Raw genomic sequence first — 115,343 nt, 5'->3', positions numbered from 1 at the left:
TTATTGTGATCGCTGTTCCTTTACTGTTTAACTTTTTCTCTTGGTTTATGATATTACCTAATGTTAAGCCCGATAACTTACTTAATATTAATATTGGTGCTATGAATTTTACTATGCTGTTTGTCTCCCTTTATTATTCCCATCCGTTTGTCCACGCTATTTTGTCAATTATATTTTCTTCTCTTTGGGGAGGATTGTTCGCTGTATTCGCAATGGTTACTTCTTTGTGGATTAAAAATAAGTTTGCTGCTATGTGCACAGGTTTAGTTTTGCAAATAGTTTTATTATTAATGAACGCAACTATCCATTTGCCATATCTCATAAGTTATTCACCGGCTGATTTCTTACGTGAACTCCCTGGAATTATGACTAACATCTATGTGGTGGTGTTTATGACTGCAATATTATTACTTTATTGTATGATTATGTTTCATTTGGATGAAAAGCGATTAGCAGAGTTATAAAAGGTGAAAGTAAAAAGGATTAAGTCCTAAATTTGGACTTAATCCTTTTTAATATACTTTGATTCTGTTAAGTGGCCAATAGCGATATTTAACAACACCTTCAATTTTACTTCTAGGGATTGCTCCTATATAACGACTATCTTTTGAAACGCTCCTATGATCTCCCATTACAAAATACGAGCCTTTGGGAACTTTGTTAGTTTTTTTCATTTCTTTTAATTGAGAAGGGGAATAAATACTTTTATATTCTTTTGTTCTTGCTAAAGAACGAATTGAAAAGTCAGCAGTGTAAGAATATTTTGTACCATAAAAGCCATCTTCATTATCCGTCAGCTTAAATCCTGGTTTTAAATAGTCTTGATTTATTTTTTTGCCATTAACATAAATCTTATTATTTTTTCCAGTAACAGTTTCACCCGGTAATCCTATAATTCTTTTTATATAAAAGGAATTACGTTCATCCGGAGCCTTTAAAATAACAATTTCATTTCGTTTCAATTTGCTATTGCGATTAGCTATAACTCTTTCTTGACTTTCAAAAGTTGGTTGCATCGAGATACCAGACACGGAACATTTGACTATTAAATATTTTGTCAGCAAAAAATTAATTAAAATAAAAACTGCAAATAAGACTATTGTATATTTTAAAAATTCATAAAATTGTTTTGTTTTCTCATTTTTTTCGTTATTCTGATTATTTGCCATAAGTAAATCCTTACAAATAAAATTACACATTAATATAACTAGCCTGTGGTTAATAGATAAATTATAGGCATATAAATAATTAAAAGTCAAAATAATCTAAAAACCAACATAAAATTAAACAAATAACCTATTTAGATGATACAAACTTCTTCTAATTTTGGAGATCACAATCTATATCAGATCATAAAGCTAATTTCTGTTTTTATTGTAAATAGCAAGTGAAAGTTATAAAAAATTTGCAGTCAAAAAAGAACCAGGACAAAACAAAAAGGACTAACTTCGTTAAATATCGGAAGGTAATCCTTAATTGAAATCTATTAAACAGAGTAAAAAGCATTTACAATGATTTCGTTAGTACTAACTCACTATTAACTTTTAATTCATCGGGTGGAAGAAACCAACTATTCTGTTGATTCTTTAAGGTGAGTGAAAGTTATTTACACCAAGCCGTTTAGTTAATTATCTGGCTCTTCTTTTATTCAATATGCAAACAGTATTTGTTATAATTAATTTAGAATTCAAGCAAATTGTTTTGAGGGCGGTTGGCTGTTGATCTGGAAAGAAGATGGTGCCTATGGCACGAAATCTTTTAGAAAGAGAAACAGTTAATGAGCGTTTACCAGGCATTACAAATAATGTTGGCATTCGCCACGTTTATTATTGTGTTGTTGGATTATATCAATAATCACAAGAAATAAAAAAAGACCGTCCCAATCATACTTTAGCAAGTTAGGGATAGTCTTTTTATATTCCTACTCAGCTAACCGCCTTTAGAGCGGCTGCTTGTTTTCAAAGAGGTCTTGTTAGCGCAAGGCCTCTTTTTCTTTACAATTACATTATATCATGACTGAATTAATTTTGCACAATGTGCTGAGTCAGGTATTGCAAAGTTGACATTTATAATCTTCTTTTTAACAGTTACAAAATAGGATTAAGGAAAAAATTAGTGCTAACGGGAAATTGTTCAGTATAAATACTAAAAGAAAATAAAATTATCTTATTGACTTTTAAAGATTAAAACCTTATTATTTTGGTTATCTAATATTTATTTTTTATTAATTTAAAAGCCTGAGTTTTAATAATTAAGCTAAAAATTTCTTCACATGGCTTATTGGACAAGCTTAAGAGCAATATTGAATTTAAAAATGAGTAGACATACTATAAGTGAAGAACTAGACTAACAAAATGCTATTTAAAAAATATTGGACGGGAAAACTATGATTATAAAATACTCACACCCCTGGAAAATAGCCTTATATGTTTTTTTTGCTTTTTTGAAATCGCTTCAGGTTGTTTTTGTTGCCTTCATTTTTCAAAAATTTATTGATTTCGCCCAAAAGCCTCAAGGCAGCTTAATAAAGCTGACTGTCTTTGCTGTTTGTGGTCTGCTAATATTTGGAATAGTCGGCGTTATATATCAGTATTTCTATTATAAAATTATAGAAGAAATTAATCTTAACCTAAAAAGTGCGTCTGCTAATTATTTAGTGAATAACTATGCTGGCCATAACGAAATTGACAGTTCATTTATGACCAATGACCTCAAGCAAATTGAAACTAATAGTATTGAGGCAGAGCTTTCAATTATTTCTGATTTAATTCAATTTTTGGCAGCTGTAATCTCTGCATTTGTTAGTTCTTGGATTATTGCGCTGGTATTTTTAATAGCTTCATTTACTCCTGCCGTTATTCAGTCTGTTTTTGGCCCTAAGATCGAAAAAAATTCTGAAAAGTGGGAAAAATCCAATAGCAACTACACCAACACCGTTATTGAAACTCATTCCGGAGCAGAAATGGCTAACATCTATGATGTTCAATTTTCAATGGTTAACAGGCTGATTAAAGCAGCGAAGCTAATGGAAACGGCTCTTTTCAAAACCAATTGGACTAAAGGTATGTCTAATGAGATGACTATGATAGTAGCATATATTTTCAGTATGTTCCTTCCTTTTGCCATTGGTATTAGTTTCATTGTTAGCGGTCGGCTGACTTTAGGCACGTTTATGATGATCGCACAACTGGCTAATAATTTTATTAATCCTGTAGTTGGTATTTTTGGCTCAGTTAACGATATTAAAACGGCAAAGCCGATTTTGCAAAAAATCAAAAAAATCGACTTGTTGATAAAGCCGCAGGGCAGTAAAACTGCAACTGCTTCAGATACTTTTCAATCATTACAATTGACTGATGCTGGAGTTAGCCAGGGTAAACAGAAAATTTTTGCCAATGTTAATCTAAAAATTGATTCCGGAGAAAAAGTTCTCCTGCAAGCTCCATCAGGTTGGGGGAAATCAACTTTACTGAATGTATTAATTGGTATTCAACAACTTGATTCTGGATCTTATGAAGTTAATCATTCTGAAGTAAATGGTGATTGGGCAAAATTACACGAGTACTTCTCCTTTATTCAGCAAAAGCCTTTTATTCTAGATGATACATTAAAATACAATATTACTTTAGGTCGGCATGTATCTGAAGAAGACTTAAATTATGCTGTTGAACAAGCCGGCTTAACTGATCTCGTAAACGAAAAGGGCTTAGACTATCAGCTTGGAAAGAGTGGCAGTAATTTATCTGGTGGTCAAAATCAACGAGTTGAAATTGCACGAGCATTAGTATCAAAAAGACCAATATTATTAGCTGATGAAGCAACTTCATCTCTTGATCAGAACTTATCTTTGCAAATACATCAAACAATTCTAAGTGAGTTTAAAGGAACTGTTATCGAAGTAGCACACCACATATCAGAAAAAGAGCAAGAAATGTTTGATCAAATAATTGATTTATCAAAGCAATCTTGATCTTTAGCTATCAATAAAGCATAGTAAAGTAAGAGAGAAAAATAAGTAAAAAAGGATATGACTCTCGAAATTGAAGTGTTCCATAATAGTTAGACATTAATCCGACTATAAGGAGCACTTTTTTTCATGAATAAATGTTCCATTGCTTTGAAAAGCTGTATAAGAATCTCACCGAGCTGGGAGATGCAGTAAGAAACTATTGAGTATTACAATCAGAAAAGAATTAAAATCAAGCTAAAAGGACTAACTCCGATCGAATATCGGCAGTTAGTCCTCAGTAAAGCTAATAAAGTGTCCTAATTTTAGGGTTCACATCATTTAATAATTTCTTGCTTCTTTAATTAACTTTGTAAGTTTCTAATATTTTTCTGGCATTGAGTTTCTTGAATTGCTGTAAGCAGCATATTCATCAACTGTTAAGTAGGCTTGTTTTGCTTTCATCTGTAAACGTCTCGTGGCTTCTTTAACTTCTGAAACTGTTGCTTTATCTGAACTATTAATTTCTTTGGCTCTTTTTAGTGCATCATCATAAAAATTAAAGTGGTAAAACTTGTATCCATCAGTATTGTGAACTGCATTTTCCTGATCAATTTCCTTTTGGAGGTCTTTTTTATCTGCTGCAGTTGCTATTTCCGCATCTGCTTTAGCTTCATCAACCGTATTAAGAGGTTTCAAAAATGGACCAGAAATATATTTACTGTCAGCAGCTTTGATGAATGACATATGTTCTTCATTGTTTTCTTCAAAGTTGGTGTGCGTAAAGCCATTTACGTCACCTAAATGATAGTAGAGCTCAGCTTTGTTGTCCTTATTCGACCAAATGTATAACAATTCATCAACCGGAATTTTTTCGCCCTCAATAAAGGTCGTTAGACCGGCTTTATCAACCTGATTTGGTCGTAAGTCTCCATTAACATCAAAAATATCAGTTCCAGAAGTAATTAGAACATAGGTGTCAGCGGTAAAAGTCAGCAGCCTTTGTCTTGGCTCTTTTTGTACGTATGATTTAGGAAACCAGCCAGTTTTTGTCCCACTAATAATGTAACTTGGTGAACTGGTTGGATCATACCTAAATAGCGTTTCACGGTTAACTTTTATTTTTTGTAAAGGCTTAACCGTGATTTGTTCTTTGCCTAAGCCAATCTGAACTCCTTTGGAGTCAATGACTTTTGGACTAATTGTTACAGTTGCTTCTGAGACATAAAGGGGCTTGTTATCAATGTTGCCAATATTGGCCGCATTAACATAGCCACCGGCTCCAATAGTGTAGTAATATTTACCACCGATTTTTTTATAAGGGAGCCATGACTGATTATAGTTGTCATCATTGACTAGGAAATACTGTTTGCTATTCCGGTCAATTTTTTCTATAGAGCCAGAGTATTTCAAAGGGGTTCCTTTGCGCAAATGCGTATTCTTTTTACTGCCACGGAATTTGTATAGCCGTTTACCATTCTTATCGTAAACATAAGAATTGTAATTGAGCTCCAAGTTGCCATCTTGTACCTGCTTGTTAACAACACCGACATTAGCCGCCTTAACGTAGGCACCACCGGTTAAAGGATAGTAGCTTTTACCATTAATCGAAGTCGTTTTGGCATTACCGTTTACGGTGGTGCCCATACGCAATGTCCCTTTACCGTTATAATAGGTGCGCTTGCCCTGAGCCGTATAAACATAAGAATTATGATTCAACGTGAGAGTATCAGTCTTAGCAGCTACTACTTCTGTATTGCTTGGCATTACTGCGGGTAGCATAGGACTAATAGCAAGAATGCTTGCTATGGAACCATAAACGAATTTTTTATTTAATTTCATGTAATCACCTCAAAAATACTGATTAAATACCTTATAGTCATTATAGAACTATATAACTATCTTTGCATAGACTTCCAATGAGATTAATGCTAAGTTATTGAATTGAAAATAAGCTAAAGCTATTTAAATTTAAAGGCAGATAAAAAATTAATTTCCCAAGAATAGTGAAGTTAAGCAAGATAAGCGTTTTATTTAGTTGTAGTGCTTTTTGACTCTCTAGATAATTTAGTCATAAAAATAGTCCCAAAAGTTGTCTAACTTCTGGGACTCATTTTATAGCAGTCTGCATTCCTTACTCTACTAATTGTCTTGGGAAAGATATATTAAGCATCTTAAATGGAGTTGCTTCACAAAGCTTAGTAATATCTAAAATTAATTAAAACTTGTGTAAACCTAGCGCATGTTGTGCTGCTAAGTTTAAAATATTCCATTGCCGATCAAAACTTGGTGAGAAGAAGAAGTCTTGCTCAGCTAAATCTTCTAATGTTAATTTATGACCAATTGCTAAACTTAAAACATTGCCTTGAGCGGTGATATCATGCTTGGACATAACTGCACCTCCAAGAATCTGATGAGTGTCCTTATTATAAGTTAAGGAAATATATCCTAACGGATTATCATTTGCAGGAATAAAGTCTGGACGCAAATGATCGATGTAGATGCTAGTTGCAGCATTAATACCAGCAAATTCAGCAGATTTTTGTGGGAGACCGCTAACTACTGCGTGTACATCACCAAATTCTAGTAATTGTCCGCCAACTAAGCCTGGGAATGGACGGCTTGGTTTTTCTTCAAACAAATGTTGCACTAAGTAATTTGCTTCGTGGCGGGCAGCGACTGCTGATGGAATTGGCATCCTTTTATTAGCTGGGATTGACAGTGGCCAAATAGCATCACCCAAAGCATAAACATCTTTTTGATTAGTCCTTAAATATTCGTCTGTTTCAATATAACCCCGTTGGTTTAAATTAATAGTATCTTTAAGCCAGTCTGTATTAGCAACAATGCCTGCAGCAACAATGCCTAAATCAGCTTTAATGTCACCATGATTAGTTTGGACTAGGTGATCATTGGTAAAACCAGTAACTTTTGTATCAAGCTTTAAATCGACACCCTTGTCTCGCATTTCTTGTTCAAAAACATCGGTAAAGTCTTTTGAAAAATAATTAGCCAAAATATGGTTGCTGGCATCAACCAAGGTCATGTTTTTACCAGCTAAAACACCAGCTTCAACGGCAGCGATTCCGTTACCAGCACCCACCACAACGATATTTTTAATTTCATCATTATGAAGAGCTTCATTGATCTTTTTAGCCCAACTGTAGCCCCGCATTAAATAAACGTAGTCTAAATCTGCCCCTGGAATTGGCAATTGGAGTGGATCAACTCCTGGAGACAAGATTAATTTGTCATAGTTAACTTCTTCAGTCTGACCAGTTTGGGTATTTTTAATTGTAACTTGCTTATTTGCCGGATTTAACGCAACCGCTTGCGAATTATTGACAATCTTACCGCCTAATTTTTCCAGATCAGCAGGTGAAAAATTTCGTACATTGTCTTGTCCGGTAGTTTTTTCTTCTAAAAAGAGCTTCATTCCGCAAGACATAAATGAAACAAAATCACTTGCTTCATAAATAGTGACATCAAGATCTTTATATCTGTCTAATAATTCGATGGCTGCCTCATGACCTGGATGAGAAGCACCAATGATGACTACTTTTTGATTCATTGAAAAAATCCCCTTTTTATCAGTATCTGAAAGCGTTTGTAGCACTTTCATTGTATCTTATGGTAACACAAGAAATGTGTCAGTTATACAAAGATGCATCGGTATAGCTAATTTGTATATATATATTAAAATTTATAAAGTAATAAAAATTAATACCATCATATAAATTGACTTTACAAATTTCACTAAATATAAAATTTGCTGATAATTTATGAGTAAGATACAGCCAAGTAAATCATTTAAAAAGAACCTAAGAAGTATAAGTAGTACTCAAATAATAGTACAAATAGAATATCATTTGAGAAAGGAAAGGTTCATTTAAGTATGTGAGATCAAAATGAAATTGCAACTTTTGCTATTGCTTTAAAATTCGAAAGAAAAGGCAAAAACAGTTCTTTGTAAAATTTTGTTTATAAAGAGTAAATGAAAAGAATCAAGTATATAATATAATGATTATTTATTTTCTTTGTTTTCTTCCAATCTGATCCTTATCAGAAAATTTTTGAAATTGGTGCGGCCAAAAGATGTGTACCCAATTTGTTTGTTTAGAGCAAACTCCTTTTTGATATCTACTATTACAAAATACATTGATCTGCTTTTTTATATATAATATAATCATCTTTATTATGTTATACGAGTTGATTTTAATATTGTTAAATTGCTTGTATATAGTTTGGCATTAAAAACTATTTGAGTATATTTTAACAACAAAAATTATTATAAAAGAGGAAAACATGTCTGATTTAATAGTAACAAATAAACTAACAAAAAAGTTTAAAGATCAAGTTGTACTCAATCAAATAAGCTTACATGTCCCAGAAAATCAGGTTTATTGTCTGCTAGGACCTAATGGCGCAGGTAAGACTACCTTAATGAAGATTTTAACAGGAATCATACCTGCTACTAGCGGTACTATTACGTTTGATGGACACGATTGGTCTAGAGAGGATTTATCTGCTATTGGTTCCCTGATTGAAAATGCACCTCTTTATGGAAATTTAACGGCTGCTGAAAATCTCCAGGTAGTTTGTCGTTTAAGAGGGGTCGAAGAAACCGAAATACAATCAATTCTGGAAAAAGTAGGCATTAGCGATACGGGGAAAAAGTTAACTAAAAATTTTTCTTTGGGAATGAAAGAGAGGCTTGGAATTGGATTAGCTCTAGTTGGTCAACCCAAGTTGTTAATTTTGGATGAGCCGACAAATGGACTTGATCCACTGGGCATTCAGCAATTGCGGAATTTGATTTCTAGTTTTAAGAAAGAAGGCATTACTATTATCATTTCTAGTCATATGCTTTCTGAAGTCGAGCGTTTAGCTGATAAAATTGGTATTATCGGTAAAGGCCAGCTTTTGCTTGAAAAAACTATAGATCATACAGAAAATCTGGAACAATTATTTAATGATACTTTAATGAATGCTGGTGTAACGAATGCTTAACTCATTGTCTATTGAAGTGATAAAAACTAAAAGAACACTTGTCAAGCAGTTATTGTGGCTGTATCCTCTTTTAATAATAATTGTAGTGACAGTGCTTTTTGCTACTACTGGTTATGCTATTCAAAGTGTCATTAATCAGTGGGGTACCATTTGGTTTCCCTTATTTCTTGCTTTGGTTGTTGGGCTAATTGACCGACACGAGAAGAATAGCACGAATTATAAGTTGATTTTGAGCTCACCTTACAATTTATTTGATTATGAATTGGGTAGAATTCTACACGTGGTACTTTTAACATTAGTTTCTTCTTTATTCTTAGTTCTTTTTGTAAGTTTGCTTTATTTTATTTCTGAAATTAGTGTCTCGTTAATTTCATGTTTTTTGGCAATCTTAGGTATTTGGTTAGTTAATCTTTGGCAAATTCCATTATATATTTGGCTTAGTCGCCTTACTAATATATATGTAACTATTGTATTGGACTTTGCCGGAATTTTTAGCGGCATAGAAGTAAATAGTTATTTCCTTGGCAAAATTTGGCCATTTACCTGGTCTGAACTTTTCCCAGTACCACTAATAAAAATGAATATTAACGGATTACCTCTAAGTCATAATGTGGCAGGTTCAAATAATTATTGGATTATAGCAGCAGCTATTCTGCTTTTCATTTTGCTCAGTTATCTCGCTGCCAGATCATTTAAGAAGCAGGTAATTAAAAATGCTTAAAAATATTTTTCGGTCAGAAAACGTTAAACTTAAGCGGAGTTTTTTATTATATTTACATTTGTTAACTTTAATTGCTTATCCATTATTAATGGGATTTTATTATGGTACAAGAAAAAACATTGTAAACTCATCCGTTATGATAATAACTTTTTACGAATTGCTGGCGCTTATTTCTCCGCTAGTTATTAGCATTTTTATCGGTCTAGTTTTTGATCGCGAAGAAAAAGCTGGTCATTGTAAAAATTGGTTGGCAAATCCTGGCAAAAAAGGCTTAACTATTGGGCTGCAGCTATTTTATTATTGGTTATTATATTTCTTTGAAATTATCGGAATGAGTTTAATTTATTTTTTTACTTTAAGATTTGCTTTTCAGATAAATAATATATCCTTTATTAAAATTTTACTAACCAGTTTTATTTTTGCACTTTTCGGTCTTATTCAATACGAACTAGCGCAATGGATAGTATTAAAGTTTAATGTTGGTGGTGCCATGATTCTGGGCTTTTTTGGTGTTGTAATCTCAGGTTTAAGCATTACTAGTCTTTTTGATTTTATCTGGCCCGTGATTCCTTGGGCATGGCAAATAAGATTAATAACTTTTTGGGAAGCTACAATTAGCAGTCAAGTACAAACTCTGACGGCTTGGGAAATGATTATTCCGTTAATTTTAACTATGGTTATAACTTTGTTAATTATAAAAGTGTTCGACAACTGGCAAAATTAAAACTGTCAATTAAATAAATACGAGTTTCTTGTCAAACATCTTGTTGATAAAGAGTAAATGAAAAGAACCAAGCAGCGAACAAACTGTTTGGTTTTTTCATTGTTTTATCCCAATCTGATCCAGCTACGGATGCAGATACTTATGTGTTTGCGGGATGCTCAAATGATTTAAAGCCATCAAGTATCTCTTTTTATTAGAAAAGCTGTAGATTAATTATCATCCTGTTGTATTAAGATATTTGCCTAATTAAGCCCACCATTTTTTACCTTCATTAATTACTGAGAAAGGTTCAGAATGAATTATAGCCAGTATGTTTGCGCTATCATTTGTTTTGCATTTTTATGAAATAAGAGCGATGCAGTAACAACAGTGCCTGTCTTAAGAGAAAGGAGTAAAAATTATATGACTAAAAAGCTTTTTCGTTACTTAGCAGTTGCTATATTGGGCATTTCTGCAAGTCTGGTGCTAAACCAACAAACTAATACTGTAGAAGCTAAAAGTATTGTTAAGACCGTGATGCACGATGCCCAGGCTTATGATTTATACGGTGATAAAGTAAAGGGAAAATATGCAGCTTACACTCAGGTTAAGTTAGATGATCAACCAATTCCATTTTCTTTTAAGCCTTTTGCACCCGCATACCAAATTAAAGGTAAAAAGCAATATATCAAGGCAAGTAATATTGACGGTGTTAAACGCAAGGTCAAACGTAACTCTTATGTTTACGCTACAAGCTCTCGGAGGGCTGACTCCCGTTTGCTTAAAAAAGGCAAGACAATAACAACTTATGGCAATTCCTTCAAATTTAAGAACGGGCAACGTTACTACCGCATTGGTGGACCAAAAAAGCAATATGTGAAAGCCAGTAACTTAAGTAAGATTATTAGTTCTAATACAGAAGAAACAACTGTGAAAGTAACTGCAAAAGAAGGAGCTGGACTTTATGATTTTATTAAAGACGATACTTATTCCAAGAAAGCCAAAAAGGGTACAGAATTTACGGTAGACTATGCTGAAAATAATGGAGGAGATGAAGATGATCCCCAAATATTTACTTATCATATTAAGGGTACAAAATATTGGTTATTGAGCAGTGAAGTTAAAGCCAAAAAGAAAATGCCTGTACATTACTATGATTCTGAACATTATTCTTACATTAAGTTTTATAAAAATACAGATGTTTACAATGCAGACGGTACTAAGCAAGATCATCACGGACAAAAGATCAGAAAACAAGGTGGGTTTTTAAAAGTAAATAAATTGCTTTATATTTGGGTACCAGCTGAAAAGAAAGCTGAATTATTTTACCACTTGAAGGGCCATGAATTTTACGCCTCTGCCTCACGAGACGGAGGAACCTCTGTAATAGATGTTGGTGATGGCTATGTTAAGCAAAAAGATGTTAGATTTATTGACGGCGTAAAACTAAGGCCGATCAACACAGCTGAAGAAGCCCAGCAAAACGCTAAGCAAAAAATAACCAAATAAATCATTTTAAGATATTTGCCTAATTTAATTCACCATTTTTTACCTTCATTAATCACTAAGAAGGGTACAGAATGAAATTATATAATTTCTAGTTTTGATTGCAGAAATTAGAGAATCAAAAATAGAGATAGCATTTTTTGGAGAAGAGAGGTTAAAACATATGAATAAAAAAATTACTCATTATTTAGCAGCTGGTTTTTTAGGACTTACTGCAATTTGGGCATTTAATCATCAAGCCCATACTGTTCAGGCAAAGATTCCCAGCACCATAAGAACTGTTATGTATACGTCGCAAGCATACGATGAAGATGGACGGAAGGTTGAAGCTAAGTATCCAGCTTTTCATCAGGTCAAAGTTGAAAAAAGACCATTAATCCTAACTTTCAAGCCCTATGCCCCATACTATAAAATTAGCGGTAAAAAGCAATATATTAAAGCTAATAACATCGATGGCGTTAAACGCAAGGTCAAACGTAACTCTTATGTTTATGCTACCAGCTCACGCAGGGCTAACTACCGCTTAATTCGGAAAGGAACCTCAATTACAACTTATGGTGGCACCGTCAAGTTTAAGAATGGTTTGCGCTACTACCGCATTGGTGGTCCTGCAAAACAATATGTGAGAGCCGGCAACTTGGGCAAAATCACTGCTTCAAACACGGAAGAAACTATTGCAACAGTAACAAAAGACGGTGGGACTCCAATTTATGAAATCAATAATGGTCTCAAAACTACTAAAAAGGCTAAAAAAGGTACTACTTTTATAGTCGACCGAGCTCAAGAAGAAGGATATGCCGACGATATAACCAATATGGCTATACCAAATGCAGTTATTTATCGTATTAAAGGGACGAATAATTGGCTCAATTGCCTGGACGTTAAAGTTCAAAAAGAACTTCCGCATCATTTTTATAACTCTGAGCATTATTCTTATATTAGATTTTATCAAGATACAGACGTCTATAATGCCGATGGCACCAAGAAAGATATTAATGGACAAAGAATTAGGAAACAAGGCGGTAATATAAAGGTAGATAAATTGCTTTATATTTGGGTGCCAGCCGAAAATAAAGTCGAACTATTTTATCATATGAAGGGTCATTGGTTTTATGCCACTAATAAGCCAGACGGAAGTGGCGGTAGTGAAGTAGATTTTGGCGATAGCTATGTCAAAGCGAGTGATGTTAGATTTATTGACGGCGTAAAACTAAGCCCGATCAACACAGCTGAAGAAGCACAGCAAAACGCCAAGCAAAAAACTGTCAAATAAATAATTTTTTAGAAATTAAATTTACAATAAAATGCACCTAATAGTAAAAGCCAGCTATTGGATGCATTTTTTATTAAGATATTTGCCTAATTTAATTCACCATTTTTTACCTTCATTAATCACTAAGAAAGGTACAGAATGAAATTATATAATTTCTTGTTTTGATTGCAGAAATTAGAGAATCAAAAATAGAGATAGCATTTTTTTGAGAAGAGAGGTTAAAACATATGAATAAGAAACTTACTCATTATTTAGCAGCTGGTTTTTTAGGACTTACTGCAATTTGGACATTTAATCATCAAGCCCATACTGTTCAGGCAAAGATTCCCAGCACTATAAGAACCGTTATGTATACATCACAAGCATACGATGAGGATGGACAAAAGGTAGACGCTAAATATCCAGCTTTTCGCCGGATTGAAGTTGATAAAAAGCCATTAATCTTAGATTTCAAGCCCTATGCCCCATACTATAAAATTAGCGGTAAAAAGCAATATATCAAGGCTAATAACATCGATGGCGTTAAACGTGAAGTTAAACATAATTCCTATGTTTACGCTACCAGTTCACGCAGGGCTGACTATCGTTTAATTAGAAAAGGAACCTCAATTACAACTTATGGTGGCACCGTCAAGTTTAAGAATGGTTTGCGCTACTACCGTATTGGTGGTCCCGCAAAGCAATATGTGAGAGCCAGCAACTTGGGCAAAATCACTACTTCAAACACTGAAGAAACTATTGCAACAGTGACAAGCGACGGCGGTGCACCAATTTATAAGATCGATAATGGGGTCAAAACTGTTAAAAAGGCTAAAAAAGGTACTACGTTCGTAGTCGACCGAGCTGAAGAAGATAACTATGCGGAGGAGATTGGTCATTCGGCTATCCCTAATCCTACTATTTATCGTATTAAAGGGACGAATAATTGGCTCTATTGCCTGGACGTTAAAGTTCAAAAAGAACTTCCGCATCACTATTATGACCTTGAGCATTATTCTTATATTAGATTTTATCAAGATACAGATGTCTATAATGCCGATGGCACCAAGCAAGATAATGATGGACAAAGAATCAGGAAACAGGGAGGTAATATAAAGGTAGATAAATTGCTTTATATTTGGGTGCCAGCCGAAAATAAAGCCGACCTGTTTTACCATATGAAGGGTCATAGGTTTTATGCCACTGATAAGCCAGACGGAAGAGGCGGTGATCAAGTAGATTTTGGTGATAGCTATGTCAAAGCGAGTGATGTTAGATTTATTGCCGGAGTGAAATTAAGCCCGATCAACACAGCTGAAGAAGCAAGTCAAGCTGCTAAGCAAAAAACGACCAAATAAAACATTTTGAAAAACTGAATAAATAATTTAAATGCACCTAATAGTAAGAATAAGCTGTTAGGCGCATTTTTGTATTATAAAAAGGCCCCGAAATTGAGAAAATTTTGGGACCTTTGTCAAATTAAGATTACACTTTTCAGAAACAACTATTTCTAAATGTTCATTAGGGGAATAATACGCATAGCAGGCCAGCTTCCATAGAAACAAGACCTGAGCCACTTCTCGGTTGATCTATAAGTTCTATTAAAGCCATAAAAAGCAAAACTAAACCTACGCAAGTCGAAAATATCTGCCTATTCCTAAACTTTTGTAAGAATTGAATAAATAGCTGATAGCTTGACCATGCTGTTATTAAACCAAAGCTATCGGTCTATTTATCGGTATCAGCAGAACCAAGTTTAACGCCATTTTTGTATATTCTTTTTTCGTTTATTTTCATTTTATTAACAATGTCTTCACCCAAATCATTGCCCAGCATTTCTGCAATGCCCAGTAAGAATATCCCTACATCGGCTAATTCTTCATTGATATTTTCCTTATTATTCTTGCGCCAGGCTTCAAATAGCTCGTTAGCTTCTCCATGTAAGCGCAGCAGTTCAAATTCAATATCTGTGGTATTGAAACCGTGTTTTTTCTTATTTTCCATGACTGCTTTTTGCAGTTTCTTAGTATCTATGATCAATTTGGATTCCTAAATAATGATTTTAGTCTATTTTATATTTAATTTGTAAATAGGTGCAATATCAATATCTGGTCAAGTTATAAAACTTTTATTGTGTATTTTTGATAACTCTAATTAAAAATAATTGCTATTTAAAAAAATTCTGCGATTTCTTGTTTTAAATGCTTTGCTAAATTATCAGCACCAATTTTTTCTAATAAACTAATCTGTTCTAGTGCTTCTAATTTGTGCTTTTGACAAATTGCAATTCGAGCATTAACAACAAGTAATTTATCATACTGTCTTAGGCTCTTTAATAAAGGCTTTAAACTATTTAAAGTAGTGACAGCTAACTTAAATTTGTGATGCGTCATTTGTATTATTGCCTGATTAATTAGCGTATTAGTTTTCAGAGTTCTCATAAACGGATAATGATTGTCTATATTTTCAATAATCTTGGCAATAATTTCGTTTGCTGTTCGATAATCAAAAGCAAATAAGATGGAATTAAGGATTGTAATATCTGTAACTGTGAAGACTTGGAGATCACTAAGTGAGTCGAACCAGATTGGTTGAACAAGTTCTTGTGCATGAGTATATCCCTTTGGTTTATCAACTAATAATAGAGATTTAAGGATAATGGCAATACGTTTAATATCATTATCGTTTTTGACCCAAAGGCAATCCTCTAGCAAATTTTTTATTTCGTCTTGATCAATGCTGCCGTCAAGGTTTAAAAACCGATGCAATAGCTGATTTTTGGTACTGATATGATAACCATTACTAATATATTCAAACTCATTAGGGTTTAGACCCAATCGTTCTATTAATTTAAGTTCATTTTCGTAAGTCGTTGATAATTCAGCATTTTCAATTTTAGAAATTGTGCTGCGGTCAAACAAATCCTGTGCTAATTCTTGCTGGGTCATTTTACGTGTAGTTCTAAGTTTATGAATTGTTTTGCCAAAATTACTCATGGTTGCACTCTTTTTAAGTTTAATTACTCTTAAAACAATGTGCTGATTTTGCACATTATTAATAATGATTTAATGTTATTCTTAGTTTAGAAATAAATCAATAATTATATTTGGTTTATTTCGCTGATTAAAAAGTCGTTATCTTACATATAACGACGTAAGAATATGTCTTTTATACATTTGTTTGGAAGGAGGATAATACATGACTGAAATTATAGCAACTACAGCTTTGATCATTTCATGTTGGTGTTTGGGTAAAATTTATGAAGATAAACCAATAATCAAATTTCTTAGAACTAATCGCGGAATGGTGTTGATATTAACCTCCATTGCCTTATTAGCCTATGACTTAGTAATACATAATTTTCAATTTGGCCAAATTATACCGTCTTTTTATTCTCTAATAGTTTTGCTTATTCTGTTAGGCTTCTTTTATATGTTTAAAGATCGTCGATCAACAAAATAAACGATAAAGTATTTATGAGGTAAAAAAATGTTGTGGATTATGGTTTTACTTCTTGTATTATTTGCTGGAATGGAATATACAGGAAGAGAGCAACTGCAAGTTCTTAACAAAATTTTTGCGGGTGTAGCGGTTGCAATTATTGTTATACCCCCAGTTGTATCTTACTTGCTATTTAAGAATTTCACTGCTTTAAACAGTGTCAGCATTCTTCTTGGAGTAGTTCAGGTATGTGCACTAGCAGCAGTATATTTTATATTCAGAAAAGTTGCTTTGAACGATTAGTTATTAAAAGCAAGCACAGTGATATATGATAAAATTTTGATTAAAAATTAGCTTAGGGATTTTTTTAAAATCCTTTTGCTAATATTTTGACTCCAAGCTATCTATAGCTTGGAGCTTTTTAAGTTAAAAACAATTGGCCCGAAAAATTATTGTCATAGTTTGAATTAGAATTTGCAATAAAATTAAAAGAACTAACTTGCGAATGAATCGTGTGTTAGTTCTTTTAATTTTACGGATGTTATTAGTTGGAAATTATTTTAATCTTTTTATCTTCAATTTTAATTAGGTAATCACATTCTTGCCAAACACTCGGATCATGAGTTGCTATTACAATTGTGGCAGCGGGATCAAAATTATTTAACAAGGTTTTTAGCACTACTTGGCTATTTTCTGAATCTAGCGAACCGGTTGGTTCATCCGCGAATATCACTTTGGGTGTTTTTAAAAGTATGCGGGCTAGCGCTATCCGTTGCTGCTCACCTCCGCTGAGAGTATATACTTTTTGATTAAACGGCATTTTTTCCAGTCCCACTTGCTTTAAAGCCGCATGCATTCGTTCGCTTTTTTGCCCTCTAGTTAATTTCTGATTAGCTAAGCCTAACTCCAGGTTTTGCTTGACGGTCTCCGTGTCAATTAACCCAAAATTTTGAAAAATAAAGCCAAAAAATGTGCGATATAGTTTTTTGCGATTTTTACCATTAACAGTTAAGTCAGTAATAATTACTTTTCCGGATGAAGGTTGCTCAAGTCCGCTTAAAACATTAAGAAAAGTTGTTTTACCAGCACCACTTTTGCCCACAATAGCATATGTTTTACCTGTTTCTAAAATACAATTAATATCTTCGAAGATAACTTTTTCTTGAAACTTTTTAGTAAGATGTTCTACTTTAATCAATTTTTCGCTCCTAATTTCCGTGATTAAGGGTAATTAATAAATTGTGCTGTGCGTGAATATAAGTTAATAAAATAATAATTGCTTCTATTAAAAGGTAACCTAAAGTAAGCGGCATTAAGTTTAAATATCCTTTTTTAGCTAAAACCAAGTTAATCATTAAGAAATCGAATCCCAAATTAACAATTAAAAACGCGCAGATTAGTTTAGCGTTAGATTTTCCGAATACCTGATAAACCGCCATTTTATGTCTCTGGATTTGTAAGAAGGTTGAACTGACAAACAAGATTATAAAAATTAATTGCAGCAGTGATATGATCGTCGTCATAGTTAACAGGAGCAGCTCTTTATTCGCTTTTGCGACATAATCTGAAAGCAATGCCTGCTGGCTTGTAATTCCAATAGTATAGGAGGCTAAACCTAAACGCTTCACTAGTCGTTGCATGGCTTTAAGATTGGGAAAGCGAATCATTCCTTGGCTGTTAGTTGACAAATAGAAATCATCCGATAACAACTTATCATTCACCACGATAATTAGCGGATTAAATGAAATAGACGATAGTATCTCGTCACGAACGGTATAATTAAGGACCTTTTGGTCACTTGCAATCGGAATGACCTGAATCGTTGGCATCTTTTTTTGCTTGCGATAGCGGTTAGGTAACTTATTTTGAAACTTAAGGAAGGTCTTCAGCTCCTTTTTAGCTTCTCCCAGTTGATCTAAGCGATTCTTTGGTATTAAGAGCAAGACATTATTTTCAGAAACTTTAATATGTTTAGAAGTGAGACCACTCTTTGCCAGGAAGTTTTTATTGGCAGTAATCACATTGCCATTTTCAGGCTGAACATCCCGTATTGCTGGTCTGAATACCTGTGAATTTTTTGAAACAATTGCTTGAGGAGACTCTACCACCAATTTATGAACCTTTCGCGCTACTTTCATATCTTCAGCCTTGTTCGAAATATGCCAACTAAGATCTAGTGAATAGCCATTTTCTTTAGCAGAAAGGTTTTTTATGATACTCGTGTCTCTTGTATAAATCTGGTAATTCTTATATAAAGCTATCGCGTTAAGCATTATTAAGGCCAGAAGCACTATTTTTAAAAGATAGCCAATTAATAAAAATGCTCCCGAATGTTCTTCGCCCTTGATTGCGGCATAAGGTTTTAATAGTGCCAGAACTAGATAGGATAAGGTGTTTAAGAAGAAGAAACTTAAAAATAAAATCAATAATACGAGTAGCAGGTAGGGTAAAAAAGTTGTCCAACCTTTAGCAGTAAATGAATAAGATCCCCAAACGACTATGAATATTACAATTAAGCCGAGAGTTGTAACTAATAAAGGTGCTTCTCTTTTTAAGTCGTTCATAAAAAGCTGCCAGTTATTTAAGCCGTTAATTTTCATTATGCCATAAGCTTTGAAGCGGTATAATTTTTCGAGCACCATTACAATGAACAAAATGCTGATAACACCCAAAAATATGACTACATTGATACTACTTAATTCCGTTAGAAGTAAATGCAAAATATAATTAAATGATAGGGAGTTATCTTCAGTTCGTGCTTTTAATCTGCGTGAATGGAGTAATGAAAGCAAATCGCCCAAAGCTTCATTTTTGGCATTAGTACAATATACTCCGTAAAGATCTTCTAACTGTAGCTTTTTATTTGATAATTTTTTAACAGATTTATCTTTATAAAGTGAGTAATCTTTATTATCATTGCCAAAACTATAAACTATTTTACTTTTATGGCCATTAAAATTATTAATTCTTAGCTTAACTAAAGAAATATTCTTAGAATGAGCAAACTTTTGTAATATGATAAAAAACTTTTTTTTATTATATTTTTTGTTCCATTCTTTACTATCCGTTTTTTGCCATTTCCTAATTTGCGAATTATTAAGTTTTTTTGAACCATAAATTTCCACAATGGTGGGATTATCAGGTAAAGAACTGTCATCATAGGAATGAAAAATGTTAGTGAACAGGGCGATAGTAGCAATTGTAACTAGCAAGTAAAGTAGGACTTTTATTTTTCGTAGCACCTTTAAACCTCTTATTCGAAAATAGCTCTGTCAAAATCGAATTGGTATTCTGTATCTTTTATCATATATAATATGTAATTTTAACTAAACCGCTACTATGAGTCTAAACAAGATATCATGTTCTTTCAACTGTGCTTTGCTTTTAACGTTGGAAAGATTGTTGAAAATAATTTTATATGTATTTATTTAAGTCGCTAGTTATTTAAACGAATAGCTCTGCTATTTAGTCAGTTTGAATTAATAATATGAACTATGATTTTTGTATCTAAAAATACTCCCAGTAGAGAATAATTTAATACTGGAAGTATTTTAAATTTTGCAGATCGGCACTATATTTTTTGCGCAGCTTTAGGTCATAGTATGTTGCCAAAAGCATAATTAATGTCCAGAAAACGCGTAGTGCAATTGTTGACCATACATCTACTATTCTTTGAATATAAATTGAAAAGTTAGCTTTAAGCGTAAAAATTATGTACCAGAGTACCGGAACCTAGGGACAAGTATAATACCAAAGGTTAAACACATATCAAAGCTTTTAGGATGAGTTCAAAGTCTGTTAAAGACTTCTTTTTCGTGTCTTTTCACATAATATTGCGCTAATAACTACCAGTATAATTAGCACAAATTACAGAATTTTCAGTATGGTGTTACAAATGGTGGAAACACTATCTTCAACCGCTCTTACTTTTATAATCTAGTGTTATGTGATGATGAAAGTTTATATTAATTACTGCGATGTGTATCTTTTTGGCAACATCTTTATCTGGTAAGAGATCTAAAAAAATTTTAAACTCCTTCCATTTGTAATATTAGAACTGGAGCTTTTTCATGTTTAACTTTTTTATTTAAACTTGCAGAAAGTACGATAATGTTATCCATAAATTTATAAGGGTTTAATAAAATAATTATCCTGCTTTTGTTTTTTGGGAAAAATTAACTGAAAACTGTAGTAATCTAAAATTATAAAAATCACATCAGAATAGAGAGCATTATCAGGCAAAGGCATCATTCAATCCTTATCAACTTGCTATGTAATAAGTTCGAGAAGCTATCATCTACTGGGATCAGACCTAGTTGCTGCTAAAATATTAAAACTGTATAACTTTTTAAATATATTGAGTTTTTATATAGTTAATTTTATTAGTGAGGATCGCCTATGATTAGAAAAGTAAAATTGGTTATATTTACATGTATTGTTGCCGTTTGTCTTTTTTTATTTTACTATTGGGCATCAAATGATTATGTACCTGACGTAGCACAATACCAGGTTAATCACATAATAAGGAATCACGATACACGAGAAATTAACCAAGTAGCAACTAATAGAAAAACAGCGGAATTTTTACATTCTCTTAAAACAAGTGATCGCTGCCAGAAAATTAGCGAGTTTCAAGGTGGAACTAAAGAACGGGGCTATTATGTTGTAAGTATCAAAAATAAAGCTGTTGGGATTTATATGCAAAAAAAATCCAATTCGTTTTGGAATTGGAAATTAAAAAGTATCGCATGTTTTGATTGAGCTGTTGCAGTACTTTTTATTTACTACTTTTCCTGGAACCAATAGGTTAAAATAGGATAAAAAATAAGTATGCATCAATCTGTGGAATATACGAAGTTAGATTATTCCTATCAAAAATTAATACTAGAAGCGAAAATGCCAAAGTTGCTAAAAATAAGCACTTGAAAAACTTTTCTCCGCCATCCAGATTAGCTTTTTGAATAATTTTTACAGGGTGGTTGGTTTTAATGAAAATAGCGCCTAGCACTAATATTACACCAAAGAAAAAGTAAGTATATGTAGCTATTTTACCTTTGTCATAATAAATAAAAAGAATACCAATTAAAAATTGTAAAATGCCCATTAAGAATAAGGCGATTTTCGGATTAAGTTTATACTTCAGCATCATTTGAACCTTTCAAATTAAATTTAATAAGGCTACGCAATAAAAAAATTAATCTTTTTACTGTATAGACTTAAATTTTATTTTATCATTAAATTATAATAATATTAAAACATTATTATAATATTTTATTAAAAACATTATGATGCTAAATTATTTTAAAAGGAGCAAAATAATGAGAATTAATGTATTACAACACACGCCAAACGAAGGCCCTGGTTCAATATATAGCCGAATAATAAAAAATTTGTATTAAGTTTATTTATTCTGTTCTAAAAGAGTGTTGTCTTGCAACACGTAATGTTTAAAGTTATTGTCTTTAAATATTTGCTCATCGTAATGGTGTGCAATTTCCAACACAGTGCAGTTCAACCTGTTTATTACTTTTTGCACTTTTTTACCTGTTTCATTATCTAAAGCCGAGGTGGCCTCATCTACTAAAATAATCTTTTTACGGTAAATCAGTGCACGAGCAATTTCAATTCTTTGCTTTTGTCCACCTGACAGATTTGCACCATTTTCACCATACTTTTTGTCTAAACAATTATCACCTAGTTCTGCTAATAAACCGACTGCTTTTAGTGCTTTCAAGCATTCTTCATCCGAAAACTCTTTACCTAGAGTCAGATTAAGACGCAAAGTGTCATTGAACATGAATGGACTCTGAGCAATATAAGCAAGTTCACCAGAACCAGCGATATTTTTAACTACTTGAGAACCATCTTGAAGAAAAATTTGTCCGCTTGTAGGTTTGATGAAGCCTTCTATTAAGTTGAAGATTGTTGATTTGCCTGCACCGGATTTACCAGTAATTAAAATTTTGGTTCTGAATGGAATTGTTAAACTTAAATTTGTCAAAATCACCTTTTTGTCATTGTAAGCAAAACTGACATCATCTATCTTGATGCTAGGAGAATTAAGGTGACTATTCTTGTTTTCTGCAAATTCAAGCGAATACAGTTTGAGACTTTTACGAATATTTTCTGTTGTCTTCATCTCATTTAGGCATTGCGCGGCATTTCTCAGGGGCCCAACGACACGGTCACTGGCTAAGAAAATGGCGATAATAGCTGCTGGTTCGGCCTGACCATTGATAACAAAAAACAAACCTGCACCAAGAGGAAGAATAAAACTCAATGCAGAAAGAATGGCGCTGAGAAAAATTGCCCAAGCTTGATAGTCATTCATCTTTTTGTAAGAATTTTCTGTTTGCTGCAAGTAGTTTTCTGTATCTGCAAACATTGTTTTTTCAGCTAAATAAGTTTTAATTGTGCGAATACCATTAAACAAGTCGGTTACTTTGCCTAAATAAGTGCTGCTGCTTTTTTGCCAAGTTTCAGAGGAATCACTTAATACTTTGCCAAAAATTTTGGATGAAAGCATTGGCAGCAGTGAAAACAAAATGAATAAGATCCCTATTGTAAAATTAAGCCAAAGAATATAAAAGCTGGATATTACAGCCATCAAAATGGCACCACACAACTCAAAAAAATTTTTAAAATAATTAGTTTCAATCAACTTGAAGTCATTAAAAATTTTTGAAACATTATCTGAAGCAACTGCTGCAAAGTCTGGGTTAACTATCTGACCGTAAACAAAGCTATCTTTTATTTTGATATTCATTAATTTGATTGCCTGATTGATCCAGATTTGTTTTAGGGTCATGGCGAAATAAACTAATCCCAGAGCCAGCAAACTGCTAATGATATACAACACTGCTTTTATAGCGGGTGTATGGCGGTTGAAAAGCGTCACATTTGAAACTACTGATGATAAAACCACGCCATCAAAAGAATAAATTATAGTTGCAATTAGAATTCCCAATAATAATGACTTAGGTAATGTTTTAAAAAAAGTTTTGAAAGACATTGCATTCTCCTAGTACTTTGGAATATAAATAGTTTTAATTAAATAAACTTTATTTTATCACGAAATTATAATAATATTAAATTATTATTTGAAAATTTTAGAAAAAATATTGTGGAGATGAATCATTTTAAAAGGGAGCAAAATAATGAGAATTAATGTATTACAACATGCGCCAAACGAAGGCCCCGGTTCAATTCAGGAATGGGCTGACCTGCATCACCATGACTTTTATGTATATCATCCCTACCAATTTGGCATTTTGCCTGCTGCTGCCACAACAGATTTACTAGTTATTTTAGGCGGTCCTATGAGTCCAAATGATGATCTGCCATGGATTAAGCAGGAGCGTCAGTTAATTAAGCAGCTATTTCAAGAAAAAAAGCCTGTTTTAGGAGTATGCTTTGGCGCGCAACAAATTGTTAAAACTTTAGGCTATCTGGTTAAAAAGGCCCCAGTTAAAGAGGTGGGCTGGAGTCCGGTCAAGTTGCAGTCTAAATTAATTAGCGGTTTGCCTGACCAATTAGAAGTATTACATTGGCATGAAGAGATGTTTGAAATACCAGAAGAAGCTGAGGTCTTATTTGCCAATGATAATTTACAAAATCAGGGTTTTGTCTTGGGCAAACAAGCCGTTGGTTTGCAGTTTCATTTAGAACCAGAAACAGATAATATCAAAGAAATTGTGGTTAACGACGCGCAATATCTATCCGGTTCGGTGTTTAAACAAACAGCTAAGCAAATTATTGAGCATCCTGTTCCCAAGGAAAATAAAAGGGCAATGTTTCGCATTTTAGATTATTTGACAGAATAAACAATTTAGATATAGAAAATTTGTTTTAAAGAGTGTCGCTTTATTTGTTCCCATAACTTTAATTGCTATACAACAAGAAATGAACTATCTGCTGGGGCAGACCTTACTTCAAAATTATAAACGGCAGATACCATGGCAGAGGCATGATTAGCATTTGATGCGTGCATTAATAAGTATTGTAACTACTGAAATAACCTTCAAAATAAAAACCAAGCCATTTTAATGGCTTGGTGTATATGATTATAGATAATTTTCTAAAATCAAGTTAATATTTGAGATTGGTTTGTTATAATTTAATTAGCGTAGAAAAGTTAAAAGTACGGTAGCTGCCGCTTTCATGAAGGAAGTGAGGCCTATGAATTATCTTGATTCATACTTCAGTCTCCCAAAAGAAAGGAGCAGCAGTTGATGAGCACTGCCGAAGCGTTAAGTTTAATGCTTAACATTGGTATGTTTATCTTGACCTTGTTAATGTTTATTGACAAGCATCATGATAAATAAGCAAATCAAAAACCGTCCTAGATACTGGCTGGGCGGTTTTTAATATTAAACAGAAAATATTATAAGCGCAGCTACCGTCCTTTGTGGCGGCTCTACGTGAGGAAGACTTATTGAGGTAAGTCTTCCTTTTTCTTACACATGTATTTTAGCATGAATGTCTTTACGGTGCAATTAAGTATTATAAGAGCAGAATTCATAGCGTAAAAGAATACAAGGTATTTTAAATTGCAAAACTAGCACTAATTTAACAATATGCAGTTAATTTTATGCACTAAGCTTAAACTGCCTTGAACAATCATATCTTGCTCACACAAAAACCGTTTCAACAGAAACGGTTTTTATTTACAAGCATCATGATAAATGAGCAAATCAAAAACCGTCCTAGATACTGGCTGGGCGGTTTTAATGTAAAACAAAAAATATTATAAGCGCAGTTACCGTCCTTTGTGGCAGCTCTACGTGAGGAAGACTTATGGCGTAAGTCTTCCTTTTTCTTACACATGTATTTTAGCATGGATACCTTTATGGTGCAATTAAGTATTAGAGCAGAATTCATAGCGTAAAAGAACACAAGGCATTTTAAATTGCAAAGATAGAGCTAATTTAACAACATGCAGTTAATTATACGCACTAAGCTAAAGTGTCTTGAACAGACATATCTTGCTCACACAAAAACCGTTTCGCTAGAAACGGTTTTTATTCGTCTTATTTAGTTTTACTTCAAGAAAATGTTATTTTTAATAAACAGCACCATCATAAAAACCAAAGCGAGGCTTATTAAAATCAAAATCTTTTAATTCACTCACTTTAAGGGCAATGTCGCAAACGCCCCAGCTCATTAGATTAATTGGTTTGCCGTAGTCTTCATCAGGGATGACCAACACAATGTATTTTCCTTGTGATAAAGCATAGCCTAGTTCCATACCAAGACCTACGTCTTCTTCATCAGGTAGATATACCCCGATCATAACATCACTGGCTTTAATACCGGTTAAATCGCCACGGTAAGTTGCAGTTTCCCATTCACGATCACGCAGATATTCGGGATTCTCCTCAACGCTGATGTTTTTATATTGATGATCCAAAGGAACATAACTGTTTTCAAGGTCAATGGTTGGGTTTTCTTCTAAAGCTTTCATTGCCTTTTTGTAAGCATCGTTTTGCTTATCGTTAAACCAACCTGCACCAAAATAAACAGTTTTTGTTTTAGTCATAAAATTTCTCCTTACCATTAAACCTAATTTAAATAAATTTCACGCAACTTACTGATTTCATCATCAGTTAATCTCATAATATCACGTAAGTAGTTTTCAACGCTACCATAATTTTTATTTATAGTTGTAAGTACAAAGTCAATGTATTCAGAATGTACAGTTTGCAAGTCTTTTAAGATGTTTAGGGTTGCGTCATTTGCTCCTTCATCTTTAGCTTTTTGTAAAAAATTATGAACAAAGTCTTTGGTGGCAACGTTTGTTAAAAGATAATCTTTTTTGATTGTTTCAAATGGTACGCCAAGAGCCGATAAAATTAATAATGCCGCAAAACCTGTCCGATCTTTGCCAGCAGTACAATGAAAAATCACACTTTGATTTTCCTGGTCATTAGCCAGCAACACGTCAAAAAAGTGGCGGTAGGCTCTTTGGGCAGACTCACTTTTAATCATGTCATCATAGGCTAAAAACATGTGGTCAAATCCAGCTTTAGGATCCTGATGCTTTTCGCTGAGAATTTCGTCAATTCCCTTAGAAGATTCAGTCAAATCTTCGCTAAATACTGGATCGAAGTTGTAAACAGCACCTTCAGGTATACGATCAGGTTCGCGGTCAACTTCGTCCTTGCTTCTAAAGTCAACAACGTATTTTACGCCATAGTCGTGTAAAAACTTCAGATCAGTCTTATCAAGCAATGCCAAATTAGCGGTTCTAAGCAATTTGTGCATTTTGACGGTTTTACCGCTATTAGTTTGATAGCCACCAAGCTCGCGAAAATTACGGCCACTTTTTACGCCAATTAATTGATTTTTTAGTTTTTGGGTCATGATACCTCCACCTTTACGTTTGACAATTACACCTAATTTTAGCAATAAACAAGTATATAAACAATTATAAAAAAAGCCAAGAGTATATCAAAATTATGGTAAAATAAACAAAAGAACAATATATTTCAAAAGGGTGAGAACATGGAAACGAAAAAAGCTAGTATTTTAGTTCCAGTCGACGGTTCAGAGTCGGCAGAAAGATCCTTTGATAAAGCAGTTAAAATTGCAATGACGGAAAATGCCCACATTGATGTTTTAAGCGTAATTGATACCAGACAGTTTTTAGGTGAGATGCAAGATACGCTGATTACAGGTGACACCGTTTATCAGATGACGCAAGATTCAGAAAAATACCTCAAGAGTTTAAAGGAATGGGCTCATGGCAATTTGGGCTTTGATGATATTGATTACCACATTCGTTATGGCAGCCCGAAAGCAATTATTTCCTATGACTTTATTAAAGATCATCATAATGATTTGATTATTATGGGTGCAACTGGTTTAAATGCAGTTGAAAGAATGTTGATGGGTTCTGTTACTGAATATGTTAATCAACATGCTTTGGCTGATGTCCTTATTGTCAGAACGGATATTGACAATAATCCAATTAAGCCAGAACGTAAAAATAAATAGAGTTCTAAAATTAAAAGACATATGATAGATAATTCGTGTGTCTTTTTTATGCAAAATAAGGAACCTTAAAAAATATTATATTATTGATGTTCGTAAAATTAACTTTCATAATACAATAACGAAATAAAATCCGAAATTTACTTGCGTAATTGCGAATATTTATGGTATCATCTGTATGAAATGAACGTAATTGTACTGTTTGGAAGGTTGAGGGCAATGAAAGTAACAGGAAAAACCTATAATTTATTTTCCTATTTAAATACTTTACAATTATCTTCGTTAACCGTTCGTTTTTTTTTCAGAATAACTACTTGGGCATGATATGCAGTAGGCATATTTTGCCTTTTTTATTTGCTTAACTTCCGGAGGATATTAATGGAAAATAGAAGCAGAAGTTAATTCAGATCGATTTTATTTGGATATTTACATGAATGTATTGCCATGAAAGTGACAACAATGTTTATGCTTAAGCAAAATGAAGTTATGGTATATTTATTAGGAGTGTAAAAAAACAAATGACCAAAATCAAAAAGTTTCTGATAGCATGTTTCGTACTGTTATTAACAGTTGGTGCTACAGCATGTTCCAATTTAAGTAAGAAGTCTAGTTCAAGTAGTAATACGCCAAAATCACTCAACGTTCAGTTCGTACCGAGTGTAGCTGCCAATAAGCTGGAAGCAAGGGCTAAACCGATGGAAAAACTATTGTCCAAACGCCTTGGCATCCCAGTACATGTTTCAATGTCAACTGACTACAATGGCTTAGTTGAAGCTATGAAGTCAAAGAAAGTTGATGTTGGTTTCTTGCCTTCAGACGCTTACATTATGGCTCACAAGCAAAAAGCAGCTGACCTGCTTTTACAATCAGTTCGTTATGGCATTAAACAACCAAATGGCGTTCAAACCAAAGAATTAGTCAACTCATATCGTGGTGAAATCCTGGTTAAGAAGGGTTCAAAAATTAAGAGCTGGAAGGACTTAAAAGGCAAGTCAATTTCGGTTCAGGATATCACTTCCGACTCTGGTTATGTATTCCCAGTTGCTGAATTAAAGCAAAAGGGATTAGATGTAACCAAGAGTTGCAAGACTGTATCTGTTAAGGGTGCCGATCAAGGTGTCTTAAACGTTTTAAACGGTGATACTGATGCTGCTTTCGTATTTGAAGATGCACGTAATAACGTTAAGAATGATGATCCGAAGATTATGAGCAAGGTAGTACCAATCTACTTCACGAAGCGTATTCCTAATGATACTATTTCAGTTATCCCAAGTTTGCCAAAATCTTTTAAAAAGAAGCTGGCTAAAGCATTTATTGCTATTGGCAAGTCTAAAGAAGGTAAGAAGATTATTGAAAATGTTTATAACCAAGAAGGTTATACTTACGCAAAAGACAGCGACTACGACATTATTCGTCAATACAATAAAGTAATTGCTTCTACTAAGAAATAGTTTGCTGATATTTTAAAAATCTAAAAAAGCTGCATAATAGGAATTAAATAAACTTTCTTAAACAAAATAAGATTTATAGTCAATTCTCTTTTCTAAATAAAACATTTCTGCTATTATTTGATAGAATAAATACAGTATGTCGAAAGGAGAGTGAAGTTAATGCAAAAATATCAACGGCGCCTAGCGTTCATTGAAGTTTTTGCAAAAAAGCCTTTTCGTTCCTTTCAAAAAGGTATTGTTCGCTTTTTTAGTAAAAGTGTTATTGAAAGACTTAGTTTAATTCACATTTGTGTTTTTAGCTAAAGTCTTTTTTTATGTCTGGGAGGGCATGATGAGAAAATTTAGAAAAATATTAGCTTGTGCTGCTGTTTTTTTAGTAGCCTTAATGGCAACTGCCTGCTCAAATAAGGAAAAGAGCAAGGATAGCGGCACGCCAAAATCATTGAACGTCCAATTCGTTCCAAGTCAGGCAGCCACTAAGTTGGAGTCTCGCGCAAAACCACTGGAAAAGATGCTGTCAGACCGTTTAGGTATTCCAGTTCACGTTTCAATGTCTACTGATTACAACACAGTGGTCGAAGCCATGAAGTCTAAGAAAGTTGATGTAGGTTTTTTGCCGCCAAATGGTTATATTTTAGCTCACAAGCAAGGAGCAGCAGATGTATTGCTCCAAGCGCAAAGATATGGAGTTAAACAACCAAACGGACGTCCAACAAAGGAACTAGTTAACTTCTATCGTGCTGAGATTGTAGCTAAGAAAAATTCTAAAATTAAGAGTTGGAAAGATTTAAAAGGCAAGTCAATTTCTATTCAAAGCCCAACATCTTCAGCCGGCTACGTTTTCCCGATTGCTGAATTGAAGGAAAAGGGTCTTGATGTACGCAAGAGTTGCAAATTAGTCACTGTGACTGGTCAGGATCAAGCTGTTTTGAATGTCCTCAATGGTGACACAGATGCCGCATTTGTATTTGAAGATGCGCGGACAATTGTGAAAGACGACAATCCTAAAATCATGAGTCAAGTAGTACCAATTTACTTTACTAAGCCTATTCCAAACGATACAATTTCCGTTGTTCCCAGCATGTCTGATTCATTCAGAAAGAAGCTGGCCAAGGCATTTATCGATATTGGCAAGTCTAAGAACGGTAAAAAAGTCATCGAGAGTATTTACACCCATGAAGGATACGTTCACACTAAAGACAGTGACTTTAACGTTGTGCGTAAATATGAAAAAGTTATTGAATCGACCAAAAAATAGGGAATACAAAGGAAGTATATAATGGCAGATTCTGCAGTTAAGCCAATAATCGAATTAAAAAACGTTAAAAAAGTTTATGGCAAAGATGTTGTTGGTTTAAAAGACGTCAATTTAACTATCAATAAAGGTGAATTTGTCGTTATTGTTGGTCTATCTGGCGCCGGCAAATCAACGCTTTTGCGGTCGATTAACCGTTTAATTGATATTACCGAGGGTGATATTTTAATTAATGGTGAATCTATTACTAAGGCCAAAGGTAAAAAGTTAAGAACTTTGCGTCGTCATATTGGGATGATTTTCCAAAGCTTTAACTTGGTAAAGCGCTCAAGTGTGATGCGTAACGTTTTAACTGGCAGAGTTGGATATTATCCAACTTGGAAATCCACTCTAAACCTTTTTACTAAAGAAGATAAACAACGAGCCTATGACGCTTTGCAACAGGTTGATCTTGAAGACAAAGTTTACTCTCGGGCTGATGAATTGTCCGGTGGACAGCAGCAACGGGTAGCTATTGCGCGTGTCTTGACTCAAAACCCGGATATTATCCTGGCGGATGAGCCAACAGCTTCACTTGACCCGCAGACTTCACGTCGGGTGATGAAAGACTTGCAGATGCTTAATGAAAAGCATGGCATGACTGTTGTCATTAACCTGCACAGCGTGCAACTGGCACAGGAATTCGGCAAGCGGGTTATTGGAGTTCGTGATGGTGAAATTATCTATGACGGCAAAATGTCTGATACTCCAGCAGCAACGTTTGATCAGATCTATTCCGGTGGTGATGAAGATGAGTAGCTCAGAACAAGAAAAGCTGAAGGCTTTGCCTAAGAAAAAATTTAAAATCTTAAATTTGCTTTGGGTACTGCTTTTTATTGCTGGATTATTCATTTCTACTAATGAAACTAAAACTGACTTAGGTGCCTTGTTTGCCAACTTTGGGCAATTTGCCGACATTTTCTTGCAAATGCTGCATCCTGACTGGTCTTATCTGGGTACAGTAGTGCCACTTTTGCTGGAAACTATTAAGATGGCTATCTTGGGTACAGCAATCGGTTCTGTAATTGCTTTTATTTACTCTTTGCTTATTGCCCGCAATATTGTGAAAAATAAAGCACTTACTGGGATATTGCGGATTATTATGAATATCATTAGAACAGTTCCCGACCTGCTTTTAGGTGCTATTTTCGTAGCTATTGTCGGTATAGGGCCAGTAGCCGGTGTTTTAGCCTTGGCTATCTGTACGTTCGGTATTGTGGTCAAACTGTTTTATGAAGCAATTGAAACTATTGATCCGGGTCCAATTGAAGCCCTAACGGCTGTTGGTGCTAATAAGCTGCAAATCATTGTCTTTGCGGTTTTGCCTCAGGTTATTACCTATTTTATTTCCTATTGTTTGTATGCATTTGAAATTAACGTGCGTGCTTCAACTGTTTTAGGTTATATCGGTGCCGGTGGTATTGGTTTGTATCTGCAACAGACACTGCAGATTTTTGATTATCCTAAGACAGGTACAATTATTATCGTGATCATTATAGTAGTGGTACTGATTGATTATGTTTCATCTAAATCACGGGAGGCGTTGATGCAATAATGGATACAAGTATGAAAAAATTGCCTCCTAGGCCCATAGATGTCAAAAAACGTGTTTTGCACTGGCTCATAGCAATTGTTACAGCAGTCTTAATTATTTGGTCATGCACAGGAATCGATTTTGGCGGAATCAAAGAAACAGCCGGACAAATTGCCGGTGCGATCTTTTCTGGCATTTTTCATCCTGATTGGTCTTATGTCTATAACGGCTCAGGTGAAGACCTGCTGTCGCAATTATGGGAAACTGTCTGCATTGCCTTTTTAGGAACATTCATTTCTGCCATTATTTCACTGCCCTTTGCTTTTTGGGCCGCAAATACTAAGCACAAGCACTGGTATGTCTCACGGTCAGGCAAGATTGTGCTGGCAGTAATCAGATCATTTCCAGAAATTGTTTTAGCCTTAATGTTTATTAAAGCTGTCGGACCAGGTTCTGCTGCCGGTGTTTTGGCACTAGGCTTTCACTCAGTGGGGATGCTCGCCAAGCTCTTTTCTGAAGCAATTGAAAACCTGGATGATGGTCCTAACGAAGCAGTTACAGCTGTCGGTGGTTCAAAGACAAATATTATTATGTTTTCTACTTTGCCTAACTTAATGCCGGCTTTGATTTCAAACACGTTATATCGGTTTGATGTTTCGATTCGTTCTGCTTCTATCTTAGGTTTAGTTGGAGCCGGTGGTATTGGCTACCCGTTAATCATTGCGTTGCAATACCGTCAATGGAACCGAGTTGGTATCATTTTACTGGGTATCATCATTATGGTTGTGATCATTGACTGGATTTCAGGCTGGATCCGTAAAAAATTAGTCTAAAAACGAAAATATCTGAATATGGTGAATCAAGTAGTAAGTATCAGCTTGATTCACTTTTTTTATCCGTGATATTTGAAGGGACAATTTTCTAAATGATCGTTGACTAAACCAACGCCTTGAAGGAATGAATATAGAATTACAGGACCAACAAAAGTAAAACCGTCTTGTTTCATCTGTCTTGCTAGTTTTTGGGCAATCTTGTTTGTCGTTGGTACTTCATCACTTGTCTGAGGATGATGAATAATAGGAGTGGGAATAAATTTTTGTAAATAATGTGCAAAATTGCCGTATTTGGCATCAATAATTAATAGTGCGCGTGCGTTGGTAATTGCAGCGGCAATTTTTCTTTGATTGCGAATGATTCCTTTGTCTTGCAATAAGTGCGCCTGATCCTGTTCAGTCATTTGTGCAACTTCTGCGGGAACAAAATTGCAAAAAGCCTGGCGAAAATTTTGCCGTTTATGCAAAACTGTAGACCAACTGAGACCAGACTGAAACAGTTCCAGCACCAGCATTTCAAATAAGTAACGTTCATCTAAGTTTAATTTGCCCCATTCGTGGTCGTGGTAATCTCTAATTAAGGAATCATCATGGTCACTCCAAGGACAGCGAGTAATATTATTCATTTTTATTCTCCTTAAATATATATTAACGTTCATAAATAAATACGCCAAAATATTTTTATTCTTTTAAAAACAATTTGGTCGGTTGTTGGTTGGAATTTTTTAAATATTTTCTTTTTCCTTAAATATCAGAAACTTTTCCTTCAAAAAGTGCAATAGCTGTTTTTTTGGTATAATATATAATGAACTTTAGGAGGATACCATGGAGAAGTTAGAAATAATAACTTTGGCCGATGACTTGGCCGCAAATCAAGAAAGTATTTTAAATAAAGAAACAGATTTTGATGCCGAGGCAGTTTATCGTGTAATTGATAATTTGCACGTTTTGCATAAGCCAATAAAAGAATACTTCGGCATGAGTCAAGAGCAGTATTATGACACTGAAAGTGATCATAAACTGACTTTAATTAAGTTATCGGAGCAATTAACCGATTTGCAGGATCGGATTTTGACTAACCATGTTGATGGTTTTGTTGATAAAAACGAAATTAATCTAACTTATAATCATGAGAATCCGTATGAAGACGGGTTTTACAACAACCTGGTAGATTTTCATGTCGTTAGTTACAGTTTAAAAGTAATTGGAGCTGTTGAAGAAGTAGCGCCAAAAACATTACAAGGAGTTTTGTCTAAAGATGCACTTCTGTCAATTGGTTTAGCGGCACACGCTTTAGAAAAAAGTTTATAATTTTAGAGCTGAATGTGTGTTCAGCTCTTTTTTCTTTCTGCTAGAGGCAAAATATGGGTATTTTAAAGTATACTAAAGGATTAGCTGATAAGATAAACGGGGCTAGATTACGTTCTTTATTTAAGAAAAAAGATGCACAGCTTGATCCTATGCAAAATTATTTAACGGTAGGAGAGTATCATGTTGATGGTGAACAGGGTACACCTAATGATCAGCCGTATACTCTGACAGTTTACCAAGATGAAGAAAAAATTTTGCATCAAGCTCTCAGTTTGGAAAGTACAGATAAATTAGAGCCTGAATATGTCCGCCGATTTAGTCCTGAACTGCAGCGCTACCGCGCTTTTGTCAGCCGCAAAACTGGCAGACGCTATGTTGTAGAAGAATACCTGGATCGCTTTGTTGAAAGAGTCAAAGGCCACATTCGCACAGGGAAAAACTCTGTTAATGTCAGCGTTATTACTGATACCCATTATAAAGACCGTAATAGTATGGACTTTTATGGCTGGAACGGCTTAACTCACGTTAACGAATTTTCTTACCTTGATGACTCAGGACTTTTAAGTTTAAAAGTTCATTTGGGTGACTGGATTGATGGCTCTGATACCGGCTTTTTGGGTGAAAGTGAATTAACTAAATTGCGTGATTCATTTGTTTCAGACAAAGTGCCTTATATACTTATTAAGGGAAATCATGATGAAAATGATAAATTTGATGAACATCATGATTTAAGAGCCTCTTTTCCTGAGAATGAGTTTGAAGGGATTATGTGGCCCGCCTTGTATAAGCAAAAAGGTGTCCATTATATTTCCCGGCAACATGGAGTTTGTTACTATGATGTGGATGATTTACGCTTTATTTCCGTTAATACTTCTGATTTGCCTTACTATTTGGATGCACAAGGCAGAAAAAAATATGATGTGAAACTTACTTTGGCTGTGAGAGAAGATCAAATTGAAGAAATTATTGAAATACTGGAGCAGTCATCAAATAAGCAAATTATCTTTATGAGCCATGCTAATCCGATTAATCGTAAGGGTTCAAATGCTTTGAAGTATAATGGTCGTTCTCTGCACGAGTTACTGGTTGCCTTCAATCAGGGTGAAAAAGGACAAATGCATTCCAGCCACGGAATTCCACCAGAGTTTCGTTTAGCTAATGACTTTGATTTTACTAATGTGAAAAATGCGCGCATTATTGCCTACTTTTGTGGTCACAGACATAACGAAGACCAATACCGCATTAACGGAATTCAGTATATCTTGTTTAACTGTTCGGCACTGATGGGATCTAACCATGCTTTAACTACTAAATATAACAAGAATTGGAAAAGACAAATTGATCATCAAACCGAATTTGCGGGTTATATTGTAAATATTGACATACAGAGACATTATATTCAGGCTTTTGGTTATGGTGCTGCCAGCAAACGCAGAATTTTTTATATTTAGTAAAATCGCGACGGGCAATTTGGAAATTGCCCGGCTTTTAGCATATAATAGAAAAGTTAAATTAAAGACAAAAATATACAAAGTAACATAAATTAAGGGAAGATAAGCAATGTGCGGAATTGTTGCATTTTATAATCCAGAAATAAATGATAAACAAGCCGCTATCGGTAAAATGATGGCGGCAATTATGCATCGTGGTCCTGATTCAGATGGTTTTTATACCAACGATAAAGTTGCTTTAGGGTTTAGAAGATTATCAATCATTGATTTGCGTGGTGGCAGTCAACCAATTTACAACGAAGATAAAACAATGGCCATTATCTTCAATGGTGAAATCTACAACTTCCAGCCATTGAGAGATGAATTAATTGCTGCGGGTCATACTTTTACCACTAAGTCTGATACAGAAGTTCTTCTGCATGGCTTTGAAGAGTGGGGCATGGATGGCTTGCTCAAGCGTGTTCGCGGCATGTTTGCTTTTGCGATTTGGGATGACAATACTCAGACGCTATATGGTGCGCGCGATTTCTTTGGTATTAAGCCACTTTATTACAGTGATGAGAATGGTCATTTAATGATAGGCTCAGAAATCAAAAGCTTTTTGGCAATGCCTGGTTTTAAAAGACGTTTAAACATTGAAGCTGTTAAACCATACTTGATGAACCAGTATAATGATTTGCATGAAACTTTTTTCAAGGGAATTTATAGATTTCCAGCCGGTCACTGGTTCGAATATAAAGATGGTGAAATGAAAACCCATCAGTACTGGGATGCAGAATATAAGGCCAATACTTTAAGTTTTGAAGAAACCGTCAATAAAATTGACGAAGATTTACATGAGTCAGTTAAATTGCACCATATTGCCGATGTTCCGGTTGGTGCCTTCTTATCAGAAGGAGTGGATTCAAGTTACATCACTAGTATATTAAATCCGGATGATGTATTCTCAATTTCTTTTGATGATGCAACTTATGATGAAGCTTCAAAGGCCAGGGCTTTAGCTGATATGAAGGGCTGGCATTTCTTTTCTGATAAGGTTAAGGCAGATGAAGCCATGCATGACTTTCCGGAAATGCAGTACCATATGGATGAGCCGGATGCTAACCCGTCAATAATTCCATTATGGTATTTATGCAAGATGGCACGTAAACATGTGACAGTTGCTTTGTCTGGCGAAGGTGCGGACGAATTATTTGCAGGTTACGTTAACTACGGAATGCACACGCACAACAGCATTATTAAAGTTTTTACTTCCCAATGCAAAAAGTTGCCGAAGAAGACCAGGGTTAAACTGGCACACAGAATTAAAAAAATGCCGAACTTCCCTGGTAAGGTTCATTTGTACACCAATTTGGCTGAACCGAGTGAATTTTACGTTGGTCAATCAGTTATCTATGACATGGATTATCCGACTATCTTTACATCTGAAGATGCTAACAGTGTTTTAAAGCCATCTTATCGGAATAAATTAACTGTTAACGGAATTTACCAAAGTGACTTTAAAAAGGTAAAAGACCTCGATAATGTCCGTCAGATGCAGTACATTGATCTGCACCACTTTATGCTAAATGATATTGAACAAAAGGCGGATAAAATTTCTATGGCTCATTCTTTGGAGTTAAGGGTGCCATACCTTGATAAAAAGGTTGCGGAAAGAGCCAATTCAATTCCGACTGATTACTTAGTGAACATGCATGACACTAAGTATGCTTTGCGCAAGGCTTCAGAAAAGGTTTTACCGGATGAATGGGCTAAACGACCAAAATTAGGCTTCCCAACCCCAATCAAAGAATGGTTGCAAGAACCCCGTTTTTATAAACACGTGCGCGAATTATTCAGTGAAGACTTTGTACAAGACGTTTTCGAGCAGGATAAAATTTTGGCTCTACTTGATGAAAACTACAAGGGTGACGGTTCCTATCGTCGACAAATTTGGACTATTTATACATTTTTGGTATGGTATAAATTATTCTTTGTTGATTATGAAGGGACAGTTGCCAAATACCAGCATGTTCAACCAGAAGTTGCCAGCTTGATTAAGCAGGGCAAGCTGGTTTAATGAGGAGAACAATTTATTAATGAAACGAAACTTTACGCCAATTTTACTTGGCAGTGACATTAATGTTTACGGCATGGCCCGATCGTTTAACGAGGCATACGGTATTAGCGTAAAGGCGCTGGCTGACAGTCAGCTGGCGGCAACACGTTATTCTAAAATTGTCAGTGTGGAGTTACATCATGGCTTCAGCGAAGATCCTACTTTTATTGAAGTTATGCGTGAGCAAATGAAAATTTACCAGGATCATGAAGAACCGGTAATTCTGATTTCGTGTGGAGACGGCTATTCTGAATTGCTTGCAAAGCATAAGGAAGAATTGGAACAAGTTTTTGTAGTTCCCTATGTTGACTACGATTTATTACAAAAACTAATTTCAAAAGAAAACTTTTACCAGATAGCTGAAGAATGTGGTCTGCCATACCCTAAAACCAAGATTGTGACGATGGCTGATTACAAGGCAGAAAATTATCTGGAACTTCCCTTTGGCTATCCTATGGAACTCAAGCCGGAAGATCCTGTTTCCTGGCTTGATGTGCAGTTTGAGGGTCGTAAAAAAGCTTTTACCATTCATAATGAAACTGAATTGCGTGATATTGTCACCAAAATTTATGAAAATGGCTATCATGAAGACTTGATCTTGCAAGATTTTATTCCTGGCGATGATTCCAACATGCGTGTATTAAATGCTTATGTTGATAAGGAGCATCATATCAAGATGATGTGTATGGGTCACCCATTGCTGGAGGATCCGACACCTCAGTCAATTGGCAATTATATGGCAATTTTGCCTGATTATGACGAAAAGCTATACGAGCAAGTTGAATCATTCTTGGAAAAAATCAATTATACGGGGATGGCCAACTTTGACATCAAGTATGATACGCGAGATGGTAAATATAAATTCTTTGAAATCAATCTGCGCCAAGGTCGTTCAAGCTTTTATGTAACGCTTAATGGTTATAACTTGGCGAAATGGTATGTGGATGACTATGTTTATGACAGCTTAAACGATAAGGAGCCGGTTTACTGCAATAAGTTAAAGTCAAAGCATAAATTGTGGCTGGGCATACCTGTCAATGTGTTTAAGCAATACGCTGTTGATAATGAAGCCAAAAGAATGGCTGAAGAGTTAATCCATGAGGGACGTTATGGTACAACAGTCTTTTATGATCAGGACCGCAATTTTAAGCGGTGGCTGCTGTTGAAATATATGTTTCATAATTATAAAGGACGCTACCAAAAGTATTATCAGGAAAATAAGGGTCAATTCTTCTAGGCTCTGGATTAATTAAACAGCAATAAAGATGATTGCAGCAAATCGCTGGTGGTCATCTTTTTTCTCTAAGAATAAAATTATTATTTTGTATGCAAAATACCAGTTCAGCTATTTATTGGGGGTATTCTTTTTTAATACTTCTTGCTAAACTGGTAAATGGAAACTAAAAAAGAAAGGACTGAATAAATGAAACTTAAACATGGATCTCATGAAGAAACTGAAATTAAGTTACGCTGGCTATTACTGGGGGAGCTGGCCACGTGGATCGGGTCGAGTTTTGTTTGGCCCTTGACTTCGGTTTATTTAAACAAGCAATTACACATCAGCCTTTCTGTAATAGGGGTTGTTTTATTTTGCAATTGTGCCAGCAATGTATTAGGTTCGCTTTTAGCTGGACGCTTATATGACCGTCTGAACCCATACCCACTAATTGTTACAGGATTAGGACTGGATGCCTTTGTTTTGTTCATGATGGCTTTTTTCCATGGCTGGCCGCAATATTGGTTTTGGCTTATTCTTACCGGTTGCATCAGTGGTTGGAATGGCACCTTAATTAACTCAATAGCAACAAGCTTGCGTAAATATTCAGGGCGTTATGTTTTTAATCTGATTTATTTTGCCCAAAATGTCGGTACTGTCACAGGGACACTGCTGGTAGGATATCTTTATGACTTTTCAATTGAGTTCTTATTTATTTTAGCAGCTTCACTATTTGCCATTGCCTGCGTTAATGCAGCGATTCATTATCGCCCAATTAATACTTTTCACCAAAATCGCAAAAAGAATGGTATTAAAAAGGGCGTAAAGCAAAAAGTTGATCCTATGCCCAAATATAACGTGATGTTAATGGTCGGATTTTTGATTTCTTTGGCTGTGACATGGCTAATGTACATGAATTGGGAGTCTAACCTGTCAGTTTACATGGTTTCATTGGGAATACCTTTCCATTTATATAGCCTGTTATGGACTCTAAATGGTGCCGTAATAGTCATTATTCAAGTGATTTTGGCACGCTATCCTAATTTGTTTAAGAACTTGTTTCAGCAAATTATTTTTGGCACGCTCATGTTTGCAATTTCTTTTGCCACGTTGATTTTTGCTAAAGATTTTGCCCACTTTGCATTATCAATGTTTATCCTGACTATGGGTGAAGCAACTGCATTTCCAGCTGTTCCGGCATACATTAACGACTTATCTCCAGCAAACAGCAAGGGCAAATATCAGGGTGAAATTAATGTTGCCCGTGGCATTGGTCAGGCTTTTGGTCCATTATTTGGCGGCATGATAATTGATCGTGCAGGTTACATTCCATTTTTCATTATTGCTGCCTGTGGTATTTTTCTGATGGTATTGCTCTTATTGCCATTGCACGCAAAATTGCATAAGCATATCACGCTTTATAAGTAATTTTGTAAAGACTTTTTAATGTTAAGGGTATAATTAGAATGATAATATTAATTTAGTCTACTTTTAATTTAGATAAAAAGGGGAGGACTCTCTGAATGAATAAAAACTTCGCAGTTCGAGGCGGTAGTGGTAATATCATCGAGCCTAAGCTTGATGCACGCCCACAGGACAACCTATACCTGGCTGTTAACTCAGAATGGATTGAAAAAACTAAGATTCCGGAAGACCGGTCACGAATGGCTTCGTTTGATGGTATTGATGTTGATGTTGAAAAGCATTTGATGCAGGATTTTACTGATTTTGCGGCTGGAAAAAAAGAAGTACCAAGTGTGCCTAACTTTGATGAAGCCGTTAAGTTGTACAAATTGGCTAAAGATTTTGATAAAAGAAACTCTGATGGAGCTGAACCAATTAAGTCTGACTTGGAACTTCTTGATGGTTTAAAAGATTTTTCTGACTTTAATTTAAATGCACCAGATTTAGTAACTTTTGCCGCAATTCCTTTTGGTCTTGATGTTGAACCTGACATGAAGAACACCAAAGTCAATGCGTTGAATTTTGCAGGTCCTGGGACATTTTTACCAGATACAACTACTTATCAAACACTTGATGCGCCAAAATTGTTAGGTATTTTGCAAAAGCAATCAGTTAAACTGTTAACTATGGCAGGTATAGCTGAAGAAAGAGCAGAAAAATATGCTGAAGATGCAATTAAGTTTGACAAAAAGCTGGCCAAAATAGTTAAGTCAAGTGAAGAGTGGGCTGATTATCCTGCTACTTATAATCCAATGAAGATTGCTGATTTTGAAGCTAAGTTTGCTGATTTCCAAATTTCTTATTTTCTTAGAGAAGTAATCGGTGAGGAACCAAGCAGAATTATAGTTCAAGAACCGCGTTATTTGGATCATATTAACGAAATTATCAATAAAGAAAACTTTGCTGAAATCAAAGGCTGGATGTTGGTTAACTTTATTAATGGTGTTGCCGATGTTTTGTCACAAGATTTCCGTGAAGCATCATTTCCATTTGCTCAGGCGCTTAGTGGTCAACCACAATTGACAACTGGTGAAAAACAAGCTTATCACATTGCAAATGATTCATTTAGCGAAGTAGTTGGCGTTTATTATGGTCAAACCTATTTTGGTAAAGAAGCCAAAGAAGACGTTGAAGACATGATTCACCGTATGCTTGATGTTTACAAGGAACGTCTGCAGAATAACGATTGGCTTTCTGAACGAACCAAGAAACGTGCAATCATTAAACTTGATGCTTTGGTATTAAAGATTGGTTATCCAGATAAAATTGAAGAGATTTACAATCGTTTAAAGGTTATCCCAGCTAGTCAAGGTGGCAGTCTTTATTCTAATGAACGTGCCTTTGCTATTGTTGAACAAAAATATAATTTTGAACAATTACATAAAGAAGTAGATAGAACTGTTTGGGCAATGCCAGGTAATTTAGTCAACGCCTGCTATGACCCACAAAGAAATGATCTGACTTTTCCTGCAGCAATTTTGCAGAAGCCATTTTATGATTTGAAACAAGACAGAGCAGCCAACTTTGGTGGCATCGGTTCCGTAATTGCTCATGAAGTTTCCCATGCCTTTGATAACAATGGTGCTCAGTTTGATGAATTAGGCAATATGACTAATTGGTGGACTGATGAGGATTATGCTGAATTCAAGAAACGGACACAAGCTGAAATTGACTTGTTTGACGGTATAGAATATGGACCAGTTACACTCAATGGTAAGCAAATAGTTTCTGAGAATATTGCTGATCAGGGTGGCTTGACTGCTGCTGTTGAAGCTGCCAAGAACGAAAATGATGATTTGAAGAAACTGTTTGAAAACTTTGCACGCATTTGGGCTAATAAGCAATTGACTGAATCAATTAAGAGTCAAATTGCTGTTGATGTTCATGCGCCTGGTCCACTGCGGGCTAACGTTCAAAGTCAATGCCAAGATGACTTTTACAAAGTCTTCGATGTTAAACCGGAAGACGGCATGTGGCTCGACCCAGAGAAACGAGTACATATTTGGTAATTAGTATTAAAAATAAAAACATTGTTCCAATCAGAACAATGTTTTTTGTTAACTTAATTATAGAGAATAGAAAAATCGATTTAACTAAAAAATAGCACCTGTAAATTTGATCTACAGGTGCTATTTTATATTATTCAAATTCTTTATTCTTTAGATTGGAATAGTCGCGCGGTGCAACTCTCTTAATATGCAGGTTATGTCTTGGTTTACCTAAAATGAGTGGTACTTCCTCGACCACAGTGTCAGTGTATTCCAACCCAAACCATGAAGCTGGATTAGAAGACAGGTTTTGTAACCAAACTCGTGCTTTTAACATAACTTTTTCAAAGCCTTTAAGTCGGGTTAAAGGACTGACAACTTCATTAACAATTACAAATGAGAAGTCACCCACTTTACGACCGGGAGTTGTAGTGTACTCCTGAGGCTGTGCTTCGATAGTACCATCTTTAATTAAATCATGGACAATCTGGCGCAGGTAAACATTAACACTGGTTTGTTTTTTGAAACCAAGGTAGAGCTGAACGTTAATGACATTCTTAGTACCAAAAGTATTAACAGCATATCTGGCAGTAAACGGTTCATTCGTAATATTGACAGTTACAAACCAGTAGGCTTGAGCACGTTTAGGTCTTTTATCCAAGATGGAGTACATAATTTCACGTTTGATAAATTTATTGTATTTAACTTTAGCCATGTAAACTAAGTTAGTGGCATAAGTGGGATAATCATCGTCGTGGCTTAAATCCGTCAGCATATCAGTGTATTCGTCCAAACGGACATAGGTATGAGCACCTTCATGCTTGTCACGAACTTTATTACCAAAGTACCAGATGAACATAATGACGCCAATGAAACCGGCAATTAAGACGGTGACGTAGCCACCATGCATAAACTTGGTCAAACTGGAAATCAAGAACATGCCTTCAATAAAGCCGAAGGCTAGTAAAAAGCAAAGGCGTAAAATTAATGGGTGATGCTTTGAACCCAAGTATTCAAAGAGCAGCAGGGTAGTCATTAACATTGTGACTGTGATTGACAGACCATAAGCTGCTTCCATATGTTCCGAAGTTCGGAAGAAAATTACGATAGCGATAGTTGCCACGCAAATCATTTTGTTTACGGAGGGAATGTAAATTTGACCATGCTTAGTAGTAGGATAATTAATATTCATCCGTGGTAAAAATTTCAGACCGCTTGCTTCAGATACTAATGTAAATGAACCGGTAATTAGTGCCTGGGATGCAATGATTGCGGCTACTGTAGCTAAAATGATGGCAAAAATTCGTAAATCTCCTGGTACAGCTTCAAAGAATGGATTCAGTTCACCACCATTTGTTTGGTAATGTGGATTTTGCAGAATCCAAACTCCCTGACCCAGATAATTTAAAGACAGGCAGAGAAAAACATAAGGCCAGGATCCACGAATGTTTTCTTTACCAACATGACCGACATCAGAATATAGCGCTTCTGCACCGGTAGTGGCCAGAAAGATTGAACCTAAAATGAAGATGCCGGCTTTATTAGATGGACTAAAAAGAACTTTAATAGCCCAAACGGGATTCAGTGCTTCTAAAATTGACCAGTCATTAGCCATATTATAGATACCGATAATGCCTAAAAATGTAAACCAGACAAACATTATAGGACCAAATGCTTTACCAATGCTGCTGGTGCCAAGCATTTGAATTGAAAAAAGTACCAGCAATATGGCAATTGTAATTATGATTACAGCATTTTGGTTAGGCACCGGTACGCTTGAACCAAAGTGCATATTTTTAAGCCCTTCAATCGAAGTGGTAACTGTCACAGCTGGAGTCAATGTCCCATCAGCTAATAGGGCTGCTCCACCAATCAGTGCCGGCATAACAAGCCATTTGGCTCGCTTACGTACCAAAGCGTATAATGCAAAAATGCCACCTTCACCACGGTTGGTAGCTCTGAGCGCAATCATGACGTATTTAACGGTGGTAAGCAGTGTAACTGTCCAAAAAATGAGCGAAATTGATCCTAAAATCAGTTCACGATCAACATTGGCAATGCCACCGTTGCCTGTAACGATTGACTTCATTACATAGAGCGGACTAGTTCCGATATCACCATAAACGATACCGATGGTAATTAATAGACCGGCAGCTGAAATCCGCTTCGTCTTTTTATCCATAGTAATTATGTACTCCCATAGACAATATTGAAATATTCATTCTTAAGTAAAAAAGAATGTCAGTGTGGCATTCTCATTCAAGTATCTATTTTGTTCTTTTTTTTGCTTTAGTACAAGTAAATTATGATAAAGAAGTTGAAATCTTATTGCGACGTTCTTCGTACCAGTTATCCCAATCTTTATATGTTGTCATTTTTTCTGCATCAACACTATCTTTAGCAGCAATTTCGTCAATTATGCTTTGGAAATTCTGAGCATGGTATTGCAAAACGTGTTTAACTAATTCTTTGCGAGTGAATTTAATGTTATTAAGCAGATAGTGGTTGATGTCAACCATGTTGGAATTGGTATCATATAAGTTCATGATTTCCAAATCGCGTTGGTTAAACTGAGCAATGTAAAAGTCAGCGAAAACTTTAAGGTAATCCGGTTGCTCTGCAAACTCTTCTTCTGGCATGGTTGTCCATTCAGCGTCAGGCATCACAACCTTGATTTCTTCTTCTTTATCCTTTTTTTCTTGTTCTTTTTCGTTATCTTTTTCTTTGCTATTATTTTCTTTTTCAGTCAAAGCAGACACCCCTTTAATAAAAATAGGAAACGTGAAAGTCAATAGTCATTTTACAGAGTTTAGGCTATAAAAGCAACTATTGGAGCAATTTAACCTCTATATATGGTAGTTTTTAATAATATTAATAAAATTATAGCATTTTGCACAACTGCAATAAAATAGATAAACCGGCTAAATAAAAACCGTCCCATGTAACGATCGGGACGGTTCAGCATATTAAGTTTAACTTATTATTGTTTGTTACGGCTTAAGATAGTTTTGAATATCTTGTTTGGTAATTTTGCTTGGTTTAGTTCGACCAGACTTTCTGTAAAGATCGATCAAATCCTGCGGACTCCAAGACATTGAGTCATAGCCAAACTTGCCTACACGTTTGCGCAGTTGTGCTATTTGCTTATTAGTAACCGTTTTACCATGTACTTTGTGGTTGCCCATGGAACCCTCACCGGTTTTACCGGCATTGCCAGTATCTGGTCCTTTGCCTGAAATTGAATTGTAGCTTTGACTTGAAGAACCATTATCATTTTCTTTAGCAGCTTTTTGATTATCTTTGAGGCCTTTTTCTGCTTTTGTCTTGTACTGACTGTAATATTGTTCATCAATATAAGGCAGATCCAGAACTTTTTGGTATTGGTCAGCTGCTTTAAGATATTGCTTAGCTAATTCCGCTTGGGATGCAGCGAGGAAGATTGGTTGAATTTCATGTTCATAATTATCTTGAACATCTTCGATAGTAGTCTTTAATTTTTTACCTTGTTTTACTAAAACTGCATAGCCGTTTTTTCTTTGAATTACATTGGCAGTTTCGTTTAACGCATCATTATATTTGCCTTTTTTAGTTGCGTTAATTGCGGAAATCATATTGTCCGACTGGTTTTTATAAGCTTTAGCCTGGTCAGTCTTCTTGATACTGAAAGCTTTGGCAAATGCAGAGCTTGCTTCTGAATAGTCCTTATCAGCAACCGCATTTTTACCGGTAGTCATTGCACTATTATAGGAAGCTTCAACTTTATCATTATTGGATTTTTGTGTTGCGTAAAAAACGCCACCACCAATAGCGATAATTACTACTGCTACAATCGTACCAATTGTCGTTTTTTTCATAATAGGAATTTATCCTCCTTACTAATACTTAGTTTAATTATAGATGGTTTAAGCAGATTTGACTACTCAATGGTGTTTTTTCACCTTTACGTGACCATTTTTTAAGAAAAAATGTTACATTTTGCCGCCAATTTTCGTTAGTAATAGTGTAAGACATCTGGCGCGCGGGTTGATTACACTATTTAGAAAAGGAAGAAAGATAATATGAATTTTGCATTATTAGAACAATCAGTCCAATACACATTTTTAAATTCCAAATACAGCAAAGACGGTACTAAATCACGAATTTTAAAGAACGTTAGAGAAGGAGCAACAGCTGGCAGTTTGGCTAAAGTAGGTGCAGCTTTAGCACAGCTTCAGGGTGATGATCTGGGCGCAGTGACTTTAATTCAAAGACAAGGTATCCCTATTGGTGATGAATAATAAAATCTCTCAACTAAAAATGATTAAGACAGGAGCAAATAATATGGTAACAAAAACCAAAACTTTACAATTAGTATTTCTAAACGGTGCAAACAAAAAGGTTAATTTGTCTTTACCAGATGCTGCCGCTAATTTGGCAGGAACAGAGGTAAAGAAAGCAATGGAAACAATAGCAAATGCAAAAGCATTTGCGCAAGAAGGGGTGGATTTGTATAAAACTCCACAATCTGCTTCATATGTTGAACGAACTGTTACTAGTTTGTTCGATAATACTCAGGGTCAGTCAATGTAGCCTGCAGTTTTTGGAGACAATTAAAGAAACGATAATTAAAATCAAACAATTTTGCGGTAAAAATAATTAGTAAAGATAGGAAATCACGTCAAGGCAAGTTTGGCGTAATTTTTACTTTATTTCAAATTATTTTGTTATTATTTTGTAAAATTTAATAGAAAATAAAATAACTTAATTAACTTTGTCAGCGGCAAAAAACATTGAATGTAGTGCTGTTGAGGGTTTTATTATTTTTTGAAAAGTAAAAAATAAGTTGTAAAGCTGTAAGCGTTTGTTACAAAAGTATGTTAAATAACTACATGTCTTGCAATTTGAGCAAAAGGTAGGTACAATAAGAAATGTGGTAAGTAATAGCTATGCTTCAGGTTCGAATGCCTGTACGCATGCGCGTTCTTCAGCTCGAAAGCTACCTCATAAGAGTTATAAACTTATGAATTCGGCTTGAAGGGTGTTGTAACAATGTAGGCTCATCACGACTGAACCTATAGCCTATTACTATTTTGTATATACACAAGGAGGAAAGACCACATGAAGAAAAATTTAAGAATTGTTAGTGCTGCTGCAGCTGCTTTATTAGCTGTTGCTCCAGTTGCTGCAGCCGGTGTATCAACAGTATTTGCTGATACTAATATTCCAGTTGTTGGCGGAACTACACAAGACGGCATTACTACTGCTACATTGGAATTGAATATAACTAACGCTACTAGTTTAGTAGATGGCGATGTAGCATCCAAAGTTGCTGCTTCACTTTCTACCCCAACTTTGCCAACAGGTGCTAATGTAATTCCTGGTAAAGCTTCTATTTATGAAGCTACAGCAAATGCTGATGGCACTGGTACTGTAGCTAGCGGTGCAAAAGCAGTTGATAAGCTTGAAAAAGGTAAATCTTATGTAGCTACTGTTCCAGTTACTATTAGTGGCTTGAAAGCTAATACAGACTATACTGTTAATAAAGCTACTAAGACTTCAGATGGTACTGGCGTAATTTCAGGCGTTCAAGTTCAAAGTAAAGTATTTAGTGTTGCTAACACTGATTTGAAGGGTGCACCATACGTTACTTATAGAGATAAAGATACTGATAAGGATGTAATTGCTGACTCTGGTTCAGTAGATCTTGACACAAATAGTTACAGTGTTTCTGCTGTAGCAGACAAGATTGACGCTTCAAGAGGTAAGAATGGTAAGTATACCCCTAGAACAACTGCTGGCAATGACTCTTCAGCTGCTACACCAAGTTTCTTGAACCTTGAACAAGATATTAGAGATGGCTTGAAGGCTGCTGGCGTTACTGTAAAGGCTAATGGTAGTTTTGACAAACCAGCAGCTCCATTTACAGTTACTACACACCTGTATGCAACTAATGGTAAAACTGCTACATTTAATGTACGTGTTAACCCAACAGCAACGGAAGCTGATGGTTCATTCCCTCAAATGTACTTTAATGGACAAAGCACTGCTTTGAGAGGTACAACTACTCTTGACACAATTGGTGATGTTAGTTTCAACTATGTTCCAGTTAATGGTGTAGTTAATACTAAGGCTATTCAAGATGCATTTAAGACACAAGTAAGTAGTACTGACACAACTACTATGATTCCTACAGTTGATGTAAGTAAAGTTAATACTAAGGTTGCTGGTAAATATCCAGTTACTGTAAGTGCTACTAATGCTGACGGTAAGACTACTAAAGTTACTTTCTTACTAACTGTTGGTGTTAAGGGTGCAGAATACAAGACAGTTCAATCAGATGGTGACGTTCCAGTTTACAAGATTGACGGTAACACTGTAACAGATTCAAAGACTACTGTTAAGAACGGTGATCAGATTGCTATCTTTGGTGAACCAATCAAAGTTGGCGATAAGACATATTACCGCATTAACAGTGCTGATTCAGACCTTTACGTAGAAAGCAAGTATGTTGACGGTACATTTAAGCCTGCAAACAAGGTTAAGAAGACTGTTATGCACAACTCATACATCTACGATAAAGATCACAAGCGTGTTGGTACTGATATGTTACGTGCTTACTCCACAGTTGAAGTAATCGGTGCAGCTACTAAACTTGCTGATGGCAGCTTAGTTTACCAAATTGCTGACAACCAATACGTAATGGCTGATAACATCGATGGTACTTCACGTACATTAAGCCATAACGCTTATGTGTACAAGACTAGCAAGAAGCGTGCAGACAGACGTGTATTGAAAGCTGGCTCAAAGGTTACTACTTTTGGTTCACCTTACACATTCAAGAATGGTAAGGCTTACTACAGAATTGGTGGACCAAGCAAGCAATACGTTAAGGTTGCAAACTTTGCTAACTAATTATTAGTTTTATAGCTAATTAAGGAACAGGAGCGATTATATCGCTCTTGTTTTTTTGTGTTTTTTTACCCGTAATTGAGCTATGCAAGCGATAACATTTTCAGTATAATAGTATTCGTCTACTTTAATTAAAGGAGAGGAATGAATTGTCAAAAAAAGAAAGTGATATCTGGAACCTGCCTAGTGGACATAAATATCGTTTTTGGTCGCAAAAGCTTTTGCGCCAAAGAATTGGGATAGATCGAGAAATAGATAAATACTTGATTGAAGATAAATTTTATTGTGTAAATCCTGCAACTATTGCTTTATACCAGTTTCAGAAGCGGCCCCTTTTAGGCAAATACAAAAGCGTAATTTTTGACTGTGATCAGGGGATTGTTTTAAGTTGTCGTAGCACTCAAGCGCACCTAACATCTTTTGCTCAGAATTGTCTGTTAGCAGGGCTGGAATTTCAAAGAGAATTTGCACGTAAGATTAATTTAGTCGGGCATAACGTGATTGCCACAGGTCGCTTAGCATATTTTTTCTTGCGTAGCTACAATACTGGCAATATTGACTGGATTGCTTTGCATAATATGGCAAGTTTTTCGTCACTGCGAAATAATGTAACTGCTTTTGAATCCGTGACAACTAATCGCTTTAGCTATATTTTCACATATGATAACTGCAGTCGTCATATTCCCCGCAAAGTTAGCGATAGTTTATTTTTTAATCACGCACTTTACCTTCTGGGTACAGTACATTTAAAAAGTAATTTAGGCTGGCGGGTCAAAAGTTCTGTCGGAGATTCTCTTATTGATCAGTCTTCTTACTTTCATCCACACCAATCTCTGGAAGAAATATCATTAAAAAAAGTAATAACTGAATTATTAGATAAAAAGCATGCTCGGTATGGCAATTTGTTAGCTGATTATTATGAATTACCGTTAATTTCTGATGCTCACAAATCTGCTTATTTAAACAGTAAACGACCAGATACTCTTTTTTAAGAAAATGCACGATCTTTCTGAAGTTCGTGTATTTTTTTGCTCTTTTTTCACCCGTAGATTTATTGTAATCATGATATATGGGATAAGCTTAAAGAAATTAAAGGCAAAAGTTAAATGTTTATTAATCTAAACACTAAAAATTTAATATTATGTTTTTTAAATTTTAAGCAGTATTGCTAATCTATAAGAGCACAAGCGCTTGTGACATATTTGAAACAGAGGAATGTCACAAATGAAGATTAGTAGAAAAGCATTTATAAATGCATGGCAGAATCAGAAATTAGTCAGAGGCGCACTGAAGTACGCCCACGTCAGAATGGACTATACTAATTACGAAGACTTTTTGCAGGAAGGTATAATAATTTACGCAGAAATGTTAACGCGATTAGCAGGCAGAACAAGAACTGAAGTTGATCGGCTTAGTTTTCGTAAAATTATTTGGCATACTTTGGACTTATTGCGTAAGCAAAAGCGAATAACTGAGCAAGAAATTAGTTTTGACTCTGCTGAACAGGTAGGGTTGCTGGATAACTGGAATAATCATTTGGTACTTGAAAAAGAGTTAGCGCAAATGACAAAGGTTGAACGTATTTTGTTCATAGATCATTTGCTGGGTGGACAGACAATCAGTGCTTTAGCTGAGAAGACTGGTATTAATCGAGTACAACTTCAAAGATTGAAACGAAATTTTTTGTATCATTTACAGGAAGTCTTAGACAAATAAATTACTATTTGTAATATTAAAACTGACAATATTACTTTTTGACTACAAATAAGCGGATTCTATTGTTAATACTTTAATTGCTCGATACAATAAAGATGTCGGTTAAGGAGGAAATTTTATTTATGAAGAAAAAACTAATCACTGGTTTTTCAGCAGCGGTGCTTGGTGCAGCGCTCTTGATGCCGGTTACCAACAACTTAATTGCCACTTCTCCAGCAAAGGCTGAGACAGTATCTGCAACTAAAGCAGATGAAACAACATTTTTAAATACTGCTGTTAAGCAGGCACAAAAAGTTTCTAAAAAATATGGGTTATACCCTTCAGTTATGATTGCACAGGCAATTGTGGAATCTAACTGGGGCAAATCAAGTTTGGCCGTTAATGCCAATAATTTATTCGGAATGAAGGCTGATGACAGCTGGCAAGGAGCAACCTATTCTTCTAAAACACGAGAAGAAGATAAAAATGGCAAGAGCTACTACGTGACAGCGAAGTTTAGAAAATACGATTCCTATCAGGACTCTTTTGATGATAATGGTCAAAAACTTCGTTTAGGTGTTACCTGGCAGCCAGAACGCTACAAAGGAGCATGGCTTGAAAATGCTGCTTCTTATGCAGATGCCACTAAGGCTCTAACTGGTACATACGCTACTGCTAATAATTACAATACTATTTTAAACACTAGGATAACAACTTCAAACTTAACGCAATACGATCCTAAGATATCGAACACCAGTAAATCTTATGTTGTTAAAAAAGCAGGTGCCACTTATGCTTGGCCAACTGACCACTCTGTATCTGCCAAAACCGATTCAGTTGCAAAAGGTGATGCAGTTACTGTAACTAAGACCATTACTTTTTATAACGGCAAAAAGCGCTTGTACATTGCCGGTAAGGGCTGGGTTAACGATACTATTTTAAATATGGGCAGTGCTCTTCCACCGGCTTCTCAGGCTCCAAAGGGTGAGAAAAAAGTTAACAAGACTTTGATGCATAACGCTTATGTTTACAATTCCAAAGGCAAACGAGTAAAAAAAGTTAAGGCAATTAAAGTAGGCAATACCGGTAAGGTGATTGCCACCTATGGCACTAAAACTATTAACGGCAAAAAGTATTATCGCATTGGTGAAAATCAGTACATTGCCAGTGGCAATATTGACGGCACTATGAGACTTCTCAAGAAAAATGCTTTTGTTTACAACGACTATGGCAATCGTGACAATAAAAAGGTGTTAAAGAAGGGTCAATCCATTGCAACCTACGGTGGAGCAATTTCAATATACGGACTTAAATATTATCGGGTAGGCATTCACCAGTATGTTAAGAAAGGCAATTTTTAGACAAAGGTAATTTCTCACAAACGAAATAAGGAATGAAAATTTAGATGAAGATAAAGAAACTAATAACTACTGTTGCTATCGGAGTAGGTTTAGTTGCACCTATTTTTAACGTCAGTCAATCTCAGGCGGTAGAGGCTGCCTCAATTAACTCGATTGCTAAACAAAACAGTTATGTTGACGTTACTTTTTTATATAAAATGCTCCAGACACAGAACATTAAGTATAACAAATTTTACGCCAATGGCAATAAGATCAAGTACAGAAAAGGAAAGCCGGAAGGTATTGTAATTCACGAAACTGCAACTCCCGGGGCATCCGCTTATAATGAAGCTATTTACTTTAACCGTGAATGGAAAAATATGTACTCTTATGTCCACGCTTTTGTTGATCACAAACAGATTATTCAGATGATGACTCTAGGATATGGCGTCTGGGGTGCTGGAGCAATAGCCAACAACCGTTTTATTCAAATTGAACTTTGTCAAGAAACTACCAGAAATAAATTTGCTAAAAGTGTGAATAACAATGCCATTTATGCGGCTAAGTTGCTGCACCGCTATAACATCGAACCCTCTAATGCATCAAATACTGGTAAAGGGACAATCTGGTCTCATCATGCAGTATCGCGCTTTTTAGGAGGTACTAATCATACCGATCCTGATGGCTATTTCAAAAAATGGGGTTATTCAATGAATGACTTTTACTCACTTCTGAAGTACTATTACGATTTGCAGGCAGGAGAAACAGTTACTTCTACCCTTCCTGACGATTCATCAAATGCAACCGATTCTGATCCTGTTTCTCAAGCGCCTACTGGCAAGAAAACTTTGATGCATGATGCTTATACATATGATGCTCAAGGTAAACATACTAATGCGGCATTAAAAACCGCTGGGACAGTTGTAACCGTGGCACAAGAAAAGGTGATAAATGGTAAAAAATATTTGCAAATTGGTAAAAATGAATACGTTGTAGCCAGCAATATCATTGGTTCCAAGCGTGTATTAACCCATAATGCCTATATTTACGATACTACCGGAATTCGTATTGGCACTACCAAGTTTTTGAAGGGCAAATCCATTCGGACATATGGTGGTCGCGTCAATATTAATGGTAATAAGTACTACCCAATTGATACTAATCGCTTTGTTAAAGCAGCCAATTTTTAATTAAAGAAACAGGTCATGATAATTGTCATGACCTGTTTTTATGTGCAGAAAAATTTTAATTTATTGATTTTTGAAAGCTATGAATACTTGCTACCCTTTTTATTTTCTCTGCTCGTCAATATTTTGTATAATCGACTAAGAATAAATGAGGAGGTAATCCTGTTGGCACAGTTGTCTTTATTCCTAGTTGTTTTATTTGCCTTAATTGTTCCTATTTTAATGGTACGATTAAAGGTAAATGCTGTTCCTACGGCCGTTGCAGAAATTATCATTGGTATTATTCTTGGTGCAAGTGGTTTTAATATTGTACAGCCCACGCATGACCTCGCGTTTTTATCAAATTTGGGCGTCATTTTGCTATTATTTTTGTCAGGGATGGAAATCAACTTTGATTTATTAAAACCAAAGCATAAGCAAGAAAAAAAGCCGAATCAGATATCTCCCTTTAAAATTGCTTTAGAAGCATTTTTAGGTATGGCTCTTTTATCTGTTTGTCTGGCATTAGTTTTAAAATGGTTGGGCTTATTTGGAGATACGATGCTTGCAACCATTATTTTCATGACTATTGCACTGGGAGTAGTAATTGCGACCTTAAAAGAAAAAGATATTTTAAATAGACCGATAGGTCAAACGATTTTATTAACTGCAGTTTTGGGAGAAGTAATTCCATTAATGCTGCTGACGGTTTATGCTGCGATTAATGGTGGCAATACCAGACAATTGTGGCTTATCATTTTGCTTTTTGGCGTAGCTATTTTACTGTTGTGGCACTTTAAGCAACCTTATCTGTGGTTTGTTAAAGTGACTAAGTCAACTACGCAGTTAGATGTTCGTTTAGCCTTTTTCCTAATTTTTGCTTTGGTAACAGTTGCTGAAAGAGTCGGAGTAGAAAATATTTTAGGGGCATTTTTGGCTGGCATTGTCATGAAATTGCTGGAGCCTAGTCAGGAAACTGCTGATAAGCTAACTTCAATTGGTTACGGATTCTTTATTCCTATTTTCTTTATTATGACAGGAGTTAAACTCAATTTAAGATCACTTTTGGCACATCCCAACTCTTTAATTCTGTTACCAATTTTAGTTCTGTTTTTATTTCTGGCAAAATTGCCTGTTGCGTTAGTTTATGCTAGGAAATTTGGCTTAAGAAATGGTTTTGCGGGTGGCTTTTTAACCGCTACTACGATCACCATTGTTTTACCAACTTTAGCGGTAGCCAGAAAACTAAATGTTATTACACGCTTGCAATCTGATGTTTTTATTCTAGCCGCTGTAATAGTTTGCATTTTTTGCCCGATACTTTTTAATGCAATATTTAAATTAAAAGCTGAGGATCGTATCAAGGAAAAAGTTATAATTATAGGAACTAATGCGTTAACAGTTCCGGTCATGCTTGATTTGCATGATAATTGGTATTCGGTTCAAATGTATACTACCAGTAGTGAACACTATAATATTTATAAGAGCCGTGTGCCAGATTTAAAATTATTATCAAAGCTGGATGCAGAAAATCTGAGTCAATCTGACGCTTTTGCCGGGAATATTTTTGTTGCGGCTATGAGATCTGACGAAACTAATTTGCGACTGGGGCAATTGGCAAAAGCTAAGGGAAATTTCAAACGGATTATTATTTGTCAAAAACGTGCTGATATTGCCAAGGTTGAGCAATTGCGCAGCAGTGGCATGGAAATTTTTGACTTAAGCAATGTTACTTCATCACTGTTGCGAGCACTGATAGAATCGCCTGCTGTTTATAATGTGCTGAGCGATACCAAAAATGCGGTCTATTCTGTTGTTGTCCGCAATAGGCAGTATTCCGGTCATCAATTGATGGATTGGGATATAGCAAGTGATATCACCGTCAGCCGTATTCGTCGTGGACAAGAATGGCTGGTTCCACATGGTCATACAGTTATTGAAATGGGAGACGAATTGATATTTACTTCTAAATATCAGGTTGCTGACCGTATTCGCAGGGTTGTAGGCAATAAGTAATTTTATTAATTAAAAAAGCAGTTTGCTGTTATGATAACTGAATTTGAGACACTTTATTAGAATTTAACTACGGACTAACTTATAGGATAGCACAAGAGTTAGTCCTTTTTGCGTGTCACTTTTTGATAAATTGTAAAAAAATAGGAGATAATTCTATATTATTAAAGAGCAAACCGTTTAATTGCAATATACAAAATGTTTGCTGTAAAAATAGCAAAAATTAGAATAGTTTTTGCGAGTGCGTATGACAAAAAATAATAATTTATTAAAACTATAGCCTTTTTTTTGGGTGTTTATAGTGTTAAAATGAATCCTATGTAACTCAGTAAGAGTTATAGCGTTCTTAAGTCTGTTTAGCTAGGGGCGTCGAATTTGTCAATGAAAAAAGGAAGGCTCAAAAATGAGTAAAAATAGTTTTTATAAGAAAATGATAGTTTCAGTAGCTGGTGCAACATTATTAGCTGTTGGTCTTAATCAGTTACCAGCCAACGCTTTAAGTAGCGCCTCAACTGAAGTTAGTGCAGCAAAGAAGGCCGCTAAGACTAAGAAAGTTGGCGCTAATTCTGCTGTTTACAAACTTAAGGGCAAAAAATTAGTTAAGACTAAGAAGACACTTAAGGTTGGTCAAAAAGTAACTGTTCTTGGCAAAAAGACTGTTAAGGGCAAGAAGTACTACAAAGTTGGAAAGAACCAATACATCAAGGCTGTTAATGTTACTGGTAAGGCTGCTAAAGTAGCTAAGAATACTGTTTTGGTTACTAGAAGTGGCAAAGCTTTGAAGAACGGTAAGGTTCGTAAGGGCCAAAAAGTAACTGTATTTGGTGCAGCTGTTACTATTAAGGGCAAAAAGTACTACTCAACTTCAGCAGGATACATTAAAGCAAGTGCTTTAGCTAAGAAGAAGACTGCTACAACACCAACTTCAACCCCATCAACTAGTTCTAACGGCTCGACAAGTTCAACAGGTTCCAACGGATCTAACGGCTCGACAAGTTCAACAGGTTCCAACGGATCTAACGGCTCGACAAGTTCAGCAGGTTCCAACGGATCTAACGGCTCGACAAGTTCAGCAGGTTCCAACGGTTCAACCGGCTCAACAGGTTCAACAGGTTCCAATGGTTCAACTAGCTCAACCCCTTCAAAGTAAAGAATAATCATTAATTTGCTTTTTATATTAAATTATTGAGTAAATTTAATATCATAGATAAAGAGGTCTTTGATGTTTTTTTGACAAACTTGTTTTTACAGGTTTTTTAAAAAAATTCTCTGACCTCTTTTTTGATACAAAAAGAACGCAACATTCTCAACTGGAGAATTGATTGCGTTTTTTAGTCAATAATATTAATTATTAGAAACAGACTGCTTTGCTTTGGCTAATACATCCATGACAGCTATGCTATGCTCGTATAAATCATTAGCTTTCTGTGTATCGTGGGTATCAATAATTTTCACAAAATCCGTAAACTCACTTGCCATTCGGTGATCAAACTCGTTAAAGTTGAACTCACTGTCATCACCGTTTCTGTGTTCAACCGTGAAATTTTTAATAACACCAGTTGAACCATCAAAGTAGATGGTTCCTTTTTCACCCTCAATAAATGATCTTGGAGTAGTATAGCTATCTTTTGCGGCAATTAAAACTGCTTGTTTATCAGGATAAACTAAATTAAGTATGCCCGAAGTATCAACTTGTTTTTGCATTACTGGATAATATTGCACTTTTTCCGGCCTACCGAACAAACCAACAGCTAAGTGAATATTGTAAATGTTCAAATCTGTTAGGGTTCCACCATCTTTAGCAGGATCGAATACAGGTGCAATTTTGCCTTGCAAAAAATCATCATAGCGACTGGAATATTGCGTATAGTTTAAAGAAATAATGTGAATAGGTGCAATTTCAGCTAATTGTTGTTTAATTACTTTGAAATTTGGCAAGTGAATATTTGTGATAGCTTCAACTATGATTAAATCCTTTTTGTCAGCTATTTCTTTAAGTTCTTCAGCTTGAGCAACAGTTTCTACATATGGTTTTTCACAAATAACATTTTTGCCTGCAAGAAGAGCTTCTTTTACGATTTCATAATGTAAAGAATTAGGTACGGCTACATAAACTGTGTCGACATTTTCATCATGACACAACTGCCCGTTATCAGCAAATACCTCTTTAATGTTGTATTGCTTAGCTAAGTTTTTGGCAATAGGCTGACTACGTTTAGTAGTGGATATTGCTGCAAGCTCAAGGCCTTTAATTTTAGCAGCAGTCGTTAAAAAATCGTGAACAATTTTACCGCTGCCAATAATTCCTAATTTCATTTTTGGACCTCCGATTACTAATGAAAATATTTAAACGACTCTATAGTCATTTTATCTCATTAAGTAACCTAAAAGCACCATAATTATGATAGTTAAATATTTACTAAAAACAGTTGTTTTCATATAAAGACCTTTACTTTATTGCTCAAATTAGTTTGCAGATGCTGGAGTGGCGATTTTGACTTCATCTGGTAACTTCAAAGAGTCGGAATTACCGAAGCCAAAGATTCTAAAGTTGAATGAAGCTGGCATTTTTTTGTCGTAGTTCATTTTAAAAGAAGTAGCAGAGCTTGTTATTTTTTTATCTTTGATTTTAAAAGTAACATTACACTTGCTGAGTTTAACGTGCTTTTTGAACGACTTGAGATCTACCTTATAGTCTTTAAAAATTTTGTTCAGAAATTTACTTGCCTTAGTAATATTGACATTACTTTTGAGGGTATAAACTCCATTTTTATGACTAAGTTTGGCATTTTTGCTCAAATCAGTAGTGATGCTTTTAGCAAATTTCTTCAGATCGCTACTATATTTTTTTATATCAGTTTTGGCAGTATCAGCGTCTGCAATAGGTGTATATTGCCATTTGCCATCTGCTTTGGTGTAGACACGTTTTGCGTCCATATCAATCCATTGCTCTACTGTTTCAGCGTGTTTGCCAGATTTTACTTTAGTAATGGCTTGAACTAGTTCAGGCTTGGTGGTAAAAGCACCATGAGAGTCGAAATTTATTTTTTGCTTACCACTTTTAATCTTTGTGCTGGTAGTATATTGGCCACTAGTTTGGTTGCTCTCTTTCTTTTTAACAATTGCAATAGCCTGCTTTTTTGATAATGCTGCATCGACTGTTTTTGCATGAGTTAGACCACCACCAACTAAAGTGGCAGACAATAACATAGCCGTCAAAAATTTCTTCAATTTCATTGTGGACATCTCCTTTTTAATATTTTTATTTTACCTTAAGGAAATTATATAGCATTTTTAGTTAAGTTGATATAAAAACTTGTCCGATTTTTTTAAGTGTTACAACTGCATCATTGAAGTAATAGAGTTTAAAAATGATAAAAAATTGTTTTGTACATTAATCAGAGTATGATTTTTTAATTTTTTACATAAATTAGGCTTAAAAAAACAGGTTTTTGGTGAATTAATTAATCCTAAATTTGCAAGTCTTGGTTTTTTCTCTGGTCAAAGAATTATCTTAGGGGTCTTAAATAAATAAAAATCCCGAAAGTTTTAGTTTCGAGGTTGTGATTTAAAAATTATTTTTTCTTTTTGTTTGTTTTAGGCAGTGGTTTAGCATTAAGGGCATTGGTAGGTATCTTTAAGAAGTCTTTGCTGCCCATGTTGCCATAACTTTGTCCAGCGCTGAATTGCATTAATTTATTTACTCTAATTTTAACTAGATATTGAAAGCTATACATCTTTTTATTTTTAACCACAAGTTTTGCAGTCATACCTTTAATTTTGCCCATTTTGACTAATTTATGATAGATGGTTTTTTGCTTAGGGCTTTGAGTATTGGTGGTAAATATCGGATCTAATGCATCTTTCATCGTTTTCTGGTCTGTGATGTTCGCTTTTAAAGTATAAGTGTGACCTTTTCTAGTCATTTTATAAGCGTTAGTAAGAGCCTTAGGTGGATCCATTAACATTGAATTATTAACTATAGAATCGAGTAAATCAGCGTAAGAGTGCCCGGTTAATTTGTTAAAATCCGCTTTATACCAGTCACTTGAGCCGTTAATATAAACGTGATTGGAATTATCAACCCACTCTTGCGAAGATTGTGTTTTACCTTTGGCTTGAGTTTGGTAGTTAAGTTGAAATACAGTAGGGTTGCCACCAAAAACAGCAGTTGTAGTAACAATTTGCTTGGAAGTATCGGTTCCTAAGGTTACGACCTGCTTGGCTTGTCCACTCTTAAATGATTTCTGTGAACATTTGATTACTTGGCTTTTAGTTAGAATGGGTTCGCTTTGCTTTTTCTGCTTGGAGCATCCGCCTGCAGCAAGCGCTGCAACTAAGCTCAAGCCCATTAATAATTTTTTGAATTTCATAGTGAGTTAGGTATTCTCTTTTCTTATAATCATCATTATATCTATTGTATCGTAAAACTTGGATTTTAAAAATGATTTTTAGTCCTAAACCCTATGAAAACAAAATGTAAATGTGTAAAATAGTAAGTGAAACATTTAATTTGCAAAGGAGATATTTCATGTCAAAATTAGTTTTGATCCGTCACGGACAAAGTGAATGGAACCTTGAAAATAAATTTACTGGTTGGATTGATGTAGATTTATCAGAAAAAGGCGTTGAAGAAGCAAAGAACGCAGGTAAGTTAATTAAGGAACATGGTCTGCAGTTCGATCAAGCTTATACATCTGTTTTAACTCGTGCCATTAAGACTCTACACTATGCTTTGGAAGAAAGCGGCCAACTTTGGGTTCCGGAAACTAAGAGCTGGAGATTAAACGAACGTCATTACGGTGGCTTGCAAGGCTTAAACAAGAAAGCTACTGCTGACAAATACGGTGATGAGCAAGTTCACATTTGGCGTCGTTCATATGATGTTTTGCCACCAAAGATTGAAGATGACTCTAAATACAGCCAAGTTCATGATCGTCGTTATGCCGATCTTGATCCACACATCATTCCTCGGACTGAAAACCTAAAGGTTTGTTTGGAAAGAGTTATGCCTTTCTGGGAAGACCACATTGCTCCAGACTTGTTAGCTGGCAAGAACGTTATTATTGCAGCTCACGGTAATTCACTTCGTGCCTTGACTAAGTACATCGAAAACATTTCTGATGCTGATATTATGAACTTGGAAATGAAGACCGGTGAACCAGTAGTTTACACCTTTGATGACAAGTTGAATGTCACTAACAAAGAAAAATTAGACGACTAATTTTAAGTTAAAAAATAAAATTCCTAACTTTCACAGTTAGGAATTTTTTTAGTACTTGCAACTAAGTTGTTACTTGTTACAAAAATGTTAAGTGCTGTCACTGTAACTCAGTATATTTTGATGAAACTTTAATCTATAGAAAACCAGAAAGATATATCTTCTCGCCTTTTATTTGCCTCAAGTTCTTAATCCGGTTCATTAATGTTTAAAATAGCATCGAAGACGCTTTGGGGCAACTTAATGTCGCTTTTAACAGCTTGTCTTTTATTTAAACTTTGTCTGCGTAAAAGTTGTTGCTTTTTCGAGATGCTTCTTTTTTCACCGTTCACAGCCGCATTTTTGCGTAAAGGCGGCACGTCAACTCTCGCAATTGATTTGTTTTCCACCATTGCTTGCACAGGCATCGGGTATAGATGACGCGGCACAGTATATTTCAATTTTTTAACTAACTTATGGGCGATCAAATCGGCTTTTTGACGTGGCACAATAATGTCGAGAGCATCAACAGCGGCATAGTTGATCTGAATTTGAATTTTGACTACATCAACCAGTTCGTAATCCAGAAATTCGGTATCAAGTGTAGCAAAGCCATGAGTAATTGATTTTAAGCTGTTGAAAAAGTCATAGGCAATTTCAGAAACAGGCAATTTGTATGTTAATGTGACTAAATCTTGTTGATTGTCCAAGTCAATCATCTCTCCAAAATGCTGGTCACATAATTTCATGACTGCACCTAAATATTCATTGGGCGTTGTAATGACTGCTTTGACATAAGATTCAGTGACGTAATCAATCTCAGAAAAGTCAGGAAATTTCGCTGGATTGGTGATTATGAGGTATTCCTGCTTAGGCTGAGGCTGCTTGAGATAAACGTGATAGGTTGCATTCGGTGCAGTGGTTAATACTTCCACATGATATTCATCGCGCAGTCGTTCCTGGATTATTTGCAAGTGAAAAATGCCTAAGAAACCGCAGCGAAAGCCAGCATCAAGAGCTTCAGACTGTTCGGGAGCGTAATGAAAAGCGGAATCATTTAGAGCCAGCTTACTAATAGCTTGTTTTAAGGCTTCATAACTGGTATCTCCCTTAGGATAAAAACCGGCATAAACCATTGATTGCGCTGGCTTAAAGTGGGGAATGGCATTTCTAGTAGGATTTTCTGCAGTGGTTAAGGTATCGCCAACCTGGACACTGGCAACATCTTTAATTCCAGTCACAATATAGCCGACTTCTCCCGCATTTAATTCCTTTACCGGCTGCATGTTTGGAGTGAAAATCCCTATTGCTTGCGCATTAAACTTGCTGCCGCCCTGCATTAGCTGCAATTTTTGCTGGTTCTTTAACTGACCATCAATTAGTCTGACATCCGCGATAATTCCCTGATATGAATCATACTGTGAGTCAAAAATCAGTGCCTTAAGTGCTGCATCGGGTTTTCCCTGAGGGGCTGGAATTTTTTGATAAATTGCTTCTAAAACTTGATGAATATTTTCTCCTGTTTTAGCAGAAATTTTTAAAATATCCGCATCTGCAAATTCTGGTCTTAAGGCACGTATTTGTGCCTCTGTTGCCTCTACGTCTGCCGCTGCATTGTCAATTTTGTTAATCACCGGAATGATAGTCAGATTATGTTTTAAAGCTAAACGCAAATTGGCTACGGTTTGTGCTTGTACACCCTGAGTTGCGTCGACCAGTAAAATAGCACCATCACTTGCAGCCAGACTTTTAGAAACTTCGTAAGAAAAATCAACGTGCCCTGGAGTATCGATTAAATTGTATTCGTATTCCTGACCGTTATCCGCTTGATAAAAGTTACGCACTGATCTTGATTTGACTGTCACGCCATGCGCCTGCTCAACTTCCATGCTGTCCAAAAGTTGGTCACTTAACTGTCTTTTGCTCACAGTATCAGTTTGTTCCATAATTCTGTCAGCTAATGTTGATTTACCATGATCAATATGAGCAATTATGGCAAAATTTCTAATATTAGCAAGTTTCATTTTATTTTGCTCCTTCCAGTTTTTGCTCTATGCCTTGTAAATAAAAGAGCATTAATTGATTTGCTTCTTGTTCGAGGTCGATTTGAAAAACTTTAAAATCAACGGGTAATTGATCGTGGTGAAACTCATCTAGGTTCATCATATTCATTAGTCCGCTAATAATTGCACTTTGAATGATGAAAAGGTGACTGGCTTGCTTAACGCTAAGCAGTGAAATTCTCTCGTCTATTGCTTGTCCCAGTTTCCTGTTTATTTCGTAGAGTTTTTCGCGACCAGCCAATGTCTGTTCTCTGTCAGCGGCAGTTTCTAAAATTGGACCACGTAGCGCGTTAAGACGTAATAAATCAGTCCTCTGACTAATTAACAAATGGTTTTGCTCTAGTATAAAAGAGGAAAAATCAGCCCAAGAAGTGATATTTTTAGTTTTTTGAAAACGCTGAAGAACTTCCGTGAGGTAATCTTGGTAACCAGAAAGCAATAAGTACATAAAGATATTTTCTTTAGTTTTAAAATAATTAAATAGTGTGCCTTTGGCAACGCCAGATTCATGGGCAATTTGCGCCATAGAAATTTGGTTAAAATCATTTTTTTGAAATAACTTGCTGGCAGCAGCTGCAATGAGCTGTTTTTTTGCTTCTTTTTCTTTGGGAGTCAAGACATACATAATGGCAGATATACTCCTTTCATTCAATAATGACCAACGGTCATTTTACAAATAATCGCCAATTTTTGCAAGAAAAAACCATCTTTATATGAAGATGGTTTTCATTGCTGATTTAATTATTAATGTATTTCTTTAATTGCTCATTTTTCAGACCAGCACTTAAACCAACTAAGAGCTTAATTCTGGCTTTTTGTCCATTGAGACCGCGGCAGAAGATAATGCCCATTTTGGCTAAGCCAACACCGCCACCTTGATAATCATAAACTGGTTCAGCAATACCGTTAAAACAACGGGAAACCAATACCAGGGGAATTCCATTATCAAGCAGTTTTTGCAATTCAGGTAATGTTTGGGGTGGCATGTTACCGGCACCTAAAGCTTCAATTACTAACCCGTTTGTTGATGGCTTGTTTAAAGCTTGAAAGATCTCTGGTCCCATTCCTGCATAGGCCTTTACTAAATAAACATTTGAAATAATGTGGTCAATTGGTAAGTGTTGCTGGGGATTGATGGTTTGCACGTAATTAACGTGACCTTCGGATACAACTCCTATAGGACCAAATGTGGCTGTGCGAAAAGTAGCAACATTTGTAGTATGGGTCTTCGTAACATAACGGGCGGGATGAATTTCATCATTCATCACAACTACAACACCTTTGCCAATAGAAGCATCAGAACTGGCTACCATGATTGCGGTTCTGAAATTGTACAGTCCGTCGCTGCCAATTTCATTAGAAGAGCGCATAGCTCCGGTTACTACCACAGGCATTTTACTGGAAATGGTTAAATCTAAAAATAAAGCTGTTTCCTCCAGAGTGTCTGTGCCGTGAGTCACGACTGCCCCGAAAAAACCTTCGGCTTCTGCTTGGCGGATCCGCAAAGAAAGTTGCAACATGCGCTCCGGTGTCATATGAGGAGAAGGCAAGTTGAAAATTTCTTCAGTAACTATCTGGACATCGTCATTAACGTTTAAAGACAGGTCAGCCAAGGGATTTTGACTGTTAGGCTTAATTTTTCCATTTTCATCTTCTGACATTGAAATGGTGCCACCAGTATGTAAGATTAGAATTTTTTTACTCATAATAGGTTTTTGCTCCTGTGATTTCTTTAATTAATACTTCTACAGGTTAGCATAAAATTAGGGATGCAGAAACCGTTTAAGACCATAGATTTTAGACATAAAAAGCAGCCGGACAAAAGGCCAGCTGCTTTAAATTAAAGGTTTTAATCAGTGAAAATTTCTTTTGCCAAATCAAAAGCAGACCAAGCCTTCGGCCAGCCGCAATAAAATGCCAAATGAGTAATCAGTTCGACTATTTCGTCTTTCGTAATGCCGTTCTTTTTTCCAATAATCATATGTGATTTAAGTTGAGGAAAAGCTCCTTGTGCCATTAATGCGGCACAAGTAATTAAACTACGGTCACGTGCAGACAACTTGTCCTCTCTTGACCAGACTTCACCAAATAAAACATCATCATTCAATTCTGCAAACTTAGGTGCAAAATCACCTAAGTTATCTCTACCGGCTGTTTGCTTTTTCATTTTTTAATCCTCCAATTTTTCATATTCTTCATCTGTGACAGGCTCCAGCCATTTTGGTGTTCCCGCAGTGATTGCAATATGCGTAAACCAACTATTTTTGGTAGCACCATGCCAGTGCTTAACACCGTCGTGAACAACTACTACATCTCCCGGATGTAATTTACGAGGCGCTTTGCCTTCTTCTTGATACCAGCCTTCGCCAGCTGTAGCTAATAAAATTTGAAAGCCGCCCATATGTTGGTGCCAGTTGTTGCGACAATTCGGTTCAAAACTAACGTTTGAGACGCTTACGTTAATCTTAGGATCATTGACCAAGCTTTGCAGGTAACTCTGGCCAATAAAATATTTTTGATAAGCAGTATTCTTTTCACCCAAAGCAAAAATACCATTTTGCACATCATCTTTGTGATTGTCCATATTGATTCTCCTTTACCTGATTTATACGATTACTTTAGTACTTAATGTGTACTCTAAGTCAAGTTATTTTAACAGTAATTATGAGTTAAATTACATTTATTAATAATTAGTTATTGTTTTGTGAATTTGTTATTTTGTTAAAAAATAACGTGATAAAATTAACTTGTTAAATGAAAACGATTTAATTAATGAGGAGATTAATATGATTTATCATAAAAACTTTGAATGGGATGCTAATTATGATGTTGTTGTCTTAGGCTTTGGCGGTGCTGGCGCTACTGCAGCGCGATTTGCAGCTGATCATGATGCTAAAGTACTGCTGGTTGATTCGGCTCCAGAGGGTCATGAAGGCGGTAATACTCGTTATTCGGCTCAATTAATTGGTACTGGAAATGACTTTAATGAATTGAAAAAGTATTATCAGAAACTAACTGCACCAATGGAACTTGATGAGGACATGATCGATACCTACGTTGAGGGGATGGTTAATACACCGCAATATGTTTCCCAGTATTTAGGAGTCAAACCTAACAGTGCTAAAAAATATGCGCCGGATAAAAGTTATGCTTTCAGAGAATTTCCTGAGTTTGAGGGTTCAGAGTCTTATGACTTTACCACTGTCACTAAACATTGGTTTGACGCTTCTTTATGGCAAATTTTGAAGGAGCAGGTAGTTAAGCGGCAAGACCAAATAGATGTTTTGTATGGCACACCTGCTGTAGAACTAATTCAGGATCCAGAAAGTAAAAAGATCTACGGTGTGGTTATTAAACGCGACGGCAAACTATTAAAGGTTCAAGCCAAGAATGGTGTCGTCATGACGACTGGTGGGTTTGAAAACAATCAAAGAATGATTGAAGACTTTATCGGGGCAAAAAGACTGGCACCGTTAGGTACCCTTTATAACAAAGGTGACGGTTTGCGAATGGCTCAGGAAGTTGGCGCTGACTTTTGGCATTTGCACAACTTTGAGTCTTTGGGCTTGCTCCATGGCATGGCTTTTGCAGTGCCGAAAGGCCAGCGTGGTCGTTTAATGCTGGGAGCTCAAAATGAAGCTGTTTCTACCGGTAGTGTTTTTGTTATAGGTGATGATGGTACCAGATACTTTAATGAAGCAGAAGAAAATCGCCACGGTCACATTAAGAATCACGGCCAGTGGAAAATACCGCTAAATCAAGAACACCCATACCTGATTTTTGATGAAACCAAAAAGCATGAATTAGATAATGATAAAATTATTGGCGATTACAAGCCGTACACAGAAAATGTTATCAAGGCTGACTCCGTTTCCGAACTAGCCGATAAAATTGGGGTTGAACCGGCAGTTTTGTCTGATACTCTCAATCGTTTTAATAAAGCATGTCAAGAACAAGACGACCCCGAATTTAGAAGAAATCCAGCTACTTTGCGTGCGTTTGCTGGTAATACAATTTATGCCGTCAAACTGGAGCAGACAATGCTTAACACTCAAGGTGGTCCAAGAAGAAATAAGAATGCGGAAATTTTGGATACCAGAGGCAAAGCTATCCCTAATCTTTATTCCGCTGGTGAACTTGGCGGTATCTGTGCTAACCAATACCAGGGCGGCAATAACTTGGCAGAATGTTTGATTTGGGGCAAGATTGCTGGAGAAAATGCGGCTAAACCAAAAGTTGATGAAGCAACCGATGCAGCAAGCGGTGCTACTATGCATGAAAAGCATTTAACTTCAGATCTTAAACATGAAACCTATGAAACGGGAGAGAACCAATACATTGGTAAATCTACTAAAGGCATGGGTGATGAAATAGTTGTACGGGTAACTGTTGATGACCAAAAGAACCTAAAGAATATTGAAGTTTTGAAACAAGCTGAGTCGGATGACTATGGTTTGAAAGCCATTAAGATACTACCTTCTAAGATGGTTCAGGAAAATACTGTTAATGTTGATGCAGTCAGTGGTGCTTCGAGTTCATCACGTGGTCTCAAAGACGCAGTTAGGGATGCGCTAAGTAAAATAAAGTAGTAAGTATTGCTAAAAAGGGTCATTAAAATTAAATGGCCCTTTTGTATAGCTCAAAACAGTAACTAATAGGGCAGTCTTTTTTTAGTATGTTAATTTTTAGTATAATATACATAGGAAGAAAATTTTTTGTTAATTTGATGAGGTAATAAAATGAATTTCACTCAATTACGCTGTTTTATTAAGGCCATAGATAATTCCAGTTTTACTATTGCAGCTGAGCGCTTAAATTTCTCCCAGTCGGCAGTTTCTAAAAATATTAAGGATCTTGAGGATACACTGGGGGTAACTTTAATCAATCGTGCTCATCACCGTATTTCCTTAACGAGCGCTGGCAAGTACTTCTATCGTGTTGCGCGCAATGTAGTAGATGATATGGATTACACGGTAGCATACTTGCAAAGCAAAAAGAATGACCCTGAAACGCTTTTAAGAATAGGAGTCTGCGATACACCGTTTGAACAAAAAATTCTGCCCATTTTTTTGCGCAAATTGCGTGAATCTGGGAGTAATTTGAACATCCAGTTTGTCTTTGTACTCAACAATTCTATTGGTGAGCTTCTTAACCATCACGTTGATTTGTGTGCAATTGCACGAGAAGATGTTGATGTTGTTGAAGATATTCACTTTGAGCCAATGGTTCAAGGTAAAGTGGTAGTAGCTTGTCAAAAAGATTCTCCTTTAGCAGAAAAATCTAAGATTTCTATTTCAGATTTAATTGATCGTGACGTATTTTTGCTTGATCCTAACAGTTCTTTAAATGTACAGTTGAATTTTCAAACTGCTTTAATCAATAAATTAGGTATGGAACATATCAAATTTGTGCAAGATTTCTTGGCCATGGATATTTATGTCAGAGGCGGTTGGGGTTATGGCATTTTGCCCAACTTCATTGCAGATTATCAATCAGAGGGAATTAAATATATTCCCATTGATTATCATGATATTTCACCATATGGAATTGCATACATGGAGAGTTTTACTAATGATTCTGTACTTGAAAAAGTGGTCAGTACATTAAAGGAAGCAATAAACGAATATTTATCTGAGGATAAAAATAAGTAATGCACAAATAAAAGTTGTTTTTGGAATGCTTGTAATCAGCACTTAAACGTTGATCTTACAAGCATTTTTTATTTTGCCTTTTTAAATTGTTATGTTCTGTATTCCATTTAGTAATTCTTAATTCTAAATATGGTGCATAAATTCACTTGATTCATAGTATTATGAAAGCGGTTAAAGGATTTGCTTAAAGAAGTGAGGTATAAAAATGGAAAATACTTATGATGTCATTATTGCTGGTGCCAGCAATGCTGGCGCAATGGCAGCTTGTGCTGCTGCTGAAAAGGGAGCAAAAGTTCTCCTGATTGACAAGCAAGGAAGTTCAAGATTTTTATTCCGTTCATTCTTTGCTGCGCTGGACAGTAACGCCCAAAGAAGAGCAGGAATTAAAGTTGATAAAGCTAAACTAATGAACTTTTTAACCTTGTTCTTCCAAGATAACGTTGATGAACGTTTATTGTGGACTTGGGCAAATCATGCAGATGAAACTGCCAATTGGCTTGAAGATAATATTTTGAAACCAAACGGTGGCGTTTTGAGACCACAAAAGGATGCCCACTATGAAACTGTTGTAAATACAGCTTTCAATACTGAGTTAGCAATTGCAACACCTGATAATGGCTGGGCTCATTATGGCGATTGGGTAATTGATAAAGTTAAAGAATTAGGAGTAACCCTTAAATACAACACTAGATTAGAAGAATTAGTGACAGATGATAGTGGTGCAGTTACTGGTGTAATTACCAGTGATCGCGGAAGTGGCGAAAAGACTGAATATAAAGCTAATAAGGGTGTCATCATTTGTACTGGTGGTTACGGTGCCAATGTTGAATTAATGAAGAAATGGGATCCACTTGGCTACAAGAAGAATGTTTATTCAGATGGACCTCGTGATGATGGTTCAGGTATTCTTGCTGGTCTTAAAGTCGGAGCCGCACGCGATGAAGAACCAGCTGAAATCATTTTTGACCGTGGTGCAGTTCCTGTTGGCACTAAGGCTGAAGACCATTATGTCATTGACTTTAAAGATCCAGGCTACTTCTGGATGGGTGCTTATCCACTACTAAAAGTTAACTTAAAAGGTGAGCGTTTCGGCAACGAAAGTGTTCCTTACCAATTTGATATTAATGCGATGGCTAAGCAACCAGGATACCTGGAAGCACAGATTTGGTCAGAAGATACTATGGATCACTTGGCACAATTTGATACTCAAGGCTGCTCTCGTTTAGGCTGGCCTGGTATTTACAATACTGAGGAAAACAAGGAAGAAATTCAACGCAGAATTGACGACGGCCTAGTTAAGAAAGCAGATACGATTGAAGAATTAGCTGAAAAATTGAACCTGCCAAAGGATACGTTAGTTGCAACTGTAAAACGTTATAACGAGATGTGCGCACAAGGCAAGGATACAGACTTTGGTAAAGAAAAGTTCAGATTATTCCCAGTAGATAAAGCACCATATTATGGCGTCATCATGGGCGGACGCTTACTTGCTACTCTGGATGGATTACGGATCAATACTAAGATGGAAGTCATTGACAAGAATGGTGATCCAATTCCTCACCTTTATGCAGCCGGTAATGCCAGCGGTGGTTTCTTCTGGGGCAGTTATCCAGATAGAATTCCTGGCCTTACTTGCAGTCACGCCCAGACCTTTGGTCGTTTAGCCGGACAATATGCTGCTGAAAATTAGTTTTTATCATAAAAGGAGTTTTTATATATCATGGATGAAAAACAGTTACCTAAGCTTTCAAATTATAGGTGGGTAATCTTAGCAATAGCTGCTTTGCTTGACGCAATTAGTAGTTACATTCAATTTCAGATTTCTGCTTTAGCTGTCCAAATTATGCCAGAACTGCATATTTCACCAGCACAATTTCAAAGTTTATTAATGGCACCAATGCTTATTGCAGTTTTCTTAAGTATTCCTGCCGGCTCTCTTGCTGATAAGTTTGGAGCTAAGAAAATTGTTTCTGTCGGTTTGGTTATCTCAGTATTAGGTGCATACGGTCGACTTTTTGCTAATAACTTCATCACAATGTTTATAACCCTGTTACTTTTCGGAGTTTATATGGCTTTGCTAAATGCTAATACTTTGAAAATCTTTGGTACCTGGTTTAAACAAGATACTAATACAGCTATGGGTGTCTTCTTTGCTTCTGCCAGTGTCGGAATTATGCTTTCCCAAGCTACCAGTTCTTTGTTCCCAACTGTTGAAAAGGCATATATCTTTTCATCAACGGTATTATTGATTTTAGCTGTTTGCTGGATAATCTTTGTTAAAGACACTCCTAAGGGTGAAGAAATTCCGCAACCTCAAACAGAACAAGGCAAATCTGAGTCATCATTTGAATTCTTCAAGGCTGCTGCTAAAAGTAAGAAAACTTGGTATGTTGCTTTAGCTGTTGGCTTTGGTATGGGTGCTAGTGAAGCCTTCTCCGGCATTTTGCCGCAAGCATTTGCTGCCAGAGGAATGACTCCTGCAGCTGCTGGTGTGGTTGCTTCTGTTGCTACTATTGGTAGTTTAGCAGGTTCACTCTTTGGCCCAGCAATTATTAATAAGGCCAAAAAGGCTAAACCAATGATGATTGTTATTACTGCTCTTGGTGGTTTGTTGATGGCCATCACTTGGTATATTCCATTAGGAATGCCATTAAGCATTGCACTAGTCCTTGGTGGCGTATTTGGCGCTATGACTGGTCCAATTATGCAGGCTATGCCAATTACATTCCCAGAGATAGGTCCTAAGAATGCTGGTAGTGCTGGTGGACTTGTTGGTACAGTATCACTGCTCTTATCATTCTTCCTTCCAGTTATCATTTCTTCAATTGCTGGTAAGAACTATGCATTAACCTTTATTATTCAAGGTCTTGTCTTTGTAGTACAAATTATCGTACTGGCAGTTTTACCAGACGCAAACGCTGCTCGTCGTCATGCTGAATAAAATTTTTTAAAGTGAAAGGGGTCATTTATATGGCAAAAAAAATAACCGAGAACCCAGGAAAGTATACCGGTTCTGGTCAAGGCAAAGAAAGTCAAATCAACCTTGAAGTCGAGGTTGACTCAGACAAGATAGTAAATGTTAAACCGTTAGATAAATATACTCCCGACAGTTTGGCTGATAACGCATTTAAGAAAATGGCGCAAAAAATTGTGGATCAGCAATCAGTCGATGTTGATGTTGTTTCTGGTGCTTCTGAAACTTCACACGGTATTATTGAAGGCGTTAAAGAGGCTCTGAACAAGGCAGGAGTTGACTTTGACGCCCTTAAAGAAAATGGTGGTCAAACTGCTGGCAAGAAGGAAGAAACTATTGACGTTGATGTTGCAGTAGTTGGTGCCGGTGGTGCTGGTGTGGCAGCCGCTTTAGCAGCTCGTCAACATGGTGCAAGTGTAGCTTTGTTTGAAAAAACTATTTCCCCACTTGGTGCAACTACTTTTGCTGGTGGTATGTTTGCCAGTGACAGCCAACAACAAAAAGATCAAAATGCGGTTGTCTCTAAGAAGTGGCTCTATGACGAATACATGGATGCTTCTCAAGGCTACATGAACTCAATTCTTGTGCGCCGCATTATTGATGAAGCAGGTAAGACGGTTGACTGGTTAAATGAAAACGGCGCAATCATGAAATTGGTTGATGCTGGTACAGGTGGCAGTTATGACCATATTGGCATGCCAGCTACTCTTCATGGTTATCAAGAAGGCGGTACTAAGGCGGTAACCAAACTAATTGAAAAATTCAAGTCAATCGGTGGCAAGATGTACTTCGGTTTTGCCGGTAAAAAGCTGCTGCAAGACAGTGAAGGCAAAGTTACTGGCTTGATTGCCGAAGGCGATGAAAAAACTCTTCACGTTAATGCTAAGAAAGTAGTCATTGCAACTGGTGGCTTTGGTGGCAGTCCTGAAATGCGTAAAAAGTATCTTGGCGATGTCAGCACACAAGGTCAAGTTTTGCAAAACATTGGTGATGGCTTGAACATGGCCTGGAATGCAGGTACTGCTCACCATATTAATGGTTCTACTCATTACTTCTGGCAAACTTTTAGTGACAAGGATATTGGTGAAATGGCTAAACTTGTTGGTCCAAACTGGATGCCTGTCAATGCCTTAGCTGATTTTCCTAACTTGCGTGTTAACAACCGTGGTCAACGTTATGCCAGTGAAACTCATGCACTAGATTTCGCTGTTCATGGTGCAGAATTGTCAGAACAACCACAACAAACTGAATTTGTTGTCTTTGACCAAGCAATGCTGGATAAGATTAAAGAAGGCGGAACTGTCGCAATTGAAGACCATTACGGCAAGTGGAAGAACCATCGTCAGTTTTACATGGAATTTAACTTCCCAACTGATACTGAAGAAAGCATCAAACATGAACACGAAAAGACCGACTTTACTTCATTATTGAATAAACTGGCTTCAACCAATGTTATTTTTGTTGCTGACACCATAGAAGAATTAGCTGAAAAGATGGGTGTTGACAAAGATAATTTGGCCAAATCAGTTGAGCAATACAATAATGCTAAAAAGAAAGGCGAAGACGATTTGTTCTTCTCTGATACTAAGAGAATGATTCCAGTAGAGCAGGGTCCATTTTACGCTGTGAAATTCATCGCTCGTAACTTGGGCACTCTTGGTGGTGCAACCATTGATGAAAAAATGCATGCTTTAGCTCCAAATGGTGAACCAGTACCAAACCTTTACGTAGCTGGTGCTGATGCATCAGGAATGTATGGTAAGGCATACGTTGATTTTGAAGGTGGTACTTTAGGCTTTGCATATATTTCTGGTAGACTTGCTGGAATCGATGCGGCTGAAACTGCCAAAGCCGGTAAGTAGATTATGACAAAAAATCATGTATGAATTAACTAATTTATACATGATTTTTTACTAGAGGAATAAATTATGACGCAAGAAAAATATGATGTAGTAATAGTAGGAGCAGGACTTGCAGGCTTTGCTGCTGCAGATGAAGCTGTTGATAATAACTTAAAGACCTTGCTTGTTGAAAAAGGTAAAACAACAGGCGGTACTGGTAATTATGTTGAAGGAGTTTTTGCTGCTGATTCCGAAATGCAAAAAAAGGATAATGCAACTCTTGATAAGGATGATTTGCTCAAAGAAGAGTTAACTTATTCGCACTACAAAGCAGACGGTAAGATGTGGCAAAAATACATTGCCAATGCCGGCAAAAATGTTTCCTGGCTCGAAGATCATGGTGCTGAAATTGAAATGGTAGCAAATCTAGGTTCTGGAGCTAGAACTTGGCACTTGTTTAAAGGCAAGGGTCATGATGCCATTCACAATGGCTTGGAACCATATGCTAAGAAAAAAGGCATCACCATAGCTACCCTAACTAGAGTGACTGACTTAAAGCAAAATTCTGATCATACCTTTGATGTAACACTGACCAATGTGGTTGAAAAAGTTACTAAAATAGTTACTGCCAAAAATGTTGTGCTTGCTACCGGTGGTTATTTAAATGACCAAAAACTATTAGAAAGTACGCCTCACCAAAATCCAGACAATATTATTCCAGTTAACTCTGGTAAAAACACTGGAGATGGTTTGAGACTTGCTTGGAAGTTAGGTGCTAAGAAGTACTTTACTGGAATGGCAATGATGTTTGGCGGTCAGCTGAAAGATAAGACAGTCCCATCATTTAAATTGTGGGGTACTGCTATCTGGAGTTCAGTTTGTGATCAACCGCAAATGTGGGTTAACGAACTGGGCGAGCGCTTTGTCGACGAAAGTGCAGCTGTGGTCAACTGGGCTAATGAAGGCAATTCAATGAACCGCCAAGACCGCGTCTTCTGCATCTTTAGCCAAAAGATCTTGGATGACTTTACTGACAAGTCTTATCCAAGATCCATGAAGCCATTTGTTCCAGAAGACAGATACCCAACTTTGCGTGATGATATTGCCAAAGCTGAAAAAGAAGGTCGCGAATACCTGCATAAAGCTGCAACGCTGGAAGAATTAGCTCGAGAAATTGATACCCCTAACCTAGTGGCATACGTCAAGCATTATAATGAAATGGCAGCAAATGGTGAAGATACTGATTTTCATAAACCGGCCAAATACATGTTGCCAATTGATGGAGACGGCCCATTCTATGCTATCGAATTAGGTGTAGGTGCATACACTACAGGTGACGGACTACGCGTAAACACCAATAACGAAGTTTTGAATACAAAGGGCAGACCTATTGCAGGTTTGTATGCTATTGGTGGCGATGGCTCTGCAGTTCTTTATGGTGACACTTACGGTGTTAATATTCCAGGAACACATGCAGGGTATTGCATCTTTTCAGGACGTAATGCAAACAAAGCAATTGCAGCTCAGAAGTAAAATAATCAAAAAATAATTTCTAAGAGATAAAATAAAACATTATACCAGCGAAAAAGCCAACCCATTTAATATGAGCTGGCCTTTTTGTTTGTATTTTTAAGTTATGAGTTTGCTTTTACAAATTGATCAATTTCATCTAGATATAATTGCTTTTGTCGTTGACTTATCTAAGAAGTTTCAAAAGAATTTTTAGCAAGTTGCACTATTTTATCTTTGCTAAGATCATATTTTTGTGCCAAAGCATAATAATTATCACTAATATAACCCTTAAAATAGGCTGGATCATCTGAGTTAATTGACACTTTGACTCCTGCATTCAAAAGGTCAATTACTTCTTTACCTTTCATCTCTGGTGACACAAACTATTAGACAGAGGACAAGATGTTAAGCCAATCTGTCTTTTGGCTGCTAATTCTACCAAATCTGGATCTTCCACGATATTGGTACCGTGATCAAGACGTTCAACTTCCATAATTTCTAAAGCTTGACGGATATGTTCGATTGAATCTTTTTGATCAATATCACAGTGAGTGGTGATATGCAGTCCGGCAGCTGCTGCATCTTCAAATTGCCGGGTAAACTTTAGAGGAGGATTATTGTGTTCATCAGAATCAAGTCCAATGCCAATAATTTTATCCTTGTATTTCAGACCTTCGTGAAGTGTTTTTCTAGCTGATTCCTTTGAAAAATCACGTAAAAAGCACATGATCAAATGAGCATCGACATTTAAAGCTCTGGCATCAATCGTAGCTTGATAAAGTCCGTTTAGAACGACTTCAAAGGGAATGCCGCGACTGGTATGAGCTTGGGGATCAAAAAAGAGTTCAACGTGCCGTACATTGTTGGCAGCAGCTTTAGTTAAGTAATCCCAAGCCAAGTCGTAAAAGTCTTCTTCAGTTTGTAAAACATTCATTGCTGGATAATACACAGCTAAAAATGATGCTAAGTCATGATAATTGTACGTCTTCTGGACATCTGCAATGGTCGTTTGACCTATATCGACATGATTGCGTTTAGCTAATTTTAGTTTTAGTTCTGGCTCTAAAGTACCTTCAATATGCAAGTGCAATTCTGCTTTAGGCAGGCCACGGGTAAATTCTGGTGTAACGACTGAACTCATATAATCCTCCTTAATAATGTTCTTGTTTTTAACTCATTATCTTAGTTTAGCATAATTTTAATAACAAAAATAGATAAAAAGCGAACAAATTTAAACATTTATGGATATATGTTCTTAATAAAGCTAGATGCAAATAAAAAACCTAACTAAAAATCTAGTTAGGTAAAAAGAATTTTCCTTGAATGAACTTAGTCGCAATGGCGCCATTTTGCGTCCGTTAAAATCCGAGCAGTAAGTAAACCGATTGGAAGGGCAGTAATAATCATTAAAGCATCCATAATCCAATAAGCTCCGACATTAATATTAGTAATACCAAAATTAAAGACAGCTCGATACATGTATAAACCGGGAACCATTATTACAATTGCAGGAACGGTAATTGCAATCCGAGGAAAACCAACTTTATCACGCACAAAGCTGGCAATCAGTCCTGCTAATAGTGCTCCGGTGAACGCTGCTAAGGCGGCCGGTACGTGATTAAATTCAACTAAGCTAAGTCGCAAAGTGTTCGCTAAGGCTCCAATGGCTGCTGCTACTGTTGCCATTGATACTTTAGCATTAAACATGATTGAAAATCCAAAAACACCACAGAAACTGGCAATTATTCTGAAAACTGTTAGTAATGTTGGATTAAGATTTAATTTAGGCATAGCACCTGGTGATAAGTTGAGTATGGTAGCCGTCCCCCAGCCTACCATTGATGCAATCATGACAACTAGTATTGCATAAGCCAGTCTTTCCAGTCCTGATCGCATATCAAGTTTTGACATATCAAGACCAGAAGTAATAAAGGGGAATCCAGGAATGACATAAAGCATTGAACCAATGTAGCCATATGCATGATTATTGCTCCAACCACAAATTATTGTGCCTAATCTAAAACAGATAAAATATACGGCGCAGGAAACAGCTACCCCAACAGCAATTTTGGCAACGAGAGTGACTTTTTTTCTTCCTAAAAGTTGACGAATATAGTTTCCAATTAAGGCTCCAAAAAATGTACATAACATTTCCGGTATTCCTCCACCAAGTAGAAAAATAAAGCTGGCACAGGCCAGACCGGCACTAAAAGCGGAAATGATTAAAGGATAATTTTGAGTATGGCGTTCAATTTGATTCAGTTTGTGGTGAACTGCTCCAATAGTCAAATATTCATTCTCAGTTTCAAATTTACGGACAAATTCTTCCATTTCATTGAGCTTGTTCATATTTACTTCTGTAGTTGGTAAGGAAAGAGTCTGTGAGTAAGACTTGTTGTCAACATCAAAGCAGGTATAGCTAATAGTTACCAGGCCAATGTCTGTTGAACATGTGATTTTAAGTGCACGTGCAATAGTATTCATCGAATCACGAACCCGCCAGGCTCCAGTACCGCATTGCAGCAGCATTATACCAATTCTTCCGACTAAAGACCCTTTTTCTACCAAGGTGATATCTTTGACTAAGGTATCATCTGAACTTTTGAAAAATTCTTTCCAGTGAATTCTCATATGGTGTTTGCTAGAAATCTTGGGATATGATTCTGGAGACTGCTCGTCTTTCATAACTAAATTTATAACCTTTCTTTTGATAACGTAATATTTTAATTTTACCATATTCGTGGTTGGACTATTTTTATGGGTTTAATTAGAGCAAAAATTTTAAGTAAACACATTAGCTGTTATTTATGTCCTCTGTGGCAAATTACCATTGAAGCCATCAAGGTTTATCATAGACAACCATTATTTTTAGCCAAAAATGAACGCTTTTGCAAGAAAATGATGAATTATGATTGAAAATGATTGCTTTTAATTTTTAAAGCGAATAAAATACTGTCTGGGGTGAAATGTATGCTAACACCGGAAAGACAAAAAGTAATTGAAGATTACGTTAACCAGCATGGTTTGTGTCGGGTAAGTGACCTTTGTTCAATGACCTCAACGTCTGAGTCAACGATTAGACGTGATCTTAACCAGATGGAAGAAAAAGGTCTGATTAAACGAGTACATGGTGGTGCGCAATCAGTCAAAAATTTTACTCATGATGTGTCCCAACATATTCGTTTTTCAATGAATCACGATGCTAAAAAGCTGATTGCTCAATATGCTGTTAAAAACTATGTACATAAAGATGATTACATTTTTATTGACGCGGGTACTACAACATATGAAATGGTTCCTTTTATTGCGATGATTCCAGGAGTAACGATTGTGACTAATGGTTTAGAGACTGCACTTTGTGCTCTTAATAACAGAATTAAGACCATACTTTTAGGTGGTCGAATAAAGGAAGATACCCATGCAGTAGTCGGACAGACTGCTTTGCAGCAATTGCAAGAAATGAATTTTTCTGCCAGTTTCATCGGCACTAATGGACTTGATTGCCAAGGCAATTTGACAACTCCCGATACTGAAGAAGCGGCAATTAAAAAAATAGAAATTTCTCGGGGAAATCATGCATACATTTTGACCGATACTTCTAAAATTGGTGAGCGTAGTTTTGCTACCTTTGCGAAAGTAAAAGATGTAACAATAATAACCACTTCTTTAACTACAAAGGACAAAAATTTACTGCCCGCAAAAATTAACCTGAAGGAGATATGCTAATGATTTATACGGTTACAGTTAACCCAGCTTTGGATTATGTGATCCAATTGGAACAGGTTAACCGTGGTGAAGTTAATCGCGCAGATAACTGCACGTTTCTGGCAGGTGGCAAGGGAATTAACGTTTCCCAAATTCTTAACCAGTTAGATATTGATAACACCGCTTGGGGTTTTGTTGGTGGCTTTACGGGTAAAGAATTAGTGCGTCAGCTAAATCAGCGCCGCATTGTTAATGATTTTGTCACCATTTCTGACGTGACCCGCGTTAATGTTAAGGTGCATGCAGAAGAAGAATCAGAGATTAATGCTGCTGGTCCCAATGTTACAGATCAGGAAATAACTGCTTTTAAAGCACATCTTAGCGATTTGCAAAAAGGTGACATTGTGGTTTTGAGTGGTTCTTTAGCACCAAGCTTGCCGGTTGATTTTTATAAGGAACTTCTACCTATTATTAAAGAAGCAGGGGCAGAATTTGTAATTGATACCACCGGCCAGGCTTTGCTTGATACTTTGAGTTATAAGCCACTTGTGATTAAGCCAAATCATCACGAACTAGCTGATTTATTCAAAACTACATTTGAGTCAGATCAGGAGATGCTTGAGTGTGCGCGCAAATTGCTTGACATGGGTGCACAAAATGTTATGGTCTCCATGGCTGGTAAAGGTGGCTACTTGATTACGCCTAAACATTTTTATCATGCCAAAGCAGCTGTTGGAACTGCTGTTAATTCGGTTGGTGCTGGAGATTCAATGATAGCTGGCTTTGTCGGCACTTATGTTAAAACAAAAGATCCAGCCGAAAGTTTTCGTATTGGTATGGCTTGTGGTGCTGCCACAGCTTTTACTAAAGATATAGCTGTTAAAAGTCAGATTGATGCGGTTTTGCCGCAAATTAATGTTGAAGAAATTTCGTAATTTGAGGAGAATTTAAAATGAAAATTAAAGATATTTTGGCTCCTGAATCCATGATTATGTCGCTTAAAGCGACTAATAAGGAAGATGCCGTTAAGGAAATGGCAGACTTGGAAGTCAAAACCGGCATCGTCAATGACGAAGATGAATTCATCAAGTCAATTTGGGCTCGCGAAAATGAATCTACCACAGGCATTGGTGATGGAATTGCAATGCCTCATGCCCGTAATAAGACGATCAACAAGGCGCGTGTGCTTTTTGCTAAAAGCGAAAAGGGAATTGACTACAATTCACTTGATGGTCAACCAGTTCATTTATTCTTTATGATTACTGCACCTGATGGTGCTGATAACACTCACCTTGAAGCTCTAGCTAAGTTATCTGGTTTATTAATTGATCCCGATCTGGTTAATGCTCTTAAAAAAGCGCAAACACCTGAAGAGGTAATACAGCTTTTTGAAGATGCTGAAAAACAAAAGGATCAAGATAAGAAAGCCGAGAAAGAACAGGCTGCAAGTACAAATGAATCTAATAAGGAAGAAAAGCCTTTAATTGTTGGTGTCACTGCTTGTATTAACGGTATCGCCCACACTTATATGGCTCAAGAGGCTTTGATCAAGGCAGGTAAAAAGCGCGGTGTTGATGTTCGCATTGAAACCAACGGTTCAGAAGGTGTCAAAGATAAATTAACAGCTGCTGAAATTAGCCGTGCTCAAGGTGTTGTCATTGCATCGGACAAGAAAGTTGATATGCCCCGCTTTGAAGGCAAACCGTTAATCTCTCGCCCAGTTGTTGACGGCATCAACAAACCTGACGAATTGATCGATAACATTTTAGATTCAAAAGCCAGCGTTTACCATTCTAATGGTGAAAAGAGTAATGAAGAAAGTGACAACTCTAAAGAAGGCGTTTGGGGTTCAATCTACAAAAACTTAATGAACGGTGTTTCCCACATGTTGCCATTTGTTATCGGTGGCGGTATTTTAATGGCAATCTCCTTTATTGTGGAAAACTATGCTGGTGGTCCAAAATCTCCTGCTTTCATTTTCTTAAACAATGCCGGTAACATGGCATTTGCATTCATGGTGCCGATTTTGTCAGGTTACATCGCTGAATCAATCGGTGACTTGCCTGCTTTAATGCCCGGCTTTGTCGGTGGTTTTATGGCCACCGTTTATAGTGGTGCATATGGTGGTGCTTATGTTGCCAATGTTGTAACTAATGCTAAATCACCTGCCGGTTTCTTAGGTGGTCTGGCTTCTGGATTTATTGCCGGATACTTGGTAGTCGGCTTGAAAAAATTATTTGCCAAGTTGCCGAAGTCTCTTGAAGGGATGAAGCCAATGCTCATTTACCCAATTTTGAGTTTGCTCTTCATAGCCCTTATTATGTACTACATTGTTAATCCAATCTTTAGTGCCGTTAACTTTGCAATTACTAATTTCTTAAACCAAATGGGTACGGGCAACCTGGTAGTTTTGACAACTATTTTAGCTGCCATGATGTCAATTGATATGGGCGGACCTTTCAACAAAGCTGCTTACGTCTTTGCTTCAGGTGCTTTTGCCAATGATCCTCATTCAACTGTTGCTGCTGTAATGATGGCTGCTGTAATGGTTGGGGGCATGGTACCACCATTTGCGACTGCAATTGGTACGACTTTCTTTAAGAATAAATATACTGTGGATGAACGTCGCGCTGGTGTAACCAACTGGATTTTAGGCTTTTCCTTCATTACTGAAGGTGCTATCCCATTTGCTGCGGCAGATGCTGGTCACGTTATTCCTTCATGTATCATTGGTTCTGCTGTCGGTGGCGCTCTAGTCGGATTATGGCGTATTGGCGTTCCCGCACCTCACGGTGGTCTCTGGGTATCTCCACTTGCTAACCACATTTTGCTTTACTTCGTTGCTACTATTATTGGCTCGATTGTTGCTGGTGTCATTTTAGGACTGTGGAAAAAGCCGGTTGACCAACAAGAAGATAAATAACAAAATTTAATTGAATTATACAAAAACTGCACTGATCTGTTTAAAAAGTTCAGTGCAGTTTTTGCTTGTAAATAAATGCTTATAAGCTGAATACCTTTAATTATATAGGTTCTTCTATTGTATTACAGATGTATAATTAAAAAATATTGACGATATAAAAACGTTAGTGTAAAAATCCTTTATATTCATGTAATGACCATTTCCGGGCCAATTTCTTGGAACGGTACCAGTGAGCACAATTGTGTATTTTGCTACCATGCATAACATTAGTCTCAGTTAATACTTGATGTCCTTTAAGCTTCGACACGTTGTAGAAAAGACCTCCGTCTTCTTCGTGACCGCCAATGGCATTAGTTGAGTTCCACTGTTTTAGCAATTAATATATTATTAATGGTATCACTTGACAGCAAATAAATAAAAGCAAATTATCAGTTAGATGATTGCCTTTTATCTGTTTAATAAATTTCATAAGCAATAAGTCTTAAAACCTAAGTGAATTTAAGGCATAGATTTCACCATTTCAAGTATTATTTTGAGCAGTTGAATACGATTTCTATTGCGTAAACTGAAAAAATTGTCATACTTATATGATATAAAAGGTTAATTCCAGCTTAGTTTACGGATTGGAGAAAAACGTGTTCAGTCTATTCATATTATTATCAGAACGCCTGGGTATTATTATGATTCTGGCGTTTCTCCTTGTTAACATGCGCTTTTTTAGGGATTTAATTGAAAAAAGAACCTTAAAATCGCAAATCTGGTTATTTATCATTTTTTCACTCTTCGTTGTCATTGCCAATCTCACTGGTGTAGAAATTTCGAGTTCAAAAGAAATAGTTACCCCACTTATTCTGACAGAATTACCCCAGTCTGACTCAATAGCAAATACCAGGATGTTGGTTATCACTACCGCCAGTCTGACTGCTGGACCCTATGTAGGACTTCTAGTTGGTTTAGTGGGTGGTTTACACCGTGTGATTTTTGGTGGCTTTTCGGATTATTTTTATATTGTCAGTTCTGTTCTAATCGGATATTTAATTGGCGTTTTAGGTGATAAGGTTAAGAAAAATAACTTGTATCCTTCTACTTTTTGGGTAGCAGTTTTATCTTTTTTAGCAGAACTAATTCAGATGGCCTTTATTTTTGCATTCCATGGTTTCGGCTTGATCAAATTAATTTTTGTACCCATGATATTATTAAACACAATTGGCTCTTGCTTGTTCATAGAAATTTTGAAAACCTATTTATCAAATGAGCGTCAACTACGGGCTGTGCAAACTAAAGATGTTTTGGAATTGGCTAATAAAACATTGCCTTATTTTCGTCATGGTCTCGACTTTGATTCTGCAGAGCATGTCTGTAAAATTATCAAAAAATACACTAATTTTGATGCCGTAGGCTTAACTGATCGTGTTAATGTACTGGCTCATGTTGGCGCGGGACAAGATCACCACATTGCTGGTGAGCCCGTAATAACTGATTTATCAAAAACGGTTATTGCTTCGGGACATGAAAAACTGGCACATTCAAAAGAAGAAATTGGTTGTCCTCATCCGAATTGTCCATTAACATCCGCTATCGTTTGTCCACTGCAAGTAAATAAAAAAACGATTGGAGCACTAAAACTGTACTTTTGTGCTGAACAAGAAATGACTGTGGTCGAAGAAAATCTGGTTCGCGGTTTGGCTATGATTTTTTCTGGACAACTGGCTATTGGTATTGCAGAACAGCAGACCAGTTTGGTAAATGAAGCAGAAATACGAGCATTACAAGTGCAAATTAATCCGCATTTTTTCTTTAATGCAATTAATACAATTGGAGCCTTAATGAGGGTTAACGTTAGCGAGGCTCACAGAGCATTAATGCAGCTTAGTACCTTTTTTAGATTAAGCTTGAAAAATGGTCAGGCAAAAGAAATTACCCTTGATCAGGAAAAAAGATATGTTAGTGCTTATACCGGAATTGAAGAGCTGCGTTTTCCACATAAATTTACAATTAATTATCAAATTAGTGTGCCTGATAGTACGTTGCTGCCATCATTTTGTTTACAAATTTTTGTGGAAAATGCTATTAAGCATGCTTTTAAAGGTAGAAAAACTGGTAACAAAATTGTCATTAATTTAAGTCAAAAAAATGATTACTTACAGATTTTAGTTAGTGATAATGGTGTAGGTATTAAACCGGAAATTTTAAAAAGGCTGGGTCAAGAACCAATAAGTGAATCTGGCGGCAGCGGTACAGCACTTTATAATTTAAATAAACGGCTGATAGGCCTATATGGCACTAATAGTCAATTGCATATCAAAACTGGTGAGAGTGGAACGACTTTTCAAACCGAGATACCACTAAAACAAGCTGAAAAAAATGATTTTGAAGGTTAAGAGGGAGCTAAAAATGAGAATTTTAGTAGTTGATGATGAACCATTAGCCCGCACTGAATTATCTTATTTGATCAAAAAAAGTTCAGTTTTAAATAAACAAAATATTAAACTCTATGAAGCAGAAGATATTAAAGAAGCACAGGGAACTTTGCTTAAGTATAAAATTGATTTGCTATTCTTAGATATTTCACTTAATGAAGAAAATGGCTTTGAGTTGGCCGATGAATTGAAACAACTGAGTTATTCACCGATGATTGTATTTGCTACAGCGTACGATAACTATGCTGTGAAGGCTTTTGATGTTGGTGCACTTGACTATGTTCTGAAACCATTCGAACAAGAGAGGGTTGATCAGGCACTGCAAAAGGCTGTGAAAGTTTTAAACAGTCAAAATAACAATTCTGTGCAGGCTCAAAAAGCGGAAAGTGACGTTCTTAGTATTGAGCTTGAGGATCGCAATGTTGTTATTAAGAAACTGGAAGTAATAGCTGCAACGGTTAATAATGGTGTACTAACGATTGAAACGAACAAGCAAAAATATGAAACACGCAAGACCTTAGCTTGGCTAAAGGAACGATTAACGGATCCATGTTTTCTACAAGTACATAGAAATGCAATTGTAAATATTGAAGATATCAAGGAGGTTCAGCCCTGGTTTAATCATACATTGATGTTGATTATGAATAATGATTCCAGAGTTCAGGTAGGTCGATCCTACCGCAAAGAATTAAATCAAAAATTAGGTTTGTAAATAGTGTTCTAATTTGTTTTGACTTGTGAATTTGCTTTAGTGCAGTTCACAGGTCATTTTTTGCAATTCACGAGTTAATCGCTTACAAAAATCGTATTTTCTATTATCTTATTACTTGAAAGCAAGAAAGCTGAAAATGAGAAAGGAAATCGATCTTATGAAAAAAGAAAAAACAAAATCAGCTCCAATTTTAGTACAAATGTTTATTTATGCTGCAATTTTGTTTGTGGCACAAGTAATTTCTGATTTGATGCCAAAGTCTTTTCCCGTACCGACTCCAGTAATAGGGTTAGTTTTGCTATATTTTTTATTAACCGTCCATGTAATTAAAGTTGAATGGGTAGATTCTTTTGGCAGTGCATTAATCTCACTAATTAGTTTTATGTTTGTTCCATCTGGAATCTCATTAGCTGCAAATTTAAAGATTATGAAAGAGCAGGGAATACAACTAATTATAGTAGTAATTGCTTCTACAATCATTTTGTTAGTTGTAACTGCTTATACAACTAAATTCTTTAGTTGGGTTATAGGAAAAGTAACTAATAATCAACTAACTGTTATTAATCACAAAAAAGTAGGGGATGTTAAATAATGCAATATATTACTAATCCATTATTTGGAGTTTTCTTGTCATTAATTGTATTTTTAACTGGACAATGGCTGTTCAAAAAATCAAAAGGTTTTTTCCTTTTTCAACCACTCTTTGTAGCAATGGTTTTGGGAATAGCAATCCTAATTATCCTTGCTAAGTGCTTTGACGTTTCAACAGCTACTGTTTATGCTAAAGCTTATAAACCAGGTGGCGACATTATTTTCTGGTTCATCACCCCAGCTACAATTGCTTTCGCAGTACCATTGTATAAGCGTAATGATGTTGTAAAGAAAAACTGGCTGGTAATTCTTTTAGGGTTGGTTTTCGGTACGCTAATTTCAATGGCCTTAATAACATTTGTTGCTAAAGCAGTTGGTTTAAATACTGTTGGAATAAAGTCAATGCTAAGTCAGTCTGCTACTACTGCAGTGGCAATGCCAATAACAAAAGCTATCGGGGGCAATGCTTCAGTTACTGCTATGGCATGCATACTCAATGCTGTAGTAATTTATGCCTTAGGTAAGCAATTAGTTAAGTGGTTTAACTTGAATAGTGACCCATTAGGAACTGGCTTGGGTTTAGGTTCTGCAGGACATACTATTGGCTCAGCTTTTGCATTGGAATTGGGTTCTGTGCAAGGAGCTACTGCTGCAGTGGCAGTTGTGGCCACAGCTTTAGTAGATAATCTGTTAGTTCCAGTTTTTGCCCACTTAATTGGGTTGTAATTTATATTTTTAATAGTTGTTTGTTTACTTACTCTAAAAGCACACGAATGAATCGTGTGCTTTTTAGATTACGCTAAATTTATTTTTTAAAGCAATTAAACTGTAACAAAACTATAATAAGGCGTTGCTTTTAAAGCAATCCCTAATTAGTGTATAATGGTTATTAATTGTAAGTAACTTTTATTTTGTACTGCAATTAAAAAGTTGCCTTATTACTTAAAAACTACACTTAAAAACGAAAAGGAATGACAACAATATTGAAATTTGTTAAATTTAGAAAATTATTTGCTGCAGTTACCTTATTAGGCATAGTTCTTTTAACATTAGGTGCATGTTCACAAAAGTCACACAAAAGCAGTAAGATATCAATTATGACGACGACGAATGTCTATTCTGACATTGCTCAAAATATAGTTGGCAAATATGGCAAAGCAGAAGCAATTATTAAAAAATCTGTAATTGACCCTCACGATTTTCAACCTACTACTAACGATGCCAAGGCTCTATCTAACGCAGACATAGTAATAGAAAATGGCCTAGGTTACGACAGCTGGATGGATAAATTGGCTTCTTCAGTTGACAAAAAGCCGGTTCGCATTGGTGAAGACTTGATGGGTTTAAAAAAAGGTGATAATCCGCATATTTGGTTTGATTTGACTATGCCCACCAAGTATGTTAATTACTTAGTTAAGAGCTTGTGTAAAAAAGATCCAAAGCATGCTCGTTATTATAGAAAAAACGGGAAAAGGTATTTAGCTGAAATTGCCCGTATTAAAAGGACTTCTGCTAAATTAAGTCACCACGTTGAAAAGCCCGTTTATGTCAGTGAGCCAGTTTTTGACTATGCGTTAAGTTCTGTCAACATTAAAGTCGCAAATAAAGACTTTGAGAAAGCAATCCAAAATAATACAGATCCGAGTCCATCAGCTGTTCAGAAAATGACAGAAGGCATTAAGAAGCGGAAAATTGCATTTTTTGTGATCAATGAACAAACTTCAAGTTCTACAGTTGACACTTTTCTAAAGTTGGCTAAAAAGCAAAACATCCGTATCTTAAAAGTAAGGGAAACTATCCCGGATAATACCAATTATCTTGATTGGATGAATGATAGTTATCAGGATTTGGCTGAAGTAGTCCGAAAGTAATTATTATGAGGCGTTGAAAATGAAAAAATTAATTGCCGTTTTAGCTTTAGGAGCAAGCATTGCAACTGTAGCTGCTCCAGAGACAACGATAGTACAGGCAAGTAGTACAATTAATGATACTGCTAAACAAAATAGTTTCAGCGGTGTAACTTATGCAGAGCAGGTATTAGCGCAAGAAGGTATCAAATACAACGATTTTTCTGCTGCTAATCCAATTAATTATCGCAACGGTAAGCCTGAAGGTGTTGTTATTCATGAAACAGCTACACCAAATGCTACTGCACGTAATGAATGTATTTATTTTAACCGCGAATGGATGAATATTTATTCTTATGTTCATGCTTTTGTGGATAAAACTGGTGTCATTCAAATGACAAGTCCAGATTACGGTGTATGGGGTGCAGGTCCTGTTGCTAACAACCGTTTTGTTCAGGTAGAACTATGTGAAGAAAACAATCTGGCTGATTTTGCCAAAGGCGTGAATAATGATGCTGTTTATGTTGCGCAAATTTTACACCAATATAATTTAGAACCTGACAACGCTGTTCATGATGGTAAAGGGACAATTTGGTCTCACCATGCCGTATCTACATTTTTGGGTGGTACTGACCATACTGATCCGGATGGTTACTTTGCCAAATGGGGTTATTCAATGGATGATTTCTTTGACCTGGTTAAATATTATTATGATCAAGGAACGCCAGCTAATAATGCACCTGTTGTTGATAATACAGTAACGTCACCAACACCTGCTGCACCTGCTAAAAAGCCTGCTGTCCTGCCTGAACCAGTTGCTACCAAAGTCTTGATTCATAATGCATTGGTTTATGATGAAAATGGTGAGGCAACTGATTTACCAACTAAAAAAGCCGGCACTAAGTTGACAATTTATGGCAATCAAACTATTAAAAAAAGAAAGTATTTGCAAATAGGTGTTAATCAATTTGTCGTTGCCAGCAATGTTGAAGGCAAGTTGCGTCCGTTAAGTCACAATGCCTATATTTACGATGGCAAAGGTAAACGAGTTGGTATGAATAAATTATACCGTGGTAATTATGTGCGGACATATGGCGGTCGCGTTAAGATTAAGGGTCGCAAATATTACCCAATTGATGTTAATAAATTTGTCAAAGTGGGCAATTTTAAATAGATAATATAGGAAAATACAAATTGTCTGATATTTTAGAAGTTAATAATCTCTCAATGAGATTTGATAAAAATAATGTTTTTGAGAACTTAAAGTTCAAGTTAAAAAGGGGTTCATTGACTGCACTGTTAGGTCCTAATGGTACGGGAAAAACTACTTTAATAAATATTCTAATGAAGATGTTGACTCCTAGCTCGGGATCTTTTAAATTTGCAGATGATGTTCGTCTGGGTTATGTACCTCAGTTTCGCAATATAGATGCTGAATATCCATTATCGATTGAGGCTTTTGTGAGTTTGAATGCACCGATTATTAAAAACGGCCGAACTAAGGAAGCAATAAAAAAGCAGTTAGAGGAAACAAATTTATATCAAATTAAAAATACTCGTATGGGGGAAGCTTCAGGCGGGCAAAAACAAAGAGCCTATTTAGCACAAGCCTTGCTTGATAATCCTAATATGATTATTTTAGATGAAGCCACGGCAAGTCTTGACCCTATGGCTAAAGATGAGCTGATGAAGCTGATCAGACATTTGAATGAAAAGCATAAAATAACAGTTTTGTTTGTAACTCATGATATATCATTAGCTCACAAGTATATGCAAAACTATTTATATTTAAATCATGGTCAAATTGAACATGGTGAAATGTCCCAATTTAAGGAGGCATATGAATAATGTTTGCATATGGTTTTATGCGCAACGCATTTTTGGCGAGTACCTTTATTGCGATAACTTGTGGCACTGTCGGTGTTTATGTAGTCGCACGCAACTTTAGTTTTTTAGCACATACGCTTTCTGAAATTGGTTTTGCTGGTGCTGCATTTGCAGTCTGGCTCGGAATTAATCCTTTATGGGGGATGCTTTTGTTTACCCTTCTTGGCTCAATTAGTGTTGGCGAATTGTCACTTCATAGTGAGCAAAAAGAATCCCCAATTAGTGCTATTTCAGCTCTGTTTACGGGTTTGGGGGTACTTTTCCTTGCCATTTCTGGAGCCAATAGCAATTATGCTACGAATATTCTTTTTGGCAGTATTATCGGCGTTGACCATCAGGGTGTCATCCAGCTAACAGCTTTATCTGTATTTGTGCTGTTAATGATTTTTATCATCCAGCGCTCATTAAATTTTGATTCATTTGATCATATTGGTGCTCTTGCTCATGGAGTAAAAACTGGTGTAGTCAGTGTTATTTTTTTAATTGCTCTGGCAATGTCGGTATCAATTGGTGCTCAAATAGTAGGGTCACTTTTAGTTTTTATTTTGTTGACATTACCACCGGCCACTGCGAATTATCTGGGAAAAACGATTCCGGCAATGATAGCTTGGTCTGTCTTTTTTGCATTAGTTGGCGTCTGGTTTGGCTTATACTTAGGCTATATTACGAACCTACCAGTAACTTTTTTTATTGCTGTCATTGAAGTTACGATCTATCTTGTTACATACTTCACTCATATTATTAAGCGTAGTTTGTAAAATTTACCAGCTTAAAATAACATGCGTTACTATTTTTACTAGACTTTGTGAAAAAACAAACAGTAGGAAACCCGTTATTTAAACATTTATTTTTAAATTTCACTAACTTTTGTAAGCATTTACATGTATAATAGAAAGTGGAAGTTTTAATTTAAAGAAGGAGTCTTAAAAATGACATCATATTATAACGGTTTTCCCCAAAGTGATCGTGAAGAAGCTTTAAAGATGATTAACCTCGATGAACTTGAGGAACGTGCAAAGAAAGTTATGCCAGAAGGTGCATACTACTATATTGCTTCGGGATCAGAAAATGAGTGGACTTGGCGTAATAACACTACGGCCTTCAATCACTTTCAGATTGTGCCTCGTGCTCTTACAAATATGGATAGTCCGCAATTGGATACTGAATTTATGGGCATGAAATTAAAGACACCTGTGATGATTTCACCTATTGCCTGCCATGGTATTGCTCATAAAGATGCGGAAATTGCTACCCAAAAGGGTGCAGCTGCTGCTGGAGCCTTGTTTGCATCAAGTACTTATGCTAATAAGAGTGTAGAAGAGATTGCGGCAGCAGCTCCAAACGCACCACGTTTCTTCCAACTTTACCTCAGTAAAGATTGGGGATTCAACAAGATGGTCTTTGATGCAGTTAAAAAGGCTGGCTACAAGGGAATTTTCCTTACTGTAGATGCTTTGGTTTCAGGCTTTCGTGAAGCTAACCTCAGAACTAAGTTTGCCTACCCTGTTCCACTAGACTTCTTTACTCGTTACCAAGGAGCAAAGGGTGAAGGCCAAACTGTAGCGCAGATGTATGCTTCTTCAGCCCAAAAGATCGGACCAGAAGATGTTAGACGCATTAAGGAAATGTCTGGTTTACCTGTCTTTGTTAAAGGCGTTGTTTGTGCTGAGGATGCATATTTAGCTATGGGTGCTGGCGCTGATGGTATTTATGTTACCAACCATGGTGGTCGAGAAGTTGATTGTGGTCCTGCTACTATTGATATGTTGCCGGAAATTGCTAAAGCTGTTAACCACCGTGTACCAATTGTCTTTGACTCAGGTGTTCGTCGTGGTTCACATGTCTTTAAGGCTTTGGCACTTGGTGCCGATATGGTTGGTGTTGGTCGCCCATACTTATACGGCCTTGCACTTGGTGGCGCAAAAGGAGTGCAATCAGTTATTGAACAACTGAACCAAGAATTACTAATTGATATGCAATTGACTGGTTGCAAGACAATTGAAGATGTTAAACACGCCAAGATTACTCATATTAATTACACTGCTGATAACTTGAAGTCAAATACTGATCCTTCAAGAGCTAAGCCATATCCTGTAACAGCTGAGAATCAATTAAAAGAAAATGACTCTGATGCTGTAACTGGTGCTTCTCAAGCATAATCAGCCTTAAATATTAAAAAGCGCTCTGCATATATTAGGTGTTATAACTAACTTGCAGAGCCTTTTTTTATTGCTTAAAAAATAATTGCTTTTAATTAATAGTTGTAATTTAATTTTTATATCTTTATAATTGTCATAATAAAAACAAATAATGGAGGAAAATTATGAAGAAAGCGTGGAAATTGCTTGAAACTTTGTTGATAGCAGTTATGATGTTAACCTTGTTACCCCAGAACGCAGCAGCAGCTGATAAAGGACAAACTGAACAAAGAACCGACAATTATCTACGAAGAGTCAAGAAAAAAGGGCAACTAGTCATGGGGACTAGTCCAGATTATCCTCCTTATGAATTTGTCAAAAACATTAAGGGCAAATCAAAAATAGTTGGTATGGATGTTGAAATCGGGCAAAAAATTGCTCATGATATGGGTGTTAAGCTCGTAGTGCGGCCAATGGACTTTGACTCTCTTTTAGTAGGTCTTGAAACTGGCAAAATTGACATGGTTATTGCAGGAATGAACGCAACACCTAAGAGAGCTAAAAGCGTTGCGTTTAGTCAGCCATACTATAGAAGTGAACAGAAACTACTGATAAGAAAAGAAGATAAAGGCAAATATCATAATTATAAGTCTTTTGCAGGCAAATCAATTGGTGCTCAAACTGGCAGCATGCAGGCAACGATGATCAAAAATCAGGCCAAAAATGTCAAACTGAAGACCATGGATAAAGATAACGACCTGGTTTTAGGATTAAAAACGCATAAGGTTGATGCAGTTTCTGTTGATAAGGCAACGGCCGAGGCTTTTGCTCAAAACACCGATGGAATAATGGTTATTCCAGCGGGCCTCAAGACCGAGTCGTCTGCTACTTCTGTTGCCTTTCATAAGGGAGCCAATAGTTTAGTTAAAGCTGCTAATAAATCAATAGCAGAGATTAAGCAAAAAGATTTAATTGATAAAGTATATTTACCCAAAGCTGGAAAATATTTAACTGCCGGTAAAACAAAAAAGGAAGTCAAAGCGTCTAATTCGATGTGGGCATATAAAGACTTCTTTATAGCGGGAGTTGGTTACACCTTACTTATTTCTGCTATATCAGTTTTCTTTGGCTTTTTGTTAGGTGCAATACTGGCATTTATGCGCTTAGGACACAATCAAATTGCACGTTCAATTGCGAAAGCTTACGTAGAATTTATTCGTGGCACGCCGTTAATGGTACAACTGCTGTTTATTTACTTTGGCTTGGGAGTAGTAGTAAATATCCCAGCTTTACTGTCGGGTATAATTGCCGTTTCCCTTAACTCTGCAGCTTATGTGGCAGAGGTAATTCGTTCGGGTATTAATTCGATTGGTGTGGGACAGACTGAAGCATCTCGCTCCTTAGGCTTATCAAGAACTGCAACTATGCGTTATGTTATTATGCCACAGGCAATGAAAAATATTTGGCCGGCATTAGGTAATGAATTTGTTTCCCTCATTAAAGAAAGTTCCATTGTTTCGGTAATTGGCGTTAAGGATTTGATTTATCAATCACGTGTAGTCCAGGCCGATACTTATCGCGGAGTAATGCCATTGGTAATTACAATGATCTTATACTTCATCATTACTTTTGGTTTATCTAGCTTAATGAAGGTATTTGAAAGGAAAATGAATCATGACTAACGCAAACCCTGTAATTAAAGTTGAACATTTACAGAAAAATTTTGGCAATAATAAAGTTTTAAAGGATATTAATGCTCAGGTAAATGAAGGTCAGGTTATTTGTCTAATTGGACCGTCCGGTGCAGGCAAAAGTACATTTTTGCGTTGTTTGAACCTATTAGATCAGCCGTCCTCTGGCAAAGTGATTTTTGAAGATAAGGAATTAACTGCCTTAAGTGAAGATCAGCTTGATCAACTGCGTGAAAGAATGGGGATGGTTTTTCAGCAGTTTAATTTGTTTCCCCATATGAATATTATTGAAAATATTAAATTAGCGCCTATGAAAGTAAAGGGCATGAGTGACAGTGAAGCTAAAGCTAAAGGAATGGAGCTGTTAGACCAGGTTGGTTTGGCAGATAAAGCAGAAGCATTTCCAACCAATCTTTCAGGTGGACAACAACAGAGAGTTGCTATTGCTCGGGCTTTGGCAATGGATCCCGAAGTAATGCTCTTTGACGAACCAACTTCAGCGCTTGATCCGGAAATGGTGGGTGAAGTGTTGAAAGTAATGCAGGATTTAGCTCAAAAAGGGATGACTATGGTAGTTGTAACTCATGAAATGGGTTTCGCCAAAAATGTTGCAGATGAAGTATGGTTTATGGCTGACGGTTATATTCAAGAAAAAGCTGCACCACAGCAATTTTTTGCTCAGCCACAAACTCCGCGCGCACAGGACTTTTTGGCAAAAGTTCTTGAGGCTTAGGTGGGAGATAGTAAGTGGAAGAAACACAAGCGATTAAAATATTAACAGACTTGTTAGCGATAGATTCGGCAAATGATCACGAAAGCCTGATAGCTGATTATGTAACCGCATTGTTTAGCGGATATCCAGTGAAAATTCACAGACTTTCTTATTCTTCCGGCAGAGATAATTTGGTAGTAACCATTGGAGATCATGGTCCACTGTTAGGCTTCTCAGGGCATGAAGATGTTGTTGCAGCTGGGAATTTGACCAATTGGCATACAGACCCATTCAAGCCCGTTTTGAAAGACGGAAAAATATTTGGGCGTGGTGCGAGCGATATGAAATCCGGTCTGGCGGCAATGATTGTTGCAATGCTTGATTTACTAGATAGTGAGAAAGAAATGCCTGGTCGTATTAGACTCTTAGCTTCTGTAGGCGAAGAAACCGGTGAATATGGAGCGGCTCAGTTGACTAAAGAAGGCTATGCTTCTGACCTGGATGGACTTGTTATTGGTGAACCTTCTAACTTTGACGTACGTGTGACACATAAAGGTGTTATTGACTATTATGTTTATTCTAAAGGTATTTGCGTTCATTCTTCGACCCCAGAAAAAGGTCAGAATGCTATAATGCCACTGATTGAGTTTGCACAATCAGCGCAACAATTAATGGACAGTCATCAAAAAAAGGATCCGGTTTTAGGCTCTTTTACTCATGTGGTTAGCCAAATTCAGGGTGGAAGTCAAATTAATTCTGTTCCCGACAGTGCTTGGCTTTCCGGAAATATCAGAACGACACCAGTATATCCCAATGAGCAAATTTATACTGAACTTGAACAAATAGTTGCTGATTTAAATAAAAATGGCGCTCGGCTAAAAATAAGATATAGTTTTCCTGAGGTGCCTTTACCTGACCAATCTCAGACAAAATTAGCTAAAATGGCTCAAAAAGTTGTCGAGCAAGAAATTGGCAGGCCTAGTGAATTTGTTGCAGGAACTGCTGCTACAGATGCATCAGAATATATTCAAGCTGGGAAATTTCCTATTATTATTCTGGGACCGGGAGCCGGTACTACTGATCATGAGTCAAATGAGTATATAGAAGTTAATGCTTATTTAGATGGCTGTCGTTTATACCAAGAATTAGCAAGGCAATTTTGGAACTCATTAGACTGATTTTTGACTATCATTAATATTTTTATAACAAAAAAAGCTACTTCTTAAAAATAGGAGTGGCTTTTGATGTGAGAAATTATTATTTACATACCAGTTATATTATTTGTAACTAAAAGATGCAAGTATTAATTATAATTATTTTGGACAATTTTTTTAAATTCGCTTAAACGATTGGCAAAAGTTTTAAAGGCTTCTTCTAAATAATCTGGCTTCGTCATATCAACACCGGCTTTTTTCATAATTTCAACGGGATAATCACTAGAACCAGCTTTTAGAAAATTCAAGTAGGCCTTTCGTTGCTTGGTAGTACCATGAACGACATTATTCGCTAAGGCAGTGGCTGCAGCAAAACCTGTAGCGTATTGATAAACATAAAAATTGTAATAAAAATGAGGTACTCTGGCCCATTCTTTAGCAATTTCTCCACCAGGTTCTACTGCATCACCGTAATAGCGCTGATTAATTTTACCATAGATATTATCTAAACGATCAGCCGTTAATGGTTCACCATTTGCATCCATTTCGTGAATTTGCTGTTCAAATTCAGCAAATTGTGTTTGCCTAAACAAGGTTCCTTTGAAAGAGTCCAGGTAGTAATTAAGGACAAAGGCACGTGTTTTAGGATCCGAAATGTGATTTAAAAAGTACTCAGTCAGGATGTTTTCATTAGTTGTAGAAGCTATTTCAGCAACAAAGATAGGATAATCACCATAAACATATGGCTGATTTTGCCTAGTATACATGCTGTGGACAGAGTGTCCTGTTTCATGAACCAATGTGTATAATGAATCAACATTGTCCTCCCAATTGAGCAATTCATATGCATCTGTATCATAGCAGCCGCCAGAATATGCTCCTGTAGCTTTATTCTGTGATTCAACCACGTCAATTACGCGATTGTTAAAAATATAGTCGACCTGCTTTAAATAGTCCTCTCCTAAGGGTGCTAATGCTTTTTTAGCTTCTGCTTTAGCTTGCTCAAAAGTATAGCTCAATGCTGGTTTACCAGTTAGTGGAACATACATGTCCCACATTTGCAGATCCTTTAAGCCTAAAATCTGTTTGCGTAAAGCTACATATTCATGCAATAGGTCTAAGTGTTCATCGACTTTATCAATCAAAGTATCGTAAACGACTAATGGTACGCCATTTGCATTCATTGCATTCTCACGAGCCGATGGATAATGATGAACACGTGCACTATAGTTATGCTCCTTGACAGCACCAGAAAGCGTTGCTGCCAGGGAATTTTCAAATTGTCCGTAAGTAGTATACATGGAATCAAAAGCATTTTTACGCACTTCACGATTTTGGGATTGAATAAGCAGTGAGTATAAGCCATCTGAAAGTTGAACCATTTCACCGTTATCATCCTGAGTATAACCGTATTCCATATCTGAATTGGTTAAAACGTTATAGGTATTTTCGGAAGCAGATAAAGCATCACCAGCATCTGCAATTATCTTTTCTTCTTGTGCAGATAGCGTATATGGTCTTAGTCTCGTAATTTGATCAAGCAAATGTTTGTAGTTGCTGAGTTTAGGCTCTTCTCGTTCTAAAGCACTCAACTTTTCCGCTGAAAGACTTAAAATTGCTGGATTTATAAAAGAAGTAGCGGCTTCGAACTGGCTTGCTAGTCCCTGCACTTGAGCTACATAACTCAAATAGTGGGCATTTCCAGTATCAACATCACTGGCAAGAGTAGCATAAGAATAGACTTTTTCCAGTCTCCGACTAACTGTTAAAATTTGAGTAATACCATTATATAAAGATGCACCAGAAGTGGTAAAATTTTCTTTTAAAGTGCTTAAAACTGGTATTTCTTTTTTGACAAGTGTATATTCATCTTTCCAGTCATTATCAGTTTTAAATATCCTGGTTAAATCCCATTTAAGATTTTCTGGGACTTCATCACGTTTAGGAATTAACATAAAGATTCTCCTTTTTAGCTATTTAACTAAATTATACTAAAGATTAAAAAATAAGATATTATTAATTATAATTGATATTATTTTAATTCAAGTTTGAAAGTGTTAAAAATAATAGATGGACAACTACGAAAGGGTTTGTATAGAAGAATGAATCCAAATTCAAAACGCAGAGAAGATTACCGTAAAAAGCATTTTTCTCTAAATCTTCATCGAAATATTGCTTTAGCAGAACCAGCTAAAGCCTTTAAAGGCAGCGTTTTTGCTCGGATTTGTGGTATAGTAACTGTTTTATGTGTCTGCTTCGGGCTGGCCTGGATAGCTCACATGTATTTTGCTTTGCACAGTGCAATTGATGGCAATGGTGGCAATTATGCCACATCTGCAAGAATTGCCAACAGACAGCCGATTTCTGTTTTGATTCTCGGAGTTGATCAGGGACTTGAAGGACGACATGATAAAGGAAATTCGGATACTTTGATTTTGGCAACAGCAAATCCTGCTAAAAATAAGTCGACAATGACTTCAATTCCTCGAGACACTCTTGCTAATATATTAGGTGATCCTGGAAACAAGTACAATATGTTTCGGGTTAATTCGGCATATGGTATTGGAGGCAGTTCTGCTTCAATGAGAACCGTTTCAGCCCTAATAGGTGTTCCTATTCATTACTATGTGGAAGTAAATATGAAGGCACTAAAAAGCCTAGTTGACGCTGTTGGTGGAGTTGACGTTAAAGTACCTTTCAAGTTTTCATATGATTGGTGTGATTTTCACAAGGGAAAACAACACTTAAACGGACGCCATGCTGTAGCATATGTTAGAATGCGTCATGATGATCCTCGAGGTGATTATGGCAGGCAAATGCGTCAAAGACAAGTTATCACTGCTGTAGTTCATAAAGCTATTTCAGTTGATTCAATTACGAATTATCGCAAGTTGGTTAAGATCTTTTCAAAATATGTCAAAACTAACCTTACGTTTAATGATATGTTAGCCTTAGCCCTGACTTACCGCGGCTGTTCACAGAATATTGCCAGTGGTTATATTCAGGGGCATGATGCTTGGATTGATGGAGCATCTATTCAGGTAGCATCAACTAAAGAGCTTCAAAAGGCTTCTGACAAGATACGTACCAATCTTGACTTGGATAAAAAAGTATTGGATAATGATGAAACGAAACTCAATAAGTTAAATGAGCAGAACAATAACATTAAGTGGAAAGATCCCAATCCATTTACTAATTACCAGATTTACCGTTCAGTAGTAACTGATGAGTCAAATGGCAATTCTTCAGGAACTGGAACAAGTGGAGATAATTCTGCAGGTCAATAACTGTTCTGGTAAAGGAGGATAATAAATATGCGTAAGCAATCTGTATTTATAGCTATTTATAGTACAATATCAGCCTTTATTGCTTTTATTGCGATAGTGTTCATTTGCTTACGCACATTTCATTGGAATTTACCCGTTGCTGTATTAGCAGCAAGCATATTTGCCTTATTTTTCTTTGCTCTTTCATGGTTTCGCGGTCATGCCTCCGTTGAAATTAAACGAATTGCACGTGAACATCATTTATCTGATAAAGATTTAGCTAAAATTACTGGCATGAAAGCAAGCGATTTTCCAATTTATAACGATAAATTGCAGTTGATTTTACCTAAGCGTTATTGGCCTAAAATATTGGACTCCTTGCAGAAATATGAACAAGAAAAAAATGAAAAGGTGGGCAAGTAGCCCACTTTTTTGTTGTGGATATTAGCAAAACCAGGCCAAAAGATTAAAGGTAGTTTTACTTTATTTTGTACAACTTATAATGATATTTAGGGAGATGCATAATGAGCATACTAACAGTTAAAAATTTGGGACAAGGTTTTGAAGATAAAACTTTATATCAAGATGCCAGTTTTGTACTTAACAAAGAAGATCATATGGGTGTGACTGGTCAAAATGGGGTTGGCAAATCGACCTTGATTAAAATTTTAACTGGTGAAATATTACCTGATGATGGACAAATTAAATGGCAAAACAAAATTGCAATTGGTTACCTTGATCAGTATGCCAAGTTGAAACCAGGGGTGACAATTCGCCAGTTTTTACGTACGGCTTTTGCATCACTTTATGATAAGGAAAAAGAGTTAAACTCTTTATATGAAAAGTATGCAGCTGAGGGTGATAGCTCTATATTAGAAAAAGCAGGTAAGATGCAAACCTATCTGGAAGAAAATAATTTTTATAATATTGATACCGAAATTGAGCGAGTTGCATCGGGATTAGGTCTAGCAGAGCTGGGGTATGATCATGATGTGAGTCAATTGTCAGGAGGTCAAAGGTCAAAAATTATTTTGGCTAAGTTGCTTTTGCAGACTCCAGATGTGTTGCTGCTAGATGAGCCGACCAACTATCTTGATGTTTCTCATATCGATTGGCTGGTTGACTATTTGAACAATTTTGCCGGTGCTTTTATCGTGGTTAGCCATGATTATGACTTTTTAGACAGAATTGCCAATTGTATCATTGATATAGATATCGGCACAATTACACGTTATACAGGTACTTTAAAACAGGCAATGCGTCAAAAAGAAGCTAATCGGGAAACGTATATGAAGGCTTATGCTAACCAGCAGCGTAAAATTGCCAAAACAGAAGCTTATATTCGCAAAAATAAGGCTGGTACCCGTTCAAAAAGTGCAAAATCACGTGCTCGGCAACTTGCAAAAATGGATGTACTGAATCCACCTAAAAATAACCATAAACCACACTTTGCATTTCCTTATGTGGCTACAGCAGCCAATCTTTTATTGCAGACACAGGATTTAGTAATTGGCTATGATCAGGCGTTAGTCAAAGAAGCGTTCAATTTTTCTGTTGGAGGTAATGAAAAAGTTGCTATTACCGGTTTTAATGGTATTGGGAAATCAACGCTTTTAAAAACCTTACTGGGACAACTTGATCCGATTTTTGGTTCCTATAAATTGTCTGAAACTGCTAAAATTGCCTACTTTAAACAGGAATTAACTTGGTCAAATAATAACATGACACCTCTGCAATATTTGCAGGAAAACTTTGAGCGCATAAAACCCAAAGAATTAAGAGGGGCTTTGGCAAAATTGGGCGTCACTGCTCAACAGGCAATGAGTCCTTTGAAAAAGCTATCAGGCGGTGAGCAGGAAAAAGTCAAACTCGCAAAAATGTTGTTTGAACCGGCAAATTTATTATTTTTGGATGAGCCAACCAATCATTTGGACCGGGATTCTAAAGACGCATTAAGACAGGCTATCGTTAAATTTCCGGGAGGAGTAATTATCGTTAGCCATGAACGTGATTTTTTCCAAGGCAATTGGGTTGATAAAACTATTGATATTGAGACTATGAATAAACTTTGAGGTGAAAAATGAATGCTAGACCAGGTGAATTATTTTACCAAGATTTGCTTGAGACCTGCTTAACTGTCGGTGAATTAATGATTGAAGGCGGAAGCGAAATGTATCGGGTTGAAGATACGATGGTGCGCATTGCCAAAAGTGCTGGTGAACCGGATCCACGTGTTTTTGTAGTACCAACGGGTGTTTTTATGAGCTTAGATCACGGTAACTATTGCCAGAGCACACTTGTACATGAGCGCAATATCAACCTTGAACTAGTTGACCGTATCAACTCTTTGTCCCGTGCTTTTGCAGATAAAAAAATAACTTTGCAAGAAGTTAAAAAAGAAGTTACCAAGATGGCAAAGGGTGATTATCCCAATTTTCCCATATGGCTGCAGACGATTGGAGCCGCAATTTTAAGTGCAACGCTCATGGTATTATTCATGAATAATTATGATTGGATCGATTTTCCTGCTGCGGCTATTGTTGGAGCTATTGGATTTCTTTCATTTTATTATTTTAAACGTTTTACCAATGTTAAATTCTTGGCTGAACTTGTTGCAGCTCTGATTATGACGGTTATTGCAGCTGGTTTAGTTCGACTTTTTCCGCAAATGATTATTGACCATATTCTTACTGGTGCACTGATGCCTTTAGTTCCGGGTCTGGCTTTGACAAATGCACTGCGAGACCTATTTAAAGGTGACATTCTTTCAGGAATGGTGAAAATTTGTGAGGCTCTGCTTACAGCATTTGCATTGGGCGGCGGAGTTGGTATTGTCTTGAAATTTTTAGGAGCTTAAAAAATGCCTTTTTGGTTAGAAATACTAATTAATGTTGCTTTTGCCTATTTGGCTTCGGCCTGTTTTGCGTTAACAATCAATGTCCCAAGACGAGTACTTAATTTGGCCGGCGTGAGTGGAATTATTAGCTGGATTATTTATTGGCTGTCAATGAGAGCGTCGATGGGTCGGTTATTATCTAATTTACTTGGCTCTTTTGCGATTGGTATTTTAGGGATAGTTTTTGCCAGAATGAAAAAATGCCCAGCTACAGTTTTTTATATCCCTGCGATTGTGCCTTTAGTGCCAGGTGTTCCAGCATACCAGGCTGTGCGTGAATTAACATCCGGCAACCTTAGGGGTGCAAATGATGCAGTTTTAAGAGTAATAATTGTCACAGGATCAATTGCTTTGGGGATGCTCTTATCAAACATGTGTGTGGAAATTTTCTTCAGAATAAAAAAATTTTACAAACGTCACTCAGATAAGTATAATAATTAATGCGAGTCGACAAAAACGCGAGATGCGTATTTGTATGAGGACACCCGCCTTAAGTGACAGGCACGGGAAGTGCTGGTGGTTGACCAACCTGATGTGAACAGAAGTAGTCACCTGTTAATTTTAACGGGCCTCGATTTGAAAAAGAGCAGATTCTTAATTGAATCTGCTCTTTTTTATTTTAAATATAATGCTTGCTTTCCTTGTTGGTTAAAACTTCTTTCCAAGTTTCTCCACGGAATTGCTTTATTTTTATGACCAAAGGGATCATTAACGTAAACGATTCGTGCCTTTTTATCAAAGCCGGTAATAACGCAAGCATGTGAAGACGGTGTCACGTGTACTTCACCTTGAGCTGTTTGCCACGTTTGCATGTCGCCAACATGATTAAAATTGGTGGTAGTGATAATTAGAACTGGATGACCATCAGAAACCAATTTTATTACTTGGATGAAATCATGATTCGTGAAATTCTTAATACGGTTAGTGTACTTTAGTCCGACTTGCTCTAGCGGTTCATTATAAACGCACCAGCCAGCATTAGCCTGACTCATATAGCCAACGAAGCCAACATGAGGATTGCCGCGATATTTGCCATCATCGGTATATGAAGAAACGTGCTTAATATTCTCTGAGAGATCGAGTTTATTAACTTTAACACCATAATAGCGCAAAAGCATCGAAAGAGAAGTCACTTCGCAGCCGTTGGGCAAATCTGGATACTGATTTTCTAAAGGAACATCTAACTTCTGGGATGATTTTAAGGTTAACCAGTCATAGCGGTCTTTAACACCTGTAGAATTAAAAATTGTAAAGACTAAGCCTAGAAAAAAAACACCCAATAGTAATATCAAAATAGCTTTAAAGGAAAATCTTTTCTTTTTCATAAAGCTATTTAAACATAGGACGATTATTAAAAGCAAAAAATCGCTCATTAATTTGAGCGATTTTGCTAAATTTTATTTTTTCTTTATTGAAAGCGGTAATTAGTGGTGAGTTGCGCTTGATAAAGCATCAAGACTGTGATCTTCACCTTTAACTGCCATACCTTCAACGTCCATTCCTGGGCAGAAGACTTCGTCTTCAGGTACTCCTCTTTCTTCAGCAAATGCCTTAGTCAAAGTTTCCATGTCCATCAAATGATATTTCTTGTCTGGTTCTTTTGGATCAACTATTTGAATTTGAGCCATCATACCAGCGTCTTCGTGTTCAATAATGTGGCAGTGGTACATGAAGACACCTGTGTTTTGGAAGTAAACCTTCAAGCGAACTGTTTCTTGAGGAGCCACTTCAATAGTGTCCTTGTATACTCCTTTTTCATTTGGATAAGGATCTTTACCGTCACGAGAAACAACCAAGAAGTGGGCACCGTGAATGTGGAATGGGTGCAACATACCGTTAACTTTATCGTTAGTGTTAGTTACATCCCAGTATTCAGCATTCATTAATTCCTGCTTCATGTCAATTCTGTCCATTGAGAACAACTTGCCGTTAATCATGTTGTGGTTATCCATAGTAACATGAGGAACTGGTGAGTTAGGGTTAACGACTGGATCGTATGGTTTGAACAATGTGTCAGGAATTACGCTGTCATCTTTTTCATAGCTGTGAATTCTAAATTCAACCAACTTGAAGTCGTCAGTGTAAAGATTGACAACATCGCCATCTTTATAGTTACCAAAGTCGACAACTACTTGTTGACGCTCACCTGGTCCAATTAAAACCTTAGTCAATTTAACTGGATGCTCTAAGAATGAGTCATCACCACCGATTTGAGTCATTACCAAATCATCGCTAAAGTGCAGACGCCATTCACGACGGTTGGAACCACCTAAGAAGATTAAACGAACTTTTTGGGTAGTAACATCAACGTATGGACGAACGACACCGTTGATAATTGGAGTATCACCGAAGATACCCATTGCATTGTAGTCTGCCTTGTAGTCAAATTGATTATCTTCATGGAAAATACGGTCTTGTAAAATAATTGGGAACTCGTCCTTGCCGTAAGTCTTAGGAATTGGCAACTTAGCTTCATTTGCATCAGTAATAACGACACCCATTGCTAGCCCCATCCATACTTGCATAGCAGTTGATGGACATGGGTGAGCGTGAAGCCATGTCAAGGCAGCTGGTTGTTTAATAGTAAAGTCAATATGCTTTTCTTCACCTGGATAAACTGGTGAGTGGCAAGCACCATCGTTACCAGGACCTTGAACTTCCATACCATGCCAGTGGTATGTAGTTAATTCTGGCAAGCTGTTCTTCAAAGTTACGTGAACGTGTTGACCTCTGGTCAAAACCATAGTTTTACCAAGAACTGGGAAGTTGTAGCCCCAAGTATGAGTCTTTTTACCTGGCAAAAATTGGAAGTCACCTTCTTGGGACTCAATTGTGTACCAAACATCATTGTTTTCTTGTTTATCAGGCTCTAATACTGGTGGAACAATTAAAGGTTGAGCTTCAACACCTTCAGGAATGTGAAGATCCTTGTATCCCATTTCGTGATTTTTATCAAAATCTTCGGAATTATAGAAATAATCTGTGTAAACTTTATCTGACATATTCGTCTACCTTTCAGTTAAAAAATTTAGTGAAAAATTTTTAGTTACATGTTAAATTTACTCTATGTGAAAACGCTTGTAAAGTAGATAAGGCCAAGTTTTTTAAATAATATTTTATAAAAACGCTTTTTTAAAATTTTATAGAGCAAAGTGTTATTTAATATTAGCAAAAATTCTGCTTTAATAGTGGTTTTCTATGAATAAAAACGGTTTTTAGATATTTTAAATTAACTTTGACTAGCAAAAGTGTTTTTTTAAAAATATTTTTAAAAGAAATAAAAAAATTGTTTTTAAACAAAAATTTGAGTATCGTATAAAAGACTGATAAAAATTAATAAATTTAGATAAGGGTTTTTAATTTGAAAATAAGCTTAAAAGATTTAACTGCAAAAATAGAAAAACAAGATTATATTGAAGACTTAGAAACTGTTAAATATGCAGACATTAGCAAGTCAAAAGCTAGAATGCATGAGCTGGCGACTAAATTAGTTAAGGAAACCAGAGCAGCACTTAAACATAGTTCATTAAGCCATGTTGCACTTGAAATAAGCGGACAGAGGCCTGTTGTCTTTGCTTTGGAAAGCAATATCATTAATTTGCCTTATAGCAATTACAAAAAGATTGCTAATTTCTTCGAAGCAGGTAAAGATTATCCTGTTGCTATATATTTTGAGACACAATCAGAATATTTGAATGCATCAGGGTTTAGAATTGATCAAATAGCAACAGAAGAAGAAATTGAACAAGATCAAGCAGAAATTGCAGATAGACTGTCAGAAGCAATGCAGGAAAAAATTAAGCAGATCCGTGAATATCAAAAGCCTTCAGCTTCGGCCAAAAAAAAGCCTGCCACTAAAAATACTGCAAAAACTAAGAAAACTACTACTAAAAAGACTAAATAAAAATACTCAATTTTTAATTATTGCGTTAATAATACTATTTTTAAGCTCAGCTATTCAAAAGATACTTTTTACAATATAATGGAAAAAGAAGCAGGAGGTCCGTTATGGTTAGCTGGAATCTACTTGGAGTTTTATTATGGGTAATTGTTATTCTTTATTTAGTTTTTGTTGTGCAAAATATTCGTAAACGCCGAATTACTATGATTATCAAGAAGCACAGGCAGTTTAGCTGGCCAAATTTTTTAATCGATATTATCGAAGTGGTTGCTTTAATAGTAGGTATTGTATGGTTGTTTAACAAAACTATGCTGGATAATCCTGACCTTGAAGATACAAGTAAAATCACGTCGCATATTACTTATGAGCCTATTGTCATGAACACTGGGGAAGGCAATTCAAGTTATGTTACGATTAATTCGAAAAAGAAAAGAATTAGTACTCAGACTTTTACCTACTATAGACCAGGTAAGAAGATCAAAGTATCCAGCGATTTTGCCACTGTTGCATATGGCAAAAGTCCCTTAGATCTTAATGCCGCAAAAATTCCGTATGATAAAAAAGAACTACAGAAAATGGATCGTAAGTATCAACGTGCTTATGTTGCAATTTATACGGCTGATTATAAAAAGGTGTGGCAGAATGGCATCGGAATGCATGCTGGACACAACGCAACGCGCTACTATTTAATTAGGATTCCGGATTCATCATTTATCAAAGAGAAATAAAATTAATTTAAATAAAGCGTTTGCATAATTTTAAAAGTGTGCTATGCTTTATTTACATTGAAAATTTAAGTAGATTGTTACTATCAAATTAGGCGAGACTACTAGTAAAACTGGTGAATTTTATATTATTCATCGGCTATTGCTAGTAGTCTCTTTTTTTTTCGTAAAAAAGGAACAAAGATATGCGCCTTAAAAAAATTTTTAATAATAACAGCATTTTAGTTGATGTTGGGAAAGGACAAGAAGCAATTGTTTTCGGTAAGGGAGTGGGATTTGAACAAGGAAAAAACAGACATGTTGATTCTAGTAAAATTCAGAAGATTTTTTATTTAGATAATAAGAAAGATAAAGAATCGTTTGATTATTTATTTCATAATATTCCGGCAGACATAATTGCAGCAGTTTTTGCAGTTATTGAAAATGCAAGAATAAATTATCATTTCGAAGTTTATGATTCGATTTATTTAACATTAAGTGAACATATAAATGGAGCTTATAAATTGCTTTTAACAGGAAGGTACCAAGAAAATGAGATCCCAGATTTAAGCGCAAAGTATCCTGAAGAATATCAAATAGCAAAAGAAGCACTTGTAATTATTAACAACAAGTTAGGCGTTGAGTTTCCAAATTCTGAGGTTAAAAGTATAGCCCTTCATTTTATCAATAGCAAGATTCCTAATGGCATTGCAAAGCATGAAGGCAAATCAAAATATATTTTTGACACTTCCAAATTAATTAACGTTGTACTCAATGTATTAGACAACAATAATGTTTATCAAAACAGCAAAAATAGGGATAGTTTCAGGCGGTTTCTGATTCATCTGCAGTATCTGGCTAAAAGGCTTTGGCGCCCACCAGAAAAAAATGAATCTATTGATAAAAAGATTGAATGTGACATGATCAAAGCTTATCCACGTTCGTATCAAATAACTCAGGAAATCTTTCAGGCGTTAGACGGTGAATTTGATTTTCATCCTTCTGATGCGGAAAGAGTGTATTTTATCATTCATATTCATCAAATATTAGGACAAGAAGAAAAGGAGTAAAAATATGGTAACCAAAGAAGAAATTTCAATGGCTGGTTTTGAAATAGTTGCTTATGCAGGTGACGCCAAGACTGCAATAATCAATGCTTTAGATGAAGCTAGAGGTGGCAACTACGATAAAGCCAGAGAATTGGTCAAAAGTGCAGATAGTTCACTAAATGATGCTCATAATGCACAAACAAAATTAATGAGTAAAGAAGCCAGTGGTGAAGAAATGGAGACTACATTCATTATGTCTCACGGGCAAGACACATTAATGACTACAATGCTGCTTAGAGATGAAGCAAAGTATTTTATCGATTTATATGAAAAGTATAATTCCGCTTTAAAAGAATTGAATGAACTAAAAAATAAGTAATTAAGAAAGAGGTTTAAAAATGAATGCTGTAATTAGGCAAATAGAAAAAGCGCAGCCGTTTTTTCAAAAAGTCGCTGCCAATAAATATTTGCGTGCGGTAAGAGATGGCTTTATAGCTTTAATGCCAATCATTATCTTTTCAAGTATCTTTTTATTAATAGCAAATGTTCCTTTAATTTGGCACTTTGCCTGGCCCACTAAAGTGGCTAATGCTTTAAACATGTTTTACAACATGTCAATGGGCGTTTTAGCCTTGATGGCTTCTTCATCGGTTGCCAAGGCTTTAACTGATTCATTTAATCTAGACTTGCCCAAAACAGACCAGATTCCAACAGTAGGTGTGCAGTTTACTGCTCAGGTTTCTTTTGTCTTAGTTGCTGTTGACACTTTAACTGATAAAATGAATAATCTGTATTTTGCAGTTGCAATGATTGGTACTAAAGGCTTAATTTGTGCTTTCTTAGTAGCATTTATAGTGCCTAACGTCTACTATCAATGTTTTAAGCATAACATCACAATTAAATTACCAGATGCAGTACCTCAAAATATTGCAGGAGCTTTTAAAAATATTATTCCTTTTGCAATAAGTACATTTTTCTTCTGGATTTTTTCGTTAGCTTTTAGAGCTATGACTGGTACCAATCTAGCTGCTTGGATCATTCAGGTTTTATCACCTTTATTTACCGCAGCAGACGGGTATTTTGGCTTGGCAATAGTATATGGTGCGATGGCTTTCTTCTGGTTCATCGGAATTCAGGGACCATCAATTGTTGAACCGGCAGTCACTGCTATTTATTTAAGCAATGTTGAATTAAACTTGTCGGCTTGGAAAGCTGGTAATATTGCTGGCGCCAACAGAATTTTAGCTCAAGGTACGCAATACTTTGTTGCTACTTTGGGTGGTACAGGTGCTACTTTAGTTATTACATTAATGTTTGCTTTCATGTCTAAGTCCAAGGAATTAAAAGCGGTTGGTCGAGCTGCTTCAATTCCAGTACTATTCGGGGTCAATGAACCGATTTTATTTGGAGCGCCATTAATTTTGAATCCGGTCTTCTTTATCCCCTTCATTTTGACACCAATTGCCAACGTCTGGCTTTTCAAGATATTTGTTGATTTCTTCCATATGCCTGGTTTTATCTATAACCTTCCTTGGACTACGCCAGGAACACTTGGATTAATAATGGGTACTGGATTCTCAGTTGGTTCAATTATTTTGGCAATTTTGCTTTTAGTTGTAGATGTTGTAATGTACTACCCGTTCTTTAAAGCTTATGACATCCAAAAATGTGCCGAAGAAGCAGTAAAAGAAAATGCTGTCGCAAGTACTGCGACTAATGAAACTCAAACAGAAACTAATGCTAATAATGCGGAAACAGATAATTCAAGTAGTTCAGGACCAGAAAATAATGTTGCAAGCGCAAGCAAGATTCCTTTAGCAAAAACAAAAGATGGCAAGAACCTAAATGTTTTGGTTCTTTGTGCTGGTGGTGGTACCAGTGGTATTTTAGCAAAAGCGTTAAACAAGTTAGCTGCTGAAAACGATCTTCCATTAGCAGTAGCGGCCACTTCATTTGGTGCTCACCATGACTTGCTTTCAGGAATGGATATCGTTATTTTGGCACCGCAAATGAATGCAATGAAAGATGAACTGAAAAAGGAATGTGATAAGAATAACGCTAAAATGATTACGACTACTGGTAAGCAATATATAGATATGACACAACATGCTGACAAGTGTCTAGATCTCATAATTGCTAATATTTCAGAATAAAGGAGAATAAAATGGCTTTATTAAATAGAGTACAAAAATTGCCTCATGATTTCGTGTGGGGTGGTGCCACTGCCGCTTATCAAGTTGAAGGTAGCACTAAAGTTGACGGTAAAGGCAAAACGATGTGGGATGATTACCTTAAAAAACAGGGTAGGTTTTCACCAGATCCTGCTAGCGACTTTTACAACCGGTATCCAGAAGATATTGGGCTTGCCAAAAAATATGGTTTAAATGCTGTGCGCGTTTCAATTGCTTGGACCAGAATCTTTCCTGAGGGTTACGGTCAAGTAAATCAAAAGGGTGTGGAATATTATCATAAATTGTTCAAAGAATGTCTTGATAATGGTATTGAACCTTACGTTAGCCTACATCATTTTGATAGTCCTAAAACTTTATTTGATAATGGTGACTGGTTAAACCGCAAGAATATTGATTACTTTGTGGACTATGCCAAGTTTTGCTTTAATGAATTTAAAGAAGTAAAAAATTGGTTTACAATTAATGAACTAATTTCTTTAGCATATTCACAGTACATTGCCGGTACTTTTCCACCAAACCATCATTTTGACGTTACTAGTGCAATTCAGGCTGAACATAACGAGTTAGTGGCACATGCCAGAGTGGTTAATTTATATAAAGAGATGGGTTTACCAGGTAGAATTGGTCTAATTCATGTTATTCAACCAGTATATCCAATATCAACCAGCACCGAAGATAAACATGCAGCTAAATTGCAAGATGCGTTTTTGAATAAATTTTTGCTTGACGGGACGTTCTTAGGCTATTACTCAGACGATACCATGGCATCAATTAATGAAATATTGCAGTTAAATGATGCTCATTTGGATATTCAAGACGGTGACTTGGATATTCTCGCTAAAGCTGCATCACAAAATGATATTTTTGGTTTAAATTATTATCAAAATCAGTTTATTAAAGCGTATCATGGCGAAAGTGAAAACCACTTTAACGGTACTGGTGACAAAGGTACTTCTTCCTTTAAGTTTAAGGGAGTAGGAGAAACTGTCAAAAAGCCAGGGGTACCGACAACTGATTGGGACTGGAATATTTTCCCACAGGGTCTCTATGACACATTAAAACGTATCAGTCATGATTATCCTAACTGCAAGACAATTTATGTGACTGAAAATGGTTTAGGTTATAAGGATAAATTTGTTAGCCCAGATAAGATTATTGATGATACTCCAAGAATTGATTTCATTGATCAACATGTCGCTGCCCTTTTAAAAGCTCGCAGTGAAGGAGTGAATGTCCAAGGCTACTTTGTATGGTCTTTGCAAGATCAATTTTCCTGGGCAAATGGCTACAACAAACGTTATGGTCTATTTTATGTAGATTTCAAAACTCAGAAGCGTTATGTTAAAAGGAGTGCTTTATGGTTTAAAGAATTAGCAGATACAATGAATAAAGAATAAAATTTAAGCAACTAACTTAGTTTAAACCCCGAAATTGGATAAATTTCGGGGTTTTCTAATGGTCAAAAAAGTTAATAAAGGTAAAAATAAAGGGGACCGAGTCCGATAGCGACATGAGCCCCTTAATTAAAATTGAATCTTATGATAAATTTGCAATTTTGTATTGTACTGCTTCCTTTTTACGAACTTGAACCAGGAGATTTCCCTCGACAAAAGCGAGAATAAAGCTCGCTGTTAAGAAGTCGACTACATTACCAGAGGAAAAAGCGGCCAGTAAGATGAAGCTGCTGGAAACTAATAAAGAACTGACTAAATAAGTACGTGCTGTCTTATATCTTAGCCACCTGTATGCTCCATAAATTAGTACTGCCAAGTATGGTCCGACAAAAAGTAACATTCCGAGCCAGCCTAAAGAATATATTTGAGCAGTAAAATCACGCTCTAAATTAAAGATGTTGTTTTCTCGAATATACGAAATACCCAAAAATTTGTCTAGCTTGTTGTTATTGGTTTTGACTACTTGATCAAGCATTGCCTTTTCAATATGGCGGTTTTCCATTCGCGCTTGACCCGGTTCATTCATAATTTTGAGCCAAAATTCAGGATCATACTGATACGGATAACTTTTGAACACAAACTTAGGATTAAGAGCATATTCCTGATAATTTTTCTTAATGAAGTAACGTAAAAAATCCGCTCTTTTTTCACCACTAGGATACTTTTGCAGACCCGCAGCCAGCTCCTTTTTTTCATCAGTTAAGTCGTGGTCAGATTGTTTGGCTAAATAAATTTCATAATTGTAACGTTGAATTGCCGGGCCAAAAGGCAGGATTACGAGAGATCCTACTTCGATCAAGACTGCAACTAAAAATGCCTTGCCGCCTTTTTTCACATCTTTAATTAGATATTTATGTAGACCAAACAGGATAAGACCAATTATTATGCCGCAAATAAGGCCAATTGCTGCTACTTTAGTACCAATCTCGATCATTGCCAGAGCCTGCACAACATTTAGCAAAACCGTATGCCAGCTAAATGAAGTAAAAAGGTAATACAGCATAAGGGGCAGCAGCATAAACAAGACTGCCGAGATCATATTAGTAAAGTTGAAGAAACCTTTAGAAGCCATATGGGAATAACCAATATTAGGATTAAAGAACCATTCAAAAATGTTGGCGCTGATGGTTCCCGTTTCATATGATTTAAGGGATATGACAAAAAGGTTGGAAAGAACTATAGTGCCTGAAAAAAGTCCTGAAATACCCTCAATCACAAGTTGCAATTGTTTTTGATCAAAGTCTAATTCATTAGTCAAATAAAGAACTGTTAAAGGCAGTATCATTCTAATCAAATAAAAGATTTCCCCGCTCGCAGTATAGCCGTAATTGTTGGGGCTGACACTGGTAAAGTGCTGCACGTGCACTAAATGAAGTGCTGAATAGATGGCTAAAAGAACAATATAAAATAGTAACAATTTTTCCTGTGATAGTTTCTGCCAGGAATTTTTCGAGCTAAAGTAAAGACAAACCAGTACAGCCACAGCCAAAATACGGATAATTGTGGGCAAAGTAAATGGTAAAATATTGGCCAGAGTACCATGGTAAAACCAATATAAATCTAAAAACGGTTGTATTAAAATGAACCAAAATAAGACAGTTCTTGCTTTTTCTTTCACTTTTTTCTCCATATTATAAATATTTTCATGGTTTAATTTTAGGCAAAAACGCAGCAAAAAAAAAGAGCAGTGAATCTTTATTCACTGTTTCTTAATTAAAAAATAGCTATTAATCTTTTTTCTTGTCAGTATTTGCTTTTTCTTTGGCAGCTTTTTTAATTTTTTCTACTTTAACATCACTTTTGGCCAATGCTTGAATTTCTTTGATCTTCTTTTTAGGAATGCTTTTCAAGTTTTTAAAATTCACTACAATTTTTTGATTAAGATCACTAACTGCAGTTCTGTCAGCAGGATCAAAATCAATGATTTTTAGCAGGGCAGAATTTTCGTAAATTTTTTCTACTTTACCTAAAAAAGGTTTAGTCAGTTCTTCTTCAGATTTAGCGCTAAGAATGTCATCTGCTTTCACATCTGCTTTTTTCATAATAAGTTTTACTTCCTCTCTTACCCATGTTTCATTATAATAGAAAGATATTATTATAAAAGCGAATTGTTTTCAAGTAAAGGAAGCCTGGATTTTGCAAAAATTAATTTTAATTGCTGGCCCCAGTGGTGCAGGCAAAACTACTGTTTCAGAATACTTAGCAAATAAGTTTGATATTCCCAGAGTCTTGACTCATACTACCAGGCCAATTAGACCAGGAGAAAGTCCCGAGAGTTCTTATCATTTTGAAACTAACGACAGTTTTAAAAAACTGCATTTTTTTGAGCACGTTAAATATGGCTCATATCAATATGGCTCGAGCAGAGAAGCATTAGAGAAAGCCTGGCTGGACCATGATATAGTATCCTTGATTGTTGATATTAAGGGAGCTGCTTCATATTTGGCTGCAATCAATAAGCAAGTTTATTTTTTATATATTACTACCAGCTCTAAAGAGATGCTTGCTGAGCGTTTACTTAAAAGAGGCGATGATCCGTATAAAATTAAGGAACGGCTAAGCGGTAGCGAGCTAAATGTGCTACCTGATAACTTGAAAAAAAATGCTCACATATTAATTAATGACAACTGGCAGCAGACTGAAAAAGAACTCCTTACCATTGTTACAAGTCTTAGAAACTCGCCGAACTAATTAAATTACTTTTGTAAAAAAATATCCGTTTCAAAATAAAATTCTTAACGTTTTGTAGCTCGTTTGAAACAAATGTGTAACATTAAATGAGTATTATAGAAAATGTCGAAGAAATATGGCGAATGATTTCTACTTATCATTTGTTGGAATTACGAACGATTTTTGTATATGAACTAGAAAAGAGTTTAATTTTGAAACACAGACACTCAAAGAGATTATTTAAGTTAATAACTTTCATTGCTTTGTTTTTCACTAGTGCAACTAGTGTAACGGTAGTTAGTGCTGCCACTGCAAACGATGTCAGTGCCAGTAGTGTAACCAAAAAGCGAACAGCTGTAGCTAAATTAGCCAAAAAACAGGTAGGTAAAGGCTATGTATACGGAGCCACAGGTCCTTACTCTTTTGATTGTTCCGGTTTAGTACAATATGTGTATAAAAAAGCTGGAAATAAAACTTTACCAAGAAGCACTTATTCTCAAGTAGCACAGGGTAAAAAAGTTTCATTAAAAAAGTTAAAGAAAGGTGATTTGCTTTTCTGGGGTTCTTCTATTGAACCTTATCATGTTGGCATTTATGTTGGAGATAACCAATTTGTTCATGCAGCTACCCCAAGTCAGGGTGTTTTAAAGCAATCACTTAGTGCATATTTCTATCCTTCAGCTGCTAAACGTATACTAGATTAATTAAGCTCTGATTCTAGATTTAAAATTTTAAAAAAGTAGGTTTGCCCTTTCAGGCAAAATAAAGATGAAAGGGCTTTTTTACTTACCGGTATTATTATTGTAACCTTATTGTAACAATATGCGAGTAAAATTGATTTTGTCACGTAGAAATAGAACTTAATTTAAAAATATTTAATGCAAATACGGGGGGATTTTGATTTTGAAAGTTAAAAGTAATTTAGTTAAATTTACTACTGCTGCTGCTTTGACCGTTACTGGATTTGGCATTGCAAATGCAGTAAATACGAGTTCTGCTGCTACTAATGTTAAGGCTTCTACAAACAAGTTAAAAATCAATTATGTTCCTGGATATGGCATTAATGTGTGGGATAATTATGAAAATCCTACTTTTACTGGTAAAAGAATTAAGCACGGTAAAAAAGTGAGCATTTTAAGCACTGCGATTGATAAAAAGGGAAATACTTGGTATCAGATTGGTGAAAATCAATGGATTCAAGCTCGTTATACTGTCAAGCCAGGAGTTAAAATAGCAAAGGTTCAAGCTAGAGCTATCAAGAAAAAAAGTGTAAAACAGGCAGAAAAAGTTGTTGATTTGGCAAACGCTGAAGTTGGAAAATCATACGCGTGGGGCGGAAACGGCCCTCAAGGTTTTGATTGTTCAGGTTTAGCTCAATATGTTTACAGCAAAGCTACTGGAGTAAACTTGAGTCGTACAACTTACTCACAAGTTAAGCAGGGCAAGAAAGTTTCAATGCAAAACTTAAAGCCCGGTGACCTTCTATTTTGGGGTTCATCAACAGCTCCATATCATGTAGGTATCTATGTTGGTGACAATCAATATGTACATGCTGCTACTCCAGCTCAAGGGGTTGTAAAAGAAAATTTAAGTTCATATTTCTATCCATCAGTTGCAAAACGTGTTCTTGAATAAGAATAAGTTTGAAATTTAAAACACTTAGAAAATCTTCTAAGTGTTTTTTTATTGCTAATTGATTGGTGTAACTTGATTAAAAATCTGAAGCGTTTAAAATAAAATTGAATACTAATTTTTGATCACATTAAGCTATTGAAGGAGAACTGATTTGATGAAGCGTAATTTTTGGAAAATGGGTCTTGCCGCGGCATTGACTCTTACCGGAATTGGTGTGGCTTCACCGCAGAAAGCTGTGGATGCTGCTACATTAAAAGTCCCAGTCAAGAGGATTCAAATTAGTTGTTTACCAAATAAAGATGTCAAGATATGGACTAATTTTGAGGGGGGACAACTAATAAGTTTTCGTGCTAAAAATAAAAGTAAGTGGAATGTTGCTAAAACTGCAGTGGACCGCAAAGGTAAGCTATGGTATATGATTGGTGACAGTGAGTGGATTGAAGCACGCTATACTGAAGATCTAGAAGAAAAATCTGATGCTAAAACTGCTCGTGAACAAGTAAAATCTGTTGCCACAAAAAAGAAAGATAAAAAAATAAAGCCTAAAAAGGCATTAAAAGTACCAAAAAAGCAAAAGGTTCAAAAACAAAAAGTAGTTGTTCCTAGTTTAAATAATGTTATTAAAAAGAAGAGTAATAAAACTACCGTAAATCCAATTAATTTAGGTAATAAAACTGTTTCTAATAATTCTTCAAGCGATACTTCAAGACGTGCACAGGCTGTAGTCAATTTAGCTGAAAGTCAATTAGGCAAAAGTTATGTCTGGGGTGGCAATGGACCAGATAGCTATGATTGCTCTGGTCTGGTGCAATATGTTTATAATCAAGTTGGTGGTGTGAAATTACCTCGTGTAACGACTGATCAAGTGAAGGTTGGGCAAACGGTGTCAATGAATCAATTACAACCCGGAGATTTATTATATTGGGGTTCGACAGAGGCGCCTTATCATGTTGGCATTTATGTTGGAAATAATCAGTATGTCAGTGCTGCAACACCGGAACAAGGTGTTGTATTACAAACAATCAGCTCATATTTTTATCCTTGTGTAGCAAAACGTGTTCTTCTCTAATTTACAAGCAAAGTTTATGATTAAATTGATTTCAATATGATTTTCTAAAATCAATTTATATTAAAATAAAAGATTCTCATATGATGTAAACCCTAAAATTAGGACACTTTATATTAGCTGCTAACTAAGGACTAATTGCCGATATTCAAGCGGAGTTAGTCCTTTTAGTTTGA

101 protein-coding genes and 2 pseudogenes (1 of these 103 running past the window's edge) are annotated in these 115,343 nt (G+C 36.0%); 73 read left to right on the top strand and 30 right to left on the bottom strand.

What is annotated here, in order from left to right:
* A protein-coding gene (locus H3T43_RS03065; RefSeq protein ID WP_198212520.1) for a hypothetical protein crosses the window boundary here: on the top strand, nucleotides 1–464 show its 3' portion. Its footprint begins 325 nt before the window's first position; only the last 464 of its 789 coding nucleotides appear in the window; the start codon falls outside the window, past its left edge; it ends in the stop codon at nucleotides 462–464.
* Between the two features lie 48 nt (nucleotides 465–512).
* On the opposite strand, the gene lepB is transcribed toward H3T43_RS03065, so the two are convergent.
* Nucleotides 513–1,169, bottom strand: coding sequence for a signal peptidase I (gene lepB / locus H3T43_RS03060; protein ID WP_198212518.1), 657 nt, complete (start codon nucleotides 1,167–1,169; stop codon nucleotides 513–515).
* 608 nt (nucleotides 1,170–1,777) lie between these two features.
* Between lepB and H3T43_RS09575 the strand changes: the two genes are divergently transcribed.
* The 3 genes and pseudogenes from H3T43_RS09575 to H3T43_RS03045 form a co-directional block, all read left to right on the top strand.
* Nucleotides 1,778–1,867: a putative holin-like toxin gene (locus H3T43_RS09575; protein ID WP_081945396.1), complete on the top strand. Its 90-nt coding sequence runs from the start codon at nucleotides 1,778–1,780 to the stop codon at nucleotides 1,865–1,867.
* Between the two features lie 519 nt (nucleotides 1,868–2,386).
* Nucleotides 2,387–3,970 (top strand): ABC transporter ATP-binding protein, encoded by a 1,584-nt coding sequence (locus H3T43_RS03050; RefSeq protein ID WP_198212516.1) that lies wholly within the window; start codon nucleotides 2,387–2,389, stop codon nucleotides 3,968–3,970.
* Between the two features lie 158 nt (nucleotides 3,971–4,128).
* Nucleotides 4,129–4,270: pseudogene (locus H3T43_RS03045) on the top strand (IS3 family transposase); the annotation flags it as partial.
* Between the two features lie 57 nt (nucleotides 4,271–4,327).
* Here the strand turns inward: H3T43_RS03045 and H3T43_RS03040 are convergent.
* Complete coding sequence (locus H3T43_RS03040; RefSeq protein WP_198212514.1) at nucleotides 4,328–5,788, bottom strand: SLAP domain-containing protein; 1,461 nt, start codon at nucleotides 5,786–5,788, stop codon at nucleotides 4,328–4,330.
* 376 nt (nucleotides 5,789–6,164) lie between these two features.
* Nucleotides 6,165–7,517 (bottom strand): FAD-dependent oxidoreductase, encoded by a 1,353-nt coding sequence (locus H3T43_RS03035; RefSeq protein WP_198212512.1) that lies wholly within the window; start codon nucleotides 7,515–7,517, stop codon nucleotides 6,165–6,167.
* 734 nt (nucleotides 7,518–8,251) lie between these two features.
* Here H3T43_RS03035 and H3T43_RS03030 point away from each other — a divergent pair.
* From H3T43_RS03030 to H3T43_RS03005, 6 genes are all read left to right on the top strand, one after another.
* Nucleotides 8,252–8,956, top strand: coding sequence for a lantibiotic protection ABC transporter ATP-binding subunit (locus tag H3T43_RS03030; RefSeq protein ID WP_198212510.1), 705 nt, complete (start codon nucleotides 8,252–8,254; stop codon nucleotides 8,954–8,956).
* On the top strand, nucleotides 8,949–9,677 hold the full coding sequence (locus tag H3T43_RS03025; protein ID WP_198212508.1) for a hypothetical protein: 729 nt from the start codon (nucleotides 8,949–8,951) through the stop codon (nucleotides 9,675–9,677). Before H3T43_RS03030 ends, H3T43_RS03025 begins: the two co-directional genes overlap by 8 nt.
* Nucleotides 9,670–10,401: a lantibiotic ABC transporter permease gene (locus tag H3T43_RS03020; RefSeq protein WP_198212506.1), complete on the top strand. Its 732-nt coding sequence runs from the start codon at nucleotides 9,670–9,672 to the stop codon at nucleotides 10,399–10,401. The genes H3T43_RS03025 and H3T43_RS03020 overlap by 8 nt, the downstream gene beginning before the upstream one ends.
* 402 nt (nucleotides 10,402–10,803) lie before the next feature.
* Nucleotides 10,804–11,889, top strand: a complete 1,086-nt coding sequence (locus H3T43_RS03015; protein ID WP_198212504.1) for an SLAP domain-containing protein — start codon at nucleotides 10,804–10,806, stop codon at nucleotides 11,887–11,889.
* Nucleotides 11,890–12,049: 160 nt separating this feature from the next.
* Nucleotides 12,050–13,159 (top strand): SLAP domain-containing protein, encoded by a 1,110-nt coding sequence (locus H3T43_RS03010; protein WP_198212502.1) that lies wholly within the window; start codon nucleotides 12,050–12,052, stop codon nucleotides 13,157–13,159.
* Between the two features lie 227 nt (nucleotides 13,160–13,386).
* Nucleotides 13,387–14,496 (top strand): SLAP domain-containing protein, encoded by a 1,110-nt coding sequence (locus H3T43_RS03005; RefSeq protein ID WP_198212500.1) that lies wholly within the window; start codon nucleotides 13,387–13,389, stop codon nucleotides 14,494–14,496.
* A gap of 370 nt (nucleotides 14,497–14,866) precedes the next feature.
* Here H3T43_RS03005 and H3T43_RS03000 read toward each other — a convergent pair whose 3' ends face one another.
* Nucleotides 14,867–15,178 carry a MazG-like family protein gene (locus tag H3T43_RS03000; protein ID WP_198212498.1) on the bottom strand — a complete coding sequence of 104 codons (312 nt, stop codon included), beginning with the start codon at nucleotides 15,176–15,178 and terminating at the stop codon, nucleotides 14,867–14,869.
* Nucleotides 15,179–15,309: 131 nt separating this feature from the next.
* Entirely contained in the window at nucleotides 15,310–16,134 is an 825-nt protein-coding gene (locus H3T43_RS02995; RefSeq protein ID WP_198212496.1) for a helix-turn-helix domain-containing protein, read from the bottom strand.
* 202 nt (nucleotides 16,135–16,336) lie between these two features.
* Here H3T43_RS02995 and H3T43_RS02990 point away from each other — a divergent pair, with 202 nt between their 5' ends.
* Both H3T43_RS02990 and H3T43_RS02985 read left to right on the top strand, forming a co-directional pair.
* A complete protein-coding gene (locus H3T43_RS02990; protein WP_034978280.1) occupies nucleotides 16,337–16,600 on the top strand; it encodes a hypothetical protein in 264 nt (87 codons plus the stop codon).
* Between the two features lie 27 nt (nucleotides 16,601–16,627).
* A complete protein-coding gene (locus tag H3T43_RS02985; RefSeq protein ID WP_198212494.1) occupies nucleotides 16,628–16,882 on the top strand; it encodes a hypothetical protein in 255 nt (84 codons plus the stop codon).
* Nucleotides 16,883–17,123: 241 nt separating this feature from the next.
* Here H3T43_RS02985 and H3T43_RS02980 read toward each other — a convergent pair whose 3' ends face one another.
* On the bottom strand, nucleotides 17,124–17,777 hold the full coding sequence (locus H3T43_RS02980; RefSeq protein ID WP_198212492.1) for an ATP-binding cassette domain-containing protein: 654 nt from the start codon (nucleotides 17,775–17,777) through the stop codon (nucleotides 17,124–17,126).
* 10 nt (nucleotides 17,778–17,787) lie between these two features.
* Entirely contained in the window at nucleotides 17,788–19,821 is a 2,034-nt protein-coding gene (locus H3T43_RS02975) for a hypothetical protein (protein ID WP_198212490.1), read from the bottom strand.
* Between the two features lie 1,156 nt (nucleotides 19,822–20,977).
* On the opposite strand from H3T43_RS02975, the gene H3T43_RS02970 reads away from it, so the two are divergent.
* Nucleotides 20,978–21,340 carry a hypothetical protein gene (locus H3T43_RS02970; RefSeq protein ID WP_198212489.1) on the top strand — a complete coding sequence of 121 codons (363 nt, stop codon included), beginning with the start codon at nucleotides 20,978–20,980 and terminating at the stop codon, nucleotides 21,338–21,340.
* 46 nt (nucleotides 21,341–21,386) lie between these two features.
* Here H3T43_RS02970 and H3T43_RS02965 read toward each other — a convergent pair whose 3' ends face one another.
* Both H3T43_RS02965 and H3T43_RS02960 read right to left on the bottom strand, forming a co-directional pair.
* Entirely contained in the window at nucleotides 21,387–21,725 is a 339-nt protein-coding gene (locus tag H3T43_RS02965; protein WP_198212486.1) for a hypothetical protein, read from the bottom strand.
* A gap of 255 nt (nucleotides 21,726–21,980) precedes the next feature.
* Nucleotides 21,981–23,591, bottom strand: a complete 1,611-nt coding sequence (locus H3T43_RS02960; protein WP_198212485.1) for an ABC transporter ATP-binding protein — start codon at nucleotides 23,589–23,591, stop codon at nucleotides 21,981–21,983.
* A gap of 145 nt (nucleotides 23,592–23,736) precedes the next feature.
* Here H3T43_RS02960 and H3T43_RS02955 point away from each other — a divergent pair, with 145 nt between their 5' ends.
* Nucleotides 23,737–24,402: a type 1 glutamine amidotransferase gene (locus H3T43_RS02955; RefSeq protein WP_198212483.1), complete on the top strand. Its 666-nt coding sequence runs from the start codon at nucleotides 23,737–23,739 to the stop codon at nucleotides 24,400–24,402.
* A 408-nt stretch (nucleotides 24,403–24,810) separates the two neighbouring features.
* Entirely contained in the window at nucleotides 24,811–24,903 is a 93-nt protein-coding gene (locus H3T43_RS09360) for a putative holin-like toxin (RefSeq protein WP_223896294.1), read from the top strand.
* A gap of 737 nt (nucleotides 24,904–25,640) precedes the next feature.
* Here the strand turns inward: H3T43_RS09360 and H3T43_RS02950 are convergent.
* On the bottom strand, nucleotides 25,641–26,117 hold the full coding sequence (locus H3T43_RS02950) for a nucleoside 2-deoxyribosyltransferase (RefSeq protein ID WP_109586793.1): 477 nt from the start codon (nucleotides 26,115–26,117) through the stop codon (nucleotides 25,641–25,643).
* A 23-nt stretch (nucleotides 26,118–26,140) separates the two neighbouring features.
* Nucleotides 26,141–26,941 (bottom strand): tyrosine-protein phosphatase, encoded by an 801-nt coding sequence (locus H3T43_RS02945; RefSeq protein WP_198212481.1) that lies wholly within the window; start codon nucleotides 26,939–26,941, stop codon nucleotides 26,141–26,143.
* Nucleotides 26,942–27,082: 141 nt separating this feature from the next.
* On the opposite strand from H3T43_RS02945, the gene H3T43_RS02940 reads away from it, so the two are divergent.
* The 6 genes from H3T43_RS02940 to phnE (H3T43_RS02915) all read left to right on the top strand — a co-directional run bounded on the left by H3T43_RS02940 (nucleotide 27,083) and on the right by phnE (H3T43_RS02915) (nucleotide 32,683).
* Entirely contained in the window at nucleotides 27,083–27,574 is a 492-nt protein-coding gene (locus tag H3T43_RS02940; protein WP_198212479.1) for a universal stress protein, read from the top strand.
* Between the two features lie 515 nt (nucleotides 27,575–28,089).
* Nucleotides 28,090–29,022, top strand: a complete 933-nt coding sequence (locus H3T43_RS02935) for a phosphate/phosphite/phosphonate ABC transporter substrate-binding protein (protein ID WP_198212477.1) — start codon at nucleotides 28,090–28,092, stop codon at nucleotides 29,020–29,022.
* A 331-nt stretch (nucleotides 29,023–29,353) separates the two neighbouring features.
* Complete coding sequence (locus H3T43_RS02930; protein ID WP_198212475.1) at nucleotides 29,354–30,280, top strand: phosphate/phosphite/phosphonate ABC transporter substrate-binding protein; 927 nt, start codon at nucleotides 29,354–29,356, stop codon at nucleotides 30,278–30,280.
* A gap of 21 nt (nucleotides 30,281–30,301) precedes the next feature.
* The gene (phnC, locus tag H3T43_RS02925; protein ID WP_122052955.1) at nucleotides 30,302–31,075 is read left to right on the top strand and encodes a phosphonate ABC transporter ATP-binding protein; all 774 of its coding nucleotides are present in this window, start codon (nucleotides 30,302–30,304) and stop codon (nucleotides 31,073–31,075) included.
* The gene (gene phnE / locus H3T43_RS02920; protein ID WP_198212473.1) at nucleotides 31,068–31,871 is read left to right on the top strand and encodes a phosphonate ABC transporter, permease protein PhnE; all 804 of its coding nucleotides are present in this window, start codon (nucleotides 31,068–31,070) and stop codon (nucleotides 31,869–31,871) included. The genes phnC and phnE (H3T43_RS02920) overlap by 8 nt, the downstream gene beginning before the upstream one ends.
* Nucleotides 31,871–32,683, top strand: a complete 813-nt coding sequence (phnE, locus tag H3T43_RS02915; protein WP_198212471.1) for a phosphonate ABC transporter, permease protein PhnE — start codon at nucleotides 31,871–31,873, stop codon at nucleotides 32,681–32,683. The genes phnE (H3T43_RS02920) and phnE (H3T43_RS02915) overlap by 1 nt, the downstream gene beginning before the upstream one ends.
* Before the next feature lie 59 nt (nucleotides 32,684–32,742).
* Here phnE (H3T43_RS02915) and H3T43_RS02910 read toward each other — a convergent pair whose 3' ends face one another.
* Nucleotides 32,743–33,309 carry a DNA-3-methyladenine glycosylase I gene (locus H3T43_RS02910; RefSeq protein WP_198212469.1) on the bottom strand — a complete coding sequence of 189 codons (567 nt, stop codon included), beginning with the start codon at nucleotides 33,307–33,309 and terminating at the stop codon, nucleotides 32,743–32,745.
* 199 nt (nucleotides 33,310–33,508) lie between these two features.
* Here H3T43_RS02910 and H3T43_RS02905 point away from each other — a divergent pair, with 199 nt between their 5' ends.
* The 6 genes from H3T43_RS02905 (at nucleotide 33,509) to H3T43_RS02880 (ending at nucleotide 42,232) form a co-directional block, all read left to right on the top strand.
* Nucleotides 33,509–33,994: a hypothetical protein gene (locus tag H3T43_RS02905; protein ID WP_034978240.1), complete on the top strand. Its 486-nt coding sequence runs from the start codon at nucleotides 33,509–33,511 to the stop codon at nucleotides 33,992–33,994.
* A gap of 53 nt (nucleotides 33,995–34,047) precedes the next feature.
* Entirely contained in the window at nucleotides 34,048–35,445 is a 1,398-nt protein-coding gene (locus tag H3T43_RS02900; protein ID WP_198212467.1) for a metallophosphoesterase, read from the top strand.
* A gap of 109 nt (nucleotides 35,446–35,554) precedes the next feature.
* Nucleotides 35,555–37,504 (top strand): asparagine synthase (glutamine-hydrolyzing), encoded by a 1,950-nt coding sequence (gene asnB / locus H3T43_RS02895; protein WP_198212465.1) that lies wholly within the window; start codon nucleotides 35,555–35,557, stop codon nucleotides 37,502–37,504.
* 19 nt (nucleotides 37,505–37,523) lie between these two features.
* Nucleotides 37,524–38,780, top strand: a complete 1,257-nt coding sequence (locus tag H3T43_RS02890) for a carboxylate--amine ligase (RefSeq protein WP_198212463.1) — start codon at nucleotides 37,524–37,526, stop codon at nucleotides 38,778–38,780.
* 186 nt (nucleotides 38,781–38,966) lie between these two features.
* Complete coding sequence (locus tag H3T43_RS02885; protein WP_198212461.1) at nucleotides 38,967–40,187, top strand: MFS transporter; 1,221 nt, start codon at nucleotides 38,967–38,969, stop codon at nucleotides 40,185–40,187.
* Nucleotides 40,188–40,282: 95 nt separating this feature from the next.
* Nucleotides 40,283–42,232 (top strand): M13 family metallopeptidase, encoded by a 1,950-nt coding sequence (locus H3T43_RS02880; RefSeq protein WP_198212459.1) that lies wholly within the window; start codon nucleotides 40,283–40,285, stop codon nucleotides 42,230–42,232.
* Nucleotides 42,233–42,362: 130 nt separating this feature from the next.
* On the opposite strand, the gene H3T43_RS02875 is transcribed toward H3T43_RS02880, so the two are convergent.
* The 3 genes from H3T43_RS02875 to H3T43_RS02865 form a co-directional block, all read right to left on the bottom strand.
* On the bottom strand, nucleotides 42,363–44,393 hold the full coding sequence (locus H3T43_RS02875) for a KUP/HAK/KT family potassium transporter (protein ID WP_198212457.1): 2,031 nt from the start codon (nucleotides 44,391–44,393) through the stop codon (nucleotides 42,363–42,365).
* Nucleotides 44,394–44,514: 121 nt separating this feature from the next.
* Nucleotides 44,515–44,961, bottom strand: coding sequence for a hypothetical protein (locus H3T43_RS02870; protein WP_198212455.1), 447 nt, complete (start codon nucleotides 44,959–44,961; stop codon nucleotides 44,515–44,517).
* A gap of 240 nt (nucleotides 44,962–45,201) precedes the next feature.
* Nucleotides 45,202–46,065 (bottom strand): hypothetical protein, encoded by an 864-nt coding sequence (locus tag H3T43_RS02865; RefSeq protein ID WP_198212453.1) that lies wholly within the window; start codon nucleotides 46,063–46,065, stop codon nucleotides 45,202–45,204.
* A gap of 204 nt (nucleotides 46,066–46,269) precedes the next feature.
* On the opposite strand from H3T43_RS02865, the gene H3T43_RS02860 reads away from it, so the two are divergent.
* The 9 genes from H3T43_RS02860 (at nucleotide 46,270) to H3T43_RS02820 (ending at nucleotide 56,463) form a co-directional block, all read left to right on the top strand.
* On the top strand, nucleotides 46,270–46,488 hold the full coding sequence (locus tag H3T43_RS02860) for a DUF1659 domain-containing protein (protein ID WP_198212451.1): 219 nt from the start codon (nucleotides 46,270–46,272) through the stop codon (nucleotides 46,486–46,488).
* A 43-nt stretch (nucleotides 46,489–46,531) separates the two neighbouring features.
* A complete protein-coding gene (locus tag H3T43_RS02855) occupies nucleotides 46,532–46,780 on the top strand; it encodes a DUF2922 domain-containing protein (RefSeq protein WP_109586780.1) in 249 nt (82 codons plus the stop codon).
* Between the two features lie 528 nt (nucleotides 46,781–47,308).
* Nucleotides 47,309–49,102 carry an SLAP domain-containing protein gene (locus H3T43_RS02850; protein WP_198212449.1) on the top strand — a complete coding sequence of 598 codons (1,794 nt, stop codon included), beginning with the start codon at nucleotides 47,309–47,311 and terminating at the stop codon, nucleotides 49,100–49,102.
* Between the two features lie 146 nt (nucleotides 49,103–49,248).
* The gene (locus H3T43_RS02845; protein ID WP_198212447.1) at nucleotides 49,249–50,091 is read left to right on the top strand and encodes a hypothetical protein; all 843 of its coding nucleotides are present in this window, start codon (nucleotides 49,249–49,251) and stop codon (nucleotides 50,089–50,091) included.
* Nucleotides 50,092–50,323: 232 nt separating this feature from the next.
* Nucleotides 50,324–50,815, top strand: a complete 492-nt coding sequence (locus tag H3T43_RS02840; RefSeq protein WP_198212445.1) for a sigma-70 family RNA polymerase sigma factor — start codon at nucleotides 50,324–50,326, stop codon at nucleotides 50,813–50,815.
* Between the two features lie 122 nt (nucleotides 50,816–50,937).
* A complete protein-coding gene (locus tag H3T43_RS02835; protein ID WP_198212443.1) occupies nucleotides 50,938–52,155 on the top strand; it encodes a glucosaminidase domain-containing protein in 1,218 nt (405 codons plus the stop codon).
* 44 nt (nucleotides 52,156–52,199) lie between these two features.
* Complete coding sequence (locus H3T43_RS02830) at nucleotides 52,200–53,324, top strand: SLAP domain-containing protein (protein ID WP_198212441.1); 1,125 nt, start codon at nucleotides 52,200–52,202, stop codon at nucleotides 53,322–53,324.
* Between the two features lie 162 nt (nucleotides 53,325–53,486).
* A complete protein-coding gene (locus tag H3T43_RS02825) occupies nucleotides 53,487–55,316 on the top strand; it encodes a cation:proton antiporter family protein (RefSeq protein WP_198212438.1) in 1,830 nt (609 codons plus the stop codon).
* Nucleotides 55,317–55,716: 400 nt separating this feature from the next.
* Nucleotides 55,717–56,463, top strand: a complete 747-nt coding sequence (locus tag H3T43_RS02820; protein WP_198212436.1) for an SLAP domain-containing protein — start codon at nucleotides 55,717–55,719, stop codon at nucleotides 56,461–56,463.
* 194 nt (nucleotides 56,464–56,657) lie between these two features.
* Here H3T43_RS02820 and H3T43_RS02815 read toward each other — a convergent pair whose 3' ends face one another.
* From H3T43_RS02815 to H3T43_RS02805, 3 genes are all read right to left on the bottom strand, one after another.
* A complete protein-coding gene (locus tag H3T43_RS02815; protein ID WP_198212434.1) occupies nucleotides 56,658–57,629 on the bottom strand; it encodes a Gfo/Idh/MocA family protein in 972 nt (323 codons plus the stop codon).
* 150 nt (nucleotides 57,630–57,779) lie between these two features.
* Nucleotides 57,780–58,550, bottom strand: a complete 771-nt coding sequence (locus H3T43_RS02810) for a hypothetical protein (RefSeq protein WP_198212432.1) — start codon at nucleotides 58,548–58,550, stop codon at nucleotides 57,780–57,782.
* 338 nt (nucleotides 58,551–58,888) lie between these two features.
* Complete coding sequence (locus H3T43_RS02805) at nucleotides 58,889–59,686, bottom strand: DUF6612 family protein (protein WP_187154010.1); 798 nt, start codon at nucleotides 59,684–59,686, stop codon at nucleotides 58,889–58,891.
* Nucleotides 59,687–59,844: 158 nt separating this feature from the next.
* Here H3T43_RS02805 and H3T43_RS02800 point away from each other — a divergent pair, with 158 nt between their 5' ends.
* Nucleotides 59,845–60,537: a 2,3-diphosphoglycerate-dependent phosphoglycerate mutase gene (locus H3T43_RS02800; protein WP_034978190.1), complete on the top strand. Its 693-nt coding sequence runs from the start codon at nucleotides 59,845–59,847 to the stop codon at nucleotides 60,535–60,537.
* Nucleotides 60,538–60,722: 185 nt separating this feature from the next.
* Here the strand turns inward: H3T43_RS02800 and lepA are convergent, their stop codons facing one another.
* From lepA to H3T43_RS02775, 5 genes are all read right to left on the bottom strand, one after another.
* A complete protein-coding gene (gene lepA, locus H3T43_RS02795) occupies nucleotides 60,723–62,537 on the bottom strand; it encodes a translation elongation factor 4 (RefSeq protein ID WP_198212430.1) in 1,815 nt (604 codons plus the stop codon).
* 1 nt (nucleotide 62,538) lies between these two features.
* Nucleotides 62,539–63,201 carry a TetR/AcrR family transcriptional regulator gene (locus tag H3T43_RS02790; protein ID WP_232350248.1) on the bottom strand — a complete coding sequence of 221 codons (663 nt, stop codon included), beginning with the start codon at nucleotides 63,199–63,201 and terminating at the stop codon, nucleotides 62,539–62,541.
* 112 nt (nucleotides 63,202–63,313) lie between these two features.
* On the bottom strand, nucleotides 63,314–64,282 hold the full coding sequence (locus tag H3T43_RS02785; protein ID WP_198212429.1) for an asparaginase: 969 nt from the start codon (nucleotides 64,280–64,282) through the stop codon (nucleotides 63,314–63,316).
* 143 nt (nucleotides 64,283–64,425) lie between these two features.
* Nucleotides 64,426–64,743, bottom strand: a complete 318-nt coding sequence (locus tag H3T43_RS02780) for a carboxymuconolactone decarboxylase family protein (protein ID WP_187154007.1) — start codon at nucleotides 64,741–64,743, stop codon at nucleotides 64,426–64,428.
* 3 nt (nucleotides 64,744–64,746) lie between these two features.
* Complete coding sequence (locus H3T43_RS02775; RefSeq protein ID WP_198212427.1) at nucleotides 64,747–65,160, bottom strand: cupin domain-containing protein; 414 nt, start codon at nucleotides 65,158–65,160, stop codon at nucleotides 64,747–64,749.
* Between the two features lie 202 nt (nucleotides 65,161–65,362).
* Between H3T43_RS02775 and H3T43_RS02770 the strand changes: the two genes are divergently transcribed.
* The 6 genes from H3T43_RS02770 (at nucleotide 65,363) to H3T43_RS02745 (ending at nucleotide 74,575) form a co-directional block, all read left to right on the top strand.
* A complete protein-coding gene (locus H3T43_RS02770; protein WP_198212425.1) occupies nucleotides 65,363–67,165 on the top strand; it encodes an FAD-binding protein in 1,803 nt (600 codons plus the stop codon).
* Nucleotides 67,166–67,315: 150 nt separating this feature from the next.
* Entirely contained in the window at nucleotides 67,316–68,227 is a 912-nt protein-coding gene (locus H3T43_RS02765) for a LysR family transcriptional regulator (protein ID WP_198212423.1), read from the top strand.
* A gap of 205 nt (nucleotides 68,228–68,432) precedes the next feature.
* Nucleotides 68,433–69,917 (top strand): FAD-dependent oxidoreductase, encoded by a 1,485-nt coding sequence (locus H3T43_RS02760; protein WP_198212421.1) that lies wholly within the window; start codon nucleotides 68,433–68,435, stop codon nucleotides 69,915–69,917.
* Nucleotides 69,918–69,947: 30 nt separating this feature from the next.
* On the top strand, nucleotides 69,948–71,168 hold the full coding sequence (locus H3T43_RS02755; RefSeq protein ID WP_198212419.1) for a nitrate/nitrite transporter: 1,221 nt from the start codon (nucleotides 69,948–69,950) through the stop codon (nucleotides 71,166–71,168).
* 29 nt (nucleotides 71,169–71,197) lie between these two features.
* Nucleotides 71,198–73,063 (top strand): FAD-dependent oxidoreductase, encoded by a 1,866-nt coding sequence (locus tag H3T43_RS02750; RefSeq protein WP_198212417.1) that lies wholly within the window; start codon nucleotides 71,198–71,200, stop codon nucleotides 73,061–73,063.
* A gap of 66 nt (nucleotides 73,064–73,129) precedes the next feature.
* Complete coding sequence (locus H3T43_RS02745) at nucleotides 73,130–74,575, top strand: FAD-dependent oxidoreductase (RefSeq protein ID WP_198212415.1); 1,446 nt, start codon at nucleotides 73,130–73,132, stop codon at nucleotides 74,573–74,575.
* Between the two features lie 101 nt (nucleotides 74,576–74,676).
* Here the strand turns inward: H3T43_RS02745 and add are convergent.
* Together add and H3T43_RS02735 are read right to left on the bottom strand one after the other, a co-directional pair.
* Nucleotides 74,677–75,695, bottom strand: a pseudogene (gene add, locus H3T43_RS02740) (adenosine deaminase).
* Between the two features lie 188 nt (nucleotides 75,696–75,883).
* Entirely contained in the window at nucleotides 75,884–77,239 is a 1,356-nt protein-coding gene (locus H3T43_RS02735; protein WP_198212414.1) for a threonine/serine exporter ThrE family protein, read from the bottom strand.
* A gap of 285 nt (nucleotides 77,240–77,524) precedes the next feature.
* Between H3T43_RS02735 and H3T43_RS02730 the strand changes: the two genes are divergently transcribed.
* From H3T43_RS02730 to H3T43_RS02660, 15 genes are all read left to right on the top strand, one after another.
* The gene (locus tag H3T43_RS02730) at nucleotides 77,525–78,280 is read left to right on the top strand and encodes a DeoR/GlpR family DNA-binding transcription regulator (RefSeq protein ID WP_198212413.1); all 756 of its coding nucleotides are present in this window, start codon (nucleotides 77,525–77,527) and stop codon (nucleotides 78,278–78,280) included.
* Nucleotides 78,280–79,194 (top strand): 1-phosphofructokinase, encoded by a 915-nt coding sequence (gene pfkB / locus H3T43_RS02725; protein WP_034978156.1) that lies wholly within the window; start codon nucleotides 78,280–78,282, stop codon nucleotides 79,192–79,194. The genes H3T43_RS02730 and pfkB overlap by 1 nt, the downstream gene beginning before the upstream one ends.
* 17 nt (nucleotides 79,195–79,211) lie before the next feature.
* On the top strand, nucleotides 79,212–81,182 hold the full coding sequence (locus H3T43_RS02720; protein WP_198212412.1) for a fructose-specific PTS transporter subunit EIIC: 1,971 nt from the start codon (nucleotides 79,212–79,214) through the stop codon (nucleotides 81,180–81,182).
* 680 nt (nucleotides 81,183–81,862) lie between these two features.
* Nucleotides 81,863–83,563: a LytS/YhcK type 5TM receptor domain-containing protein gene (locus H3T43_RS02715; RefSeq protein WP_198212828.1), complete on the top strand. Its 1,701-nt coding sequence runs from the start codon at nucleotides 81,863–81,865 to the stop codon at nucleotides 83,561–83,563.
* 13 nt (nucleotides 83,564–83,576) lie between these two features.
* A complete protein-coding gene (locus H3T43_RS02710) occupies nucleotides 83,577–84,314 on the top strand; it encodes a LytTR family transcriptional regulator DNA-binding domain-containing protein (RefSeq protein ID WP_198212411.1) in 738 nt (245 codons plus the stop codon).
* A 157-nt stretch (nucleotides 84,315–84,471) separates the two neighbouring features.
* Nucleotides 84,472–84,906, top strand: coding sequence for a CidA/LrgA family protein (locus H3T43_RS02705; protein ID WP_223897564.1), 435 nt, complete (start codon nucleotides 84,472–84,474; stop codon nucleotides 84,904–84,906).
* On the top strand, nucleotides 84,906–85,631 hold the full coding sequence (locus tag H3T43_RS02700) for an LrgB family protein (RefSeq protein WP_198212409.1): 726 nt from the start codon (nucleotides 84,906–84,908) through the stop codon (nucleotides 85,629–85,631). Before H3T43_RS02705 ends, H3T43_RS02700 begins: the two co-directional genes overlap by 1 nt.
* A gap of 245 nt (nucleotides 85,632–85,876) precedes the next feature.
* Nucleotides 85,877–86,776 carry a metal ABC transporter solute-binding protein, Zn/Mn family gene (locus H3T43_RS02695; protein WP_198212407.1) on the top strand — a complete coding sequence of 300 codons (900 nt, stop codon included), beginning with the start codon at nucleotides 85,877–85,879 and terminating at the stop codon, nucleotides 86,774–86,776.
* A gap of 13 nt (nucleotides 86,777–86,789) precedes the next feature.
* Nucleotides 86,790–87,926, top strand: coding sequence for an SLAP domain-containing protein (locus tag H3T43_RS02690; RefSeq protein WP_198212405.1), 1,137 nt, complete (start codon nucleotides 86,790–86,792; stop codon nucleotides 87,924–87,926).
* Between the two features lie 53 nt (nucleotides 87,927–87,979).
* Nucleotides 87,980–88,600, top strand: a complete 621-nt coding sequence (locus H3T43_RS02685) for an ATP-binding cassette domain-containing protein (RefSeq protein WP_198212826.1) — start codon at nucleotides 87,980–87,982, stop codon at nucleotides 88,598–88,600.
* On the top strand, nucleotides 88,600–89,397 hold the full coding sequence (locus H3T43_RS02680; RefSeq protein ID WP_198212403.1) for a metal ABC transporter permease: 798 nt from the start codon (nucleotides 88,600–88,602) through the stop codon (nucleotides 89,395–89,397). The genes H3T43_RS02685 and H3T43_RS02680 overlap by 1 nt, the downstream gene beginning before the upstream one ends.
* A 171-nt stretch (nucleotides 89,398–89,568) precedes the next feature.
* Nucleotides 89,569–90,798 carry a lactate oxidase gene (locus H3T43_RS02675; RefSeq protein WP_198212401.1) on the top strand — a complete coding sequence of 410 codons (1,230 nt, stop codon included), beginning with the start codon at nucleotides 89,569–89,571 and terminating at the stop codon, nucleotides 90,796–90,798.
* A gap of 164 nt (nucleotides 90,799–90,962) precedes the next feature.
* Nucleotides 90,963–92,459: an ABC transporter substrate-binding protein/permease gene (locus tag H3T43_RS02670; RefSeq protein ID WP_198212399.1), complete on the top strand. Its 1,497-nt coding sequence runs from the start codon at nucleotides 90,963–90,965 to the stop codon at nucleotides 92,457–92,459.
* A complete protein-coding gene (locus H3T43_RS02665) occupies nucleotides 92,452–93,201 on the top strand; it encodes an amino acid ABC transporter ATP-binding protein (protein WP_034978122.1) in 750 nt (249 codons plus the stop codon). The genes H3T43_RS02670 and H3T43_RS02665 overlap by 8 nt, the downstream gene beginning before the upstream one ends.
* A gap of 14 nt (nucleotides 93,202–93,215) precedes the next feature.
* On the top strand, nucleotides 93,216–94,358 hold the full coding sequence (locus H3T43_RS02660) for an ArgE/DapE family deacylase (protein WP_198212397.1): 1,143 nt from the start codon (nucleotides 93,216–93,218) through the stop codon (nucleotides 94,356–94,358).
* 125 nt (nucleotides 94,359–94,483) lie between these two features.
* Here the strand turns inward: H3T43_RS02660 and pepF are convergent, their stop codons facing one another.
* Nucleotides 94,484–96,289, bottom strand: coding sequence for an oligoendopeptidase F (gene pepF, locus H3T43_RS02655; RefSeq protein WP_198212395.1), 1,806 nt, complete (start codon nucleotides 96,287–96,289; stop codon nucleotides 94,484–94,486).
* 147 nt (nucleotides 96,290–96,436) lie between these two features.
* Here pepF and H3T43_RS02650 point away from each other — a divergent pair, with 147 nt between their 5' ends.
* The 5 genes from H3T43_RS02650 to H3T43_RS02630 all read left to right on the top strand — a co-directional run bounded on the left by H3T43_RS02650 (nucleotide 96,437) and on the right by H3T43_RS02630 (nucleotide 100,937).
* Nucleotides 96,437–97,621: an LCP family protein gene (locus H3T43_RS02650; RefSeq protein WP_198212393.1), complete on the top strand. Its 1,185-nt coding sequence runs from the start codon at nucleotides 96,437–96,439 to the stop codon at nucleotides 97,619–97,621.
* Between the two features lie 27 nt (nucleotides 97,622–97,648).
* Nucleotides 97,649–98,023, top strand: a complete 375-nt coding sequence (locus H3T43_RS02645; protein WP_198212392.1) for a hypothetical protein — start codon at nucleotides 97,649–97,651, stop codon at nucleotides 98,021–98,023.
* 101 nt (nucleotides 98,024–98,124) lie between these two features.
* On the top strand, nucleotides 98,125–99,672 hold the full coding sequence (locus H3T43_RS02640) for an ABC-F family ATP-binding cassette domain-containing protein (protein ID WP_198212389.1): 1,548 nt from the start codon (nucleotides 98,125–98,127) through the stop codon (nucleotides 99,670–99,672).
* Nucleotides 99,673–99,680: 8 nt separating this feature from the next.
* Complete coding sequence (locus H3T43_RS02635; protein ID WP_034978104.1) at nucleotides 99,681–100,457, top strand: threonine/serine exporter family protein; 777 nt, start codon at nucleotides 99,681–99,683, stop codon at nucleotides 100,455–100,457.
* Between the two features lie 3 nt (nucleotides 100,458–100,460).
* On the top strand, nucleotides 100,461–100,937 hold the full coding sequence (locus H3T43_RS02630; RefSeq protein ID WP_198212388.1) for a threonine/serine exporter family protein: 477 nt from the start codon (nucleotides 100,461–100,463) through the stop codon (nucleotides 100,935–100,937).
* Between the two features lie 173 nt (nucleotides 100,938–101,110).
* Here H3T43_RS02630 and H3T43_RS02625 read toward each other — a convergent pair whose 3' ends face one another.
* Both H3T43_RS02625 and H3T43_RS02620 read right to left on the bottom strand, forming a co-directional pair.
* On the bottom strand, nucleotides 101,111–101,821 hold the full coding sequence (locus tag H3T43_RS02625; RefSeq protein WP_198212386.1) for a C39 family peptidase: 711 nt from the start codon (nucleotides 101,819–101,821) through the stop codon (nucleotides 101,111–101,113).
* Between the two features lie 99 nt (nucleotides 101,822–101,920).
* Complete coding sequence (locus H3T43_RS02620; RefSeq protein ID WP_198212384.1) at nucleotides 101,921–103,498, bottom strand: multicopper oxidase family protein; 1,578 nt, start codon at nucleotides 103,496–103,498, stop codon at nucleotides 101,921–101,923.
* Nucleotides 103,499–103,857: 359 nt separating this feature from the next.
* Between H3T43_RS02620 and H3T43_RS02615 the strand changes: the two genes are divergently transcribed.
* The 6 genes from H3T43_RS02615 to lacG all read left to right on the top strand — a co-directional run bounded on the left by H3T43_RS02615 (nucleotide 103,858) and on the right by lacG (nucleotide 109,739).
* Nucleotides 103,858–104,400, top strand: a complete 543-nt coding sequence (locus H3T43_RS02615; protein ID WP_198212382.1) for a hypothetical protein — start codon at nucleotides 103,858–103,860, stop codon at nucleotides 104,398–104,400.
* Between the two features lie 104 nt (nucleotides 104,401–104,504).
* Nucleotides 104,505–105,125, top strand: a complete 621-nt coding sequence (locus H3T43_RS02610; protein ID WP_198212380.1) for an LVIS_2131 family protein — start codon at nucleotides 104,505–104,507, stop codon at nucleotides 105,123–105,125.
* A gap of 182 nt (nucleotides 105,126–105,307) precedes the next feature.
* Nucleotides 105,308–106,171 carry a PRD domain-containing protein gene (locus H3T43_RS02605; RefSeq protein ID WP_198212378.1) on the top strand — a complete coding sequence of 288 codons (864 nt, stop codon included), beginning with the start codon at nucleotides 105,308–105,310 and terminating at the stop codon, nucleotides 106,169–106,171.
* Between the two features lie 4 nt (nucleotides 106,172–106,175).
* Nucleotides 106,176–106,529: a PTS lactose/cellobiose transporter subunit IIA gene (locus tag H3T43_RS02600; RefSeq protein ID WP_198212376.1), complete on the top strand. Its 354-nt coding sequence runs from the start codon at nucleotides 106,176–106,178 to the stop codon at nucleotides 106,527–106,529.
* A 19-nt stretch (nucleotides 106,530–106,548) separates the two neighbouring features.
* The gene (locus H3T43_RS02595) at nucleotides 106,549–108,303 is read left to right on the top strand and encodes a PTS lactose transporter subunit IIBC (RefSeq protein ID WP_198212374.1); all 1,755 of its coding nucleotides are present in this window, start codon (nucleotides 106,549–106,551) and stop codon (nucleotides 108,301–108,303) included.
* Nucleotides 108,304–108,314: 11 nt separating this feature from the next.
* Nucleotides 108,315–109,739, top strand: a complete 1,425-nt coding sequence (gene lacG / locus H3T43_RS02590) for a 6-phospho-beta-galactosidase (RefSeq protein ID WP_198212371.1) — start codon at nucleotides 108,315–108,317, stop codon at nucleotides 109,737–109,739.
* Between the two features lie 139 nt (nucleotides 109,740–109,878).
* Here the strand turns inward: lacG and H3T43_RS02585 are convergent, their stop codons facing one another.
* Both H3T43_RS02585 and H3T43_RS02580 read right to left on the bottom strand, forming a co-directional pair.
* On the bottom strand, nucleotides 109,879–111,414 hold the full coding sequence (locus tag H3T43_RS02585; RefSeq protein WP_198212369.1) for an O-antigen ligase family protein: 1,536 nt from the start codon (nucleotides 111,412–111,414) through the stop codon (nucleotides 109,879–109,881).
* A gap of 109 nt (nucleotides 111,415–111,523) precedes the next feature.
* Complete coding sequence (locus H3T43_RS02580) at nucleotides 111,524–111,838, bottom strand: DUF2187 domain-containing protein (protein ID WP_198212367.1); 315 nt, start codon at nucleotides 111,836–111,838, stop codon at nucleotides 111,524–111,526.
* A gap of 94 nt (nucleotides 111,839–111,932) precedes the next feature.
* Here H3T43_RS02580 and H3T43_RS02575 point away from each other — a divergent pair, with 94 nt between their 5' ends.
* From H3T43_RS02575 to H3T43_RS02560, 4 genes are all read left to right on the top strand, one after another.
* A complete protein-coding gene (locus H3T43_RS02575) occupies nucleotides 111,933–112,487 on the top strand; it encodes a guanylate kinase (protein ID WP_198212365.1) in 555 nt (184 codons plus the stop codon).
* 86 nt (nucleotides 112,488–112,573) lie between these two features.
* Nucleotides 112,574–113,170, top strand: coding sequence for a C40 family peptidase (locus H3T43_RS02570; protein ID WP_223897538.1), 597 nt, complete (start codon nucleotides 112,574–112,576; stop codon nucleotides 113,168–113,170).
* Between the two features lie 199 nt (nucleotides 113,171–113,369).
* Nucleotides 113,370–114,101, top strand: coding sequence for a C40 family peptidase (locus H3T43_RS02565; RefSeq protein ID WP_198212363.1), 732 nt, complete (start codon nucleotides 113,370–113,372; stop codon nucleotides 114,099–114,101).
* Between the two features lie 154 nt (nucleotides 114,102–114,255).
* Nucleotides 114,256–115,170 carry a C40 family peptidase gene (locus H3T43_RS02560; protein ID WP_109586731.1) on the top strand — a complete coding sequence of 305 codons (915 nt, stop codon included), beginning with the start codon at nucleotides 114,256–114,258 and terminating at the stop codon, nucleotides 115,168–115,170.
* Nucleotides 115,171–115,343: the final 173 nt, after the last annotated feature.

Source organism: Lactobacillus sp. M0396 (genome assembly GCF_016101625.1).
GTDB classification, from domain to species: domain Bacteria; phylum Bacillota; class Bacilli; order Lactobacillales; family Lactobacillaceae; genus Lactobacillus; species Lactobacillus huangpiensis.
This window is presented reverse-complemented; position numbering and strand designations above follow the sequence as displayed.

Bases quoted from the DNA above. Each gene is read 5' to 3' on its own strand.
- H3T43_RS02770 (WP_198212425.1), top strand. From the start codon at position 65,363: ATGATTTATCATAAAAACTTTGAATGGGATGCTAATTATGATGTTGTT.
- H3T43_RS02735 (WP_198212414.1), bottom strand. From the start codon at position 77,239: ATGAAAGACGAGCAGTCTCCAGAATCATATCCCAAGATTTCTAGCAAA.
- H3T43_RS02960 (WP_198212485.1), bottom strand. From the start codon at position 23,591: ATGTCTTTCAAAACTTTTTTTAAAACATTACCTAAGTCATTATTATTG.
- H3T43_RS02820 (WP_198212436.1), top strand. From the start codon at position 55,717: ATGAGTAAAAATAGTTTTTATAAGAAAATGATAGTTTCAGTAGCTGGT.
- H3T43_RS02620 (WP_198212384.1), bottom strand. From the start codon at position 103,498: ATGTCAGATAAAGTTTACACAGATTATTTCTATAATTCCGAAGATTTT.
- H3T43_RS02840 (WP_198212445.1), top strand. From the start codon at position 50,324: ATGAAGATTAGTAGAAAAGCATTTATAAATGCATGGCAGAATCAGAAA.
- H3T43_RS02865 (WP_198212453.1), bottom strand. From the start codon at position 46,065: ATGAAAAAAACGACAATTGGTACGATTGTAGCAGTAGTAATTATCGCT.
- lepB (WP_198212518.1), bottom strand. From the start codon at position 1,169: ATGGCAAATAATCAGAATAACGAAAAAAATGAGAAAACAAAACAATTT.
- H3T43_RS02595 (WP_198212374.1), top strand. From the start codon at position 106,549: ATGAATGCTGTAATTAGGCAAATAGAAAAAGCGCAGCCGTTTTTTCAA.
- H3T43_RS02805 (WP_187154010.1), bottom strand. From the start codon at position 59,686: ATGAAATTCAAAAAATTATTAATGGGCTTGAGCTTAGTTGCAGCGCTT.
- H3T43_RS02965 (WP_198212486.1), bottom strand. From the start codon at position 21,725: ATGCTGAAGTATAAACTTAATCCGAAAATCGCCTTATTCTTAATGGGC.
- H3T43_RS02800 (WP_034978190.1), top strand. From the start codon at position 59,845: ATGTCAAAATTAGTTTTGATCCGTCACGGACAAAGTGAATGGAACCTT.
- H3T43_RS02625 (WP_198212386.1), bottom strand. From the start codon at position 101,821: ATGAAAAAGAAAAGATTTTCCTTTAAAGCTATTTTGATATTACTATTG.
- H3T43_RS03025 (WP_198212508.1), top strand. From the start codon at position 8,949: ATGCTTAACTCATTGTCTATTGAAGTGATAAAAACTAAAAGAACACTT.
- pfkB (WP_034978156.1), top strand. From the start codon at position 78,280: ATGATTTATACGGTTACAGTTAACCCAGCTTTGGATTATGTGATCCAA.
- H3T43_RS02815 (WP_198212434.1), bottom strand. From the start codon at position 57,629: ATGAAATTAGGAATTATTGGCAGCGGTAAAATTGTTCACGATTTTTTA.
- H3T43_RS02860 (WP_198212451.1), top strand. From the start codon at position 46,270: ATGAATTTTGCATTATTAGAACAATCAGTCCAATACACATTTTTAAAT.
- H3T43_RS02830 (WP_198212441.1), top strand. From the start codon at position 52,200: ATGAAGATAAAGAAACTAATAACTACTGTTGCTATCGGAGTAGGTTTA.
- H3T43_RS02755 (WP_198212419.1), top strand. From the start codon at position 69,948: ATGGATGAAAAACAGTTACCTAAGCTTTCAAATTATAGGTGGGTAATC.
- phnE (WP_198212471.1), top strand. From the start codon at position 31,871: ATGGATACAAGTATGAAAAAATTGCCTCCTAGGCCCATAGATGTCAAA.
- H3T43_RS03040 (WP_198212514.1), bottom strand. From the start codon at position 5,788: ATGAAATTAAATAAAAAATTCGTTTATGGTTCCATAGCAAGCATTCTT.
- H3T43_RS02950 (WP_109586793.1), bottom strand. From the start codon at position 26,117: ATGACTAAAACAAAAACTGTTTATTTTGGTGCAGGTTGGTTTAACGAT.
- H3T43_RS02785 (WP_198212429.1), bottom strand. From the start codon at position 64,282: ATGAGTAAAAAAATTCTAATCTTACATACTGGTGGCACCATTTCAATG.
- H3T43_RS02905 (WP_034978240.1), top strand. From the start codon at position 33,509: ATGGAGAAGTTAGAAATAATAACTTTGGCCGATGACTTGGCCGCAAAT.
- H3T43_RS02750 (WP_198212417.1), top strand. From the start codon at position 71,198: ATGGCAAAAAAAATAACCGAGAACCCAGGAAAGTATACCGGTTCTGGT.
- H3T43_RS02985 (WP_198212494.1), top strand. From the start codon at position 16,628: ATGTTGTGGATTATGGTTTTACTTCTTGTATTATTTGCTGGAATGGAA.
- H3T43_RS02610 (WP_198212380.1), top strand. From the start codon at position 104,505: ATGGTTAGCTGGAATCTACTTGGAGTTTTATTATGGGTAATTGTTATT.
- H3T43_RS02650 (WP_198212393.1), top strand. From the start codon at position 96,437: ATGAATCCAAATTCAAAACGCAGAGAAGATTACCGTAAAAAGCATTTT.
- phnE (WP_198212473.1), top strand. From the start codon at position 31,068: ATGAGTAGCTCAGAACAAGAAAAGCTGAAGGCTTTGCCTAAGAAAAAA.
- H3T43_RS02640 (WP_198212389.1), top strand. From the start codon at position 98,125: ATGAGCATACTAACAGTTAAAAATTTGGGACAAGGTTTTGAAGATAAA.
- H3T43_RS02790 (WP_232350248.1), bottom strand. From the start codon at position 63,201: ATGTATGTCTTGACTCCCAAAGAAAAAGAAGCAAAAAAACAGCTCATT.
- H3T43_RS03035 (WP_198212512.1), bottom strand. From the start codon at position 7,517: ATGAATCAAAAAGTAGTCATCATTGGTGCTTCTCATCCAGGTCATGAG.
- H3T43_RS02995 (WP_198212496.1), bottom strand. From the start codon at position 16,134: ATGAGTAATTTTGGCAAAACAATTCATAAACTTAGAACTACACGTAAA.
- H3T43_RS02890 (WP_198212463.1), top strand. From the start codon at position 37,524: ATGAAACGAAACTTTACGCCAATTTTACTTGGCAGTGACATTAATGTT.
- H3T43_RS02560 (WP_109586731.1), top strand. From the start codon at position 114,256: ATGAAGCGTAATTTTTGGAAAATGGGTCTTGCCGCGGCATTGACTCTT.
- H3T43_RS02760 (WP_198212421.1), top strand. From the start codon at position 68,433: ATGGAAAATACTTATGATGTCATTATTGCTGGTGCCAGCAATGCTGGC.
- H3T43_RS02880 (WP_198212459.1), top strand. From the start codon at position 40,283: ATGAATAAAAACTTCGCAGTTCGAGGCGGTAGTGGTAATATCATCGAG.
- phnC (WP_122052955.1), top strand. From the start codon at position 30,302: ATGGCAGATTCTGCAGTTAAGCCAATAATCGAATTAAAAAACGTTAAA.
- H3T43_RS02710 (WP_198212411.1), top strand. From the start codon at position 83,577: ATGAGAATTTTAGTAGTTGATGATGAACCATTAGCCCGCACTGAATTA.
- H3T43_RS02765 (WP_198212423.1), top strand. From the start codon at position 67,316: ATGAATTTCACTCAATTACGCTGTTTTATTAAGGCCATAGATAATTCC.
- pepF (WP_198212395.1), bottom strand. From the start codon at position 96,289: ATGTTAATTCCTAAACGTGATGAAGTCCCAGAAAATCTTAAATGGGAT.
- H3T43_RS02810 (WP_198212432.1), bottom strand. From the start codon at position 58,550: ATGAAATTGAAGAAATTTTTGACGGCTATGTTATTGTCTGCCACTTTA.
- H3T43_RS02835 (WP_198212443.1), top strand. From the start codon at position 50,938: ATGAAGAAAAAACTAATCACTGGTTTTTCAGCAGCGGTGCTTGGTGCA.
- H3T43_RS02630 (WP_198212388.1), top strand. From the start codon at position 100,461: ATGCCTTTTTGGTTAGAAATACTAATTAATGTTGCTTTTGCCTATTTG.
- H3T43_RS03020 (WP_198212506.1), top strand. From the start codon at position 9,670: ATGCTTAAAAATATTTTTCGGTCAGAAAACGTTAAACTTAAGCGGAGT.
- H3T43_RS03005 (WP_198212500.1), top strand. From the start codon at position 13,387: ATGAATAAGAAACTTACTCATTATTTAGCAGCTGGTTTTTTAGGACTT.
- H3T43_RS02715 (WP_198212828.1), top strand. From the start codon at position 81,863: ATGATTCTGGCGTTTCTCCTTGTTAACATGCGCTTTTTTAGGGATTTA.
- H3T43_RS03030 (WP_198212510.1), top strand. From the start codon at position 8,252: ATGTCTGATTTAATAGTAACAAATAAACTAACAAAAAAGTTTAAAGAT.
- H3T43_RS09575 (WP_081945396.1), top strand. From the start codon at position 1,778: ATGAGCGTTTACCAGGCATTACAAATAATGTTGGCATTCGCCACGTTT.
- H3T43_RS02855 (WP_109586780.1), top strand. From the start codon at position 46,532: ATGGTAACAAAAACCAAAACTTTACAATTAGTATTTCTAAACGGTGCA.
- lepA (WP_198212430.1), bottom strand. From the start codon at position 62,537: ATGAAACTTGCTAATATTAGAAATTTTGCCATAATTGCTCATATTGAT.
- H3T43_RS02875 (WP_198212457.1), bottom strand. From the start codon at position 44,393: ATGGATAAAAAGACGAAGCGGATTTCAGCTGCCGGTCTATTAATTACC.
- H3T43_RS02910 (WP_198212469.1), bottom strand. From the start codon at position 33,309: ATGAATAATATTACTCGCTGTCCTTGGAGTGACCATGATGATTCCTTA.
- H3T43_RS02695 (WP_198212407.1), top strand. From the start codon at position 85,877: ATGACAACAATATTGAAATTTGTTAAATTTAGAAAATTATTTGCTGCA.
- H3T43_RS02780 (WP_187154007.1), bottom strand. From the start codon at position 64,743: ATGAAAAAGCAAACAGCCGGTAGAGATAACTTAGGTGATTTTGCACCT.
- H3T43_RS02935 (WP_198212477.1), top strand. From the start codon at position 28,090: ATGACCAAAATCAAAAAGTTTCTGATAGCATGTTTCGTACTGTTATTA.
- H3T43_RS02730 (WP_198212413.1), top strand. From the start codon at position 77,525: ATGCTAACACCGGAAAGACAAAAAGTAATTGAAGATTACGTTAACCAG.
- H3T43_RS02945 (WP_198212481.1), bottom strand. From the start codon at position 26,941: ATGACCCAAAAACTAAAAAATCAATTAATTGGCGTAAAAAGTGGCCGT.
- H3T43_RS03015 (WP_198212504.1), top strand. From the start codon at position 10,804: ATGACTAAAAAGCTTTTTCGTTACTTAGCAGTTGCTATATTGGGCATT.
- H3T43_RS02850 (WP_198212449.1), top strand. From the start codon at position 47,309: ATGAAGAAAAATTTAAGAATTGTTAGTGCTGCTGCAGCTGCTTTATTA.
- H3T43_RS02680 (WP_198212403.1), top strand. From the start codon at position 88,600: ATGTTTGCATATGGTTTTATGCGCAACGCATTTTTGGCGAGTACCTTT.
- H3T43_RS02600 (WP_198212376.1), top strand. From the start codon at position 106,176: ATGGTAACCAAAGAAGAAATTTCAATGGCTGGTTTTGAAATAGTTGCT.
- H3T43_RS02955 (WP_198212483.1), top strand. From the start codon at position 23,737: ATGAGAATTAATGTATTACAACATGCGCCAAACGAAGGCCCCGGTTCA.
- H3T43_RS02570 (WP_223897538.1), top strand. From the start codon at position 112,574: ATGAGTATTATAGAAAATGTCGAAGAAATATGGCGAATGATTTCTACT.
- H3T43_RS02900 (WP_198212467.1), top strand. From the start codon at position 34,048: ATGGGTATTTTAAAGTATACTAAAGGATTAGCTGATAAGATAAACGGG.
- H3T43_RS02885 (WP_198212461.1), top strand. From the start codon at position 38,967: ATGAAACTTAAACATGGATCTCATGAAGAAACTGAAATTAAGTTACGC.
- asnB (WP_198212465.1), top strand. From the start codon at position 35,555: ATGTGCGGAATTGTTGCATTTTATAATCCAGAAATAAATGATAAACAA.
- H3T43_RS02705 (WP_223897564.1), top strand. From the start codon at position 84,472: ATGAAAAAAGAAAAAACAAAATCAGCTCCAATTTTAGTACAAATGTTT.
- H3T43_RS02700 (WP_198212409.1), top strand. From the start codon at position 84,906: ATGCAATATATTACTAATCCATTATTTGGAGTTTTCTTGTCATTAATT.
- H3T43_RS03050 (WP_198212516.1), top strand. From the start codon at position 2,387: ATGATTATAAAATACTCACACCCCTGGAAAATAGCCTTATATGTTTTT.
- lacG (WP_198212371.1), top strand. From the start codon at position 108,315: ATGGCTTTATTAAATAGAGTACAAAAATTGCCTCATGATTTCGTGTGG.
- H3T43_RS03010 (WP_198212502.1), top strand. From the start codon at position 12,050: ATGAATAAAAAAATTACTCATTATTTAGCAGCTGGTTTTTTAGGACTT.
- H3T43_RS02745 (WP_198212415.1), top strand. From the start codon at position 73,130: ATGACGCAAGAAAAATATGATGTAGTAATAGTAGGAGCAGGACTTGCA.
- H3T43_RS02720 (WP_198212412.1), top strand. From the start codon at position 79,212: ATGAAAATTAAAGATATTTTGGCTCCTGAATCCATGATTATGTCGCTT.
- H3T43_RS02665 (WP_034978122.1), top strand. From the start codon at position 92,452: ATGACTAACGCAAACCCTGTAATTAAAGTTGAACATTTACAGAAAAAT.
- H3T43_RS02605 (WP_198212378.1), top strand. From the start codon at position 105,308: ATGCGCCTTAAAAAAATTTTTAATAATAACAGCATTTTAGTTGATGTT.
- H3T43_RS02670 (WP_198212399.1), top strand. From the start codon at position 90,963: ATGAAGAAAGCGTGGAAATTGCTTGAAACTTTGTTGATAGCAGTTATG.
- H3T43_RS02685 (WP_198212826.1), top strand. From the start codon at position 87,980: ATGAGATTTGATAAAAATAATGTTTTTGAGAACTTAAAGTTCAAGTTA.
- H3T43_RS02675 (WP_198212401.1), top strand. From the start codon at position 89,569: ATGACATCATATTATAACGGTTTTCCCCAAAGTGATCGTGAAGAAGCT.
- H3T43_RS02645 (WP_198212392.1), top strand. From the start codon at position 97,649: ATGCGTAAGCAATCTGTATTTATAGCTATTTATAGTACAATATCAGCC.
- H3T43_RS09360 (WP_223896294.1), top strand. From the start codon at position 24,811: ATGAGCACTGCCGAAGCGTTAAGTTTAATGCTTAACATTGGTATGTTT.
- H3T43_RS02775 (WP_198212427.1), bottom strand. From the start codon at position 65,160: ATGGACAATCACAAAGATGATGTGCAAAATGGTATTTTTGCTTTGGGT.
- H3T43_RS02580 (WP_198212367.1), bottom strand. From the start codon at position 111,838: ATGAAAAAAGCAGATGTGAAAGCAGATGACATTCTTAGCGCTAAATCT.
- H3T43_RS02990 (WP_034978280.1), top strand. From the start codon at position 16,337: ATGACTGAAATTATAGCAACTACAGCTTTGATCATTTCATGTTGGTGT.
- H3T43_RS02940 (WP_198212479.1), top strand. From the start codon at position 27,083: ATGGAAACGAAAAAAGCTAGTATTTTAGTTCCAGTCGACGGTTCAGAG.
- H3T43_RS02635 (WP_034978104.1), top strand. From the start codon at position 99,681: ATGAATGCTAGACCAGGTGAATTATTTTACCAAGATTTGCTTGAGACC.
- H3T43_RS02970 (WP_198212489.1), top strand. From the start codon at position 20,978: ATGATTAGAAAAGTAAAATTGGTTATATTTACATGTATTGTTGCCGTT.
- H3T43_RS02930 (WP_198212475.1), top strand. From the start codon at position 29,354: ATGAGAAAATTTAGAAAAATATTAGCTTGTGCTGCTGTTTTTTTAGTA.